Annotated in this window: 105 protein-coding genes, 2 tRNA genes, 1 other RNA gene and 1 pseudogene (2 of these 109 cut by a window edge); 37 read left to right on the plus strand and 72 right to left on the minus strand. The window is 58.5% G+C overall.

Annotated elements, in window-relative coordinates; genetic code table 11:
• On the minus strand, positions 1-502 hold the 5' portion of the coding sequence (locus tag QRN60_RS17545; RefSeq protein WP_020012181.1) for a J domain-containing protein. It extends 134 nt beyond the left edge of the window; only the first 502 of its 636 coding nucleotides appear in the window; the start codon lies at positions 500-502; the stop codon falls past the left edge of the window.
• Between the two features lie 114 nt (positions 503-616).
• On the opposite strand from QRN60_RS17545, the gene QRN60_RS17550 reads away from it, so the two are divergent.
• Both QRN60_RS17550 and QRN60_RS17555 read left to right on the plus strand, forming a co-directional pair.
• Positions 617-898, plus strand: a complete 282-nt coding sequence (locus QRN60_RS17550) for a BolA family protein (protein ID WP_003509873.1) — start codon at positions 617-619, stop codon at positions 896-898.
• A 102-nt stretch (positions 899-1,000) separates the two neighbouring features.
• A complete protein-coding gene (locus QRN60_RS17555) occupies positions 1,001-1,534 on the plus strand; it encodes a P-loop NTPase family protein (RefSeq protein WP_112295530.1) in 534 nt (177 codons plus the stop codon).
• A 21-nt stretch (positions 1,535-1,555) separates the two neighbouring features.
• Here the strand turns inward: QRN60_RS17555 and aroB are convergent, their stop codons facing one another.
• Together aroB and QRN60_RS17565 are read right to left on the minus strand one after the other, a co-directional pair.
• Positions 1,556-2,689 carry a 3-dehydroquinate synthase gene (gene aroB, locus QRN60_RS17560; protein WP_003509871.1) on the minus strand — a complete coding sequence of 378 codons (1,134 nt, stop codon included), beginning with the start codon at positions 2,687-2,689 and terminating at the stop codon, positions 1,556-1,558.
• A gap of 4 nt (positions 2,690-2,693) precedes the next feature.
• Complete coding sequence (locus tag QRN60_RS17565; RefSeq protein WP_003509869.1) at positions 2,694-3,275, minus strand: shikimate kinase; 582 nt, start codon at positions 3,273-3,275, stop codon at positions 2,694-2,696.
• Between the two features lie 188 nt (positions 3,276-3,463).
• Here QRN60_RS17565 and QRN60_RS17570 point away from each other — a divergent pair, with 188 nt between their 5' ends.
• From QRN60_RS17570 to QRN60_RS17590, 5 genes are all read left to right on the plus strand, one after another.
• A complete protein-coding gene (locus QRN60_RS17570; RefSeq protein WP_129567059.1) occupies positions 3,464-3,637 on the plus strand; it encodes a histidine kinase in 174 nt (57 codons plus the stop codon).
• Complete coding sequence (xerD, locus tag QRN60_RS17575; protein WP_080864767.1) at positions 3,634-4,620, plus strand: site-specific tyrosine recombinase XerD; 987 nt, start codon at positions 3,634-3,636, stop codon at positions 4,618-4,620. Before QRN60_RS17570 ends, xerD begins: the two co-directional genes overlap by 4 nt.
• Before the next feature lie 62 nt (positions 4,621-4,682).
• Positions 4,683-5,636, plus strand: a complete 954-nt coding sequence (locus QRN60_RS17580; RefSeq protein ID WP_080864766.1) for an acetyl-CoA carboxylase carboxyltransferase subunit alpha — start codon at positions 4,683-4,685, stop codon at positions 5,634-5,636.
• A gap of 192 nt (positions 5,637-5,828) precedes the next feature.
• Positions 5,829-7,127 carry a L,D-transpeptidase family protein gene (locus QRN60_RS17585; protein ID WP_111784693.1) on the plus strand — a complete coding sequence of 433 codons (1,299 nt, stop codon included), beginning with the start codon at positions 5,829-5,831 and terminating at the stop codon, positions 7,125-7,127.
• Positions 7,124-7,372, plus strand: a complete 249-nt coding sequence (locus QRN60_RS17590; protein ID WP_003509859.1) for a sulfurtransferase TusA family protein — start codon at positions 7,124-7,126, stop codon at positions 7,370-7,372. The genes QRN60_RS17585 and QRN60_RS17590 overlap by 4 nt, the downstream gene beginning before the upstream one ends.
• A gap of 210 nt (positions 7,373-7,582) precedes the next feature.
• Here the strand turns inward: QRN60_RS17590 and QRN60_RS17595 are convergent, their stop codons facing one another.
• Positions 7,583-8,719: a CobW family GTP-binding protein gene (locus QRN60_RS17595; RefSeq protein ID WP_087745942.1), complete on the minus strand. Its 1,137-nt coding sequence runs from the start codon at positions 8,717-8,719 to the stop codon at positions 7,583-7,585.
• Between the two features lie 193 nt (positions 8,720-8,912).
• Positions 8,913-9,968, minus strand: coding sequence for a D-alanyl-D-alanine carboxypeptidase family protein (locus QRN60_RS17600; RefSeq protein ID WP_003509856.1), 1,056 nt, complete (start codon positions 9,966-9,968; stop codon positions 8,913-8,915).
• A gap of 224 nt (positions 9,969-10,192) precedes the next feature.
• On the opposite strand from QRN60_RS17600, the gene QRN60_RS17605 reads away from it, so the two are divergent.
• Entirely contained in the window at positions 10,193-11,356 is a 1,164-nt protein-coding gene (locus QRN60_RS17605; protein ID WP_060723161.1) for a M20 aminoacylase family protein, read from the plus strand.
• Positions 11,357-12,205: 849 nt separating this feature from the next.
• Here the strand turns inward: QRN60_RS17605 and QRN60_RS26540 are convergent.
• The 5 genes from QRN60_RS26540 to QRN60_RS17630 all read right to left on the minus strand — a co-directional run bounded on the left by QRN60_RS26540 (position 12,206) and on the right by QRN60_RS17630 (position 16,704).
• Positions 12,206-12,790, minus strand: coding sequence for a nucleotidyltransferase family protein (locus tag QRN60_RS26540; RefSeq protein ID WP_350225269.1), 585 nt, complete (start codon positions 12,788-12,790; stop codon positions 12,206-12,208).
• Positions 12,714-13,817, minus strand: coding sequence for a DUF4037 domain-containing protein (locus QRN60_RS17615; RefSeq protein WP_129565162.1), 1,104 nt, complete (start codon positions 13,815-13,817; stop codon positions 12,714-12,716). The genes QRN60_RS26540 and QRN60_RS17615 overlap by 77 nt, the downstream gene beginning before the upstream one ends.
• 152 nt (positions 13,818-13,969) lie before the next feature.
• Entirely contained in the window at positions 13,970-14,434 is a 465-nt protein-coding gene (locus tag QRN60_RS17620; protein WP_113048870.1) for a GNAT family N-acetyltransferase, read from the minus strand.
• 145 nt (positions 14,435-14,579) lie between these two features.
• Positions 14,580-15,587, minus strand: a complete 1,008-nt coding sequence (locus tag QRN60_RS17625) for a serine hydrolase domain-containing protein (protein ID WP_113048805.1) — start codon at positions 15,585-15,587, stop codon at positions 14,580-14,582.
• Positions 15,588-15,960: 373 nt separating this feature from the next.
• A complete protein-coding gene (locus tag QRN60_RS17630; RefSeq protein WP_129567060.1) occupies positions 15,961-16,704 on the minus strand; it encodes a carbon-nitrogen hydrolase family protein in 744 nt (247 codons plus the stop codon).
• 263 nt (positions 16,705-16,967) lie between these two features.
• On the opposite strand from QRN60_RS17630, the gene QRN60_RS17635 reads away from it, so the two are divergent.
• Positions 16,968-17,888 carry an ornithine cyclodeaminase family protein gene (locus QRN60_RS17635; protein WP_129567272.1) on the plus strand — a complete coding sequence of 307 codons (921 nt, stop codon included), beginning with the start codon at positions 16,968-16,970 and terminating at the stop codon, positions 17,886-17,888.
• A 129-nt stretch (positions 17,889-18,017) separates the two neighbouring features.
• Here the strand turns inward: QRN60_RS17635 and QRN60_RS17640 are convergent, their stop codons facing one another.
• Positions 18,018-18,470 (minus strand): NUDIX hydrolase, encoded by a 453-nt coding sequence (locus QRN60_RS17640; RefSeq protein WP_113048803.1) that lies wholly within the window; start codon positions 18,468-18,470, stop codon positions 18,018-18,020.
• Positions 18,471-18,747: 277 nt separating this feature from the next.
• Here QRN60_RS17640 and QRN60_RS17645 point away from each other — a divergent pair, with 277 nt between their 5' ends.
• A complete protein-coding gene (locus QRN60_RS17645; RefSeq protein ID WP_112199112.1) occupies positions 18,748-19,245 on the plus strand; it encodes a P-loop nucleotide/nucleoside kinase family protein in 498 nt (165 codons plus the stop codon).
• Positions 19,246-19,351: 106 nt separating this feature from the next.
• A complete protein-coding gene (locus QRN60_RS17650) occupies positions 19,352-19,864 on the plus strand; it encodes an acyl-CoA thioester hydrolase/BAAT C-terminal domain-containing protein (protein ID WP_284766042.1) in 513 nt (170 codons plus the stop codon).
• A 974-nt stretch (positions 19,865-20,838) separates the two neighbouring features.
• On the opposite strand, the gene QRN60_RS17655 is transcribed toward QRN60_RS17650, so the two are convergent.
• The 7 genes from QRN60_RS17655 to QRN60_RS17685 form a co-directional block, all read right to left on the minus strand.
• Positions 20,839-21,519: a hypothetical protein gene (locus QRN60_RS17655; protein ID WP_129567063.1), complete on the minus strand. Its 681-nt coding sequence runs from the start codon at positions 21,517-21,519 to the stop codon at positions 20,839-20,841.
• Complete coding sequence (locus tag QRN60_RS17660; RefSeq protein ID WP_129567064.1) at positions 21,519-23,156, minus strand: VPA1269 family protein; 1,638 nt, start codon at positions 23,154-23,156, stop codon at positions 21,519-21,521. Before QRN60_RS17660 ends, QRN60_RS17655 begins: the two co-directional genes overlap by 1 nt.
• Entirely contained in the window at positions 23,153-23,788 is a 636-nt protein-coding gene (locus QRN60_RS17665; protein ID WP_129567065.1) for a hypothetical protein, read from the minus strand. Before QRN60_RS17665 ends, QRN60_RS17660 begins: the two co-directional genes overlap by 4 nt.
• A complete protein-coding gene (locus tag QRN60_RS17670) occupies positions 23,785-25,113 on the minus strand; it encodes a VPA1269 family protein (protein WP_165001878.1) in 1,329 nt (442 codons plus the stop codon). Before QRN60_RS17670 ends, QRN60_RS17665 begins: the two co-directional genes overlap by 4 nt.
• A 31-nt stretch (positions 25,114-25,144) precedes the next feature.
• The gene (locus QRN60_RS17675) at positions 25,145-26,752 is read right to left on the minus strand and encodes a hypothetical protein (protein ID WP_129567270.1); all 1,608 of its coding nucleotides are present in this window, start codon (positions 26,750-26,752) and stop codon (positions 25,145-25,147) included.
• 135 nt (positions 26,753-26,887) lie between these two features.
• Positions 26,888-27,340, minus strand: a complete 453-nt coding sequence (locus QRN60_RS17680; RefSeq protein ID WP_129567269.1) for a hypothetical protein — start codon at positions 27,338-27,340, stop codon at positions 26,888-26,890.
• Between the two features lie 78 nt (positions 27,341-27,418).
• Positions 27,419-28,189 (minus strand): hypothetical protein, encoded by a 771-nt coding sequence (locus QRN60_RS17685; protein WP_129567268.1) that lies wholly within the window; start codon positions 28,187-28,189, stop codon positions 27,419-27,421.
• A gap of 1,003 nt (positions 28,190-29,192) precedes the next feature.
• Between QRN60_RS17685 and QRN60_RS17690 the strand changes: the two genes are divergently transcribed.
• Positions 29,193-29,777, plus strand: a complete 585-nt coding sequence (locus tag QRN60_RS17690) for a hypothetical protein (RefSeq protein WP_129567267.1) — start codon at positions 29,193-29,195, stop codon at positions 29,775-29,777.
• Positions 29,778-29,845: 68 nt separating this feature from the next.
• Here QRN60_RS17690 and QRN60_RS17695 read toward each other — a convergent pair whose 3' ends face one another.
• Genes QRN60_RS17695 through QRN60_RS17705 form a run of 3 tightly spaced genes read right to left on the minus strand, consistent with a single transcriptional unit; the run spans position 29,846 to position 33,467 of the window.
• Complete coding sequence (locus QRN60_RS17695) at positions 29,846-31,816, minus strand: DUF3732 domain-containing protein (RefSeq protein ID WP_129567266.1); 1,971 nt, start codon at positions 31,814-31,816, stop codon at positions 29,846-29,848.
• A 2-nt stretch (positions 31,817-31,818) separates the two neighbouring features.
• Positions 31,819-32,307, minus strand: coding sequence for a three component ABC system middle component (locus tag QRN60_RS17700; RefSeq protein WP_129567265.1), 489 nt, complete (start codon positions 32,305-32,307; stop codon positions 31,819-31,821).
• A complete protein-coding gene (locus QRN60_RS17705; protein ID WP_129567264.1) occupies positions 32,304-33,467 on the minus strand; it encodes an ABC-three component system protein in 1,164 nt (387 codons plus the stop codon). The genes QRN60_RS17700 and QRN60_RS17705 overlap by 4 nt, the downstream gene beginning before the upstream one ends.
• A gap of 353 nt (positions 33,468-33,820) precedes the next feature.
• Between QRN60_RS17705 and QRN60_RS17710 the strand changes: the two genes are divergently transcribed.
• Positions 33,821-34,621, plus strand: a complete 801-nt coding sequence (locus QRN60_RS17710; protein WP_284766050.1) for an abortive infection family protein — start codon at positions 33,821-33,823, stop codon at positions 34,619-34,621.
• A gap of 14 nt (positions 34,622-34,635) precedes the next feature.
• Here QRN60_RS17710 and QRN60_RS17715 read toward each other — a convergent pair.
• Positions 34,636-34,845, minus strand: a pseudogene (locus QRN60_RS17715) (DUF6428 family protein); the annotation flags it as partial.
• Between the two features lie 134 nt (positions 34,846-34,979).
• On the opposite strand from QRN60_RS17715, the gene QRN60_RS17720 reads away from it, so the two are divergent.
• The 3 genes from QRN60_RS17720 (at position 34,980) to QRN60_RS17730 (ending at position 39,786) form a co-directional block, all read left to right on the plus strand.
• Complete coding sequence (locus tag QRN60_RS17720; protein ID WP_165001877.1) at positions 34,980-35,480, plus strand: MgtC/SapB family protein; 501 nt, start codon at positions 34,980-34,982, stop codon at positions 35,478-35,480.
• Positions 35,481-35,870: 390 nt separating this feature from the next.
• Positions 35,871-36,680, plus strand: a complete 810-nt coding sequence (locus tag QRN60_RS17725; RefSeq protein WP_129567262.1) for a Hachiman antiphage defense system protein HamA — start codon at positions 35,871-35,873, stop codon at positions 36,678-36,680.
• A 46-nt stretch (positions 36,681-36,726) separates the two neighbouring features.
• Positions 36,727-39,786: a DEAD/DEAH box helicase gene (locus QRN60_RS17730; RefSeq protein WP_284766051.1), complete on the plus strand. Its 3,060-nt coding sequence runs from the start codon at positions 36,727-36,729 to the stop codon at positions 39,784-39,786.
• A gap of 370 nt (positions 39,787-40,156) precedes the next feature.
• On the opposite strand, the gene QRN60_RS17735 is transcribed toward QRN60_RS17730, so the two are convergent.
• A complete protein-coding gene (locus QRN60_RS17735; protein ID WP_129567260.1) occupies positions 40,157-40,924 on the minus strand; it encodes a metallophosphoesterase in 768 nt (255 codons plus the stop codon).
• Positions 40,925-41,345: 421 nt separating this feature from the next.
• Positions 41,346-43,277: an AAA family ATPase gene (locus QRN60_RS17740; RefSeq protein ID WP_284766052.1), complete on the minus strand. Its 1,932-nt coding sequence runs from the start codon at positions 43,275-43,277 to the stop codon at positions 41,346-41,348.
• A gap of 234 nt (positions 43,278-43,511) precedes the next feature.
• Here QRN60_RS17740 and QRN60_RS17745 point away from each other — a divergent pair, with 234 nt between their 5' ends.
• Positions 43,512-43,793 (plus strand): helix-turn-helix domain-containing protein, encoded by a 282-nt coding sequence (locus QRN60_RS17745; RefSeq protein WP_165001876.1) that lies wholly within the window; start codon positions 43,512-43,514, stop codon positions 43,791-43,793.
• 869 nt (positions 43,794-44,662) lie between these two features.
• The gene (locus QRN60_RS17750; protein ID WP_112295591.1) at positions 44,663-44,962 is read left to right on the plus strand and encodes a hypothetical protein; all 300 of its coding nucleotides are present in this window, start codon (positions 44,663-44,665) and stop codon (positions 44,960-44,962) included.
• Between the two features lie 90 nt (positions 44,963-45,052).
• Here the strand turns inward: QRN60_RS17750 and pbpC are convergent, their stop codons facing one another.
• The 6 genes from pbpC to QRN60_RS17780 form a co-directional block, all read right to left on the minus strand.
• Positions 45,053-47,131 carry a penicillin-binding protein 1C gene (pbpC, locus tag QRN60_RS17755; RefSeq protein ID WP_162694774.1) on the minus strand — a complete coding sequence of 693 codons (2,079 nt, stop codon included), beginning with the start codon at positions 47,129-47,131 and terminating at the stop codon, positions 45,053-45,055.
• Positions 47,128-52,584: an alpha-2-macroglobulin family protein gene (locus tag QRN60_RS17760; RefSeq protein ID WP_112295529.1), complete on the minus strand. Its 5,457-nt coding sequence runs from the start codon at positions 52,582-52,584 to the stop codon at positions 47,128-47,130. Before QRN60_RS17760 ends, pbpC begins: the two co-directional genes overlap by 4 nt.
• A gap of 117 nt (positions 52,585-52,701) precedes the next feature.
• Positions 52,702-52,890: a Trm112 family protein gene (locus tag QRN60_RS17765; RefSeq protein WP_026364035.1), complete on the minus strand. Its 189-nt coding sequence runs from the start codon at positions 52,888-52,890 to the stop codon at positions 52,702-52,704.
• 10 nt (positions 52,891-52,900) lie between these two features.
• Positions 52,901-53,572, minus strand: a complete 672-nt coding sequence (locus tag QRN60_RS17770) for an LON peptidase substrate-binding domain-containing protein (RefSeq protein ID WP_003506267.1) — start codon at positions 53,570-53,572, stop codon at positions 52,901-52,903.
• 68 nt (positions 53,573-53,640) lie between these two features.
• Entirely contained in the window at positions 53,641-54,609 is a 969-nt protein-coding gene (gene trxA, locus QRN60_RS17775; RefSeq protein WP_112295528.1) for a thioredoxin, read from the minus strand.
• A 54-nt stretch (positions 54,610-54,663) separates the two neighbouring features.
• The gene (locus QRN60_RS17780) at positions 54,664-55,173 is read right to left on the minus strand and encodes a prolyl-tRNA synthetase associated domain-containing protein (RefSeq protein WP_077998630.1); all 510 of its coding nucleotides are present in this window, start codon (positions 55,171-55,173) and stop codon (positions 54,664-54,666) included.
• 253 nt (positions 55,174-55,426) lie between these two features.
• On the opposite strand from QRN60_RS17780, the gene QRN60_RS17785 reads away from it, so the two are divergent.
• Positions 55,427-55,501: transfer RNA gene (locus QRN60_RS17785), tRNA-Gly, on the plus strand.
• A gap of 819 nt (positions 55,502-56,320) precedes the next feature.
• On the opposite strand, the gene QRN60_RS17790 is transcribed toward QRN60_RS17785, so the two are convergent.
• The 24 genes from QRN60_RS17790 to ruvC form a co-directional block, all read right to left on the minus strand.
• Positions 56,321-56,397 (minus strand) — tRNA-Met (locus QRN60_RS17790).
• 135 nt (positions 56,398-56,532) lie between these two features.
• Positions 56,533-57,729: a tRNA 2-thiouridine(34) synthase MnmA gene (gene mnmA / locus QRN60_RS17795; protein ID WP_003506260.1), complete on the minus strand. Its 1,197-nt coding sequence runs from the start codon at positions 57,727-57,729 to the stop codon at positions 56,533-56,535.
• Between the two features lie 207 nt (positions 57,730-57,936).
• Positions 57,937-59,127 carry an OpgC family protein gene (locus tag QRN60_RS17800; protein WP_003506259.1) on the minus strand — a complete coding sequence of 397 codons (1,191 nt, stop codon included), beginning with the start codon at positions 59,125-59,127 and terminating at the stop codon, positions 57,937-57,939.
• 490 nt (positions 59,128-59,617) lie between these two features.
• Positions 59,618-60,694 (minus strand): Tim44 domain-containing protein, encoded by a 1,077-nt coding sequence (locus QRN60_RS17805; protein ID WP_003506258.1) that lies wholly within the window; start codon positions 60,692-60,694, stop codon positions 59,618-59,620.
• 222 nt (positions 60,695-60,916) lie between these two features.
• On the minus strand, positions 60,917-62,512 hold the full coding sequence (serA, locus tag QRN60_RS17810) for a phosphoglycerate dehydrogenase (RefSeq protein ID WP_003506257.1): 1,596 nt from the start codon (positions 62,510-62,512) through the stop codon (positions 60,917-60,919).
• An 83-nt stretch (positions 62,513-62,595) separates the two neighbouring features.
• Entirely contained in the window at positions 62,596-63,774 is a 1,179-nt protein-coding gene (locus tag QRN60_RS17815; RefSeq protein ID WP_060723156.1) for a phosphoserine transaminase, read from the minus strand.
• A gap of 212 nt (positions 63,775-63,986) precedes the next feature.
• Positions 63,987-64,832, minus strand: a complete 846-nt coding sequence (locus QRN60_RS17820) for an outer membrane protein (protein ID WP_003506253.1) — start codon at positions 64,830-64,832, stop codon at positions 63,987-63,989.
• Positions 64,833-65,020: 188 nt separating this feature from the next.
• Entirely contained in the window at positions 65,021-66,373 is a 1,353-nt protein-coding gene (glmM, locus tag QRN60_RS17825; protein ID WP_003506251.1) for a phosphoglucosamine mutase, read from the minus strand.
• Between the two features lie 189 nt (positions 66,374-66,562).
• Positions 66,563-68,509 (minus strand): ATP-dependent zinc metalloprotease FtsH, encoded by a 1,947-nt coding sequence (gene ftsH / locus QRN60_RS17830; protein WP_003506249.1) that lies wholly within the window; start codon positions 68,507-68,509, stop codon positions 66,563-66,565.
• Between the two features lie 154 nt (positions 68,510-68,663).
• On the minus strand, positions 68,664-70,001 hold the full coding sequence (gene tilS / locus QRN60_RS17835; protein WP_099087324.1) for a tRNA lysidine(34) synthetase TilS: 1,338 nt from the start codon (positions 69,999-70,001) through the stop codon (positions 68,664-68,666).
• Between the two features lie 27 nt (positions 70,002-70,028).
• Positions 70,029-71,048, minus strand: coding sequence for a tol-pal system protein YbgF (ybgF, locus tag QRN60_RS17840; protein ID WP_003506245.1), 1,020 nt, complete (start codon positions 71,046-71,048; stop codon positions 70,029-70,031).
• A 158-nt stretch (positions 71,049-71,206) separates the two neighbouring features.
• Positions 71,207-71,740 carry a peptidoglycan-associated lipoprotein Pal gene (gene pal, locus QRN60_RS17845; RefSeq protein WP_003506243.1) on the minus strand — a complete coding sequence of 178 codons (534 nt, stop codon included), beginning with the start codon at positions 71,738-71,740 and terminating at the stop codon, positions 71,207-71,209.
• A gap of 210 nt (positions 71,741-71,950) precedes the next feature.
• Positions 71,951-73,258, minus strand: coding sequence for a Tol-Pal system beta propeller repeat protein TolB (gene tolB / locus QRN60_RS17850; RefSeq protein ID WP_003506242.1), 1,308 nt, complete (start codon positions 73,256-73,258; stop codon positions 71,951-71,953).
• Between the two features lie 20 nt (positions 73,259-73,278).
• Entirely contained in the window at positions 73,279-74,433 is a 1,155-nt protein-coding gene (tolA, locus tag QRN60_RS17855; RefSeq protein WP_112295526.1) for a cell envelope integrity protein TolA, read from the minus strand.
• A 9-nt stretch (positions 74,434-74,442) separates the two neighbouring features.
• A complete protein-coding gene (gene tolR / locus QRN60_RS17860) occupies positions 74,443-74,904 on the minus strand; it encodes a protein TolR (protein WP_003506238.1) in 462 nt (153 codons plus the stop codon).
• Between the two features lie 52 nt (positions 74,905-74,956).
• Positions 74,957-75,676, minus strand: a complete 720-nt coding sequence (gene tolQ, locus QRN60_RS17865; RefSeq protein ID WP_003497570.1) for a protein TolQ — start codon at positions 75,674-75,676, stop codon at positions 74,957-74,959.
• A gap of 261 nt (positions 75,677-75,937) precedes the next feature.
• Positions 75,938-76,378 (minus strand): tol-pal system-associated acyl-CoA thioesterase, encoded by a 441-nt coding sequence (gene ybgC, locus QRN60_RS17870; RefSeq protein ID WP_003506236.1) that lies wholly within the window; start codon positions 76,376-76,378, stop codon positions 75,938-75,940.
• Positions 76,375-76,911: an NUDIX hydrolase gene (locus QRN60_RS17875; protein WP_003506234.1), complete on the minus strand. Its 537-nt coding sequence runs from the start codon at positions 76,909-76,911 to the stop codon at positions 76,375-76,377. Before QRN60_RS17875 ends, ybgC begins: the two co-directional genes overlap by 4 nt.
• The gene (locus tag QRN60_RS17880) at positions 76,908-77,432 is read right to left on the minus strand and encodes an NUDIX hydrolase (protein WP_112295525.1); all 525 of its coding nucleotides are present in this window, start codon (positions 77,430-77,432) and stop codon (positions 76,908-76,910) included. The genes QRN60_RS17875 and QRN60_RS17880 overlap by 4 nt, the downstream gene beginning before the upstream one ends.
• Complete coding sequence (locus QRN60_RS17885) at positions 77,429-78,010, minus strand: DinB family protein (RefSeq protein ID WP_112295524.1); 582 nt, start codon at positions 78,008-78,010, stop codon at positions 77,429-77,431. The genes QRN60_RS17880 and QRN60_RS17885 overlap by 4 nt, the downstream gene beginning before the upstream one ends.
• Before the next feature lie 36 nt (positions 78,011-78,046).
• Positions 78,047-78,265, minus strand: coding sequence for a hypervirulence associated TUDOR domain-containing protein (locus QRN60_RS17890; protein WP_077998660.1), 219 nt, complete (start codon positions 78,263-78,265; stop codon positions 78,047-78,049).
• Positions 78,266-78,316: 51 nt separating this feature from the next.
• Positions 78,317-79,357: a Holliday junction branch migration DNA helicase RuvB gene (gene ruvB, locus QRN60_RS17895; RefSeq protein ID WP_003506226.1), complete on the minus strand. Its 1,041-nt coding sequence runs from the start codon at positions 79,355-79,357 to the stop codon at positions 78,317-78,319.
• 126 nt (positions 79,358-79,483) lie between these two features.
• On the minus strand, positions 79,484-80,101 hold the full coding sequence (gene ruvA / locus QRN60_RS17900; RefSeq protein ID WP_003506224.1) for a Holliday junction branch migration protein RuvA: 618 nt from the start codon (positions 80,099-80,101) through the stop codon (positions 79,484-79,486).
• 32 nt (positions 80,102-80,133) lie between these two features.
• Positions 80,134-80,646: a crossover junction endodeoxyribonuclease RuvC gene (gene ruvC, locus QRN60_RS17905; RefSeq protein WP_020809619.1), complete on the minus strand. Its 513-nt coding sequence runs from the start codon at positions 80,644-80,646 to the stop codon at positions 80,134-80,136.
• Between the two features lie 247 nt (positions 80,647-80,893).
• Between ruvC and QRN60_RS17910 the strand changes: the two genes are divergently transcribed.
• Together QRN60_RS17910 and QRN60_RS17915 are read left to right on the plus strand one after the other, a co-directional pair.
• The gene (locus QRN60_RS17910; RefSeq protein WP_112295523.1) at positions 80,894-83,203 is read left to right on the plus strand and encodes a methyl-accepting chemotaxis protein; all 2,310 of its coding nucleotides are present in this window, start codon (positions 80,894-80,896) and stop codon (positions 83,201-83,203) included.
• 144 nt (positions 83,204-83,347) lie between these two features.
• A complete protein-coding gene (locus tag QRN60_RS17915; protein ID WP_129567106.1) occupies positions 83,348-84,349 on the plus strand; it encodes an LLM class flavin-dependent oxidoreductase in 1,002 nt (333 codons plus the stop codon).
• A gap of 52 nt (positions 84,350-84,401) precedes the next feature.
• Here the strand turns inward: QRN60_RS17915 and QRN60_RS17920 are convergent, their stop codons facing one another.
• Positions 84,402-85,148, minus strand: a complete 747-nt coding sequence (locus QRN60_RS17920; RefSeq protein ID WP_003497595.1) for a YebC/PmpR family DNA-binding transcriptional regulator — start codon at positions 85,146-85,148, stop codon at positions 84,402-84,404.
• A gap of 196 nt (positions 85,149-85,344) precedes the next feature.
• On the opposite strand from QRN60_RS17920, the gene QRN60_RS17925 reads away from it, so the two are divergent.
• Positions 85,345-85,848, plus strand: a complete 504-nt coding sequence (locus tag QRN60_RS17925; protein ID WP_003506216.1) for a pyridoxamine 5'-phosphate oxidase family protein — start codon at positions 85,345-85,347, stop codon at positions 85,846-85,848.
• Between the two features lie 38 nt (positions 85,849-85,886).
• Here QRN60_RS17925 and QRN60_RS17930 read toward each other — a convergent pair whose 3' ends face one another.
• The 7 genes from QRN60_RS17930 to QRN60_RS17960 form a co-directional block, all read right to left on the minus strand.
• The gene (locus QRN60_RS17930) at positions 85,887-86,729 is read right to left on the minus strand and encodes an MBL fold metallo-hydrolase (RefSeq protein WP_112295521.1); all 843 of its coding nucleotides are present in this window, start codon (positions 86,727-86,729) and stop codon (positions 85,887-85,889) included.
• A gap of 114 nt (positions 86,730-86,843) precedes the next feature.
• A complete protein-coding gene (locus QRN60_RS17935; protein ID WP_003506212.1) occupies positions 86,844-87,668 on the minus strand; it encodes a TIGR00282 family metallophosphoesterase in 825 nt (274 codons plus the stop codon).
• A gap of 72 nt (positions 87,669-87,740) precedes the next feature.
• Positions 87,741-88,358, minus strand: coding sequence for a 5-formyltetrahydrofolate cyclo-ligase (locus tag QRN60_RS17940; RefSeq protein ID WP_020809623.1), 618 nt, complete (start codon positions 88,356-88,358; stop codon positions 87,741-87,743).
• On the minus strand, positions 88,358-89,620 hold the full coding sequence (locus QRN60_RS17945) for a hemolysin family protein (RefSeq protein WP_003506208.1): 1,263 nt from the start codon (positions 89,618-89,620) through the stop codon (positions 88,358-88,360). Before QRN60_RS17945 ends, QRN60_RS17940 begins: the two co-directional genes overlap by 1 nt.
• Before the next feature lie 229 nt (positions 89,621-89,849).
• Positions 89,850-90,008: non-coding RNA, 6S RNA (gene ssrS / locus QRN60_RS17950), on the minus strand.
• A gap of 79 nt (positions 90,009-90,087) precedes the next feature.
• Entirely contained in the window at positions 90,088-90,465 is a 378-nt protein-coding gene (locus QRN60_RS17955) for a cell division protein ZapA (protein ID WP_003506206.1), read from the minus strand.
• A gap of 10 nt (positions 90,466-90,475) precedes the next feature.
• The gene (locus tag QRN60_RS17960) at positions 90,476-90,748 is read right to left on the minus strand and encodes a DUF4164 domain-containing protein (protein ID WP_003511407.1); all 273 of its coding nucleotides are present in this window, start codon (positions 90,746-90,748) and stop codon (positions 90,476-90,478) included.
• Positions 90,749-91,072: 324 nt separating this feature from the next.
• On the opposite strand from QRN60_RS17960, the gene tkt reads away from it, so the two are divergent.
• Entirely contained in the window at positions 91,073-93,055 is a 1,983-nt protein-coding gene (gene tkt, locus QRN60_RS17965; RefSeq protein ID WP_111834189.1) for a transketolase, read from the plus strand.
• A 64-nt stretch (positions 93,056-93,119) separates the two neighbouring features.
• Positions 93,120-94,130, plus strand: coding sequence for a type I glyceraldehyde-3-phosphate dehydrogenase (gap, locus tag QRN60_RS17970; protein WP_003506200.1), 1,011 nt, complete (start codon positions 93,120-93,122; stop codon positions 94,128-94,130).
• Between the two features lie 181 nt (positions 94,131-94,311).
• Here gap and QRN60_RS17975 read toward each other — a convergent pair whose 3' ends face one another.
• Positions 94,312-94,581, minus strand: a complete 270-nt coding sequence (locus QRN60_RS17975; RefSeq protein ID WP_111834190.1) for a hypothetical protein — start codon at positions 94,579-94,581, stop codon at positions 94,312-94,314.
• 388 nt (positions 94,582-94,969) lie between these two features.
• Between QRN60_RS17975 and QRN60_RS17980 the strand changes: the two genes are divergently transcribed.
• The 3 genes from QRN60_RS17980 to QRN60_RS17990 all read left to right on the plus strand — a co-directional run bounded on the left by QRN60_RS17980 (position 94,970) and on the right by QRN60_RS17990 (position 99,322).
• Positions 94,970-96,835: a potassium/proton antiporter gene (locus tag QRN60_RS17980; protein WP_111834244.1), complete on the plus strand. Its 1,866-nt coding sequence runs from the start codon at positions 94,970-94,972 to the stop codon at positions 96,833-96,835.
• Positions 96,836-96,902: 67 nt separating this feature from the next.
• The gene (locus QRN60_RS17985) at positions 96,903-98,105 is read left to right on the plus strand and encodes a phosphoglycerate kinase (protein WP_099087330.1); all 1,203 of its coding nucleotides are present in this window, start codon (positions 96,903-96,905) and stop codon (positions 98,103-98,105) included.
• A 191-nt stretch (positions 98,106-98,296) separates the two neighbouring features.
• Positions 98,297-99,322, plus strand: coding sequence for a class I fructose-bisphosphate aldolase (locus QRN60_RS17990; RefSeq protein ID WP_003506191.1), 1,026 nt, complete (start codon positions 98,297-98,299; stop codon positions 99,320-99,322).
• A 58-nt stretch (positions 99,323-99,380) separates the two neighbouring features.
• Here the strand turns inward: QRN60_RS17990 and QRN60_RS17995 are convergent, their stop codons facing one another.
• Positions 99,381-99,536, minus strand: a complete 156-nt coding sequence (locus QRN60_RS17995) for a hypothetical protein (RefSeq protein WP_003506189.1) — start codon at positions 99,534-99,536, stop codon at positions 99,381-99,383.
• 136 nt (positions 99,537-99,672) lie between these two features.
• On the opposite strand from QRN60_RS17995, the gene QRN60_RS18000 reads away from it, so the two are divergent.
• From QRN60_RS18000 to rcdA, 3 genes are all read left to right on the plus strand, one after another.
• Positions 99,673-100,962 carry an MFS transporter gene (locus QRN60_RS18000; RefSeq protein WP_112295520.1) on the plus strand — a complete coding sequence of 430 codons (1,290 nt, stop codon included), beginning with the start codon at positions 99,673-99,675 and terminating at the stop codon, positions 100,960-100,962.
• Positions 100,959-101,150, plus strand: coding sequence for a DUF1192 domain-containing protein (locus tag QRN60_RS18005; RefSeq protein ID WP_111797608.1), 192 nt, complete (start codon positions 100,959-100,961; stop codon positions 101,148-101,150). Before QRN60_RS18000 ends, QRN60_RS18005 begins: the two co-directional genes overlap by 4 nt.
• Before the next feature lie 404 nt (positions 101,151-101,554).
• The gene (gene rcdA / locus QRN60_RS18010) at positions 101,555-102,070 is read left to right on the plus strand and encodes a protease adaptor protein RcdA (RefSeq protein ID WP_003506184.1); all 516 of its coding nucleotides are present in this window, start codon (positions 101,555-101,557) and stop codon (positions 102,068-102,070) included.
• Between the two features lie 153 nt (positions 102,071-102,223).
• Here the strand turns inward: rcdA and rpmE are convergent, their stop codons facing one another.
• Positions 102,224-102,445, minus strand: a complete 222-nt coding sequence (gene rpmE, locus QRN60_RS18015; protein ID WP_003506183.1) for a 50S ribosomal protein L31 — start codon at positions 102,443-102,445, stop codon at positions 102,224-102,226.
• Positions 102,446-102,706: 261 nt separating this feature from the next.
• On the opposite strand from rpmE, the gene QRN60_RS18020 reads away from it, so the two are divergent.
• A complete protein-coding gene (locus QRN60_RS18020) occupies positions 102,707-104,506 on the plus strand; it encodes an ABC transporter transmembrane domain-containing protein (protein ID WP_112293160.1) in 1,800 nt (599 codons plus the stop codon).
• A gap of 65 nt (positions 104,507-104,571) precedes the next feature.
• On the opposite strand, the gene QRN60_RS18025 is transcribed toward QRN60_RS18020, so the two are convergent.
• From QRN60_RS18025 to QRN60_RS18050, 6 genes are all read right to left on the minus strand, one after another.
• The gene (locus tag QRN60_RS18025; protein WP_112295519.1) at positions 104,572-106,218 is read right to left on the minus strand and encodes an FAD-binding dehydrogenase; all 1,647 of its coding nucleotides are present in this window, start codon (positions 106,216-106,218) and stop codon (positions 104,572-104,574) included.
• 89 nt (positions 106,219-106,307) lie between these two features.
• Positions 106,308-107,339: a peptidoglycan -binding protein gene (locus QRN60_RS18030; RefSeq protein ID WP_003506175.1), complete on the minus strand. Its 1,032-nt coding sequence runs from the start codon at positions 107,337-107,339 to the stop codon at positions 106,308-106,310.
• Positions 107,340-107,341: 2 nt separating this feature from the next.
• Positions 107,342-108,364 (minus strand): hypothetical protein, encoded by a 1,023-nt coding sequence (locus QRN60_RS18035; protein ID WP_003506173.1) that lies wholly within the window; start codon positions 108,362-108,364, stop codon positions 107,342-107,344.
• Positions 108,365-108,565: 201 nt separating this feature from the next.
• The gene (locus QRN60_RS18040; RefSeq protein ID WP_003506172.1) at positions 108,566-109,366 is read right to left on the minus strand and encodes an inositol monophosphatase family protein; all 801 of its coding nucleotides are present in this window, start codon (positions 109,364-109,366) and stop codon (positions 108,566-108,568) included.
• 164 nt (positions 109,367-109,530) lie between these two features.
• Positions 109,531-110,631, minus strand: coding sequence for a tetratricopeptide repeat protein (locus QRN60_RS18045; protein WP_161974233.1), 1,101 nt, complete (start codon positions 110,629-110,631; stop codon positions 109,531-109,533).
• Between the two features lie 8 nt (positions 110,632-110,639).
• On the minus strand, positions 110,640-111,293 hold the full coding sequence (locus QRN60_RS18050; protein ID WP_060726997.1) for a thiamine phosphate synthase: 654 nt from the start codon (positions 111,291-111,293) through the stop codon (positions 110,640-110,642).
• A 104-nt stretch (positions 111,294-111,397) separates the two neighbouring features.
• Between QRN60_RS18050 and QRN60_RS18055 the strand changes: the two genes are divergently transcribed.
• Complete coding sequence (locus QRN60_RS18055) at positions 111,398-112,162, plus strand: sulfite exporter TauE/SafE family protein (protein ID WP_003506166.1); 765 nt, start codon at positions 111,398-111,400, stop codon at positions 112,160-112,162.
• A 99-nt stretch (positions 112,163-112,261) separates the two neighbouring features.
• On the opposite strand, the gene QRN60_RS18060 is transcribed toward QRN60_RS18055, so the two are convergent.
• Positions 112,262-112,438, minus strand: coding sequence for a YdcH family protein (locus QRN60_RS18060; protein WP_003506164.1), 177 nt, complete (start codon positions 112,436-112,438; stop codon positions 112,262-112,264).
• A gap of 235 nt (positions 112,439-112,673) precedes the next feature.
• On the opposite strand from QRN60_RS18060, the gene QRN60_RS18065 reads away from it, so the two are divergent.
• The 5 genes from QRN60_RS18065 to QRN60_RS18085 all read left to right on the plus strand — a co-directional run.
• Complete coding sequence (locus QRN60_RS18065; RefSeq protein WP_003497661.1) at positions 112,674-112,877, plus strand: YdcH family protein; 204 nt, start codon at positions 112,674-112,676, stop codon at positions 112,875-112,877.
• A gap of 47 nt (positions 112,878-112,924) precedes the next feature.
• Positions 112,925-113,392, plus strand: a complete 468-nt coding sequence (gene purE, locus QRN60_RS18070) for a 5-(carboxyamino)imidazole ribonucleotide mutase (RefSeq protein WP_165001882.1) — start codon at positions 112,925-112,927, stop codon at positions 113,390-113,392.
• Between the two features lie 11 nt (positions 113,393-113,403).
• Positions 113,404-114,480 carry a 5-(carboxyamino)imidazole ribonucleotide synthase gene (locus QRN60_RS18075; RefSeq protein WP_129565556.1) on the plus strand — a complete coding sequence of 359 codons (1,077 nt, stop codon included), beginning with the start codon at positions 113,404-113,406 and terminating at the stop codon, positions 114,478-114,480.
• Positions 114,481-114,626: 146 nt separating this feature from the next.
• Positions 114,627-114,752, plus strand: a complete 126-nt coding sequence (gene ykgO / locus QRN60_RS18080; protein ID WP_003497670.1) for a type B 50S ribosomal protein L36 — start codon at positions 114,627-114,629, stop codon at positions 114,750-114,752.
• Between the two features lie 94 nt (positions 114,753-114,846).
• Positions 114,847-115,343, plus strand: partial view of a tetratricopeptide repeat protein gene (locus QRN60_RS18085; protein ID WP_080864741.1) — the 5' portion only. The gene runs 124 nt beyond the window's last position; only the first 497 of its 621 coding nucleotides appear in the window; it begins with the start codon at positions 114,847-114,849; the stop codon falls past the right edge of the window.

Raw genomic sequence — 115,343 nt, forward strand, 5'->3', positions numbered from 1 at the left:
CTTCCTGCTTTGCGCTGGAAGAAAGACCGAGCGTATCGAAGGCTTTTGCCTCCAGCGTCTTCAATTTGCGGTCCTGCTGCAGGCGGGTGCCGCCTGCCTTTGCGCCGCCCGCAAAACCGCCGGCAAAGCCGAAAGGATCGCGGATACGGGCATTGCCGCTGGCCGTGCCGGAACGCAGCGTGGAATGCAGCGGGCTGTCGCGGGCCGTCTTGTTGACGCCGACCGTCCAGGTGGGGCGATGACCGGTGATCGCTTCCTTCTGGTAGCGGGCAATCTCGCTGTCGGAGAGGCCGGAAAAATAATTATAGCCCTTGTTGTATTCCTTCACGTGCTCAAAACAGAACAGGAAGAATTGCCCCTCGGCATTGCGGCCGACGGGTGCCCGGTGAATGCCCGGTTTATCGCATCCGTCCCACTGGCAGGTGGGGGCCTGAACCTCAGGTTCCCGCTCCCTTTTCCGGCGCGTGCGGATGCGATCGAAATATTTCGAATCCAGTTTCATGATGCCCTGATTATGGGGTGCGAAAAGCTGCACAACAAGAATTGACAAAGCGGAATGTTGCTGGCTTTTAGGTAGCCCCCTTCAAGACCAGCCAACGAGAATGGAGCCCGTCGCATGTCCCTGCGAGAACGCATAGAAACCAAGCTCCGGGAGAGCTTTTCACCCGAGCGCCTGAGGGTCGTCGATGAAAGCCAGATGCATGCGGGCCACCAGCCGGATATGACCGGCACAGGCGAGACGCATATGCGTGTTCAGATAGTGTCCGAAAGCTTTTCCGGCAAGTCTCGCGTCGAACGCCACCGGGCGATCAACGCACTTTTGAAGCCGGAACTCGACGCGGGGCTGCATGCGCTGGCGATCGAGGCGGCGGCGCCGGGGGAAGCGGTGCGGTTCTAGTTTTAACCACACAACATTGCTTTCGTATTTCCGGGCTAAAAATCCAGTTGGTGCAACGATTCTGCATTCCAAGAGAGAACCTTAACTCGACGGATTACCCAAATGTCGATAACAGCCAGCCCTTCGCTCCGCATCGCCATCATCGGCAACAGCCGATCCGGCAAAAGCAGTCTCGCCGCAAAAGCCGGTTCGGCGCTGAAGTTGCCCTTTTACGATCTCGACCGCCTTCACTGGGAAGAGGATGGCCGCAAACGGGACGAAGCGGAAGCCAGACTTCTGGTGGCCCGGCATGCCAATACCAGCGACTGGATCATCGAAGGGGTCTATGGTTGGCTGGTTGAAACGGCGCTGCCGCGCGCGAAGGTGCTGATATGGCTCGACCTCCCCTGGGCAGAATGCCGCGAGGGCCTGTTGCGGCGCGGAGCGCAGCACGGCGAGACCGAAAGCGATCAGGCGGCACTTTTGGCCTGGGCAGGAGATTATTGGACGCGGACGACGTCATCCTCCTTTGCGGGACATTTGCAGCTTTATGAAACCTTCGGCGGCGGCAAAATCCGCCTTCAAAGGCGCGCAGATGTGTCGACGATGCCGCTGCAAACGATAGGACGCCTTGCCAGCGAGACCGGCGCCTTTTGACCGAGTGGCGCCGGGGATAACTTAACCCGGATGCTTCTCCGACAGGAAGGACTGCACCTCGGACGCCGCAACATCGTCAGCCACGAAGGACTGACCAATACCGTGGGTGAGGATGAAGGTGAGCTTGCCGCCCTTGACCTTCTTGTCCTGCCCGATCGCCGTCATCAGCGTTTCGACCGGCGGCAGTTCACCGGGAATATCCTTCATCGTTGTCGGCAGGCCAACTGCCTTCAGATGCGCTTCGACGCGGGCCGCATCATCAGGGCTTGCGAGGTTCAGGCGTGCGGAGAACTGGTGCGCCAGCACCATGCCGATGGCGACGCCTTCGCCGTGAACCAGCCGCTTGCTGTCATAATTGGTCGCCGCTTCCAGCGCATGGCCGAAGGTGTGGCCGAGATTGAGGAGCGCGCGCACGCCGTTTTCTTTCTCGTCGGCCACCACCACATCGGCCTTGGCCTGGCAGCTGGTCGCAATCGCCTGGATGCGGGCGGGGCCGCCGGTGCGGATTTCATCCCAGTTCTTTTCCAGCCAGAAGAAGAAATCCGGCTTGTCGATCAGGCCATATTTGACGACTTCGGCGTAACCAGCGCGGAACTCCCGCGGGCTCAGCGTATCGAGCACCGCCGTATCCGCCAGCACCAGATCGGGCTGGTGGAAAACGCCGACGAGGTTCTTGCCGTGGCGGGTGTTGATGCCGGTCTTGCCGCCGACGGAAGAATCGACCTGTGCCAGCAGCGAGGTCGGTATCTGCACGAAGCGCACGCCGCGACGCACGATGCCCGCCGCAAAACCGGCGAGATCGCCGATAACGCCGCCGCCGAGTGCGATCACCGCATCGTTACGCTCCACTCTTGCCGCCAGAACCGCATCGCAGACGGTGACCAGATGCTCGAAGCTCTTGGTCTTTTCGCCAGCCGGCAGGGTGAGCGAAACGGCCTCGATGCCATCAGTCTGCAGGCCATCCATCAGGCCTTCGAGATAAAGCGGCGCGACGTGCTCATCGGTGATGATCGCCGCGCGCCTGCCCTTCAGCCGCGCCGAAATTTCGCCGCCCGCCCGGCCGATCAGGCCAGGCCCGATCAGAATGTCATAGGCGCGCTCGCCGAGCGGCACATGGACGAGACGTTCATCGGCGTGGATTTCGGAAGGCGTCATGGTGTCAGTCTTTCTGTTCGATGCCGGCTATGGCGGTCAACACTTCGGTCACGATGATTTCCTTGCGGACATCACGGGATTCGATGGTCATGTCCGCTTCCGCATAGATCGGGTAGCGCTTCTCCATCAGCGCCGCCAGGGTGGCCTTGGGATTTTCGGTCTTGAGAAGCGGACGGTGGTCGCGCTTGTTGACCCTTTCCCACAACACCTCGAGATCGGCCTTCAGCCAAAATGAAATGCCGCCGCGCGTAATGTGCCGGCGGGTATTGTCGTTGATGAAGGCGCCGCCGCCGGTGGAGATGACCTTGGGGCCTCCGCGCAGCAGGCGCTTGATGACCCGCGTTTCCAGCGCACGGAACTCCTCTTCGCCATAGGTGGCGAAAAGTTCCGATATCGTCATGCGCGATACGCGCTCGATTTCGACATCCGTATCAATGAACGGAACCTTGAGCTGCTGGGCGACCATGCGGCCCACCGCCGACTTTCCAGCCCCCATCAGCCCGACGAAGACGATGTTGCGCCGTCCGAGCTTTGCCCGCGCTTGCTCCCCGAGTGTGGCCGGGACGGATAAATTCGTTTCATTCATAAATTTGAAAGCCCGTTTGGCATGGATATCTGCAAATGTTTACGAAGCGTCAAGCCAAATTGCTGACTGAATTGCGGTGAATCACAATCATCGCCGCATGCGGCACGGGGCGGAGCGGCCATTTTGATCTTGTCGCCGCTTTCGCCGCACCGCATATAGATTTCGACCGCCACCCTTACGGAGCCGCCATGCCCACCCTCTTCCGCTTCACGATGATACTGGCGACCATCGCGGGGCTGATCTATGGGGGCATGGTGCTGCTCGTCATGGTCGTCAAGCCGCGCGACCGCGAGGTGACTGTGCGCGTCCCCTCCGAGCGGCTGAACCCGCCGGCGACAGAACCGGCAAGGCGCACCCCATGAACGGGCAACCGACGACAGGGCGCGACGGCGCGCGGCTCGAAAGTTTTCTGGAAATGATGAGCGCCGAGCGCGGCGCCGCCGCCAACACGCTCTCTTCCTATGAGCGCGACCTTGTCGATCTGCGTGAATTTCTCAGCCACCGCGGCCAGTCATTGACCGATGCCGCAACACCAGACCTTTCCGCCTATCTGACCCACCTTTCCACTCAGGGCTTTGCCGCAACCTCGCAGGCAAGACGCCTTTCCTCCATGCGGCAGTTTTATCGCTTTCTTTATTCGGAAGGGCTGCGCGGTGACGACCCGACCGGCATCATCGATGCGCCCAAGAAAGGCCTCGCCCTGCCGAAAACGATGAGCGTCGCCGATGTGAACAGGCTACTTGGGCTCGCGGCGCAAGAGGCTGCAACCGCAGGTCCCGGCCAGCTTGCCCGCATCCGCATGCATCTGCTGCTTGAGCTGCTTTATGCCACCGGCATGCGTGTCAGCGAACTCGTGTCCTTGCCCGTCAAGGTGCTGCGCCAGGAAGGCCGCTTCCTGATGATCCGCGGAAAGGGCAACAAGGACCGCATGGTTCTTCTTTCCCGTGCCGCCATCGAGGCGATGGAAAAATACGAGGCAGCCCGAAAGGCGCTCGTGCAGGAAAAAGACAAGGCGCCGAAAAAGGCCGAAGCCACGGAGAGCCCTTGGCTCTTTCCTTCCAGCAGCAGGCAAGGGCACCTACCCCGCCAGGTCTTCGCCCGCGACCTCAAGGACATCGCCATTCGCGCGGGTCTCACCCCGTCCGTGATATCGCCGCATGTCCTGCGTCACGCCTTTGCCAGCCACCTCCTGCAGAACGGTGCGGATCTGCGCGCGGTGCAGGAACTGCTCGGCCATTCCGACATTTCAACGACACAAATCTATACACATGTGCTGGAAGAACGCTTGCAAGAGCTGGTACAAACACATCACCCCCTTGCCAAACAGGGTAAAAACCTTGATTAGAGCGACCGGAACCGCCGGATAATCCGGTCAAACCTTGCGCAAAACGATCGGAAACGGATCTCATGCACAATTATCTCGACTTCGAAAAACCTATCTCGGACCTTGAGGGCAAGATCATCGAGCTGAAGAAGCTTGCCGATGAAGACGAGAGCATAGACACCTCGGAGGAGATCAACCGTCTGGAATCGCGCGTCAACGACGCGATGCAGGACATCTATTCCAAGCTGAACGCCTGGCAGAAAACGCAGGTCGCGCGTCATCCGCAGCGCCCCCATTTCGTCGACTACGCCAAAGCGCTGTTCACGGATTTCACGCCGCTCGCCGGTGACCGCAAATTTTCCGAAGACGCCGCCATTCAGGCGGGCCTTGCCCGTTTCAACGGTCAGCCCGTCGCCATCATCGGCCAGGAAAAGGGCAACGACACCAAGAGCCGCCTGAAGCATAATTTCGGCAGCCCGCGCCCGGAAGGTTACCGCAAGGCGATCCGTGTGCTGGAACTGGCCGACCGTTTCTCGCTGCCGGTCATCACCCTCATCGATACGGCTGGCGCTTATCCCGGTGTTGGCGCGGAAGAGCGCGGCCAGGCCGAAGCCATCGCCCGCTCGACGGAAATGTGCCTCAACGTGAAGGTGCCGATCGTCTCCGTCGTCATCGGCGAAGGCGGCTCGGGCGGCGCAATCGCGATCGCCACCGGCAACCGCGTCTACATGCTCGAACATGCGATCTATTCGGTGATCTCGCCGGAAGGTGCCGCCTCCATTCTCTGGCGCGATTCGACCCGCGCCAAGGAAGCCGCGACCAATATGAAGATCACTTCGGAAGATCTGAAGTCGCTCGGCGTCATCGACGGCATCATTCCGGAGCCGATCGGCGGCGCGCATCGCGCCCCGGAAACCGTCATCAATGCAACCGGTGACGTCATCGCCAAGGCTTTGGCCGATCTTTCCCAGCGTTCCGGCACACAGCTGCGCGCCGAACGCCGCCAGAAATTCCTGGATATCGGCCGGAACCTTTAAGCCCGGCCTTATTTTCCTTGAATATCGCCCCAACTCGGCCATAGTCCGGTCACATCAAAAGATGTATCGGTGGCCGCGGGGGCGGATCCGATTTGAGTTAAGAAGATGTAAACGGTTAATACCGTATTTAAAATACACACGGGACGGTGTAGAACTGCCGCCGCTTCGTGCCATCGTCTTTCGGATCAGATCATGCGTTTGACACATTTTGCACTTCTTGCCTGCACCGCGCTCGTTCTTGCCGGCTGCAACGATACGCTCGAAACCGTTGAGCGCGACGTCTCACACGTCAAGAACAAGGTCGATTACCCGCTGTCTCCGTCCATTCTGGCCGAGATCGACAAAAGGGGCATGGACCGTACCTCACCGATTATGATCCGCATCTTCAAGGAAGAAGGTGCCTTGGAAATCTGGAAAGCGAGGCGCGACAACCGTTTCGAGAAGATCGCCGGCTACGAGATTTGCGCATGGTCCGGCAAACTCGGCCCCAAGGTGAAAGAGGGTGACCGGCAGGCGCCGGAAGGTTTCTACAACCTCACTCCCGCTCATCTGAACCCGAATTCGAAATATTATCTCGCCATCAATACCGGTTTCCCGAACCGTTACGATGCCGCCAATGGCCGCAACGGCACCAATCTGATGATCCATGGCGCCTGCTCGTCCTCTGGCTGCTATTCGATGACGGATGCACAGATTCTTGAAATCTACGGTTTCGCGCGCGACGCCTTCAAGGGCGGCCAGAAAACCGTGCAGCTGCAGGCCTTCCCCTTCCGCATGACGGCGGAAAACATGGCTCGCCATCGCCAGAGCGAGCATCTCCAATTCTGGAAGATGCTGAAGGTCGGTTACGACAATTTCGAAGTCACCAAGCGCCCGCCGGAAGTGAATGTCTGCGAGAAGAAATATGTCTTCAACCAGCAGACCGAAGGCGGCAGTTTCAATGCCGCCGCCCAGTGCCCGCCGATGAGCACGCCGCCGGCACTCGCAAGCGCGCTTTCGAGCTATGAGAAGACCTATGATCTCGCCTATGCAACGGCGATGAAGAAATATGACGGCATGGCCTGGTACGACCCGAGCGAGGCGGAGCGCAAGGCGCTGGTGGCCGAAAAGCGCAAGGGCCGCGAACCCGCCTATGCGCCGACCGGCTCGGCGCTGAAAGCTGGCAAGCTGATGAAGGAAACGGAATATGCCGCGCTGATGGAGAAGAAGGCGCAGCAGGTGACGTCGTCCTCACCGGCCACAACCGCAACCGCCTCGGCCCTGCGCGGTCCGCGTCCTTCGGCTGTCCAGCCCGCCACGGCACCGCAATCGAACCCGGCGCCCGCGGCACCGACGATGGTTGCCTCGGCCACCCCGGCCGCAGCCGGTCAGACCGGAGCTGCCGCCCAGAGCGTCCCCGTTCCGGCCATGAACCCGCTTGCCTATTCCGCCGCACCGGCACCGGAAGCGCCGGAAAAGAAGCCGTTCTGGAAGTTTTGGGCCAAGGAATGAGCGAAACGGCCGAGATCGCTTATGATTTGAGGGGGCTTAAATGCCCCCTTCCGGTTTTGAGAAGCCGCAAGAAACTCGCAACCCTGAAGAGGGGCGATGTTCTGACCGTCGAGACGACCGATCCGCTGGCGGTGATCGATATTACCCATATGTGTAATGAAGATGGGCATAGTCTGGTTGAGACCACTGCGCTGGATAAGGGGCATCGGTTTCGAATTGTGAAGGGCGGGGAAACCGACATTTGACGGTGTCGCCGGTGGTTCACCCCCCTCTGCCCTGCCGGACATCTCCCCCTCAAGGGGGGAGATCAGCAAGATGCGCCGTCGCCACTACATTCGCAGCGGTTAAGATGGGCGAGACCTAGCCGCAAGTCGATCTCCCCCCTTGAGGGGGAGATGTCCGGCAGGACAGAGGGGGTGAACTACACCCATCGACCTAGGCCATCACGGCGCGACCTAAAACCGCAACCCGGAAACCGCCAACGGATTATCCGTCATCGCCTGCCTGTCCGGCCGGTCAATGCCCGGTGCACTTGTGAAGGCGGCGAACAGGTCTTTTACAAACGCCTCCGGCAAATCCTTCGTAATCAGCACCATGCGCGTACGCTGATCGGCCGGGTCCGGCCAGGCCGCGAGGCGCTCCGGCGTGTGGAAAATATTCTGCACCCCATGCAACACCAAAGGCCGGCCCGGATTATCCGACAGCTTGACGATCGCCTTCATGCGCAGGAGCTTTTCACCATGCGCCGAGCGCAGCAAATCCACGAACATGTCGATCGCCATCGGGCTGACCGGCTGGTCGTGGATGATCGAGAAGGACCGGATGGATGCGTCGTGCCGGTTCACATCGTGATGATGGTGATGGTCGTCGTGGCCGTCATGATGGTGGTGATGATCATGGTCGTGGTGGTGGTGATCGTCTGCCGCCTCTTCGCCCAGCCAGCGGCCGACATCCGCATTCTTGCTGCCGGCATCGTAAAGGCCGTTATCGAGAAGACCCGCAGCGCTCCAGTCGGTTTTGTCACCATCCTCAATTGTCGCGCGCGGATTAAGAATCTGGAGGCGGGCTGTCAGCGCGGAAATCGTGGCGGCATCGGCAAGAGCGCGCTTGGTCATCACCAGACGGTCGGCCACGGCCGCCTGTTTCACCGCCTCCTGATGGTTATCCAGAGTGGAAAGGCCATTCACGGCATCTACCACCGTAATCATGCCGTTCAGCACGAAATTCTGTGCGATAACGGGGTTGCCCATGACCGACTGCATGACGGGGGCGGGATCGGCAAGACCCGTGGTCTCGATGACCACCCGTTTTACCGGCTTCAGCTTGCCTGTCTGGATACCATCCATCAGTTCCGCCAGCGTATCCACCAGCTCGCCACGTACCGTGCAGCAGAGGCAACCCTCCGCCAGTTCGATGATGCCCTCGCCGGCGCTTTCGACCAGCATGTGATCGATGCTGACATCGCCGAATTCATTGATGATGATCGCCGCATCGCTCATCGCGGGATCCTTGAGAAGCCGGTTGAGCAGCGTCGATTTTCCGGCGCCGAGAAATCCGGTGATGATGGAAACCGGGATGCGATCGCGAGACATGACTTGCCTGTATGTTGATGGCCGCTCCGGCAGGTCACTGGACGACGCGAAACCCGGAGCCGCATGGAGCTAAAAGAAATCGCCTGAGGCTGGAAGCCACGAGCGACATTGTAATATCATAACATCATTGGCCTGCGAATACACAAAGTGCATCGCCACCCCGGCACTGGCCCCACAAGGCCGCCACCGACGATCAGAATGTCGGGCGCGGGATCGGGATCGGCACGTTCGCGAGTTCACCCTTGCCAGCTCCCTTGGCGGCATTCACCGCCACCGTCTCGCTGCCCGGAATGAGACCGGCGAAGGAATATTCCGGCGGGCGGGTCATTTCCTGCACGTAGGGCGAATGGATGACCATGCGGCCAGCCTCGTCGCGGCTTTCGCTGCGCACCTTGGCAGCCTTCGGATTGCAGATCTCGGCGCTGACATCATTCACGTCGCCGGTATCGCCATAGGGCGCCAGCGAGGCAAGCGAAACACCCTGGCCGGAAGGCGCAGTCAGCCCCATCTGCAGCAGATCGGCCGACTGGTCGGTGCGCCCGGCAAGGCTGTCCGCGCCCAGCACGACGGTGATGACAGAGCGGCCATTGCGCACGGCTGAGGATACCTGGTTGAAGCCGGAGGCACAGATGAAGCCGGTCTTCATGCCGTCAGCGCCATCGAAGCGGCCGACCAGCATGTTGAAGTTGGCGTAATTCTTCTTGCCGGTGCTGACGCCCTCCAGCGAGAAATAATGGGCATATTCCGGGAATTCCCGCTTGATGATCAGCGCCAGCAGCGCCAGATCCCGGGCGGTCGTATATTGCCCCTTGCCGGGCAGGCCATTGGCATTGATGTAACGGGTGGAACTCATGCCCAGCCGCTGCGCCTGCGCATTCATCTGCGCCACGAAATTGTCGCTGGTGCCGCCGATGGTCTCGGCGATCGCCACGGCGATGTCATTGGCGGATTTGATGAGCAGCAGCTTCAAGGCGCTGTCCATCGTCAGCTTCTGGCCCGGCTTGAAATACATTTTCGAGGCCGGCTGGTCGGCGGCCTTCTTGCTCATCACCACTTCCGTCTGCGGACTGATCTTGCCGGCCTTCATCTGTGAAAAGGCGATATAGGCGGTCATCAGCTTGGTCAGCGAAGCGGGATACCACTTGCGGAAGGCTTCCTGATGGGAAATCACCTTGCCGGTTTTGACATCGACCACCATTTTCGGATTGGCATTTGCCATGGGCGCCGCGGCCACGAGGCCTGCGGTCATGATGGCAATAGCTGCGGAGAGCCGCCGGGCGGCGTTTGGCGATTTAAAAGTCTGTGGCAAGGCTAGTCCTCGAATTCCCGTCTTCGGTCGGGGAATGGCAATATTCACCATATATGTCCTAGCAATGGCAAAGTACATTGATTACGTCAATTATGCGGCGCACTATCCACCACGGAGGATAGGATTTTACGACACGCCGTACCGATGAACCCAGGAATGAACGAATGCCGATTTTGAACAGAGCCGCCGAACTCCAGCAGGAAGTCAGCGAATGGCGGCATCACCTGCATGAAAATCCCGAGATTTTGTATGATGTCGACAACACCGCAGCCTTCGTTGCGGAGAAGCTGAAATCTTTCGGCGTTGACGAAATCGTGACCGGTCTCGGTCGCACAGGTGTTGTCGGCGTCATCAGGGGCAATCTTCCGGGCAATCGCACCATCGGCTTTCGCGCGGATATGGACGCCCTCCCAATTCTGGAGGAAACCGGCAAGCCCTGGGCCTCCAAAACCACAGGCGCCATGCATGCCTGCGGCCATGATGGCCACACGGCCATGCTGCTTGGCGCGGCCAAATATCTCACCGAGACCCGCAACTTCGCCGGCTCCATCGCCGTCATCTTCCAGCCGGCGGAAGAAGGAGGTGCCGGCGCGCTTGCCATGGTCGAGGACGGCCTGATGGAGCGTTTCGGCATCAACGAGGTCTACGGCATGCACAACATGCCGGGCATTCCGCTCGGCGCCTTCGCCATCCGCAAGGGCGGCATCATGGCCGCACCCGACAAGTTCTCGATAACCGTCAAGGGCCGCGGTGGCCATGCGGCCCAGCCGCACCGCACCATCGATCCGATTACCATCGGCGCGCAGATCGTCGGCAACCTGCAGATGATCGCCTCCCGCAACGCCGATCCGATCCGTTCCGTCGTCGTCTCCGTCACCCGTTTTCACGCCGGTTCCAGCCACAACATCATCCCCAACGAGGCCTTGATCGCCGGCACGGTACGCAGCCTGGATGAAACGGTGCGCGATCTCGCGCAGGATCGCATCAAGCAGATGGCGGAAGGCATTGCCCTTGCCAACGGAGCGGAAGCGGAAGTCGTCTACGAGCGTTATTGCCCGGTGACCTTCAACCACGCCACCGAGACCGACCACGCCATCCTTGTTGCCCGCGATGTGGCGGGCGAACCGAATGTCGACCCCGATGTCGATCCTTCCATGGCGGGTGAAGATTTCTCCTTCATGCTGAAGGAAAGACCGGGCTGCTTCATCTTCATCGGCAACGGCGATTCGGCAGGCCTCCACAATGCCGGTTATGATTTCAACGATGACGCCATCGCCTACGGCATTTCCTATTGGGTGAAGCTCGCCGAACAGCGCCTGGCGAGCTGATTGCCGGCGGAAGTGAAGAAAGCCGAGGACGAGATCAACCGCGATAAAGAACGCGGTTGATCCGCAGGCATCGTCAGGTTAAAGAGCAATTCAGTGTCCACGTAGCTCAGCAGGATAGAGCGCGTTTAGGGGCGGGAATGTTTACCGATCGACCTCAAAGCCCTGCATCAGCGGGAATTCGGGGGCCGGTAACATTACCGGTCGGAGATATCTTGCTATTGCTCGCCTTACTGTCATCGGATATGGGGTCATGAACTAACAGTTTGTCCACGTAGCTCAGTCGGATAGAGCACAGGATTCCTGATTGTAAATTGGGGGCTACGCAACGAAAGAGTGTAGTCGATTTGCTCAAAGTCGGGGAACGCTTCGCTGAACTCTCAGCATGCCAATCCCGAGCCAAGCTCCGGAGAAATCCGGTGAAGGTGTAGAGACTGGATGGGCAACACCTAAAGGCTCCGGCCCATGGTGAAGGGACAGTCCAGACCACGAACGTCCGCGGACGGCGGCGAAAGCCGAAGTGGTATGAATCCTGGGGTCGGAGGTTCGAATCCTCTCGTGGACACCAACTTTTCGCGCGTCGCTAGGCCGTGCCTGCATGGCCAATCTTGATTGCGCTCCGTAGGTTTGTCGCTATTTCACTTAGTCGGGTCGAAATGCGCCGATAGGTTTGCCCTTTGCCTAAAAATGGGTTTTTTACCGAACATCTGCGGAGCCTGCGGATAGGTAAGGCAATAAACGATCTGAACCGCGCCGGCTTTGCCGGAGGCTCCAACTTCTCGACTGGTTCAACCACCAACGACTTCTGGAGCCCATCGGAAACATACCGCCAGCCGAGGCTGAAGAACGCTACTACGCCATGCTGGACGAACCAGCTATGGCCGCATAACTTAAACCAAACGGCCTCCGGCAAACCCGGCGCGGTTCAATATCAATATCGGAAATGCCGTGAGTAGTTGGCAAATCGAACGTCCGGTTCCAAACGGTTTGAGCGATAGCGCCTGCGACCAACCAACAATCCGGTAAGGCTACGTTATCCCACCCATCGATGATTGGGCGAAGCAATGGACTAGCGAGAACAGCGGATCGAATTCCTTCGTACTGGTCCATCCTTGTGGTCTCCTTTCTTGTCACGAAACTTCCGATTAAAGCGACGCTTGTTTTCCTGACATCTGCGACGGCACAGAATAAGGAGTTCCACGGCGACCGAAATGGCCGGTGTTGGCGCTTCTGGGCCGTGGCGGCTATCGGCCCATTGCGGTCATGGCCGTCGTCGCAATCAGCCTCGAAATCGCTCCATTCCTTGCGATGGAATTTTATACCATCAGGGAAGTTAGACGTGCTGAAGCTTCCACGTCCGTCAGCTTTTGTTCTCGGAGACCATGTCGAGCAAAGCAGTTGTCGCCGCCCTTGTGTAGTCGGGAGCTGCAAGAACATAGTTGCTGTTGATAAACTGGTCAGCCGCCCCACATTCCGGGAGCGACCGCACATCGTCATCCGCAATCTCAGCTCGAAGCGCTTCACTGATTTTGAGTGAATCAATGAAGCGATATGGCCTACCGTGAAGTGCCCCGGCGATAGGAGCGATAGCACCGGGTATGTCAATGCTGACCTGTAGTTCGGCCGTAAATTTGCAGGCCTCCAAGAGTGCGTCCTCACGGTCTTTCCAGTTTCGTGCCGATAAGACCCGCTCAAGCATAGGTGCCAGATCGGCGGCACAGTCCAAGCGGACAAAGGCAGTACCTAGCCATTTCGGATAGGGCGCATACCGGCGCTCGATCAGCATACCAAGCCGCATGATGTTTTCGACCATACGGCTTGCAATTATGCGAGAGCCGATCTCATCGCCCACATCCCCGGTTCGGCCTACATAAGCCCGTTCTTCGGCAATACGACCCCACTGAGCCGCAAGTTTGTAAAGCCACACGTCGCGCGGAAAGTAGGCCATCCGATCTCGTAGCGCGGTGAGTTCGCCCAAGTCGTCTCGAAATACGCCCCCGGATGTCACCAGCAAGAAGAGTTGCTCGGGGTAAGATAGCCAGTCGCGCACGGTGAGGCCCGTGCCAAACTCGCGCCTCAAGAACTGCTTGCACCAAGCAGATAGCGTATAAAGCTCGACGCCGTGGTCTGAGCCCAACAAACCGAGTTCAGGATACGTCTTCGGCGGTCGAACATTCCGGGAAAAGCGAACAGACCAGCCTTCGAAGGTTGAGGGCAGGCCCTCGTCGAAACGGTGCATGAGAGCTTCGGCCGTTGAAGGAAAGCTATCTTCTGCCAGAAAGATTTGAACACATGGCCCGTAATCATGATCCGCTGACAGCTTCGTATCATAACCAAGAACCTCTGAACCCCACCCTATCCTGCATGCGCAGTACGGAAGATCGGGGAAATGCTCTCTGAGTACGGGCGCAACGAGGCTCTCGTAGAAGCGTCGTGACAGACCGATTCCAATTCCTTGGGCCATTGTGGCATTCTAAACAAAAACGCCTCGAAGGCGATACTGAGGTTCCGGCGAAAAATAGCAGCAGCCGCGACGGCCGCTTTTTGCGCTATCCTGCCAAGGCGACTGTTGGCGTAATCCGTCGAATCGGCCTTTGGTCCAAACCAGACAAACAGCTATGTTTTGGAAGAAAAGCGGAACACCAATTCGCTTCCCAAATCGACCCTCTCGATCTCCGAAATGTCCGAGGCAGCCAACATTCGCTCCCAAAATGCGTTCCCGGGTTCGTTGTTCGACATGACGCTAAGCTCCCAGATACCGGAGCGGCCATCGAGGAGGCAGGAGAATGCCTGTCGCCCGATTCCGGCACCCCGGAACAAGGGCAGCACATAAAACTCGGCGATTGCAAAGTCGGTGCCTTTTCCCGAGGGCGACCAAGTGTTCACCAGAGCGAACCCAACGGTATCTCCGTCTTTGACAATTAGGTAGGGCCAACGGTCGTCGTCGGTCCAGTAACAGTCAAAGTAAGGGTATTCGAGGTCGACATCCCCGTACTGACTTAACTCTACCAGATAACCAGAAAGCATATCCCGTAGTTCAGATTTCTTTGCCTCGCTGGCCGCTATAAGTGTGATCGTCATGATTCCCTGGCTCTTCGCGGTCATAGTGACCTGGTCTGGAGATAGCGGAGGCGGAGTGGTGTTCGGACAATCTGCTTCTGAGCCATAAACATCACGAAGCCGACGGCATCAATCGAGCTATATTTGCTGTGCAGTACCATATTCTTCACGGTGAAGCGGAAGCGATCTCTTTTAGGAGTTCAATGAACGCGCTGGTGCGAACGCCCTTCGGGTTCTGTTGTAAATCTACAGTCTGCACCACCACTAGACGCTTTGACGGCACAACAGCGATAATCTGCCCGCCGTAGCCGGAGGCGTAGAACGCGTTCTGACCCCAAGTATCTTCTGGAAGCGTCCACCACATGTAGCCGTAACCCTGCCGTATCCGCTTCGCCCACGAATAGGCAGTCGTCGATTCCCGGACCCACGACGCTGGGATGATCTGCTTAATGCCCCACTTTCCGTCATTAAGGAAAAGCTGGCCAAACCGGGCTGCATCGCGGGCGCTGAGCTGGATTGGATAGGCGGGATGCTCGGACAGCTTTTCGAGATCGTATCGGCCATCCTTGATCGAGAAATCCTCCATTCCGATCGGTCGAGCAATCCGCTTCTCGAATCCCGCGAAGATGTCCTCGCCAGTCTGTTGTCGATAGATAGTCCCCAGAACGTTAAAGTCCCAATTGTTATAGAACCAGAACGTCCCGGGCGGGTGACTTCCGCGCGCAGGGCGCTTGCGCTTTATGTCGGCGGTCTCGTGGGCGGCTGGATGATAGACACCCGACCGCGACATGAGCAGATCGCGAATCGTCGCGGTTTTCTCCTCAGCCGAAAGGCTGGGAGTATTGTCATCAATGCCAAGTCCGGAAAGACGGGCTGAAAGTTTGATCCGCCCCTCGGCAACCGCAATGCCGTAAAGAGCGCTGAGCACGCTCTTGCGAACGGATGCCATATTTACTTTGCGAGAGGTGTCACCCCAACGAGCGATCACCCGTCCATCCTGGATGATCATTACTGCGGTAGATTTGAGAGATTCCGACTGCAGACGCGCCGCCTCGAGCCGCTCCGTGGACCAGCCGGCGGTCCTCGGATCGATGTCCTCCCATGTCTGGGCGCGGGCTGTACCCGCAATGAAAATCCCAAGAAAAAAAAGGAATGCGAATCGTCGAATGAACATAACGTCTCCCTCTCCGACGAAGGAATGAACATCCAATAATGGCGGCTTTCCGGCACATCAATACGGGCGATAACCATCGGCGCGATTTCCGCGCAATCCATCGAAATTGGCGCACAGAAAGCCTCGATTGCTACCCGCCGGCATACAGATGCTGGGTGCCGCGAGCTGCTCGCGGCGCTCGGACGATACAGAAGTGGCAAATAATCCGAAACCAGGTCGAATGGCGCTTCGCAGAGATTTCCGCGCTGAACGATGGGTCGACATCGTTAAAATGTTCAGAGTCCGCTTGTCCGACGCGAAGCCCATGACGAAAGACGACGAACAGAATATCGGAGCGAGGGCAATAGTGACGCGGAAGCGCCTAGTGCCGTCATCAGCACGAGGCGGTTGGAAGGTCAAAGTGCAATAGCCCAGCCCGTCCAGGTGGAAGTTGAGCTGCGACTTGGCCGCCAGGATTGATGACTGCGGTCGGTCCCCACGAAACATGGCCGTCACGCTCCCCGAAAATGTCTGAAGAGGCCAGCCACAGGCCATGTTCTTTGCATCTGTCGCTCCGGACCGCGTTATGGATGTGCCGATACTGTTCTGCCCTCTCGCGAGGCATCATGTTATTTGCAGGACAGACGATCAATACGCCGCCTTGCTCAGCAATTCGCCTGGTGTTCTCCGAGAAATTTGTATCAAAACAAATGCTTATGCCAAACTTCAGACTATCGACGGAAAACACTGGCACCTCTGTGCCGGGCGTGAAAAAGGCTTCTGATTTGAGAAGATGCGCTTTCCGGTAACGCCCCTGCAAGGCACCGTTCTGGACGATCACGGCACTATTGAAAAGGCGTCCATCGTGCTTTTCAATAATGCCGAATACAACAGTCATGTCTGTAACTGGAAGCCGACCGAGAATGGATCGGAACTCAGATGAGGCCAAATCTATCGCGGACTGCTGCGCTTTGTTTTCATCGAGAAGATAACCTTGCAAAAAGCACTCCGGGAAGCACAGTAGGCGGGAACCGTGAGCCGATGCCTCGGTGATGATGTCGGCCGCATATGCCAGGGAGGCGTCGACATCCTGCCTGAATTCAGGTGTTTGCGCTGCGGCAATCTGAGTAGTGTTCACGGCTTCTGTCCTATCTCTATGATAATCACCTATGCCAGTTCGCATATCATAGCGTCCCTGCAAGGACGACAATGGGCCACGTGTTGCCTAACTTGAACATCCGCCACTCATAGTCACTCCTAGCATCGCGGAATTTCGAGGCGCTGACATTACGGGAAGCTGACGGTCGCATGGAGCCAGACAGCCCAACGATTCAAACTAATCATGCCTATTGACCTCAGGGCCTGTTCAGGTTGCAAATTTAATGTGCGTGGAGGTCGATGATGACAAAAATATTGTACGACGGTGATCTACTGGACAGCTCATTCATGAACGTCGCGATTGAGGCGGTAGAGAATATCCTTCGCGACCGCGCACATGGCCAGACAATATCGCCACCTCGACACCATGTCTCGTTCGCCGGGCGGGGCGATCTGATCTTTACCGTTGGAGGCACCCTTGGCGAAAAACCTCTCGCTGGCTTTCGGGTATACGGAACATTTGAGGGCGCGGAACACCCGCAAATCGTTGCCGTTTGGTCTGCCGACGACGGGCGGCTGAGAGGGCTTATTCTCGGGGAACGTCTCGGCGCGATCAGAACCGGTGCGATAGGGGGCGTCGCAATTCGGCACCTCAGTTCACCTGATGCCAGCGTCGTGGGGGTACTGGGTAGCGGGCTTCAGGCGCGAAGCCAGCTTGAAGCTGCAGTTGCCGTTCGGAAAATCACTTCTGCTCGCGTTTACAGCCGCGACAAAACCCGGCGAAGCCTTTTCGCACGGGAAATGGAAGCGGACCTGGGAATTGAGATAAGGCCAGCGGACAGCGTTTTTGAGGCCGTGAACGACGCTGATATCGTCATCTGCGCCACGTCCAGCAACGAGCCCGTTGTGCATGCGTCCGATCTGAAGCGCGGTGTGCATCTCAACACGGTTGGCCCTAAAACGCTTGAGGGATACGAACTCGGACTCGATATCGCGGATATGGCAAGCACTATAGCGACAGATTCTTCCGAACAGACGCGAGCCTACACCTCCCCCTTCTTCCTGAACGGTTCAGGCAATGAGAATCGGATGGTGGAGCTTTCTGATATCGTTGCAGGAAAGGTGCCCGGCCGGACGTCAGCGGATCGAATGACCCTGTTCTGCTCTGTCGGGTTGGCGGGTACTGAAGTCGCGGTCGCCTCGGCGATCTTCGACAATTTGTAATCCCGACGTTCGCTACGCCCGAGCTACTACCGTTTATTTTCGGCTCCCGACTGGCGAAACATGGCAACTCGATACCTTGTTCGATAACTCCACGGCTTGGCTCTGTCTATGGTCTTTAGCCGTCACGGATCATCGCTCGATCAATCGGGATTTGAGGCCGTTCGGGTAAAGCTTTGGTCCCCCCTCAACGTCGAGTTCTCGTAGATCATACCAAGCCGCCTCCATTACGGTACCATCGTCCTCTTGGAATCGGATACGATCTTGTGCCTCGAACGCCCCCTGAGGAAATACCAAATCAAAAATGAATAGGATTTCGTGCCGAGGTTGCCCCTCGTGGACGAAGACGTTCTCAAGAACAATAGGCCCGCCGATAACGTTAACGTCGGTATCAATTTCCTCTTTGAACTCTCTTACAACCGCGGCTTTCGCTGTTTCGCCAAATTCTACGCTACCGCCAAGCGGCCGCACTCCCTTGAGGTGGCCTTCCCTATCGTAAACCTCAAACGCCAGGAGCCGAGAGCCTCGCCAATGTAGGCCGAGGGCCTTGATACGGATAACAGTTGATTTGGAAATTGCCGTCATCCGTCACGGCTACAGTAGAGGCCAGTTGTTGGCAACGGTTCAAATGTGGTCACCCCACCCCGACTTCAAGATGAAGTGGCTGTAGCATTGCTGCGCTTTGTCCCGATCCGTAGAAACTTTTCACATCCCCAAACTTGCCTCACAGCATGGAATTCGAACTCGACTGATAATACAGAGAGATATCCATCCCCGTGCCAAATACCGTCGTGGCGAGATGTGTCTTAGCGGTGATCGAAGTGCGACGGGTGGTGTAAGCTCAACGAAACGGGAGGGGTGAATGCTGATTATTTTTGGTGGGCTACCTGGCTCGGGCAAGAGCACTGTTGCACAGGCTTTGGCCCTTCGAACCGGCGCGTGTTACCTGCGCGTTGATACCATTGAACAAGCCATCAGCTCGTCAGCACCACTCGCAGACCGACACGATGTCGGACCTGCGGGATATGTTACGCTTTATCGGGTGGCCGAGGACAACTTGCGTCTGGGCCGGACCGTCATCGCCGACTCCGTCAATGCTATCGATCTTACCCGGGCTGCATTCAGAAAAGTCGCGACCGAAACCGGCAGCGGCTTCATTGAGGTTGAAGTTGTCTGTTCGGACGTCACAACACATCGCCATCGTGCCGAAACGCGATCACCTGCCATTGAAGGTCGATCAAACCCAACGTGGGCCCAGATACAGGAACTTAACTTCGAGCCGTGGTCCCCTGATCTGCGTGTGGATACGTTCCACATGTCCGTCGAAAAATGCGTTTCGGAGATCATAAATCAGCTCTGACTTAGTTGCCGCGCTCAAGACCAGTTCACTCACCATCCAATCATTCCAACAACATCGGCAACACGCTGAACAGTTTTGTGCGTGACCTCCATCCGGTAAGAAGGCCATGCCGACATACGACAACGCGACCACCGGAGGTGAAAGTTATGATGAATTCGCCGCCGATCAGAATTCTAACTCCGCGTCTCGTGCTGCGGGCTGCACGTACCGAAGATGCCAGGATAGCCCACTAGACTTCGTTCCGGCCGATATCAATTGGCAGAACGACTACCGGGATGGCGTTGTTTCTTATCGGTCGTTTTTCGAAAAATGCCTCTCCAACGATGTTCAGCTAAACGAACGAGCCAGAATTCCGATCGAGTCGTCCCCTGCCGACTTGATCCTTGTCGCTGGTGGAGACGACGCGCTTTGGCCATCAGGAGATTTTGCGGGACAGATACTCCAGTCGAGGCAGGCCCATGGCAGGCAGGCTACGCTGATCTTCGATAAAGATGCTGGGCATCGCATTCTCCTGCCCGGCGAGACGACACGATCGAAACTCCATGCCCGTGGCGGAACCGACGAGGCGGATGCGAAGCTCGGGCGGAACGCATGGCGAGCGATTAGGGAATTGCTGTGAGGGCGTCAGCCGGCAATGTACACGTCCTTCAAAAGGACAATGCGTGTTTATCGAACGCGGGGAACTACGGGATTTTCCAGAAAGCGCCGTCGGAAAATTCCCGCAACAACCACACCCAGTCCAAATCCGGCAATCGATCTTGCTAGCAAAAGGTCAGGCAAGGAATACGACACAAGCCAGTAAAAGCCCCCAAATGCCAGGAATAATGTTGCGATAAGACTAAGCTGGCCGTCCGTGACCGCCCGACGAAAAGCCACAAAATGAAAGCCGACGACGCTCCCCACCAAGCATGGTACAAACTGACCGACAATTATAGTTGGCTTTGCCGTGAGCGCATCCAGGAGACAAAAGACGAACGCCAGGAATCCACTACCGAGCAACTGCAAAACAACGGCTCCAATAAGACGTGTTCCGCAGGGATATTTGGGTTTCGAATAGCGAAAATACCTCACCACGACATCCTCCCTGAAGGCGCGTCGCCTTCGATGCTATGCGACCGCCTTAAAATTGGTACAACCTCAAGTTCAGTTGGGGTCAAGGGAGGAAGTGGTGTGATTTTCCGTAGGTTGCGACCAGGGCGCAGAAGCGTCTTTAGAGGAAAACCACTGACGTTGCACAAATAGTCAAGGCGACGATCCAATACGACGGAATCGGAAGGAGTTAACATGCCCGACCTGCATTATGAACATCCGGCAGTTCCGGAACTTCAGTTTCGGGACACACCGATCGGAGCATTTCTCCCCGACCTTTTCGACATGACGTAAAATTCACCAATAAAATCAATAATATTTCTCGACATAGCGACAAACCTACGGAGCGCAATCACAATCGCTGTGCCTCCGCAAGCCGTACCCGAACTCTCTATCCTCATCCACAACCGTCATCGCGATCCCACACTAAGACTGCCGATCGCTTACCTCGGGCCGAACTGTCCGGCCCATCGCGCAAAGCGAGAATAGACCCGGCCGCCCTCGCTAATCTGGCTTTTGGTTCCGCAGTTTATCTACCGATCTGAAATCCTCGACGAGCGTCTGCAGGTCGTTCAACATCTCGGTGTCCATAATTATCGTTCCTATCGCCGATTTCCTACTGACCTTCATCCCATCCTCATCCAGGGTAAACAAGCCGGAGCGCACCCGATCAAGCCACAATTCAAGAGCATCAATGATACGACTCGAACCTGCGGGAATCTGATCTGCATCAACTGGAACGTTATCCGTAATTAGCTTTTTCAGAGCGTTGTTACGCTGATGGACCTCTTTGAGATGCCGGTACAGTTCGTCAAACACGTGCTTCGTGTTGGCGTCTGCATCGCTAAGGTCGACAGAAGGAAGTTCATCGACTGATAGCGCATCGTTGGCCATGATGTTGGTAATGTCATGGTAGGCTCGCTTCCATATGCGCATCATATCGGCATAGGCATTGTGAATTGTTCGCGCGCTCGGGAATTCTGCGTCTGCGTTTCCGCCTTCCTCCGCCACCAGGGCTGCCGTCGGAAAGTAAGGTGTTTTCTGCCTGCTAACCAAGGCTCTGCACACGGCAGCAATCTTCAGGTAGTTAGCTTTCGCTACCGCCCGCTCGGGGGGCAACGCCTCGACTATCAGCTCAGAAGACTTTTCTGCGATTTGAATAATCGCACCTTTTCTCGACGCCATTACCGCACCCCATTGTGTTCGAGGCTCTTCAGCGAGGAATCCGTGCCGCCTATTCCGAGCGGAACTGCATCCGACAGAGCACGGCTTATCAGCGCCTTGACCTTCCCTGCGACTCGAAGGTCCTGAAGGCGCTGGCGACCGTCGCCCAATGCAGCTATGTCGTGAGCTTTCAGGCGGCCGAGCATCCATTCAGACAACATGTCCCTGGCTCGCTCACGCTGGCGGTCCGTGATATCCACTCGTAACCCGAGGGGGTGTTCTCCAGCATTGTGCATTACGAAATCGATCCATCGATTCCGCTCGGCAATCATAAGATCGTCCCCCAAAACCGGATACACCTTGGCGACCCGCGCCAGCATCAAAGCCCGGACGAACTGCGGCACCTCCACATATTCGACAATGGAACGGCGATCGTTACCCACAAAGGCAATCTCGCTTTTCAAATCGCCCTCCTCCGCCTTCGACATGATTTCAACACTTGCAGCCAGCAACATCTCCACATTGAAGATTGCTGTTTCGTTCAGTTCCTGCTCGTCTTTGTTTGCGATGAGATCGGCCTGTAAGGCGTCGGATGCCGTCGTTTCCTCCGCACGGGTTATCAGTCCAGCCCTTCTCTGCTCTCGCAAGAAAGCGGCCTTTTCGTTTATTTCAGTTTGCTTCAGTCCAAGGTATTGTCGCTTCGCACATAGCTTGCCGCCGTACAATTCGAGTTGTGGTATCCATGGCGGGCCACTGACAAAATGACGGCACATGATGCAATTGCGCGAGCCAATATCTCCATGCACACCGAAGGAGCCGACGGACCGGTTGTCGGCACGAAGTTCAGGTCCGCCATCAAAGCAGCGGGTTCCATCGAACGGGCACATCCCGATATCAACGTTGCAAAACTCGATTTTCGATGGTGATTCTACGGCCGCGGCAATTGCGTCGGGATGAACCGATACCGATCGGCGACGAGCATCTTCATAGCTCAGTTTCTTGAAATCGGTAACGAAGTCGTTGATTTCTTTTGCCTTCGCCTCCACAGCCGCTTTGGAAATCATCGTATTGATGGAAGCCGGATCAAACTCGAGGTAATAGAGCGTCATCATCAGGCTCGCGTGGCCCGCAACGAATTTACTCAGCAGGTCTAGCGACATTCCACCACGACGAAGATCGGTTAGACCTCGCACTCGCATCCCATGAATGTTGTAGATCGCCCCTTGAGGTTGACCCGTCTTTTCCTGGTAGCGAACGATCGTTACCTTGTTGTCCGGGTTTTCCAGATTCCAGCGACGCTCAACTTCAACCATGAGCATCTGCCAGGCCTTGTCGATCTCCGAGGCTGTGGGAAGCCGACCGGCCCATGGCCTCTTAGACGTCGGAAACAGCCTTGCTATGGGCAGAATTCTTGGTAATCGTTTCTTGGTAGCCTCTGGATAGTCATCCGGGTTGTCGAGGTACTGTTCCGGGGAGATTGCCTTTTTGATGGGATTGTACCGGGCCTGCCACTGGCGCAAGTGCCAGAGGCGTTTGTGCGAATCCTCGTGTTCCCACGGAATTTGGTAAGGTTCGCCAGTTTTATTAGTGTTGACGTGAAAGCCCGTGATGTTCGGGACCGTGTCTTCAAACCTGTATGCGAAGCCTCTGGTTTTCATTGATTCGAGTTTCTCCCGTCACGAGCGCGATGACTGTTCGGAAACGGCGTTTCGCTATCTGCAGCATGCCGCAGCTGCCACCGCTCAAGGTCCTTGCCCCTGCTATCGGTGTTCACGAAGAGCTCCGTGACACTGTGTCGAGGATATCCGACCGCATATTTCACCCGTTGAGCCGCCAATTGGTGAGACAAAGGGTAGAGAGCTCCGACAGGTCTGCCTGATTTATCCCGCTTGATGAGCACGATTGGATCGCCTTCGTTTTTGAGGTTCCAACGACGCTCGACCTCCACAAGAAGCATCGTCCACCCCTGCTCGACCTCGCGTATCGTTGCAATACGACCCGGCATGGGCTGTGTTGGCGTGGGAAAGAGGCGGGCCAGCGAAAATATCCACGGCAAATCCTTCAGTTTTTCCGGAGGATATCTCTCCGGATGCTCGACGTATTGGTGCGGAGCGTGGGGCGCAGTAATTGGGTTGCGCTTTTCTTGCCAACGGCGAAGCTGCCATAGCCGTTTACCGAGGCTTGGACTTTCACCAGGACCGCTGCCTGGATCAGCTTCCAATTTTGAGATTGGGAGCCCAGTCATCGATGCGGTGCGGGCGTTCAAACGTCGCAGTTCCCATGGTTTCATCTTCCGCGCCCCTCTTCGATTTCCCAGTAACCTGCCAGGGGGCTAGTGTTCGGCTCCCATGTCATCGTGTCACCGTTGAACATCTCGAGGTCACCTTCGCCGGAGTCCAGTCGACGCAGCTGACCCATCCGCAGCGGTAGGTCCATCGCGGTTCGGAGGAGGGTCGGAATCACCGGGCAGTATATTTTCTGACGCTTACCATCGACTTCTACGAACTCATGGAAGTAGCCCGATTGACCAGGCCATCCGGTCTCTCCTTCGTCTAAGATCGCTTTCGCAATGGCATGCAGTTTTCCTGGCAACGGTCTCGACGCCGTTGTCCGCCTCTTCGGAGGACCGGCTTCGACTTCATTTTTCAGTAAAGCGACATCACGTTGTTTGACGAGGGAATGGAAGACGACACCTTGGTGTTCTTCCTCGAGTTGACCTATTGTAAATTCCAGAAATCGTTGCGCACGGGCGGCATGCGCTTTTATGTAGGGCGTCACCTTCCCGGTCCTTTCGATTAGAAAATCGATGAAGGATGGTTTGCGGTCCTTCTCCTGTAGTATTTCCGAAAGAGGCCCGTCGACGCCGATGCTTTCGAAGTAGGCACGGACATCAAGAACCATCTGTTGGCGTGACTTTGGCCCGTCCGTAGCCTGCTGGTCGTAGTCGGCGTAGCGGCGAGTGAGCTCCCGATCCAACTGATCATTGCTGTTACACATAAGCGTCCAGACGCGCCGAGTATGGCGATGAGGACCCTCGGCCTCCCTATCCTGTCCAGTCTTTGCCGCGAGCGCTGGATCGCTTCTGATTTTGGCTAGGCCGAGAACAACCTCGCGCATGCACTGAAATCCGATTTCCCCGGCTCCCCAGAGTTCACCTCGCCAGCGTGTGCCGTTGTCACTGCGGAAGAAGTCAACCACGGCATGAATTGCTTGGAGCGGGAACGCAGCAAAGTTCTCCTCTCCAATCGTACAGAGCGCAAATACAGCGATAATTCGGGCGATTTCAGATGCATAATTTCTTTGGCTTTGTTTGGTCACACGTTCCATAAAAGCGAACGCACCGGCTTCATGGAGGGCGTCCCACATCTGAGCCCCCAGCTCGGTCTGTTTGACCATTTCTAGGACAACGAGTTTGGAAGGCCGCTTGTCCTTCTCATAGAAGAACGACGGAGAGAGACAGACGTCGGAGTTGATAACCAAGTCTATTTTATCGCATATCTCATCCGTAAGTGGCTTGTTCTTGGGGTAGGCTTTTAGAATCGACAAGGCCTCGGTGATGTTGCCATCCAGCACGACGTTTCCTGACTGCCCGATGTGACGGGTGGTGAGGTTCACCCAAACCTTCGTTCCGCGTATCTGCCTCATTTCAAAAGCCTTTCTGCTGGTAGTGACTACGGAAGTTCGCAACGGAGTTCATGATTTGAACCGCCATCTCGGGCACGTCCGGACGCTCGGCACTTTTCTTGATGATCTGGTTGAGCTCGCTTGAGCTGAGCCGCGTATAGGCCAGCTGACTGAAGACGCTGCGGTGGTGCATCGCTTGTTGGATTATGTCGGGTTCAAGCTCGAGCGTTCGCAGGAAACGGCCATACAGGTGGCGCGGCCCGTGCGGGGTAGTACCATTTGCCTTCAAAACTGCGAGATTGGGATCATTGTAGATGCGCGCCAACCGCCCAATACCTCGGTTCCATGCGCCCTTGAACGCCGACATCGTGTAGGGATCACCGATTTGTCGTCCACCGACATCGGTCGAATCCCGCGGATTGACGAACAGAAACGGATGATCTTTGAGATGGGGTGCGCGGCCGCGCATGATTGCCGGCCTTATCCGTAGGATGTAGTTGCGCAATAATTCTGTGATCCGTTCAAGTAGGTCGGGAATGGGCAGCCAGAAGATGGGCGTTCCTACGTCGTCACCCAGAACGGATTTCCAGCCGGCTTTTCCTGCCCCCGACTGCTTTGTGCGAGGCAGCATTTTGTAGCGATTCAGCAGAAATCCCTGGCGATACGTACTCCGATTGCGGTCGATAATTTTTCCGAACTCGGGATTATGCATGAACACCACTGGTTCATCCGCCATGAACTGCACGTCTGATACGAAGAAGTGGAATGGCTCACTCGAGCGAAGCCCGCCCGCTAGCAAGATATGCGCGATCAGCTGTGCGGCATGGTCGACCTCGCCGTCGTCCGTCCGAAAGGCTTCGAACAAAATCGGCGAGAAGTACTTGGCTGGAAAGGAATAGATTGGATTCGAGCTGCGGTCATGAGTACCGGTGGTCGCGGTGAATCTATGCGAAGGTGCCCTCTCCTCGCCCCCGAGGTAGCTGAGGAAGCTCTTTTCTTTGCGTATAGCGAGCTCGGCTGCCATCCGGAAAGCGTTGACCGGATTTTGCCTCACATCATCGACGGAAGCGGCAAACGTCCAGCGCTTGGAGCCAGTATTTTTGCCGAGCCATTCGACGTAGGAAGATACTGCTCCGAGCAATTTGTCAGCTTCTTTGCCACGAGCATGCCAAAACAGATTTGATCGATCCGTTTTCGTCCCGTTTTCGTGGAGATCGACTGTCCCGTGGGCGACGTCCAGAGCGAACTGTTTAAGCAGGTAGCGCTCAATGGGCTCGCCCGTGTCCGCCCGCTGTTCATGCGAAAGTAGATTGAGGCGCGACACCGAAGACTCGATCATCAGACCGACACCCCGCGCATGAAGGAGACGCCACTGGTGTGACCGGGCGGTGTGTTCTTCGAAGTAATCCAGAAGGGTCTCCAGTCTGACAACATGCAGATGGTTACCTTCTGGCACAATGAAGTAGAGAACAGGCCATACGAAACGCCTGGTTCCTCTAATCACGGTTTGAGTGACATAGAAGAAGTTAAGGCCGCGCTCGAATGAACGGAACGCCGGCAGGCTGGCGATCTTCTTAATTCTTCTCCTTGCCCTGCGGTTCTCGCCGCTCGGCACAACGATGTCTAACATTGGCACCTAGTTGTTTGGTTGGCTCCGAATGGACGCGCGATATCGCTGCGCGCACGTATCCGGACGCTCGAATTGAAATGAGAGGTTACTGACGACGCCCGAAAGACCCGGTCGCTGCCTGCCTAGTGGGACATTCTAAGTGACAACGGACCTAGACCCGGATTGCGCCTCATGGAATTTGGCTGCGTCGAGGTCTTCGATTTCGGCAACCGAGCATTCCCCGGAGTGTACAAGGTTCCATCTGGCAAGCGCCCGCCCCAAAGCGCTGTCCTCGGAAAGCTCAACTCCTTGTAAAGATTTGCTGAACGCTCGCCCAAAGCCGGAGACCACACAGTTTCGGCCGACGAAGCCGGCGAACTCACGCATTGACGCGTCCTTCGGGCAGCATATGGCGTGCCGCGTCTCAATCTCGAGCGACAACAACTCTTTATCTCGACTTACCACCCGGCTCGCCGTGGATGCCTCTTTGCCTTTGTCAATAATTTCATATAGTTGCTGATTGTCTAACGTAATATAGTACGTCGTTGCGTCCGGAACGCGGTGCTTGTAGTTGCCGCTACGAAAATTGCGAATTGATTTCCTGGACATGATTTCCTCCGATTGGGTGATAGTCCAGCGATTGGTTAGACCAAGCTGCGGGTTTTTCCCTGTATTCGGCTTTGGGGTTCAGAACGGCAGGAGAGCCTCGAACTCCATTTTGTCGGATTCCATCTTGTCGAAGCGCTTGAGGGCGTCGAACGCGCGCCGACGGAATTCCTCGTCATCAGTGCGGAAGGGCATATTTGGAAGGCCAGTACTCATCGCTTTTCCGAACGGTGAAGTGGCTTCCACGAGGGCCATAAAGTAACAAAAATCTAACACTACCCGATACTCAACGATTAGATCGTCAGGCAGAGCATCGTCCCACCCCCCGGGGGCTAGTTGGCCGACGCGTGTATGAAGAAACTTGAAGAGGAATGCCTCCAACTCGTCTTCGTTCGCAAAGGCAATGCTATGATGCATTCTCCACACTTCGTATGCACGAAGGGTGACCCGCAACATGTCGCCGAAGGTGTAGTTCTCTTCGATCACCCGTACATGCGTCATGGCGGCCCATAACAAGCTCTCCGGCGGGACTCCAAGCGCTTGCGATTCCGGCTCAATCGAGTGATAGAAGTTCACGGTTAGTGCGTTGACACAGCGGTCAATATCAACGTCTTCCATTCTGTCGATCAGGGGGGTCGCCTTCACCCAATCCGCGGCTTCAAAAAGTGCTGCATCCTCAACTTCAGGAGGCAAGAGATACTTTTTCCGCCATTGATCGAAAGCGTACTGAAGGTAACGAGCCTGGAGCTCTTGCGCATGGCCAACCCACGCGAGCCCGCGGCTGGTTGCCTCCACACTGAGTGGCGCACAGGTATCGCCGCGTAGGCTCACCCGTTGGTTCGTTTTCTTCATACCAGTGGTCTCCCTCGATTAGAGTGCGCAGTCGATTGCGTGCGACGTACGCAAATCGTCGCTTTGAGTTGACAGTGAATGGTTCGGTATTGGGACCTTGAATTCCCCGAATTCAGGAACCCGAATGAAAGACTTCGCTTCCCGTGGATTTGCCAGGCATATGTGCGGGGTCTTCAATTCCCCCTCTAATCCGGGGAAATATAAACCCCACAGGCTCCCACCGAAAGTAAGGCTGTTAACTACGGGCTGGTGCCCGTTCGAGAGCGAGTGTCTCTACTTCGCGAAAAGATCAACCGCTCTCGCTCCCACTTTTTGTCTGCGGCGGAGAGTGCCTTGAAATCGACCAGCTTTTCGGCCTACGGATGCTTTCAGCGTCGAACACGCTATCGGTTTGATTTTCGTAGCAAAGGTCCGTGGTATGCCGTCCGCCTACTTTGTCCTGAGGCCGCTCGCCTGAAAGCGTCCCGCTGCCGAGGAAGCCATCGCTCCCCGAGATTTGCACTTTTTCTCATCATTTTTCCCGCTTTCCGCTACCTAAGTATGACCTAGCGCCCGAGCAGGAAGGCCCACTCGTGTTCCAGACAGCAGCCAATAAGGCGCAATTTTCCCGGGTCACCGTGACTGATCGGTGTCAAAGGACGCGATTCGATTCGCCGACATGCGGAGAAAGAAACAAAGGATGTATCTTCCCGCGGCAGTCGACGCTCGATTTCCATGATAATTGGGGAGCTATAGTGACTAAGCCATTATTATAGCTACAAAATATCCCTACAGGTGGATACAGGAACGCCACCGAATTTCGGCGGGCAAAGTTGTAGCGTGGGGAAAGTGAGCATGGTATATATGCATCAAACTGGTGTCCTCGTCTCAGAAGGGTCACTGTTTAGGGAGGCGGATGCACTGCAATGCATCCGCCTGCCCGGACTGATTCGTTCGTTTCCCCAACATACGCATACTGCCGATCCTCCCGCAAGCCGCAAAGATGAATTGAGAGAGGGAAAGATTGTCGCCACAGAAACCCAGCTTAGAATTCCTCGCTTCCCTCAAGGAAAAATACGCCGCAAAAGAGCGGGAGGCGCGCCGGTTAAAGGACTACCTCAAAACGCTCCAGGCCACGATGGCCAACGATGCGAGGTTCATCCAGCAAGTCGAAAACTTCATACAGACCGAGGATTCCGACGTTGACGCACTGGTCGCGGAGGTATCAGCGCTGATTGGCAGCCAAAAGCATACGGGGACCCAAGCGATACCGCGCACCGAGCAGTTGGAGACTTCCACACAGAGGAAGGGGCGTAAGCCTCGTAGGAAGGCACCGGCAGGTTCGGAGTCCGACCGCATACGGGAACTCGCTGCCGAGGTGCTGAGGGGCGCTGGCCGAATCCTGTCGGGCCCCCAGATATTGAATGCCATCGACGGGACTGGGTACGTGTTCAGCTCCAAGAACCCGACAGAACTGCTCAAGAAGGCGCTGCAAGACTCGCCGCTGGTGGTGCGCAGGGGACGAGGATACTGGCTGGCGGGCGTCGAACCGCCCGAGGAGACGGGTACAGAGCATCTCAGCGTATCGCGCCATCGGCGGCGGGCGTAGTTACAGATCGCCACGGGCGTCACTGGCGCTGCTCGCGGCCTGCCTAAACTCACTGCATGCACGAACCCTCAGGCTTCGCCCGGAGGGGCCAGCCACGAATCCGGAACGAGTGCGTCACCGTCTCGCCACTCGGCAATAGGCACGACGCCCACAAGCTCGCCCCAAACATCAGCGCCGGCATGGTCAAGTACAATTGCCTGCAACTGGCCCTTTGCGAGTACGATCTCGTCAGCGATCGCCGAGAACACTCCTCTAACGGCAGCAACATCCTGGTTGCGCGTTCGGCCCGGAGCGTCCCGGCCCGGTTTGTCAAACCCCGACGGAAAGTACACTTGGCTTGGTTGGTCATAAACTAGGAATCCCGGGACACAATGATCCGGAAGCTCGCGGAAGAAACGCTGGAGCGACAGAGTTACCGCGACGTGATAGGCGAGCCAGTTTGCGCCACTGCCGATTTCCCATAGGTAGTCTTTGCGGTCGGGATGCACGACGCGGACAGTCAGGTCATCAATCAAGACCTCAATCGGCGCGCCTGGCCATTCGCCATCCAGTTTGGGAAGGATGGAAGCCGCGATTTTGGCGACGTACAGAAGTGCGTTCTCGGTACGCCTACGCACCTGCTGCTCGGAATAAATCGCCTTCTGTTCGTCAATTAGCTCCTGAAGTCGGCCAATCTCGTCCGCCTGTGCGCCACCATCCTCTGCGCGCTCGAATGTCTCAAGCGCCTGTTCCAGGCGGCCGAGGAAACGCTCGACCCTGTCCCTTCGGTATGTCACCTCCCTCACTTCGTCTGATCGGCGTTCAAGGATCGTTATCTCTTGACGAACTGCGGCCAAGGCTTTCGTGGCGTCGTCCAAGTCCGCCCTTATCCGTAGGCGTTCCTTGTCGAACGTGTCGGACAGGCTCGGTTGTGTTCGCAGCTGGATTTCGATGCCAGCCAGCGCCTGAACGAGTGCGTCGATTTTCTCGCGACCATCCGCAAGTACCGCTATGGGGTCGTTGTCGGCCTCCGTCCTCGACTTGAGCCAGTCCGCGATTTCCAGTCGGTCCTTTTGGATGCGGATAGCGCCGCCATATTTTCTGCTACTCTCTACGAGACGCTCCACCTCTCCAAGGTGTTGCCGGAGAACGGAAAGCCTCGCTGCGGTTTCCGATTCCCGATTTTGCAAGACCTCAAGCTGACGCAGCGAGGGCTCGATTGAGTCGACTGTTGCGTATGATGTTCGGGTATCGGCACGGGTGGAAGCACGAAGAAGGTCGATCGTTTGGTTCGGATCATCCTCAGGAATTGCCGTCCCCTTGGGGAGCAATCCGAGTTCCAGCGCCTGTCGGAGCCATCCGCTGGTCTCAGCTTGCCAGGCACGGACCGCCTTTTTGACCGTGGACAAACCGGATTCTGCTTGTCTAAGAAGACGTTGCAGGCGGTCAATCTCCCATCGCGCTGCAACCATCTCCGGCGTCAAAGCGCCGAGGACGTAGGGGAATATTGCCTTTAGCTTCTCTCGATGCTCGGTCGTGTCCGCTCCGAAATACAGGGCAAGCGGGTTCGCAACGATGTACTGAGGCTGAAAGTTGAAGGCCATCAGATCGCGAAAGCTTACGCGACTTTGATACGCAACATCCGCATCCGGGTTGATCCGGAGTCGCGACAGACCAGACAGCTCACCAAGCTTGCGTTTGACGATGTCCGCATTCGTATTCTTCTCAGTGATCCGATCGGGGATTTCGATCTCGTCACCTTCGAGGAGGTACATATCGCCGGTCTGCTTTGCCTCGCCCGGCTCTCGTCGGGCCAATAGCTTTTTACCTTCGAGCGTCTCGATCACGATACCGAACCATTCGCAGGTTTTACGTATGGTCCCGACCGGGATGCTGCATTTCCCAGACGCCAGGCAGTAGTCGATGATCGGGATTACCGCTGACTTTCCGGTTTTTGACGCGCCAGTGATGACGTTCACCATCCCGGGCTCGAAATTCAGGATACGCGGCGGATGATCGGCCTTGGGCCAGAGGATCAAGCTTAGAATTTGGAAATGCATGTTTAGGGTTCCACCCACAGAAGTGCGAAGGCCTGATCGAGGGACAGCCTGCCGAACCAGCGACCGAGCTTGTCAGCTCCAGCAACGTGATACTTCAGCCGTTCAGGTGGTTTTGGGGGACGGGCTTCGTTACTCCGAAGCCTTCCCGTATCGTAGGAGAGGTGCATCAATCCGCTGGAGATGGCCGTACCTACTGAGGACAGCGTCAGTTCCCGCATCTTTAGGGCACGCTCCTGTACCGCGATAAGGAGCTCACGCTCCTCGCCCAGCTTTTTGGTGAACTGCGAAAGGCCAGACGACTCATAGGTGGAGCGGATGCAGTCGAGTGTAGGGGCGTGGTACAACAGCGGAAGCACCACGAAGAACGAGTGCAACTGGGCGGCTTCGACCAGCCGCACTTCCTGATACGATTTACCGAATCGCCAAAGCAGCAGCGCTCCCAGCGCCGGGTTCTGAACCAAGGCCACCGTCGAGAGAGGGGTGGTCATCATGATGCGCCCTTAGGGAACAATGTCTGGTGATCGGGGTGCCAACCGACTCGACGGTCGTCGGCGAGGCAGTTGAACTCTCCAGCTACGAAGTAGCTGGGAAGAGCGTGGGCCTCCAATGGCATCTTCAGTTCGGCGCACCGGCGATAGAGCTGCCTTCCCCGTTGCGGAGCGTCAAGATGTCCATGCGTGTCCGCAAGCTCGTCTGCAGTCATAGCGTGATGGCGAATGAGCGACTGGTCGAGCTCATCGAGACTGCTGTCGACGATGCTCCCATTGTCCGCCCAGGTGACCTTGTCGGCCGTCGCACGAAGAAAGTCGCTAACAGCCGTTGTCAAAAGCGTATCGGAAGCGTCCACGGCCGCCAGTTGGCGCACGAAAGTCGGCTGTCTGCTGAGGAGATCGGCAATCTGATTCTGTCCGGGCTCGCCCGTAGCCGACACGAGAAGCTTGGAGAAATCGTGTTTTCGTATGAACGCTCTCAACTTGCGCCGAAACGCAGTGGCATCCATAATCGGAGCCTTCTTCTTGCGGATGAGACTATCGACGTCAGTCTTTGCCATTCCGATGGCGGTAGCACAGTACTGGTCCAGGCTTTCCTCCGGAAGCGTCACGACCAGCTTATCCCGGATCGCGTCGATCGGGTCTTCGTCGGTCTGCAATTCAAAGAGCCGTATTACCTTCAGGCACACCTCATCGCCAGCGTCGAGGAATTTACATATTAGCGGTTCAACGCCGACACTCTTCTTACCTTTGAAGGTCTTCGTCTTGAATTTCTTCAGCAGTGCGGCCGCCTTTGAGGCGTCTTTGGCGTCATGTAATTCGTGAACGAGGTCGCCGACCTTCAACGGGGTGACGTAAAATCGGAACGCGGTCGCGCGATCGAATAGAGAGAGCGGAAGTGAAGCCCAGTTCGCGAGGGTCTTCCAGAGTTCCGCTGACCTATCAGAAGCGGGGTTACTAGAAAGAGCGCTTTTCGACTGCTCGAATATCAATCCGCCGGATGCATCGTGAATCGCAACATCGTCAAGCTGCTCGAGCGATACGCGGCAGCCGTTAGCAACACTCATCAGATAGTAGCAGAGCCGAACCGGCTGAAGGCCATACCCGAGGTATTGACCCGGCACTGAAGACTTGAGTTTTGGATATTCGTCTAGTGACATCGCACCCCGGAAAGATTCGTTGCCGAGACACGTTAACTAAAAGCAGTGGTTGCACAAGTCATGGGTCGATTTAGCAACAATTTTCGGCGTCATGTGGCCAAGGACGCCTGTTAACCAAGTAGCTTTCGATGACGTCTTCCCATTTGACCTACCCGCAAAGCGGGCCGATCGCATACGTGACGACCTGGGTAAATGCCTCAACGGCGGATCGCCTGTAACATTCTGCTGAACAACCGCCATATCCGCTTGAACAATCTCTCGAGCACACTGATATTCCTGCGGAAATTTATCCTCAGAATCGGTAGCTCTTTACTTCTGATAAGGGTCGCCGAAGTTCAAAGACGTTGGACGACATGGCCAAAACCTACGAACAGCTTGTTCCGCGCGCTGAACGAGACAGACTGGAGACGGCGCTTCAGATGAGCGAAGGATACGTCCTCGACTTCTCTGACAGGACCTTCAACGACTTTTTCTACGAGACACTCGGGATTGACCCCGAAACGGAAGGTCGTCTTTTTAATGGACGCGGATCATCGAAAGCGAAGAGGTTGAGGTCATTCATTGAACGTGCACCCGCAAGCCACGTTGCAAAGCTTCTTCGCGAGCTTTGGGGCTATAGGGCCTCGATCCGCGCGCGGCCCATGTCCCCGGCAGAACAAGACCTCCAAACGAACTACTTTATCGTCGTCAGCAGATTCGAGGGAGCCAGCCACGAAATCGACAGTTCGGCATTCGAAACGTTCGAGCCCAGCGAGACCCTCGAAGAACTGGTTGCGTCGATTCGTCGGGACCTGGATGCGAAGCGGCCGCACGCTGCCCTTGATCGTCTCCATACCTATTGCATGAAGCGCTTCGCATCGCTGGTGAAGAAGCACGGAGGCGGAGAATGTGGGGTTGACGACCCCCTTCACTCTCGTGTTGGCCGATATGTGAGGTTCTTGGGAGCGGAACGAAACCTCACCCAGATGTCAGAACGGATTATCAAGAGTTCGATCAGCGTCTTCGAGGCGATGAACGACATAAGGAACAACAAGTCGCTCGCACACGACAATCCCCAATTGATCGATCCCGACGAAGCGAGATTCATCTTTGACAGCGTGACGGCTATTCTCCGCTACATAAAGTCCGTCGACGGTCGCTCTTTCGACGACTAGCGAACCTCGGCCCACTAGCCGCAACAGTTGGAACCAGCGAACGGGGCGCAGCACGACGAAGCCTTCTCGTTCTGCTCAGCCAACCAACGGTCCCGTGGCTTGCAACTCGCGAGACGTGGCGTCAACGCGACGTGGAGGAAGCCGTCTTCAGCGACAGGATTGTTCGCGCAAAACAACTGCATCGGGCGAACGCCGTCGCTAACTTCGAAGGTCAGTTTGGCAGAGACGGCTGTTATTCCCCCTATCGGCACAAAAGTTACCCTCACGGGTGACGATGGCGGCAGTGAAGTTGCCAGCGCAGCGTTTGTATGGCACCTCGTTTACATGCCAAATTTGCGAACGACATAAGGATGCGACCGTGGGAGACGAAGTTTGGGGGACGTTAGTCAAAGAATTCTCTGATGTTCCAGACGCGTCGGCCATAACTCGCATCACTGTGCGCCTTGTGATCGCGGCGGTACTCGGTGGGGTTCTCGGGTTCGAACGCGAGAGCAAGGGCAGAAGTGCTGGCTTGCGGACTCACATGTTGGTTGCCGTAGGTGCTGCACTTTTCGTTTTAGGTCCACTGCAGAGCGGCATGCAGATCGGCGATCTGTCACGGGTACTGCAGGGTGTCGTTCAAGGAATAGGCTTCCTCGGCGCGGGTGCTATCATAATCCGCTCGGCGCAGCGGGAGGTAGAAGGGCTCACAACAGCGGCCAGTATCTGGGCGACAGCCGCGATTGGTGTAATGGCCGGCCTGGGAATGGAGATAACTGCCGTCTTATCGACCGCGATCGTCTTGGTCATTCTCGCAGCGGTGCCTCACATCTTGCCCACGCCATCCGAGACGGACTCAAAGTCTAGTGGGGACGATTGACCGTAGGACGACAGCGAAGATGTTTCGGCCTCAACTCAATCTGTAGCAGGTAGCGCGAAAAGGCTGAAAAGCGCCCTCAAGTCGGTCACTCCAATCACCTGCTTAACTTCTTGAAAGCCGTCGGTCTGCTTACCCAAGCCAAGTAGTGAAAGCGGAACTGCGGGACATTGGTTGCAGTCCAGGTTACCGGATAAGGGACCGACGCCGGCTTGGCAGATTTTTTGTCAGCCAAAGTCGAATAGCTGCCCATATCGCGCACGGGCCGGTTGCAAATCGAACTATGGACGCTTATCCAATCGTTTCTACGGCCTTAAAGCGGACATAGATCGGCAGATCACCGGCCTAATGATGAACACCAGAAAGATTATTTCTTATTGAGGTTATAAGGCTGTGCTAGCGCACATCGATTGGATCAAGGATACTGGCGAGCGACGCCAGACCGCATGTGGCCGGGAAATCCAAATATGGGAACTCAACCCAATAAATGACGAGGCCATTCTTTCGGCGTGGGCTGCGCATTTCCGACATCATTACTGCGCCGATGCTGATTTGCCAGCACTGGTAGCTGGCACCGGCAAAAGTAATGCAGAGTATCTGAATACAATCCTCTTCCCCGATGAAAAGGTCGCGCCGGGCCCAAGTCTCCGTTCCGGTGATTTTGGCGAAATTCTCGTCGCCGATTTCATTGAATTCATCTTGGGGTACTGGTGCCCGAGGGAGCTTCGATATCAAGATCGCTGGAACCGGCAGGATTCCACCAAAGGGTGCGATATAGTGGGCTTCAAGTTTGTGAATGAGAACGGCGAACATCAAAACGACGAGCTTTATGTCTTCGAGTCAAAGTCCGGTTTATCCGCGACCGAGAAGAACCGTCTACAAGATGCCGTGACAGACTCAATGAAAGACCATTTGCGCGAAGCCATGACGTTGAACGCAATGAAACAGCGTCTCCTCGTTCGTGGTAAAGCCCTCGAGGTTGGTGCCGTTCAGCGGTTTCAAAACGAGACCGAGCGCCCCTTCCGCAGAATTAACGGTGCGGCAGCCGTGTTGGATATCGATGTCTTCATCGGGACGAACTTGGAGGAGACGGACACTACCGGGCATAAGAACGCGGACAACCTGCGTCTTCTCGTCATCCGGGGGCCTTCACTCATGAAGCTAGTCCACGCCCTTTATGAGAGGGCCGCAAATGAAGCCTAGAGCCACTGCCAACAGGGTGCTGTCCACCACGCGGGCTCGGGCAAAAATGCATGAATTTCGCGTCGCGCCCGAACATTTCATTGAGTTGTATCGTGATCCCGCAATGCTGTTCGACTTGGCGGTCGGTATCCTTGGCGACGTTGCTGCCGTGACAGCAGATCAGTTTCGCGGGGTCGAGGCACTGGAAGGGCTAGATTGGAACGTCGCTCCAGCTAGTTGGGAAACTGAAGAGCTATCCGTTTCTGAAGGCCTGCGCTTCGCTTCGACCTTTTTCGATGCCTATCTCAACGCCAAGCTCGATGGGACGATCTCGATCGAGTTTTCTCTGCTCTGCGCGGCGGCGTATTATCTTAACGGTAGCGTTGGTAACGCGGCCGTGATCGTGAAAAACATAGAGGCTCCGCCGCTCGGACTCGCCGACGGGCTTGCACGACTTATTTATCAAATTCTGAGAAACGACTTTTCTCCAGTCGATGCAGGTGGTGACGGGGTGAACACCGTCCTGGGTAGCATGACAGGGTTCGTGACGTTCGCATCTGGTGTGACTGCGGTGTCAGCCGCATGCGAAGCTCTCAGGGATGCCGCATATCAGAATGGATCACCTCGGGAACTGCTGTATGCAGATTTGACGGCGGCGATTTGCGCGACGAAGCTCCGAAATGCATCGCGGACTATACTTCCTGGAGCATCTGGAATGGACGTCGCGACCTGGCAACCTGCTCTAGCGAAAGTACACTTCCCGTTCGAACTGTGGCCTGCGCAACAGCGAATTGCGGCGGCAGGCCTTTTGCAAGGGCGCTCGGCCGTCATCCAGATGCCCACAAGCGCGGGCAAAACGCGTGCAACCGAGTTGATCATTCGTTCCGCCTTTTTGTCTCAACGGGCCTCGTTGGCGGTCATCGTCGCTCCCTATCGCTCGCTCTGCCATGATATTCGGGGCGATCTGGTAACGGCGTTCGCCGGTGAACCTATCAGACTCGATGAAGCTTCGGATTCCTTCCAGTTCGACATCCGGCTCGAAGAAATACTGGCGGTAAACACGGTTCTTATCGTTACGCCCGAAAAACTGCTCTACATGCTTCGTCGTGCGCCGGAACTAGTCGAGCGTATCGGCCTAATCATCTACGACGAGGGCCACCAGTTTGATGGCCTGACGCGTGGCCCAACCTACGAACTACTTCTGACGTCGCTAAAATTAACCTTGCCAGAAGCGACGCAGGTAATTCTGATCTCGGCGGTGATTGGCAATGCGAGCGCCGTGGCAGAATGGCTGGTAGGTGATCCCGACGCCGTTATAGATGGAGCTGGCTTGCTTCCAACTTCGAAGAGCATCGCCTTCGCAAGCTGGCAGGATGCCAGAGGCCGACTGGAATATGTAAGCCCCACCGACCCCGAGGAAGGCGAATTTTGGGTTCCACGAATTATCGACGATATCGAATTGAACCTTCGTGGCCGTGAGCGAAAGGTCCAACGCTTTCCTGCAAAGTCTGACGGTAGCGAAGTCGGTCTGTTTCTTGGTTTATATGTTGTCAACAACGGTAGCGTCGCCATTTTCTGCGGACGCAAGGACAGCGTGACAAAAATTTGCCGCCGGGCGGTCGATATCTTTGAACGCGGCGCGAATTTCCCTCGCCCGATCGACGTTTCGGACGCTGCCGAAGTCGGAAAGCTGAGATCGCTATCAGAATGGCATCTGGGGCCAGAGGCCGCGGCAACGAAATCCGCAAGTCTGGGGATATTTGCGCACCATGCCGACACGCCACAGGGGCTTCGGCTGTCGATTGAACACGCCATGAAGGAAGGGCTCGCCAAGTTTGTCGTATGCACCTCAACCCTGGCCCAAGGTGTCAATTTTCCTCTAAAATACCTGATCGTCACGTCGACGCGTCAAGGCGCGGAACGCATCATGGTGCGTGACTTTCAGAACCTAATGGGTCGCGCCGGTCGTGCTGGAATGCACACCGAAGGCAGTGTCATTTTCTCGACCCCCTCCATTTTCGATCAGCGAACCGACTTCAGACAGAGATGGCGCTGGGATGAAGCGAAGGAGCTGCTGGACTCTACAAAGTCTGAGCCAACCAAAAGCAGCATCCTCTCCCTGTTTGCTGATTATGAGCAACGTCAGAAAGGCGCTTCACCGGTAGTCCTGCCGATCCAGCCCCAGTGGCTCGATCTGGCATTTGCGGATCAGGCTCGAATTGAGGCTGTGGTGAATGAGGCTCTTGCCTTGCAGGCAAACATAAGTGCAACAGAATTCCGCAAATTCGTTGAGCGGCGCGCCAGAGCCATTCAGGCGATTGCGACGTTTCTTGTCGCCAATATGACTTTCCTAGAGGAAGAGGGGCAAGATCGGGTAGCAGACCTCGCCGCCCATACCCTAGCCCATCATCTTGCAGGCGACGAAACTCGCGCCGCACTGGTGGCAGTATTTCAAATGATCGCTGCGGCAATCGCGGCAAACACTGATGGTGATCAGCGCGCGGTAATCCGGAAATCCCCACTTCCTCCTGCGACCGTCGCTGAATTGCAGGCGTGGCTTTCTGAAAACGCTGACGACCTACGGGCCGCAATCAATGCAGACCAGCTTCTGCAAGTTGTAGGCGCAAAGATTATCTCTTGGAATTCGTCGGCCTCGATTAGGTCGCTTTCTAATACAGATTTCCTACCTGAGGCCTTGACGGACTGGGTGGACGGACGCCCATTCCATCACATTCATCAGCGGATGACCGGGCTAGATATCCGGGTCAGCGGCGATCACGCGACGGTCGAAGACGCTGTTGCTCTTTGCGAAGGGGCATTTGCTTATGATCTTGCTATGATAACGGCTTCACTCTCGGACTTGGCAGAAGCGATGGACGAGACCCTCTGCGTTGGGTTCTCCAAGCTGCAAAAGCAGATCAAGTACGGACTTAATGATCCTGCCGCTATCGCTTTCATCGAAGCGGGTTTTGCCGATCGCATTGTCGCAAACTTCCTGTCTGTTGTTTGGAACGACGTGCGCGACCGCGATGGGGTTCGCGCTGCATGCCGCAACGCCGCTATGATGCCAGCGCTCAGCGCGTACCCTTCCTACTTCTCGACCGTAGCGGCTGAAATCGCTTCATAGTAGTTGGGGGGTCACGCCGTTGAACCGCCAAACGAGGGCGCTTAGTTGCCTTTATGTTTTCCGGCAGCGACGTCCGCTTGGGCCAATAGTGGACGTCGGCACACCACGCGGTATGGCCGCGTTCGTCTTTTACGTTCGGAAAGCAGTCAGACCGCAGACGGCCCCATTCAAGACGTTCGGCGTGACGTCACCAAGCGTCCACATCTGGCGCATTGTTGTCGTCAATGTTGCAGAGGTAGCTTTCGGAGCGGCCTACCGTGCTTTGTCAATGTGCGAGGGAAACACCGCTTGCGGTCGAACTGCTGAGCGAACTGGTCTATGTGCGCCTCATGCCCAAGCTGGGGACGGCCATAACCGCGACATCGACGAACTAGATTTCGATGACAAGCTGCGGGTCGAACGCTGATCTCTCTCCAGGATATCCGCGCGGATTGGCCGCCACTCTCGTTTCCCCGATACGATAGTCGACGCTGTGGTGGACATGACCATGCACCCATAAATCCGGCTGTCTCTCGACGATAAGGTCTTCCATTTCGGAGGCGTAGCAGGGCGAATACACATCGTCCCGAAGCTCGGGTGGGATCGATTTTGGGGAAGGGGCGTGATGGGTCATTATCACTGTCTTCCGAGCAGCGGATTCTCTCAAAGCGGATTTGATAAACGCCCGCGACTTATGGTGCTCTCTGTAAGCGTGGATTGGTTTGAATTTCTGATATGGAACCTTCGAATATTTGATCTTCCTGAAGTCATTCATTCCGTTCTGTGCGGCCGCCATTGCAAGTCCGGGATCGCCGCCGCGGAGCCGGAAATCGGTCCACAAGGTTGCGCCGATAAACCTAACACCGTCAATTTCCAAATAATCGTTCTCCAGGAAATGGACGTTGCGATAACTAGCAGCTGCCTCGCGCGCATCGCGAATGCTCTCTATGACCGATGAACCATAGAACTCGTGATTTCCGGCACAAAAGACGACCGGTATCTTGGGAGCGATCCTACGGCCGAGCCACTCAATGCTCGGCACAATGCCTTTCGTAAGAACGTCCCCCGCACAGACGAAGACGTCAGCGTCGCTCGGTGGCGTCGCCTTGAACGGCATTCCGAACTCGAGATGCAGATCGGAAGCGAGCCAGATTTTCATGTGTAGTTCTCGCGTTCACGTCTCATCGGATCGTCGCCGTCCGGTCATTCCCGAAGTCTCCAGCGGCGACAGCGCAGTGTCGACCTACTTCCGCGTGAGTCTTGATCCGCGCCAGAAAGTGCGCGCTTGGCTACTACGTTACTAGGTTTGTCAGGATCATCGCCGTGATAGCCCAACGGGTCGTCTGCCGTCGTCGTATCGACAGGTGTCCGCGAGCTCCGGCTATTGTCTGGAACGTGTGCTTCAGGGCTGTCGCCCAGTACACATCGCCTCCCGACGATAATTCGGCGGCCAAGTAGGCGAAATCCAATCTCGTCGAGGCCTGCACCAAGTGATTCAGATGATCTGGTGTTCTCAGCGCCCTTCCGCGGCTTTCGCCGGCTCAATTTCGATGGCCTTGGCACGCTTGTTTTCTTCGCCATCAGGCCCCCGCGCGACGAGGAAGCTTGGCGAGGCTTACCCATGATGTTCTATGCCGCTTTACGATATCGCCTATCTCGTCCCCCGATAGCCGCTTCTTTCGCATCAATTCCTCAACGAGTTGATCCAGCACGCCGCGTTGTCTACGGATGATGGACGTTGCTCGCTCGAACTCGAATTCGATCACGTCATGAATTCTCTGCCTCAAATCCGGGTTTGAATCGCGAAGCTGCGCGAGCCGTCGAGGATGGCAGTCTTCCACCATCAGTGTATTTCCCATACCGAGGCCACTCTCAAGTATGGTCGCCAGCCTCGTGACGATATTCAGATCGGCCGAATCCGGCCCGGACGATCCACTATCGAAAGAGTTGAATACTTCGGTCTCCGCAGCGACACCGCCGAGAAACACCGCGATCTCATTTAGGAACTCCGTCCTCGTTCTCCGACTAAAGGGAGGGAACTCGTAGCGTACCTGTCCCACTTCTGAAATCGCGCCGAGGACCCTGTGAGTTGAAAGCGAAACATTCGCCACCCGCCCAAAACCGGTTTCGGTGGCCACGAGCACATGCCCTGCCTCATGCACGGCGGTGACGTAAAGGTGCTCGTCCGGGAAGGAAATCACGGGGCGCAAATGGTCTATGATGTGATGCGAAGACAGATTTTCCTGCTGTCGACGCGCCGCCCGTTTGGCGTCCTTCACAATGAGCTCGAGGTCAGCCCCCGAAAGGCCTTGTGTAGCGATTTCGAACTTCGCCGCGTCATCGGGACTGAGCTCAATTCTGCTGTGATAGCGTACGATTTCCCTTCTTGCTTGGCTGTCAGGAAGCGGGATTTCAAGATGCCGATTCAAACGCCCCGCACGACGAATTGCGGGATCGATACGATCGGGATAATTGCACGCGGCCAAGACGACGACACCTTTGCGCCGCTCGAATCCATCCAACAACTGCAATAGCCCGGTGATGACACCGGTCATGTAGCTTCTGTTGTGGTCGCTTATAGTTCGATCCCCGAAAGCATCCATCTCGTCCAAAAATAAAATCGAAGGGGCCTTGGCTGCAGCATCGTCGAATGCGCGGCGCATCGCTTTCAAGAGATCGTCCATCGAACCCTTCTCTTGCCACGAGGCGAAGGAACCGTGGACAACAGGGACGTCACAGGTGTTCGCGAGGGCATGCGCGAACATCGTTTTGCCTGTTCCTGGGGGACCGGAGATCAGGGCCCCGCAGTCGACATCCTCCCATTCGATTCTGCCAGCTTTGTAGTCCGCCAGATCAATTTCCAAGTCCGTGCCCCATTCAACGGCGGGACCTAACCCGTGCAAATCCTTGAGTGTCGGACCTTCGAGGACATGGGCTGGAGCAATGATCGGGGTAGAAGCTATCGGGACCCGGGCCAATCTCTGAAACGCGAGGGGCGGCGATCGGTGAGGTTGGAACGCTTTTTCCAGTCGAGACCACGGCTCGATGAGTAGCTGTTCGACGTATCCGTCGTTGACCGGTATGTTAAAGCGCCGCAACGCGGCCTCTGCATGCCGCGGTACACGTGCGGGGATGTCCAGAACGGCGTCAGCAAAAAGCCTCTCTTCGTCTCCCAGTTCGTGGTCCATTGGCTTGATGTAGACGACGCGTTGTCTCTCCCACGTTAGAGCACGCTCTTGCTGAAACCGCTTTGACAGCTCGTGTACCCAAGGACGATCTTCGTCGCCGACGCTCCGCAACAGGATTCGGCCCGCGGTTTGGAAGACGTCGAAATCATACTCCTCTTGCGGACAAAGGATGACATTGAACCTTGCATCCGGCCTGTTCCACGGGCGGAGAGCAGCGGAGATCGCGCAAAACGCCATGTAAACTGGCACAGTGACTTTGAATTCGAAGCTCGGCTCTGACGATGTCCATGGCATCCGGGCCGATTTCCTGAAATCCGCTATCATTCAGCACCTCGCAACAGATGGCTCATAGTCAAGGATTCGGCTGGCCTATCGGCCTGGCCCACCAGATTGGAAGTCTTCTCGATCGGCATGATTCGCCCGCGCACCACGAGCGAATCAAACACGACGCCCCAAACCGGTGTCTTCATTTACATACTAAAATACGTATTTCAAATAATATATAACGTATTTTACGTCTTATTTGACTTATCTGTGATTGACCGGTTTTTGCGAGCGATGACGACTTTGCTGACGGGCGATCTAATACGGGCTGCCAGAGCTCTACTCGGCTTGAGTCAAACCGAACTCGCCAAGAAGGCGGGCATGACTCAAAAGGCGCTCGGCGAGTTTGAACTCAATAAAAAGCCCATCACCGCCAAGGCAAACGAAAAGCTCCGTCGAGTATTCGACGAGCACGATATCCAGTTCTTGGCTGCGAACATTGAGGCCAGCCACCTCGACGGAACCGGGGTTCGTTGGAGGCCCAAACATCCGAATGCCGGTATCAAAATAATCTAGGCATGCCACGTCACAGATTGCGCGGAGTGGGGGTCGATTATGCCGGCTCGCATCAGGTGCATTGGTTCGAATCGGCGATCGCTCTACAAGCCCGCCCCTACGGCTACGCCTCCGGTTCGGGTCCTAACCGGCAAGCCGGAATGGGACGGCTGCGCCGACTTTTCATTAGTTTGGAAGAAGGCAATGGCCCGCGCTTGCAATTGGTGAGCCGCTTGCGGGCCATGCCTTCGTCGGCTGACGCCGATATGGAATCCGCTAAAGCGGATGCTTATTCGTACGCGGGCACTGTGAAGCATCTTCACCCGGTAAACCCCGGTAAGAATACACTCGCCCCTAAATGAGCACAGGATTCCTAAGACAAATTGGGGGTTGCGCCCGGAAACGACGCAATCGATCTGCTCAAAGTCGGGGAAAGCTTCGCTGGTCTTCCAGCATGCCAATCCCGAGCCAAGCTCCGGAGAAATCCGGTGAAGGTGTAGAGACTGGATGGGCAGCACCTAAAGGCCTCGATGGCCCATGGTGAAGGGACAGTCCAGACCACGAACGTCTTGCCCGGCAACGGCGGGACGGCGGCGAAAGCCGAAGCGGTATGAATCCTGGGGTCGGAGGTTCGAATCCTCTCGTGGACGCCATTTTTCCTGTAAAATATAGTAAAAACAACGATTTAGATTGAGCGCAGCCTCACCCGGCGCAGCCGCCGACCATTTGACAGGTCTCTACCTCGACCGAAGTATCGGCGACATCCTTCACGAACACGGAAAATTCAAAGCTTCAAAAGGGAACGTTGAAAGCCGGCAATTGCTTCCTATTTCCTATCAGTGATGATGAGGCGCCTGTCAGAATTGTTTGCGCTAGAGGAAGGAGATTTGATGATCGACGAATATGGTCCATATGTGCAGGTATCTACGCTTGGGGAACAGATGGCTGCCTGCTACCAGACGGATGCAAATCTCGTATTGGAGCCGCATCTGGCGCATTACATGGACGAGGTGGAGGTCAATATCGCCGCCGATAGTTTCAATCACGTTGGATTTCTGAACAGGATCAGAAGCCGGTTACAGATAACGCTGACGGCGACGACCAACCCGAGGCGCCGGGAGTTTCTGCAAGCCGTCGTGGCTGCGCTTCAGGAGCGGATCGACCGCCATTCATTCGATGTGGCGCAATAGGCAAGACGGCGGAAAAGAACTGATGAGACGCTCGCGGCGCTGTACGACGCAAGCACGGGGGGCGACCCTTTGTTGAGTTGGACGTCCATGCTATTCGACGAAAATCCGTACACTCGAAGCACGGCCATCGGCGTCGATTACCGTGAGTGTGGAAAATCCCTGACCTTCCGGTCGCCATTCGCTGTTGCGGCGGTGGGACGCATCCGGCAAAGGCAAGCCATTGGCAAGCCAGCGGAAGGGTGCGCGCCCGCCCTGCAGCTTGAGCACCAGCGGCGAAATGCCTGACTGGCCGGAGAGTTCCACCCGTGCGCCTTCCGGCGGGTAAACGATGCGCGGGGCGCTTTCCCGCCTCGATGCCGTAAGCAGGCCGCTGGCCGTTGTGGTGAAACGCCGCTGGTTGGCGGGAAGGTCGCTCACGGCAACGCGGGCGACACCGGAGGGTGCGGCTGGCATCGGCGTCACCGCCACGCCGGATTTTGCGAAAGCCTCGAACAGGATCGGGGCCGCCGTTGCGTATCCGGCAATGCCCGGCACCGCGCCATTGTCAGCACGGCCAACCCAGACGCCGATGACGTGCCGCCCGTCATAGCCAACCGACCACGCGTCGCGATATCCATAACTGGTGCCGGTCTTGTAGGCGATGCCGCGCTGTTTCATGCCGAGCGGGGGCAGCACGCCGGAAAGAATATCCGAGACATTCCAGATCGCGGCATCGGAGAACAACCGGTCGCCCTCCAGCCGTTCCGGGGCAGAGCGAACACCATCTCCAAGCCGCACGGGATCACCACCGCCGGCAAGCCCGGCATAAAGCTGCACCAGATCGACCAGAGAAATGCCGGCGCCACCAAGGGCGATGGCGAGCCCCGGCGCTTCACTGGCGGGCAGCACGAGCCGGACCCCCACCCGCCGGAACCGCACCATCAGCGCCGAGGGGCTGACCGCATCGAGCAGCTTCACGGCCGGCACATTGAGCGACAGCTGCAGCGCTTGGCGGATGCTGACATCACCCTGGTAATGCATGTCGAAATTGCGCGGCCGGTAGCCGGAAAAATCAGCCGGGCGATCCTCGATGATGGTTTCCTGCCCAATGAGGCCATTTTCGAAGGCGAGGCCATAGATAAACGGCTTGAGGGTGGAGCCCGGCGAACGCACCGCCCGGCTCATCTCCACGAAACCGCGTCTTGCCGTATCGAGATAATCCGCCGAACCGACCTCCGCCAGAATATCGCCGGTCTGCGCGTCGGCCATGACGATGGCGACGGAGACTTTGTCCTCAAGCTTTTCCGCCGCATGGCGGGCAACATCTTCCAGTTCCCGCTGAATCGGCAGCGTCAGCGTAGAGCGCACTTTGGCGGTATTCGGGAATTTCGCCCGTGCGGCAACGGCCATATGCGGCGCATAGGAGGGAAGATCGCGCCTGCTGGAAGGCACATCTGCAAGAGCCGCCCGCGCCGCCTCCCCGTCGCCCACCACGCGCTCGACGGCAAGCCGTTGCAATACGCGCTCCCGCGCCTGCTTCGCCGCCTCTGGAAAGCGATCCGGGCGGCGTTTTTCCGGCAATTGCGGCAGCGCCACCAGAAGAGCCGCCTCCGCCGTATCCAGCCGGCCCGGCTCCTTGCCGAACCAGGCAAGGCTTGCGGCCCTGACGCCTTCGAGATTGCCGCCATAGGGTGCGATATTCAGATAGAGATCGAGGATATCAGCTTTGCTGAGCCTTCTTTCGATCTGGAGAGCACGCACGGCCTGCAGCAATTTCGCCGAGAATGACCGGTCGGCGCGCGGCTCGATCAGCCGCGCCACCTGCATGGACAACGTCGATGCGCCGGAAACGATCCGGCCGTTGCTGGCCAATTGCCACGCGGAGCGCAGAAGCGCCCAGGGATCGACCCCGTGGTGATCGTAGAAACGCTGATCCTCGTAAGCGACCAGCATGCGCAGTAACTGCGGATCGACCTCGGCCGCCGTGGTTTTGAGCCGCCAGCGGCCATCTGCTGTCGCAAAGGCCCGCAGCAGTTTGCCATCGCGATCCAGCACCTCGAAAGATCGCTGCCGTGCGGCCTCCAGCGGCGGCGGATAGGCCTTGTCCAGCGCATCGAGACCGAAGGCCGCGCCGCCCAGAAGCAACGCGGCCGTCACGATGCCAACGATGATTGCCTTTTTCCGGCTCATGGGGTTGCCGAGCGCACCTCCATGCGGCCGGTTGCCGTGCGGGCGGCAAATTGCGGCCGGTACATATCCTCAACCGAAGCTGCCGGATGATCATAGGTGCCGGGGGTAACAGCACGGACCACATAGGCGAGCGCAATTTCCGAACTGTCACCGGCAGAGCGGTCGAAGGCCGCCACGAAACGGTCGTAACGGAACTCGGTATGGGCCGCTTCTGTTTCCGGCAACCAGTCGAAATTCGACAGTTCCGCCGAATTGACGAGGCTGGGATTGTCGATTTCGAAGCCGGAGGGCAGCAGATCCGTCACCAGAATGCGCGACTGCCAGTTATTCTTCGGTACGATATTCAGCACCACAACATAACGCTCGTTCTGCGTGACCTCGCTCGGGTTCACCTCCTCGCCATCCATGGAATAATAGGTGCGGGTGATGGTGAAGCCTTCGCCGCCGGCAGCGAGCGGCTGGGCCGGGGGCGCCATGGTGGTGACAACAGCCGTGACTGGATCGGCCGAGGCATTGGCGATCTTCAAGGGAGCTGCCAGCAATTCATCGCCGCTCATCCGCTTGCCGAAACCGCCAGTCTGCAAATCACCATTCACATCGAGACGGATATCCTTGTCCTCGCCTTTGACAGCGCGGGCGGCAAGCAGCATCCATGCCTGTTCCTGGGTGCTGGTGTAGGGCTTCTTTTCCCATTCCTTGGCCACGGCACCGGCAAGCTGCGGCACCACGGCCGGAACCGGCCTGCTTTCGGCCGCAAGCGCCAGCGTCGCCGCACCATCGCGCAGGGCGGAACCATAATCCGCACGCGCGAGGCTGACATTGGAGGCGCGGCTTGCCATATCGAGCGAAGCGCCGAACACGGTCTTCGAACGGGCCTGATCGCCGTAAAGCGAAAGGGCGGCGGCAACCTGTGCCTTGGCAAGCGGCGTCGGGAAATCGGCGAGCGCCGTATCCGCGTAATATCTGAGATCGTTGATCGCCGCCTTGCGGTTGCGCGCCAGCACATAAAGCGAATAGGCGATCTCGTTGCCGCGATCCTTGACATTGCTGTCATAGGAAAGACCGTTCTGCAGGTTGTTCAGCGCCTGCACCATGGCCGCTTCGGGAACGTCATAATTCTGCTCGCGCGCCCTTGTCAGAAAGTCGCTGATATAGGCATCCAGCCACAGATCGCCATAACCAGGCGACCAGAGGCCGAAACTGCCCGAACTCGACTGGAAGGACAGCACACGGTAGATCGCTTCCTGCACCCGCTTGCGGGTATCAGGGTCCTCAGCCATGCCGCTGTCCTTCGTCAGTTCCGAGACATAAAGCAGCGGCAAAGCGCGGCTCGTCGTCTGCTCGGCGCAGCCATAAGGATATTTGTCCAGCATCATCACAAGCGCCGGAATATCGAAGGCGGGCGAGCGCGTGACGTTGACGGCGACCGAGGAGCCGAGCAGCATGCTGTCGGCCAGAAGATCACCATTGATCGTCAGGCTGCTGTTCGGCGCAATCTTGATTTCGCGCCGCGTCGTCACCGGCAGGACAGCCGGACGCACAGGAACGTTCAGAACCTGCTCCAGCGAAACACCCGCGGCATTGGAAACCTTGATGGTGATCGCACCATTGCCGGGCTGTTCACCTGTTAACGGAACCGTCAGCGAAGACTTGCCGCCTTTCTGCAGCGCCAATGTCTGCGACATCTCTCCCTGATCGACGGTCAAGGCCGTGTTGCTGGTCACATCCAGCCGGTAATCGCCGGCCTCGCCATCCGTATTGGCGATATCGAGTCGCAATTGCGAGACATCGCCGGGGGCGAGGAATTTCGGCGCGCTGGCCGTGACTACCACGGGATCGCGGATGATGGCATCGGAGACGGCATGTCCTACGCCTGTCTTCGTCCAGGCCACCGCCATGATGCGGGCCGTACCGTTGAACTGCGGAATATCGAAGCTCACCGTCGCCTTGCCGTTAGCGTCGAGTTCGACCGGACCGGCAAAGAAAGCTACCAGTTTTTCAGTGGGCGGGCTGCCCTGAAGGGCCGCACCGCCGCCGTCACCACCAGTACGCAGCCGACCGGTGGCGCCAAGCGAACCATCGATCAGGCGGCCATAGAGGTCGCGTATTTCCAGCCCCAGCCGGCGCTGGCCGAAATACCATTCATCGGGCTTTGGCGGTTCATAGCGGGTGAGGTTCAGGATGCCGACATCGACGGCCGCAACGATGGCATAGGCCTTTTCGCCGACGCCAGTGCCCGCAACCGTGATCGGAATTTCAAGCGGCTGGCGCGGCAGTGTTTTCTGCGGCGCGCCGAGGGTGACGGCAAGCTTGCGCTCAGCCGGATCGACGGCGAGCCATTTGATACCGATGGCGCGCATCGGCATGCGGCTTTCCTGCGCATCGCCGGGGCGGAACAGCGTGGCGGTGACGTAAGCGCCCGCACCCCATTCCTCGGTGACCGGAATGTCGATCTCGCCGCCATCCTCACCGACCTCGGCATTCTGCACGGCAATCAGCTTTTCCGAACCGGATGTCACCATCAACTCACCGGCAAAACGCGAGGACACCTTGAGTTTGGCCGTATCGCCGATCTTGTAGCTCTGTTTATCGAGGGCAATTTCCAGTGCATCCGGCGTTTCCGTCGAGCTTGCCTCGACGTAGAAACCGGCATCGAATTCGACGCTGGAAACCGGTGCGCCGTTACCCGCGCCCTCCACTTCCAGCCGGTAGCGGCCCCAGGTGACGGGCACGGAAATCTCGCCGCCGTTCGCATCGACGGACAAGGTGCCCGCTTCCTGCTGCTTGGTATATTCCACCGGCTCATAACGCCAGGAATTGCCCTGACGATACCATTGATAGTTCCGCTCGACCTTGATGAGCTTCCAGTTGAGGCCGCTCATCGTCTGTTTGGCGCCATCGGCGCTGACGCCGATGATATGGAAACGACCGACGGAATTCTGGGCGAGATCGCCCGAAAACTGCGGTTTGATGCCGATGACAGAGGCTTCCGCCTTGATAGGCAGTGTCAGCGCGCGCTCGACGGCGCGGCCGCCGGCTTCGCGCATGCGCACAGTGATGTTGGCGGAAAGAAGCTGCGTGGTGGAGGGCAGATCGGTGAGGTCAACATTGAAACTCGCCTTGCCCTCTTCGTCCAGCACCGGCAGATCGGCAAGCGCGGTGCGGTTTTCCTCTTCGCTTTCCTCATCAGCCAGACCGAAGAAATAACCTTCGAAATCGGCGCTGGTGCGCGTCGGCTTGATCGCGACCTCGCCTTCAAGCGTCAGGCCGGCGGCGGGCGCGCCATAGAGATAACGGCCATCGACGTCGATTGCCGTTTCCGCGCCCGGATCGATCTGTTTCGCCTTGCTCGAGAGGTCGAATTCGGTGCGGTCAGGCACGAAATCATCGACGAGGAAGCTCTTTTCGCTGATCGCAGCCGTTTTCGGGTCGGTATGGATGCGCAACGTCCAGGTGCCGCGCATGGCATTTGCCTGCAGCGGCAGATCGACCGCATGACCGCCCAGCGCCTTGCCGTCGCTGACGAAGCGCCGGTCTTCGACGCCATCCGGACGCGAGAAGATGAAGGTGAGCGGCAGATCCTCGATTGCCTTGCCGTCGACATCGCGGGCAAGCGCTGCGGCGTGCACGGTCTCGCCGGCGCGGTAAATGCCGCGCTCGGTCCAGCTGAACACGTCGATCGCGCCGGGCGCTGCACGTCCCGTCACGCCGCGATCCGAGAGGTCGAAGCCTGCGCGGGTCATATCGAGGAAGACGTAGTCCTTGTCGCCGTTACGCGCGATGAGGATGGCAGGCGCCTGCGCCGCCGTGCCGCGCATCAGGCCGGCGGAGAATACCGCGCGGCCGTCCGCATCGGTTTTCGCCGTGCCCAGCACCTCGTTATTCTTGGCGAGCAGCTGCAAATCCACGTCCGCAAGCGGCTTGGCGCTGCCAAGGGCTCGGACAAAGACATTCAGCCCATCGGTTCCGGCATAGGTGGTGATGCCGGTATCGGAGACCAGGAACCATTGCGTGGCCCGGGAATCCCACGTTTCCGGCGCGGTGCCAGGCGGCACGGCGGTCAGCACATAGATGCCGGGCTTGCGCTCCGGCAAGGCCTCATCCACCGGGAAGCTCGTCACCACATCCTTGTTGAGATCGGGCTGAATATCGATCGACCCCTGCCAGACGAGTTCGCCGATCTCGTTTTCAATGCGGTCGGCGTTGTAGCCATCCATCTGCGTCAGAAACTGTGAGTTTGTGAGCAGCGAGGTGATGTTGCGGTCGCCAACACGATAAAGCTTCAGGTCGGCCTTGTCGGCGTTAACAGAAACAATGGGGATGCCGCGGCGCGCCGTGCCCGGCAGCACGAAATTCTCACCCGTGAAGCGTACGCTCGCGGCACGGTCACGCACGTAAATATCGAGATCGACCTGCTTTTCCAGCGGTTCTTCCACCGAGGAAGGCAGACCGGCGCGCAGCGCGATCTTGTAACGCTGGCCATGGGTGAGGCCTTCGACGCAAATCTCGCTGCCCTTCGCTTCGATGGCCTTGGGGGCCGCCCCATCCAGCGTGATGAAGGAGGAATAATCGACACCGTTCTTCACCAGCGGCTCGGAAAACTGCACGCAGGCGCGCGGGCTGACGCTATCCGTATCCACGGTATTATTGATGACGCGGAAACCCTGACGCGTGCGCAGGTCGGCATAGGCCGCCTTGGTCTGCGCATTGTCGGTAAGCGCAAGGCTCTCCTTATAGGCGTTGAGTGCTGCGCGATAATTCTGGGTTCTTTCGAAAGCCTTCGCCAGCCGGTTCAGGGCCTCGGTACGGGCGCTGACGGTGCGGCTCAGCTGGTAGGCATTGATGGCGGCGGAAGCAGCCTGCCCGGCAATCGAATAATTGTCGGTGACCTGCGCCGCTTTTTCCGAAAGCTCCGCCCAGAGCGCGCCGTCGTCGGGCGTGATCGCAAGCGCCTGTTTATAGGTGGTGACCGCATCGGGAATGTTGCCCGCGGCTGCCTGCTGCCGCGCAGTCTGCAAGAGGGCTTCCACGCCCTGTCCGCCTTCACCATCATTCGCAGCAAGGCCGGATTTCAACCGGCGCGCTTCCTGTTGCAGGCTGTCAGTGACAAAGGACAGGCGTTGCGGCGCGCCGATATCGGTTTCCGTTGCCACTTCCACAATCTTGCCGGCAACTGCGCCCGGGAAGGCGTTCAGCTGATTGAAATCCGATTTGAGGAAGCACCATTTCACCTTGGGATTGTATGTGAAGGCCTTGCAGGCGGTATCGCCAACGCAAATCTCGCCGCATTGCTCCAGCGAGACATTCTGCTCAGTGCGAAGATCGAAGCCGAAATAATCGCCGTTTTGGGTGGCAACAACCTTGCGGGAGGGCTCCGCCGCCATGGCTGGCGGAAAAATGAGGGCGGCCGAGGCCACAACCAACGAAATCCGGACGAGCGCGCGCAACGACATCAGTATTCTCCCCGCATCAGATATGTCGGGCGGGACTCTGGTCAAATCCACGCATGGTTGTCAACGCATCTTCGTCAATTCGCGACACGCAATGTGTGGAGGTGATAACCGGGGAGGTTAGTCTTCTATCTTGCGCGCTTCCGAAATCAGCATGATCGGCACGCCGTCGCGGATCGGGTAAGCAAGCCTTGCACTTTCGGAAATAAGTTCGTTGCGGACGCGATCATAAGAAAGACGCCCCTTCGTCAAAGGACAGACCAAAAGCTCCAGCAGCTTGGGGTCGACACTGCTCATCCTGTCGTCCATGGCGGCGTTCCTATTGCAGCACGTTGCCGCCCTCACCCGATCCCTGCGCAAGAACGATCTCGGTGATGGCGATCAATGTTTCGGCCCTCGTCTTCAGATCAGGCGCTTCCAGCAGCGCCTGTTTTTCGGCGGGTCCAAATGGAGACATCATGGAAAGCGAATTGACGAGAACACGGTTGCCCGCCCTTTCAACGCTTTCCCAGTCGGCTTCCAGCTGGTTGGCATCCAGAAACGAGCGGAATACCCGCAGCAGGTTTTCACGATCCACGGCCTCCTCGTCATATTCGCCCGAGAGATCGGCGATGAAAGGCGCGTGCCGGAAGCTGCGATAGGGCTCGCCCACCCCAACCTCTTCCAGCAGGCGGAAGCGGCAGACACCGGTGAGCGAGATGATGTAACGGCCATCGCCGGTTTCGGAAAAGGAGGTGATGCGGCCGAGGCACCCGACTGCGCTCAGAGGCCCGCCTTCAAGACCGGACTCGATGACGTGAAGCGCCGGCTGCACCATGCCGATGAGCCGGTGACCCGCCAGCGCCGTGTCGATCATGGCAAGATATCGCGGCTCGAAAATATTGAGCGGAAGATGGCCTTCCGGCAGCAGCAGGGCACCGGGAAGTGGAAAGACCGGCACGGTTTCCGGCAGGTCGTCGTTCTTTACATATCTCGCATTTCCGACGTGCATGGGATCAAGCCCCCTGTTCACTGCTGCCCGGCCGGCGGAGCAACCGCCCTGGCCGGGATATGCCCGCATTACGAAAACAGTATCGCCGAAAGCTTCCGGCGGCCGGCAATGGTTGCCGGATCCTTGAAACCCCAGGCCTCGAAAAACTCCAGAAGCTGGCGGCGCGCGCCGTCATCGTCAAAGGTGCGGTCCTTGCGCATGATATAGAGCAGATGATCCGCCGCCTCGTCGCGTCGGCCCTGCGCGTTCAGCACCTTGGCAAGCTTCACCCGCACCTCGTGTTGATCGGGATTGAGCGCCAGCTCGCGCTCGAGCGCCACGGGGTCGCCGATCTTGCGGGCTTCCTCATATTGCGCGATCTTTTTCGAAACGAGCTGAATGCCCGCATCGTCATTGAGTTCCTGAGGCAGGGACGAGAGCAGCTCGCTGGCCCGCTCATATTGACCGACCGCGATCATGCATTCGGCGATACCGGCAATCGCTGCGGGATTTTCCGGATCGGCCTGCATGACGGCGCCGAAAAGCTGCGCTGCGCCGTTAAAATCGCCATCTGCCAGAAGCTGCTTTGCGTCTGTCAGAACGGCCTCGATCTCAGCCTTGGGATCGCCCGCGTCAGGTCCTGCAATCTTTTCGATGAACTGTTTGATCTGGCTTTCCGGAACGGCGCCCATGAAGCCATCCACGGGCCGGCCGTCGGCAAAGGCGACGATTGCCGGAATGGACTGGATGCCGAGCTGGCCGGGAATGGACGGATGATCGTCAATGTTCAGCTTCACGAGCTTCACACGGCCATTCGCCTCGTTGATGACCTTCTCAAGCACCGGCGTCAGCTGTTTGCACGGGCCGCACCAGGGCGCCCAGAAATCCACCAGAACCGGCTGGCGACGGGATTCTTCAAGAACATCCTTGGAGAAACCGGCCGTCGTCGTGTCCTTGATGTGGCCGGAGGCCGCACCGTTAAGCTCGCCATTGTGATGCGCGCTTGCGGTCATCTGCCCGCTATAGGAACCGCCGTAAGGATTATTGTCGCCGCTCATGCCGGTCTCCCGTAAACTTCTGTCATCTGTCTTATTTGAAGCAAAGATCGTATCTCACTCGCTGACTTTCAAGACAAGCGGCGCATGTCCCGTTGCCTCGAGAAAGCGAATGAGATCTTTGGACGCGATCGTTGTTGTCTGGTCGTTGGAAAGCGGATGGCCGTTCACCAACTCGTTTTCCAGGAGATCGCTGTCGAGCACGAAGGTGACCTGCCTGTCCGTGTCGTTGATGGCCCCGAACACCGTGACCGAACCCGGCACGACACCCAGATATTCCAGCATTTTTTCCGGTCGGCCGAAGGACACGCGACTTGCCGCCCCGATGGTCTTGTGAACGCTTTTCAGGTCCACGGCCGCATTTTCCTCAACCGTCAGCACGAAATACTGATCCTTCTTGTCCTTTACAAAGAGGTTCTTTGTATGACCGCCCGGAATGAGGTCGCGCAGCGACTGGGATTCGGCGACGGTGAACACCGGCTCATGCTGTTTCGTGGTGTGGGAAATGCCAAGCCCGTCGAGAAACTCGAACAGTTCCGTTGCCGTCTTCTGGGAATTTTCCGCCATATCCTGCCGCCCGCCTCTGTCGATTCCGTTTTCCTTGTTTCCTGATTAAGGGGGTAACTGAGGCTTGGCAACGCAGGAAAAAACAGCGGAATGAAAAATTCTCAATCATTTCCGCCGCTTGTCGCATTTCTCAAAGAAATTTTCGCGTTTTTGTCATTTCCCTGTTGCATTCCAGAATCGATTGAGCGATATAGCGCCCGTCGCCGCTTGGCGGCCCACGGTTCAGCGAACTACCCCGGACCGGTGGATTTGAGCGGGTGTAGCTCAGGGGTAGAGCACAACCTTGCCAAGGTTGGGGTCGAGGGTTCAAATCCCTTCGCCCGCTCCAAATTTCCCTAAAGATTGAATCCTCAGGAAAGCACCGTTGTTTCCGCACGCCGAATCGTTCCGGGCGATGCGGCCTGGAATACCTTGCCTTCGCAGCACTCCCGTCGGCACGACGCTGCGGAAATTATCCCGCAATCGGAACTTATGTTGAAGATGTCCGTTTCAGACACGAGGCTCCTAACCTCAGTTCCCCTCTGATTGCCCGCCTTGAGCGGGCATCTTTTTTTGCTGGCGCCACCACGCGCGAAAATAACAGCATCAACCCTGGAACGGCTCATATGCGCCGGACGTTCTCCTGCGTTGATAAACAGGGGAAGAGCCATGTCCGCATATTCCAGAAGAATTCTTTTGACTGCCGCATTCGCCGTCCTGTCGATACCAACCACATCGCTTGCCGCAGACATGGTCGTTTATGGCCGCGAACAGGTTTCACCGCACAAGACACATCACCAAACGCGGACCGTTGAAAAAATGGGGTGCACCGAAAACCTGGTGTCCTACCGATCCCCTTACCAACGGCACACGGAACTGGTCACGCTTTGCCATCCACCAATAAACTGGAGAACAGGGCCCTCCACCGCAACAATATGGTCGCCTTGATCTTGCCATAATTCATTCAATGTGCTTTTGTGCAGCCGCCCTTGTGGGAGGGGGTAAAGGTTGAGACCCGCTGGCTGCATTTTTGTAGTAAGCGGGTTTCCCTTTTTTTGGGCGAAACTTACCGGCAAACACCATCTGATCCATCGTTTCTCGGGGCTTGGAGAAGCGACGAAACACAGGCGCAGAACGCTACTGGCTAGATTTTTCATATGAAGGAAAGTGGTAGCGGGAGAGGGACTTGAACCCCCGACACGCGGATTATGATTCCGCTGCTCTAACCACCTGAGCTACCCCGCCACAGTGGAAACGTGACAGTCATGTGACCGGCCGTTCCATCAGGATGAGCGGCTTATAAGGTGCCGCTCCCCAAAGTGTCAAGCGCAAGATGCGCAAAAAATTCGCTTTCCGCATTGCTGCAAAAAGCGAATGGTTTCAGGCGGCAACCGGCTTTTCCAGAAGCGCCTTGAGCGATGCCTCGGCTTCAACCGAGCGTTCCGACCGTTCGATGAAACCGCCGCCGTAAACGCGGGCATCGGCCCCGGGTGCGGAATAGAGCACGCAGGCCTGGCCAGGAGCGACGCCGGCCTCACCGGTCATCAGATCCACATAGATACCGTTTTCGTCCGCATGCAGCATCGCTTCGGTTGGTGGGCGGGTGGAGCGCACCTTGGCGAAACAGGCAAAGCCCTGCCCTGCGTCACTCGCCAGCTCACCGTCGCCCAGCCAGTTCATGTCGCGTAGATAGACACGACGGGTTTCCAGCGCCTCGCGCGGGCCGACGATGACCCGGCGGCCCCGCGCATCGAGATGCACGACGTAGAGCGGCTCACCGGTCGCGACGCCGATGCCCCGGCGTTGGCCGATGGTATAATGCACGATGCCGTCATGGCGGCCGAGCACGCGCCCGTCCAGATGGACGATATCGCCGGCCAAGGCCGCATTCGGCTTCAGCTTGTTGATGATATCGGTATATTTGCCCTGCGGCACGAAACAGATGTCCTGGCTGTCGGCCTTCTTGGCGACGACAAGCCCCATATCTTCCGCCAGCGCCCGCGTTTCGGCCTTGGAAAGACCGCCCAGCGGGAAGCGCAGATAGTCGATCTGCTCCTGCGTCGTCGCAAACAGGAACCAGCTCTGGTCACGGTCGCTGTCAATCGGCCGATAGAGCGCACGCCGCCCCGGCTGACCGGCAACGGGATTGGGGCGCGAGCGGATATAATGGCCGGTCGCCAGTGCATCGGCACCCAGTTCCTGTGCCGTAGCGAGCAGATCGGCGAATTTCACCGTCTGGTTGCAGGCGACGCAGGGGATCGGAGTTTCACCCATCGCATAGGCTTCGGCAAAGGGGTTGATCACGGTTTCACGGAACCGCGCTTCGTAATCCAGCACATAATGGGGGATACCGAGCGTTTCGCAGACCCTGCGCGCATCGTCGATATCCTGCCCGGCGCAACAGGAGCCGGCGCGGTGCACGGCGGCACCGTGGTCATAAAGCTGGAGGGTAATGCCGAGGACATCATAGCCCTCGCGCTTGAGGATACCGGCCACCACGGAAGAATCGACGCCACCGGACATGGCGACAACGATCCGGGTATCTTCCGGCCTCTTGTCAAAATCGAGCGTATTCACGTTTTTTCCCATCGTCAGTCATAACGGGGGTAAAGGCCCCGCCGCCTGTCGGTCATCCGCTGCGAGAAGCCATGGCCATCAACCGGGCCGTCCTGTCTCGCCGATCTGCGGATTTAAGGGCTGCATATAGAAAGGAATGGCCGCGCACGCAAGTACGGGGCGGAAAACCGCCCCGCAAAGCAATCAGATTCGGTCCGCGACAGGCTGTTAAGCGCCGGCCGTCTTCTGGCCGCTGCTGCCGAACCACTTGTCGCGCTCCCGCCACAGGGCCGGCAAGGCCAGCAATCCGATGGCCGTAAAAGCGATCAGCGTCTTGTTGAGCTGCGACAGTTCCGCCGTGCGGCCGTCGAGATAATAGACGCCGTAGACGATCGCCACATGCCAGACATAGACCTGCAGCGAATGGCGGCCGAGCAGTTGCAGGAACTTCAACGACAGCACCCAGATGACGCCTTCGGCGATGGAACGCACGAGCGGACGGTGGTGGTGCGGACCGGCAATCACCAGCCAGGTCAGGCCGACGCCAACCGCCAGGAAGTTGATGAGGTAAACCGGGCCGAAATCGGCGCGGATTTCCATGGTGGAGAACTTGCCCATCATGAATTCCGGCATCAGGCCCCAGGCGGTGGCGATGCGCAGCGGCATGAAGAACAGGCAGATGACAAGCGCTGCCTTTGGAAGCCATGTGTGCTGCGGTGAGAAGATCGCCTTCCACGGAATGCGGTTCTGCGCCGTCATCGCGCCCATCACCAGCGCCGAATAGAAAACCAGTTGCCAGCCGAGCAGGTTGAAGCTGACGCGGATACCCTGCTCGTCCGCACCCTTGACGAGTTCGTTGAGCGGCGTCGTCACGATCTGCTGAAGACCAAGCTGGCCCGCCATCCAGACCAGCAGGGAACCGGCCATGACATACGCCCACTTGCCGTCAAGGCAGAGCTTAACAAGGACCGGCGCAAACAGCATGTAGACGATATATTGCGGCAGAATATCCATGAAGGTCGGCTGGAAGAGGAATGTCGCAATCGCCGCCAGACGCAGCGGATCGTCGAACGTCGTCATGCCCAGCCAGTTGTACCAGATATAGGGCGCATGCGGGATGACCATGCGGAAGAACAGCACGGCGATGACGAGACCCATCGCATAACGATAAAGCTCCATCGCCCGGTTCCAGATCATCTGTTTGCCGGCGTCATAGCCATATTTCATCATCTTGCGCGCATAGACCATGCCGATCAGCAGGCCGGACAGGAAGACGAAGCCCTGCGCGTCCTCGACAAAGGCAAACTGCCGGTGATTGATTTCCACCAGCCAGAAGCCGCCGGCAAACACCAGATGGTTGATCAGCATGAAGACGAGGAAGTAACCACGCATCCCGTCGATCAGGTCGAAGCGTTTCATCTCGATAGCTCTCCGTTCTCGCAGGGCCTGCATTGCCCGGCCACCCAGCCCGGCTTGCGGGAGGCGGGCCGGGAATTGGATTGTCAACGCTGTTTTGCGGCTGTGGTTCCCTTTCCAAAGCGGTTTAGAACCGGCGCGAAAAGTCACATTGACGTGTATGCTTTCTGGTTAGGATGCAGGGACTGAATGCCGGATGAATGAAAAAAGGCAATTCCGTGAAGCGGTCGAGCCATGCACCGGCGACATGCCACGACAAACAGGGCTCAAAACCCTGCATAGCAGGGTGAAGCGGAAATTGCAGCCAATGATCGGCGGAGATATCACCCGTTAGATTTATCAATCGGTTTTTTGCCCTGCCGCGTCTGCCCAGGGCAAGGAGTATCCGGGACTAAATTTCAGGACGGTCGACGTCTTTGCGTCCTGATAAACAAAAGCCCGGAGGTTCGTGAACCTCCGGGCCATTTCGTTCTATAAAACTCGGGCTGTTGCCTCAGGCGGCGGCCTGAATGGCGGCGACCTGCCAGTTATCGTTGCCGGGGCGACGGACGAAGGTCCACATCTCGACCGCTTCGGACGGATGCTGTTCATCGCCTTCGACTACCTTGCCGGACGTGCGGTCACGCATCACGTCGATGGCGGAGTAACGCATCGCAACCGTTGCGTAATCCTGCCCTTCTTCGTGCCAGGCTTCGGCGACATCGCCCTGCAGCAGCGTCACGTCGCGCACGTCGTTTTTCACACCGCTGGTCGCGTTGTCGCTCAGTTCTTCCGCGAGATAGGACATGGCTTCCGGCGTCGTCAGCTTGCGCAGCGTGCCGTAATCCTCGGCCGCATAGGCAGCCTGCACATCTTCCAGCATTTTCTGGAAGGTTTCGAGGTCACCCTGCGTGATACCGATTTCATCGCCTTCCGAGATGGCATTGGCGTGGGGCACGGGCTTTGCCGTTGCCGCAGTAGCAGCCGCAGCACCACCCGCAGCACCGGCCAGAGCACCAATCTTCGGAATCTTGAACGAGGATGCGGAAGGACCCGCCTGCGAACCGCCATTATAGGAGGAACTTGAATGATCCGTGCGCTGCGAACCGCCGGCCGAGCCATAAGCGGGCTGACCCTGACGGCGCGATGCGAAGAAACGCATGGCGAGCATAACGAGGAGGCCGATCAGCGCCACCTGCAGCAGCATGCCGAAGAAACCGGCCATGCCACCAAAGCCACCGCCGAGAAGCATGCCGAACAGGCCGCCCATCAACAGGCCGCCCATCAAACCACCCATCATGCCGCCGAACAGGCCGCGATTTTGCTGCGGCGCCTGCGCACCGGGACGGGCCGGCTGAGCAGCGCTCGGTGCTGCCTGATTAGTATTGGGCGTCATGCTGCGGTTGATCGGCGCGGTCTGGCCGGGCGCCGTGCTGGTCGAAGGCGGAGCCGAATAGGTGCGCGTGCCGCGGCTGCCGAAACCACCGCTGGCGCGGCGTGCTTCTGCCATATCAACAGCTACGAAAGACACCGCGATACCAAGCGCGGCGACTGCGAACAAACCCTTGAAGCGCCGAAAGGCAGCAAACATCGTTATCTCCTGTTGGCCGCCCTCCCATGAGCGGCATCTCAGCAGGCGATATAGCAACTCATGATCATCATTTTTAGACCACTCGGCTTAAATTTTTTGTGATATGCAACCGAGGCGCGAGACCGGCGCGGATTGCCATAAAATGGGCAACTGGAGAAACAAAAACCGGCGCAGGGTTGCCCCTGCACCGGTCCTTATTGTCCCCTTGGGAGGAACGATAGATCAGTCGACGTTAAACGTCAGCGGCTTGACCTGGCGGATGGCCGGGTTGGCGCGCAGCTTGTCCAGCACCTCTTCGGAAACCGGGCCGTCAACATAGAGCAGCGCGATGGCGTCGCCGCCTTCCTTTTCACGGCCGAGCTGGAAGTTGGCGATGTTAACGCCAGCTTCGCCGAGCGTGGTGCCCATGAAGCCGATCATGCCGGGAACGTCGGTGTTGGTGATGTAGATCATGTGCGATCCGACATCCGCATCCATGTTGATGTTCTTGATCTGGATGAAGCGCGGCTTGCCATCCGAGAACACCGTGCCGGCAACCGAGCGTATCTGGTTTTCGGTCTTGACCGTCAGCTTGATGTAACCGTCGTAAACACCGGTCTTGTCGCGCTTGACTTCAGAAAGGATGATGCCCTTTTCCTTGATCATGACCGGGGCCGAAACCATGTTCACATCCGCAACCTGGCTGCGGATCAGGCCGGCCAGAAGGGCGCTGGTCAGCGCCTTGGTGTTCATGTTGGCGGTTGCGCCATCATAAAGGATTTCGATTTCCTTGGTGGCGCTTTCCTGCACCTGACCGACGAAGGAGCCGAGAACATCCGCCAGACGGATGAAAGGCTTCAGGCGCGGTGCTTCCTCAGCCGTGATCGACGGCATGTTGATGGCGTTGGAGACGGCACCCTTGACCAGATAATCCGACATCTGCTCGGCAACCTGAAGAGCGACGTTTTCCTGTGCTTCCGTGGTCGAAGCGCCGAGATGCGGCGTGCAGACGACGTTTGGCAGGCCGAAAAGCGGGCTTTCGGTGGCGGGTTCGACTTCGAACACGTCAAAACCGGCGCCGGCGACATGGCCGGACTTGATGGCTTCGGCAAGAGCCGCTTCATCCACCAGACCGCCACGGGCGCAGTTGACGATACGCACGCCCTTCTTGGTCTTGGCAAGGTTTTCGGCATTGAGGATGCCGCGCGTCTTGTCAGTCATCGGCACATGCAGGGTGATGAAATCGGCCTGCGCCAGCAGTTCGTCGAGCTCAACCTTGGTGACGCCCATTTCCTGCGCGCGCTCCGGCGACAGGAAGGGGTCGTAGGCCAGAACATGCATCTTGAGACCAAGCGCACGCGAGCAGACGATGGAGCCGATATTGCCGGCGCCGATGACGCCGAGCGTCTTGCCGGTGATTTCGACACCCATGAATTTCGACTTTTCCCACTTGCCGGCCTGCGTAGAGCTGTCGGCGGCCGGAAGCTGGCGCGCAACGGCAAACATCAGCGCGATGGCATGTTCCGCAGTCGTGATGGAGTTGCCGAACGGCGTGTTCATGACGATGATACCGCGGCGCGAGGCGGCCGGAATATCGACATTGTCGACGCCGATGCCGGCGCGGCCGATGACCTTGAGGTTGGTTGCCGCCTCGATCAGCTTTTCGGTCGCCTTGGTGGCGGAACGAATGGCCAGACCATCGTAATTGCCGATGATTTCGGCAAGTTTGTCCTTGTCCTTGCCGAGCTTCGGCTGGAAATCGACTTCGACGCCACGATCACGGAAAATCTGGACGGCGGTTTCCGACAGTTCGTCGGATACGAGTACGCGAGGTGCCATGGTTCACGGGCTCCTTGAAAAGCGGTGCAGTTTTGAAAACGGGGAATGTGCGGCCCTGCATCAGCGCAGGGCCGGTATCAAAATCAGGCGGCAGCCTTGGAAAGTGCTGCCTTCTGCGTCTGGTAAGCCCAGGCGAGCCAGGGCATGACGGCTTCCATATCGGCCGTCTCGATGGTCGCGCCGGCCCAGATGCGCAGACCGGACGGTGCGTCGCGGTAAGCGCCGATATCGAGGGCGACATTTTCCTTTTCGAGCAGGGCGACGACGCCCTTGGCGAAATCGGCCTGTGCGGCGGCATCCAGCGCCTGCACCTCGGGATCAACGATCTTCAGGCAGACGGAGGTGTTGGAGCGGGTTTCCGGCTTGACGGCCAGGTTGGCGATCCAGTTGTTCTTCTCAATGAAGTCGTAGATGACCTTGGCATTGGCGTCGGCACGGCCGATCAGCGCCTTCAGGCCACCGAGGTTCTTCGCCCACAGCAGAGCGTCGATATAGTCCTCAACGCAGAGCATGGACGGCGTGTTGATGGTTTCGCCGGTGAATATGCCTTCGATGAGCTTGCCGCCGGAGACCATGCGGAAGATTTTCGGAAGCGGCCATGCCGGCGCGTAGCTCAGCAGGCGCTCGACGGCGCGGGGCGAAAGAATGATGACGCCATGGCCGCCCTCGCCGCCCAGAACCTTCTGCCAGGAGAAGGTGACGACGTCGAGTTTAGTAAAGTCCATGTCCTGCGCGAAGGCCGCCGAGGTGGCGTCGCAGATGGTCAGGCCCTTACGGTCGGCAGGGATGAAGTCGGCATTGGGAACGCGAACGCCAGAGGTGGTGCCGTTCCAGGTGAAGACGACGTCACGGTCGAAATCGACTTCGGCGAGATTCGGCAGCAGACCGTAATCGGCCTCGAACTTGCGCACGTCCTTCAGCTTAAGCTGCTTGATGACGTCGGTAACCCAGCCAGCGCCGAAGCTTTCCCAGGCGAGCATGTCAACGCCGCGTTCGCCCAGCAGCGACCAGAGCGCCATTTCAACAGCGCCGGTGTCGGATGCGGGAACAATGCCGATACGATAATCGGCAGGAACATCAAGAATTTCACGGGTGAGATCAATGGCCTGCTTCAGCTTGGCTTTGCCAACCTTGGCGCGATGCGAGCGACCGAGCGGCGCATCGGAGAGAGCATCTAGCGACCAACCGGGACGCTTCGAGCAGGGACCAGAGGAAAAATGCGTATTGCCCGGACGCACGTCCGGCTTCACTATATCTGTCATTTGACTACCCTTCCAGATAGGCGCTCCACGTTAGGGTGGAGTGTCCTGACGCCGTTGCTATTCCTGTCGCCGATCCCAGTCAAGCGGAATATGTCGCTGCGCAGAAGAATTTTGGTCCATATGCGTCATGCGCGGTGTCCGATGCCGGTAAAACAAAACCGCCCGCACCCGGAGGATGCGGACGGTCTGAAAGTACCAGCGGTGCGTGACGTTTATTTATAAACGGCAGGCTGCAGCGGAATATCAGCGGGCGGCATGTATTGCGCAGTGTCGCAGCCATTGAAGACATAACGGCCGCCGACGCGCACTTCATGTGAATAAAGGCCCTTGTCACGGCCCGGACCGCCGCCATTCTCATAAGCGAACATATCGCCCTTGTTGATGTGGCGGAAACGGTAGCCGATATCGGCCTTCAGGTTACAGGTGACGTCAATGGACGCACCGGCCATCAGAGCGTAGGCAAAGCGCCACTTGCCCTTGCCGCCATGTTCGGTGGTCGGGTCGCAGCCAAGGCCATTGACGCTGCACGACGTGTTGCGCAGCTTGTCCCATTTCACGTAAGAGCCGCCGATACCGCCGCCCACATAGGGTGTGACGCGGCCATAGGTGCCGAGATCGACATAGGCGTTGGCCATCAGCGTGTAGGCTCGCAGGGAGCTAAGATCCGCCGAGACGCAACGACCGGGAACAGAGCCACAGAAGCCGCTCGTGGAGCCTCTGAAATCCGATTTGCCCATATAGTCAAAGGTCACGTCACTGCGGAAATAGTTGTTGAACTGATAACCGACACCGCCGCCGATGACATAGCTGTCCTTGATTGTCGCTGTATCAAAATCCTGCAGATAGCCACCCGGGCCACCCTGATAATAATGGGCGCCGCGCAGCTTGTTGAAGGAATAACCGACATCGCCGCGCAGATACCAGCCGCTCGCCTGGGTGATCGCGACCTCGGGGGCCTCGACATAGGCCGGTGCGGGTTCGGCTTGATAAAGATCGGCAGCGATAGCGCTGGTACCGGTCAGCAGGACGGCCAGAAATCCGGCCAGGGCGTTTTTCATGACTTCCACTCCAGAAGAGGCACGTGCGTTTTCGGCAGCAGATGCCAGTGAACTGTTCAGTCATGGAGATTGACGTAAAATGGTTAAGTCCCGATTAACCACGATCATTCACTATATTTATTAGCAAATACGCAAAGAAAAAGCCGGCTGAGCAGCCGGCTTTGTTAGGACATTACTGACGCCTCGGCTCACGCGGCCGAGCGAGCATTGGCAATGACGCCGACGAGATCATTGACGATCTGCTCCACCTGCGCGCTGTCATCACCTTCCGCCATGACGCGGATCAGCGGCTCGGTGCCGGAGGGGCGGATGACGAGGCGGCCATTATTGGCCAATGCGCTTTCCGCATCCGCAATCGCCTGCTGCACAACAGGATTTTCCAGCGGCTTGCCGCCGGAGATACGCACGTTCTTCAAAAGCTGCGGCACCGGCTCAAACTTGCGGCAGACTTCGCTGACCGTGAGGCCGGAGCGCTTGACCTTGGCGAGAACCTGCAATGCCGCGACGAGGCCATCGCCCGTCGTGCCATAGTCCGACAGCACGATATGGCCGGACTGTTCACCGCCGACGTTGAAATTGTGGTTGCGCATGTGCTCGACGACATAACGGTCGCCCACCTTGGTGCGGGCAAGAGTGAGGCCCTTGTCGCCGAGGAAGCGTTCCAGCCCGAGATTGGACATGACAGTCGCGACTATGCCGCCGCCGCGCAGTGTGTTGTCGGCAGCCCAGCTATCAGCGATGACAGCCATCAGCTGGTCACCATCGACGATCTCACCGCGCTCATCGACGATGATGACACGGTCCGCATCGCCGTCGAGAGCAATGCCGATATCGGCCCGCACTTCATGCACCTTCTTCTGCAGGGCTTCCGGATGGGTGGAACCACATTCGAGATTGATGTTGATGCCGTTCGGCTCATTGCCGATCGTGACGACTTCCGCACCGAGTTCCCAGAGCGCAGCGGGTGCGACCTTGTAGGCAGCACCATTGGCGCAGTCGATCGCGATCCGAAGCCCGCTCAGCGTCACATCGCGCGGCAGGGTGCGTTTGACGAATTCGATATAACGATAGATGTCACCATCCACGCGCTTGGCGCGGCCGATCTCGCTCGGCTTGGCGAGCTGGGCGTAGATATCCTTGTCGAGAAGGTCCTCGATCTCCAGCTCCAGCTCGTCGGAGAGCTTGTATCCGTCAGGTCCGAAAAGCTTGATGCCGTTATCGGAGAAGGGATTGTGCGAAGCCGAGATCATCACGCCGATATCGGCGCGCAGCGACCGGGTCAGCATGGCAACGGCGGGCGTCGGGATGGGGCCGAGCAGGAAGACATCAAGGCCGGCGGCGGTGAAACCGGCAACCAGTGCGTTCTCCAGCATATAGCCGGAAAGCCGCGTATCCTTGCCGATGACCACGCGATGACGATGATGGCCCCGGCGGAAGATCGTTCCAACGGCAATGCCCACACGCATCGCCAGATCAGGCGTCATGGGGAATACGTTCGATTGTCCGCGGATACCATCGGTTCCGAAATAACGGCGTGCCATTTGAACTCCAAATCTTTCGGGCATTCCGGCAAAAGCTGAAAACAGCCGGAAGCGTTTTTGGCTAGATGCCACAAACCACGATAAACAGCACGTAAATTACCGCAAAAATGGCTTATATCTTGTTACCAAAATGAAAAGGCCACCCGGAAACCCGGATGGCCTTTTACAATTTCTAACATGCGCGGACGATCAATGCGGCTGCGGCTCCATGCCGCCTTCGGCCTCACCGTCACCCTTTGCTTCGCTCGGGCCGTCCTTCTTGGCGCCGGCTTTCGGCACCGCCGAACCACGGCTGCCCGGAGAATCGTCACCCAGATCGCGCGCCGGCTTCTCACCCCTCAGCAGCGCCTTGATCTCGTCGCCCGTCAGGGTTTCGTATTCGAGAAGACCCTCGGCAATTGCGACAAAGCCATCGTGGTTATCCGTGAGGATACGCCGTGCCTCGGTATAGGCCTCGTCGATCAGACGTCGGACTTCGGTGTCGATCGTCTGCGCCGTCGCCTCGGAGACGTTCTTCGACTGAGAGACGGAATGGCCGAGGAAGACTTCCTGCTGGTTCTCACCATAGGCCACCTGGCCGAGAGCGTCGGAGAAGCCCCATTGCGTGACCATGGCGCGGGCAAGCTTGGTGGCCTGCTCGATATCCGAAGACGCGCCTGACGTGATGTTCTCCTTGCCGAAGGTCAATTCCTCGGCAACGCGGCCACCCATCATGATGACCAGGCGCGACACCATCCACTTGTAGCTCATGGAATAGCGGTCGCCTTCCGGCAGCTGCATAACCATACCCAGTGCACGGCCGCGCGGAATGATCGTCGCCTTGTGCAACGGATCGGCCACGGCAACCTTCAGCGCGGTGATGGCATGGCCGGCTTCGTGATAGGCCGTCAGCTTCTTTTCGGCCTCGGTCATGGCGGAGGAGCGGCGCTCCGCGCCCATCATGATCTTGTCCTTGGCGTCCTCGAATTCCTGCATGGTGACCACTCGCTTGTTGCGGCGGGCAGCCATCAGGGCGGCTTCGTTGACGAGGTTCATGAGGTCCGCACCGGAAAAACCGGGAGTGCCGCGGGCCAGAATCTTGAGATCGACATTCGGCGCCAGCGGCACGTTGCGGATATGCACCTTGAGGATGCGCTCGCGGCCGACGATATCAGGGTTCGGCACGACGACCTGACGGTCGAAGCGGCCTGGACGCAGAAGTGCGGGGTCAAGAACATCGGGACGGTTGGTGGCAGCGATGAGGATGATGCCTTCATTCGCCTCGAAACCGTCCATTTCGACCAGCAGCTGGTTCAGCGTCTGCTCACGTTCGTCGTTACCGCCGCCAAGACCGGCGCCGCGATGGCGGCCGACAGCGTCGATTTCGTCGATGAAGATGATGCAGGGTGCATTCTTCTTAGCCTGCTCGAACATGTCACGCACGCGGCTTGCGCCGACGCCGACGAACATTTCCACGAAGTCCGAACCGGAAATGGTGAAGAACGGCACATTGGCTTCGCCGGCGACGGAACGCGCCAGAAGCGTCTTACCGGTACCCGGAGGGCCAACAAGCAGCACGCCGCGCGGAATCTTGCCGCCGAGGCGCTGGAACTTCTGCGGGTCGCGCAGGAATTCCACGATTTCCTCGAGGTCCTGCTTGGCTTCGTCCACACCTGCGACGTCATCAAACGTCACGCGGCCATGCGCTTCCGTCAGAAGCTTGGCCTTGGACTTGCCAAAGCCCATCGCGCCACGGGAACCGCCCTGCATCTGACGCATGAAGAACAGCCAGACGCCGAGAATGAGGAACATCGGCAGAAGCGTGCCGAGATAGCTCAGAAAACCGGAGGAACCGTCGCTTTCGGGACGCGCCACGATCGTCACGTTCTTGCTCTGCAAGCGCTCCATCAGGCTGTCGTCGATGACGGGGGAATAGGTCTGAAAGGCCGTGCCGTTTTCGGTATAGGTTCCGAGAACCCGGTTACCGGTGACGGTCACGTCGCGAACTCGCCCGGAATCCACATCGCGAAGAAACTGGGAGTACGGGATTTCCCGCGAGCCCGTTTGCGTCGGCGAGGTCTGGAACATGCTGAACAGCGCGATCAGCAAGAGGGCGATCACGGCCCACAAGGCGAAATTTCTGAAATTTGGGTTCATCGAACTCCCCGAACTCACACGGGCATATCTGCTGCCCGCTATTATGTGCCCCTAACATAAGGACGACATCCGCCGTTGCCAAGGCAAAGCGCGTTATCTGATGCGTTTTGGTGTAAAAACTCTTCCATGGCAATTCACGAAAAAGAGGCCGGATTTAAACCGGTGGCTGTGGATAGGCCGTCCGTCCGAATAAATTGGCGATTGCATTTGCCAACTCAAGGTCGAAGCGCGGCAGGAAAAGATCGAAAGGTGCAAGCCTCGGCGTGATGGTGACGGCCTGCGGCATGGAAACCTCCCCTTCGGACGCTGCGGCAATTTGCGGCAGACCCGCCATCGCCGGTTTTGTCACCCCTGATGGCACCGACGGAAAATGCGCCGCCATTTCCACGGCATCACCAACCCTGCCCGCTTTGACAAGGATTGGAAAAGCCGATCCATTCTTCACAAGGAAACGATCGTCCCACAGCCCTTGCTGATGCGCGCCGACATGAAGCTCCGGCAGGTTTCGCTGCTCGCGCAACAAATAAAGGCCATCCCGCCGCCGATCGAGAAGAACACGGCCGACTGTCATTCGCCCGTTTTCACCCGTTTTGAGAAACCGCAAAACGCGCTCCATGCTGCTTGCGGCCGGAAAATATGCCCTTCCGCCAAGGGTGGCGATCAGCGCCGCCAACCCGTGCCGGAACTCGGGAAGATCGGGATTGACGGCATCGTCGGCCAGTCTGGCGAGAGCAGCATGGAAAATCTGCGTGTGATCGCGCAGGAAAACGGCTGTTTTGTCGGAAAGCGCCCGTCTTTTGAAAGAGACCTCCGCATCGATCAACGCTGGAGAGACGGGAAGCGCCTGCCGAACACGCACCCGCTCATATCTGATATTTTCATTGCTCGGATCGTCAAGCCACCCGCGCTCGCGGGACGATACATAGTCACGGATCGCCTGCCTCTCACACATCAGGAACGGCCGCATGACCCAGTAGCGGCTATCGTATAAAACCGCGTCCGCCATGCCGGATAGACCGAGATTATTACTGCCGCCGTTGCGGGCGGCGCGCATCGCCACGGTTTCACGCTGGTCGCCGATTGTATGCCCCGTCACGACAAGATCGGCGCCAGTCTCAAGGGCGACCTCGGCAATCAGGCGGTAGCGGGCAAGTCGGGAGGCTTCGGAAAGGCCGGAGGCCGGTTTGGCACCATCCCACCGGCGGGTAACGTGGGGGATGCCAAGTTCGGCGCAGAGCATGGCGACCTTGCACGCCTCATCGGCGGATTCCGCTCTCAGCGCATGGTCGACCGTGACGGCGGAAAGCCGCAAGCGGTCCTTACCCACTCCCGCCGTTGCCTCATGCAATGCCAGCAACAGGCCGGTGGAATCACTGCCGCCGGAGATTGCGACGAGGATATGGGCGGGGTTTTGTAGATTTCCGACAAAAAACTGTGCCGCCGCGAGCGGCGCAACTGTCTTTTCATTCGGAGTGCGGGCATCGACCGGCATGGAAATACCCGCAATGGCAGGGGAAAATCAGCAGCTCAGCCGTTTCTGTTCGCTGGCGACCTTGGTCAGCACGGTCTTCGAAGCATTGGGATAGCGCTTCGGCACCTCGCGCAGCGTGGCGCAGGCTGTTTCGGTATTGTCGAGAGCGGCGAGTGACATGCCGAGCTTCATCAGCATTTCCGGCGCTTTCGGAGACTTGCCATAGGCCTGATGGCCGTTCAGGAAGGTCTTGGCGGCCTCGTTGAACTTGCCCTGGGAATATTGCGCCTCGCCCAGCCAGAAGCTCGCATCGGCGGCCTTGGTGCCTTTGGGATAACCCTGCAGATATTGCTGGAAACCCTGTTCCGCCAGCTTGTAGTCACCGGAAAGGACATGGCCGTAGGCGGCCTGATAGATGTCGCCTTCGCTGGTCAGCGCCGCCGTGTTGACAGGATCGGTCTTGCGGGCGCTGTTGCCGGTGGTCACACCGGGAAGGTTGCCGGAGGAATTACTGGCGCCGGAATTGAGCGTGCCGCCAATCGGCATTCCCTTGGAATCAAGCTCGATCGAGCCGAGCGTCGTCTCTCCCGGTGCGCCTGTCGGAGCACTGGAGGGAGCAGAGGGAGAAACGGAAGCGCCACCCTCGGGTGGCGTTTCGATGATCGTTGCAACGTCGTCGGTCGGCGGCGAGGCCGGATTGACCGGACTGGCTTCCGCCTTCTTTTTCGGTGCAGCGGTCGGGCTTGCACCCTTGCCGCCGGCATTGCCGCCTTCCAGTTCCTGGAAGCGGAACTCGTTGTCTTCCTGCGCCTTGCGGATCGTTTCCTGCATCTGCAGAAGCTGGAAGCTCATTTCTTCGATACGGCCATTGAGCTGCCGGATCTGTTCTTCAAGCTGCTGAACCCGATAGGCTTCATTGGCCTGAACCCGGACGACCGGGAGCTGCTGTTGAGAGTTGATCGTGCCGAAGCTACCCCCCGCACCGAACAGCGGACCCGAAACGGCTGCGCCGCTCAAGCCGGTGCAGGCTGCAAGCCCCAGCATTCCCGCCACGACAAGTTTCTTCATCTCATTCGTCCTGCCTTAACTGATTTGCACCGGAATGGCGCAAGCCGGATTTTTTCCATATCAACCGAAAAAGCAACTTAACTTCGGCCAAACTATGAAAAAAACAAAAGGCGGCCCGAAGACCGCCTCCCATTCAAGATCACAATAACGTCAGGCAATCACATGCCCGCGCCACCGAGAACCGTCACGGCGCGGCGGTTCTGCGACCAGCAGGAAATGTCGTCGCAAACCGCGACCGGCTTTTCCTTGCCGTAGGAGATCGTCTTCATGCGGTTTGCCGGAACGCCCTGGGAAGCCAGGAAGTCGCGGGTTGCAGCCGCACGACGGGCGCCGAGCGCAAGGTTGTATTCACGCGTACCGCGTTCGTCGGCATGGCCTTCAACGGTGATGGCGTAGTTCGGATAACGGGCGAGCCACTGGGCCTGGCGCTGCAGGGTCTGCTGGGCGTCGGCGCGGATCGAGGTGGAGTCGGTGTCGAAGAAGATGCGGTCGCCGACATTGACCGTGAAGTCCTGCTGGGAGCCCGGCGTTGCGGAGCCCGCGCCACCAAGGCCGAGTTCACCGGCGCTGTTCGGCATGTTCTTCTTGTTCGCGCAGCCTGCGAGAGCAAGCGCGAGCGTCATGGCGATGACAGCCGGGTTACGGGCCAGTTTCTGCATGGGGCTGAGTGCCGAAATGTGTGTACGGCTCATCGCCGGTCTCTCCTTAGGATTTCAATAACGTTTCCGGACACTAACTGATCGCGGTTAATAGCCGGCAAACGCTTATGGTTAACAGAAAGGAAATGTCCCAGTTTTTTGCTCCCTCACAACACTTTGCGGCAAGAAAGAGGCGCACTTCCCCATGGTATCAGGTAAAACATGATGGCGCCGGTTCATGCCGGCGCCATCATGACAGTCATATCAGTCCAGAAGCGGCGACCATGCCGGATCCGAAGCGAAGGTCGGCGTCTTGATGAGCTGTTCGTTATAGCCCGTCAGGTCGATCGAATAGAGCTGCGGACCACCGGCACCGGCGTTCTGGCGGAAGAACATCAGCACGCGGCCGTTCGGCGCCCAGGTCGGGCCTTCATTGTGGAACCCGCTGGTCAGAATGCGCTCGCCCGAACCGTCGGTCTTCATCACGCCGATCGAGAACTTGCCGCCCGACTGCTTGGTGAAGGCGATCAGATCGCCGCGCGGGGACCAGACCGGCGTGGAATAGGAACCATCACCGAAGGAGACGCGCTGCTGGCCGGAACCATCGGCATTCATGACGTAGATCTGCTGGCGGCCGCCGCGGTCGCTTTCGAAGGCGACACGCTGACCATCAGGCGAATAGGACGGCGCCGTATCGATCGCCGACGTATTGGTCAGCCGCGTCGTGGTGCGCGAGCGCAGGTCCATGGTGTAGATATTGGCATTGCCATCCTGCTGCAGGCTCATGATGACCTTCTGGCCATCAGGAGAGAAGCGCGGCGAGAACGTCATGCCCGGGAAATTGCCGACCACTTCGCGCTGTCCCGTTTCCAGCTGCAGCAGGTAAACGCGCGGCTGCTGGCCTTCGAAGGACATGTAGGTCACTTCCTGACGGTTCGGCGAAAAACGCGGCGTCAGAACGATGTCGTTCGAGTTGGTAAGATTACGGACGTTGAAGCCGTCCTGATCCATGATCGAGAGCTGGCGCTTGCGGGCGGTTTTCGGGCCGCTTTCGGAGACGAAAACGACGCGGGTGTCGAAGTAACCCTTTTCACCGGTGACACGCTCATAGATCGCGTCGGCGATGATGTGGGCGACACGGCGCCAGTTTTCCGGCTGGGTGAAGAACTGCTGGCCGGTCATCTGCTGGCCTGCGAAAGTATCCCACAGGCGGAACTCGGCGCGCAGACGGCCATCGCTTTCACGCGTGACACGGCCGGTCACGAGCGCCTGGGCGTTGATGACCTTCCAGTCCTCGAAACGCGGCTGCTGATCCGGATTGCTGATCTTTTCGATGAAGGCGTTCTTGTTGACCGGCGCGAAGAGACCGGAACGCTGCAGGTCGGCAGCGATGACCGCGGAAACCTGCGCACCGATACCATCGCTCGACATGAAGTCGGTGATGGCGATAGGCAGCGGCTCGACATTGCCCTTGTTGATGTTGATTTCCACCCGCGCAAAAGCCGGTGCGGAGAAAACCGACATGAGGGCCGCGACAGCGAGCACCAGCCGGATCGGCGAAAATATCTTCATGTTGCCAGGCCTTTCAGCATTCATAGCAATTCACTGGGATCGAAGTTCACGACGACTTCGTTCCATGCGTCATATTTATCGGCAGGAAGGTTCGTGAACGGAGCAGAACGCATGATGGCGCGATAGGCTCCGCCGGAAAGAGCGCGGCGCGTTCCTTCCGAACCGCCGGTTGCCTCGATCTCGGGCCGACCGATGATGGTTCCATCACGGTCAAGCTTCATGGTGACCCGGACGCGAACGTCCGAGGCATCCGCCATGCCGGGAATGATCTGCCAGTTTTTCTGGATTGCGCCGCGCAGCGCATCCATTTCCGTCTGGCTGAGTGTAGAGCCGCCGGTCGATTTCTTGCCGCCAAGGGCTGCCTGCTGGGTGGAGCGCTTGGCGCCGCCGCCGGAAGGCGCCTGCTTGTTCAAAAGCGCTGCAACATCGTCAGCGTTGAAATCGCTTTCCTTCGAAGAGGCGGATTTTGCAGTCTCCTGCTTTTTCTCGCCCGGCTTCTTGTCGGAAGGCTTATCGGTGGATTTCGCCTGATCGGGCTTGGTCTCGGCCGGTTTTTCGGCGGGCTTGGTCTCGGCCTGCTTCGGCTCCTCCGGCTTCGGCGGCTCCGGGCGGGAATTCGGACGCGGCACGTTCTGCGGCACGGGAATTTCGGCCGGCTCCTGCGTTGCCGGCGGCGGCTCTTCGGCCTTGGTTTCCTGCGGCGGCGGTTCCGTCTTCGGCTGCGGCGCGATTTCAGGCTTGGTTTGCGGCAAGGCGGCCATTTCCTGCGGCTTGGGAGCCGAGGTTTCTTCCTTGACGATTTCCTTCACCTCGTTCGCCTTGGTATCGACGACCGGCTGCGGCTTCTCCTGCTTGGGCGGAGCCGCCGCGCTAATATTGTCGTTAGGCTTGGTGGTAGGCGTCGGGGGCGCGTCAAGATCGGCCGTGTTGTTGCCGACATTCTGGGCGTTCTCGATGATGTCAGGACGTGTGGTCGGAACAGGAGCGGACTTTTCGGCCTTCGGTGCCTTCTTGTCACCCTGCTGGATCTGGGTCAATTCCTCGATCGGCACCAGCTCGACAGGCAGGGCCTCGGCCTGCGACACGTCAAGCGGTTCCGGCGAGCCCAAGGAAACGAGGGCGAAAGCCAGAAGCGACGCGTGCACGATCGCGGATGTGGTAAGGCTGCCCTTCATCGTTTTACGTCAATTGTCCTGTTTCTGCTGGGTCACAAGGCCGATATTCTTGAAGCCTGCCGCCTGGATACGCGCCATCACGTCGGCAACGACGCCATAGGCGGCAACGGAATCCGCACGCACAAAGATGCGTTCGTTATAACCAGTCGTGGCGATCGCCTGCAGCTTGTCGGCCACTTCGGCCGCCTGAATTTCCGTTTCCTGCAGATGGATCTGGCCATTGGCATTAACGGAAATGGTGATCGGCTGCGTGTCCGAGTTCAACGCATTGGCGGAGGTCTGCGGCAAGTCGATCGGCACGCCGACAGTCATCATCGGCGCCGCCACCATGAAGATGATGAGCAGCACAAGCATGACGTCGACCAGCGGCGTGACGTTGATCTCGCTGATCGCGCCGCCTTTGCGTCGTCCGCCGCGCCCACCCCGGCGTCCACCGGAACCACCGCCGCTGCCACCTGCTGACATACCCATATCATCTACTCCATTTTGCCTTGCGGCAAATTACTGCACAGCATGCGGCCGCTTACTGGGCGGCCTGCCGCGTCTGAAGTTTTTCATCGATCTGGCGCGACAGGATCGCGGAGAACTCGTCGGCAAAACCTTCCATGCGGGCGGAAAGCTTGTGCGCGTCGGCCGTGAACTTGTTGTAGGCGATAACTGCCGGAATAGCCGCAACAAGGCCGATGGCCGTTGCCAGAAGCGCTTCAGCGATACCCGGCGCCACGACCGCAAGGTTGGTGGACTTCGAACCGGCAATCGCCTGGAACGAGGTCATGATACCAACAACCGTACCGAAGAGACCGATGAAGGGACCAGCCGAACCGATGGTGGCGAGCGAACCAAGGCGCGCCTCGTATTGTTCGCCTTCACGCGCGATCGTCACATCCATCGCCCGGTCGATACGCATCTGCAGACCAATGGGCGAACGCGCGCCGCGCTCGAATGATTTTTTCCATTCCCGCATGGCGGAAACGAAAATTGCCGCAAGACCGCCATTCTGGCGTTCCGCCAGCGTGCGATAAAGCTCCTCGAGCGACTGGCCCGACCAGAAGACCTGTTCGAACTGGTCGAACTGGCGCTTTGCCTTGCCGAAGCTCACATATTTGTCGAAGACGATCGCCCACGTCCAGACCGAGGCGGCGATAAGTCCGATCATCACGAGCTTCACGATGAGGCCCGCCTGCATAAACAGCGCCCAGAGACTTACATCGTGCGTCGCCGCTGCCAAACCTGCCTGTTCCATAAATATCCAATCCCCGAATCCAAACGCCCGGTACGGGACCGGGCGATTCAAACGCGTGTTAACGCTCGAAGTCCTGCAGCCGCAGCCGCCAACCCCTTAGCCATACCCCGATACTTGCCAGTAAGCCTTACTTGCCAATAAATTTGGTGAAAGGAAGGCGTGCGCCGCACAAATGCCAGTTGCTAAAGTAAGACACCATTATGGTTAAAGGAGTGTTACAGCCGGGCCACGCCGGATGGATTTACTGGACGGAGCCGTCAATTACTTCAGGAATTTTTCGGCAACCGCCTCCGGAAGACGCCTCGGGCGGCCATTGGCATTGATGACGGCGATGATGACCTTGGCGGCGACCAGCAGGGTTTCGCCCCGCCGGATTTCCTGATTGAGCACCATTTTCGCGCCGCCGGCCTTTTCGGTGATGGTCGTGATCGTCAACACGTCATCCATCCGCGCCGGGCTTTTGAAATCAATCTCCATGCGATGCACGACGAAGACCAGCCCCTCCTCATCGGCGGTCAAAAGCGCGCTTTGTTCGCAGCCGAGGCAACGCAGGTAATCGGTGCGGCCGCGCTCGAGAAAATGCAGATAACGGGCGTGGTAAACGAGGCCGGAGAAATCCGTATCCTCATAATAGACCCGTTGCGTCAGGCGGTGGCCATGTTCGATCAGTTCACCCGAAAGCGAAACCACAAGCTCGCTCATACTATCTCCTTGAGAATTTCGGCAGCATCGGAACGACCTTCGCGGATGATAAGATGCTCATGCCGTTGAGGCAGCGCCTCGATACGCTCCGCGATGAAACGGGGCCTCAGATCGCTCTTCAAAAGCGCTGATGGCTGCGCGCGCAGCCAGCGGAACTCCACCTCGACGCCATCCAGCACCCGATGCACGATATCGTTTTCATGGAACGGCAGAGGCTGGCGAAGCGAAATAAGATAATAAAATCCCAGCTCATGCGCCGCATAATCGTCATAGGCGAAAAAATTTTCGGCCGACCAGAGGAGACGCTCGACCGAGCAATCCCGGTCAAGCTCCTCGCCGATCTCGCGGATGATGGTTTCCTCGGAGCTTTCGCCGATTTCGGCACGGCCGCCGGGCAAGGCCCAGTAGCTGTCCTTCGTGCCGCGCTGGACCAGAAGATGCTCATTCTGCAAGATCAGCGCCGCAACCCGCATGCTGAAAAGCTGCGGTTTCCGGTCCAGCCGGATCATGTGGCGTTCAGGCGCAGAGATCATTTATCGTCCAGATCGCCGTCATGCCAGACGAGGTGTCGTGTGGTCTTCGGCAGGTGTTCTATTTCGTCGGCGATGAAATAGGGCGGAATATCAAGCTCCGTCAATGCCTGCCGGGTTGCCGCAACCCAGCGGAACTCCAGTTCGTTATCGCCGTCCTGAATGCGGTGAATGATGTCAGTCGGATGAAAGGCCAGCGTTTCCGGCAGGTCCATCAGGTAATAAAACCCGAGTTCGTGCCAGTCCTTGCCCTCGTAGTGGAAAAAATTCTCGACCGCCCAGAGAAGACGTCCCACCTTGGCTTCGACGCCAAGCTCCTCGACCATTTCACGCGCCAGCGTTTCTTCGGAGCGTTCGCCCATTTCGGCACGGCCACCCGGAAAGGTCCAGAATTTTTCATGCGACGCCCGGTGCACCAGCACATGGCCATCACGAAACGCCAGTCCCGCGACACGCATCTGGAAAATGCGCTTCGGCTTGAACTTGATGCGGATGCGGGTGTCCTGCTTGGTATCGTGTGTCATGGTGCTGGCCTGCGGACTGGAAACATCAAATCGGTTTCCGTCCACCCTAACGCATCCATCTCGTCTTTTCTCGTCTTTGCATCATCTCCCACAATGAATTCATCCAGTTGCGGCGGCTTGACCGTGGTCCCTGATAACATCGCATGCGCCTGCCCGCGATGATGCGTCTGGTGCTGGAAGAGATGGGACAGAACATCGTCGCAGCGATCCCGCTGGATACGCCTGCCGCGGTGAATATTGACGTCGGCCGCAAGGCCGTCTTCGTCCAAACCATCGACAAATGCGATCAGCGCCTCGTCAAGCTCCATCTGAGCGGCTCGCAGATCCGACATGGTGGCGAAGGGCTCCTCTTCGGCAAAAGCGGCAAGGCCGAGCGTGCCGCCCTGGAGGGCATCGATATAAAACCGGTCGACGGTGTAGATGTGGTTCAGCGTCGCCCTGAGCGTGGGAAAGAAACTGACACGGGAAGCGACAAACGCCTCCTGCGAAAGCTGAAGACAGGCCTGATGCAGCCGGAAATTGGCCAGCCGGTTGTTGCGCGCGAGTTTGCGGAAAACCCGCAGCGGATCGTAAGGCATGAGGGTACCTCCCTTGACGCCAGAGGACGGCGTCGTTCAATCGACGTGTTCCAGCTCCGATCTGCTTTTCAGAACCTTCGCACCGTCTTCCTGTTCGATCAGATAGGCAGGCTCCTGCCTGCTCGCTTTCCGTTTTATTCTGGAGCCGGCAATGGTGCGTTCGACATCGTCAGTGAAAGTCTCGACGATTTTACCTTCACCGGTGCCACTGCCCCAGTTCCACCGGACCTTGGTACCCTTTCGATATCCAGACATGACCATCTCCGTGCCAAAGACGATCAAAGCCGGCAAGCCGGGATTGTTCCCTCAATCATCCTCAAGCGTCAGACGGAACTGCGCCGCCTCGATATCCTTGGGCGGCTGCATGCCCAGATGTTTCCAGGCTGTTGCAGTCAGAATGCGCCCGCGCGGTGTGCGCTGGATGAAACCCTGCTGGATCATATAGGGCTCGATGATGTCCTCGATCGCATCGCGCGGCTCCGAGAGGCCGGCGGCGATGGTTTCGATGCCAACAGGGCCGCCGCCGAAATTGACGGCGATCATGGTGAGATAACGCATGTCGAGCTGGTCGAGACCCATTTTGTCGACCAGCAGCCGCGTCAAAGCCTCGTCGGCGATCTCACGGGTGACGGCTTCCGCCCGCGCCACCTCGGCGAAATCACGCACGCGGCGCAATAGCCGGCCGGCGATACGCGGCGTGCCGCGCGCGCGCCTTGCCACCTCACGCGCGCCCTCATCGGTCATATTCAGCCCCATCAGCCGCGCGCCGCGCCGGACGATCAGTTCCAGCTCGTCAACGGTGTAGAAAGCCAACCGGACGGGAATGCCGAAACGATCACGCAGCGGCGTTGTCAAGAGGCCGAGGCGGGTGGTGGCGGCAACGAGGGTGAATTTGGAAAGATCGATCTTCACCGAGCGCGCCGCCGGCCCCTCGCCGATGATGAGATCGAGCTGGAAATCCTCCATGGCAGGATAAAGGATTTCTTCCACTGCCGGATTGAGGCGGTGGATTTCATCGATGAAGAGCACATCGCGCTCTTCCAGATTGGTGAGAAGTGCGGCGAGATCACCCGCCTTGGCGATGACAGGCCCGGAAGTGGATTTGAAGTTGACGCCAAGTTCCTTGGCCATGATCTGCGCCAGCGTGGTCTTGCCGAGGCCGGGCGGGCCGACGAACAGCACATGATCCAGCGCCTCGCCGCGGTTCTTGGCGGCCTCGATGAACACCTTGAGATTGGCACGGGCCTCCGCCTGGCCGGTAAAATCATCCAGCGACTGCGGGCGCAGCGTGGTGTCGATATCCTCGCCACGCTTTTCCGGGGTAATCAGTCTCTCCGCATCGCTCATTCAGGGCATTCCATTGTTCTAACCGAATTCATCAGGTGGTCGCCGCCCCTATATCACGACTATCGCATCAACGCGCTTCACGAAATTCAGGATAACCGGGGCTCCACGTCCGCATGCCAGGCGTCCTTACCGCGAAAGCTCCTTCAGCCCGAGGCGGATAAGCTTGGCGCTGTCGCCGCCCTCCCCGCCATTCTTCAGCGCGGCAGCAACCGCATTGGCGGCCTGGTCGCGCGAATAGCCGAGATTGGTGAGCGCGGAAACGGCATCCGCCACCGGCGCGGACGCAACGCCTTCACCAAGCTCCTGCTTGAGCCCGATCGAGGCGGAAGCCTCTCCCGCAAAGGCAGGCGCCTTGTTGCGAAGTTCGGTCACAAGACGCACCGCCACCTTCGGCCCAACGCCTGGTGCACGCGAAATCATCACCTTGTCCTGAAGCGCGATGGCATTGGCGAGTTCGGAGGGCGAAAGCGTGGAAAGGACGGCCAAGGCCACTTTCGAACCCACGCCCTGCACGCTCTGCAGCAGGTTGAACCATTCCCGCTCCAGTGCCGAAAGAAAACCGAAGAGCTTCAGCTGGTCTTCACGCACATAGGTTTCGATGAACAGCACCACCGCCTCCCCGACGGAGCCGATTTTCGACAGCGTGCGCGCCGAACAATAGGCGACGTAACAGACGCCGTGCACATCCACCAGCACATAGTCCGCGCCGATTTCCTCGATGCTGCCCTTCAGTTTTCCGATCATGATGCCGCCCGCTGCAATGAGACTTTAAATATTCAACCGGCCGCCAAAAGCCGCGCCATCCTGTCGCCGCCGCGATTATGCGCGTGGCAGATTGCGATGGCGAGAGCGTCCGCCGCATCGTTACCCTTGAATTCGGCCTTCGGCATCAGGATTTTCAGCATCATGTGAATTTGCTGCTTTTCGCCGTGCCCGACGCCGATGACGGCTTTTTTCACCGCATTCGGCGCATATTCAAACACCGGCAGTCCTGCCCGCGCCGGAACCAGCATGGCGATGCCGCGCGCCTGACCAAGTTTCAATGTTGCAACCGCATCCTTGTTCACGAAAGTCTGCTCCACCGCCGCCTCGTCGGGCTGGTAGCTGTGCACGACGTCAGCCAGCCCATCATGCAGCTGGCACAGCCGGGAGGCGAGATCCATATCGCCATCCGAGGTCACGGTACCGGAGGCGACAAACCGCAGGCTGTTGCCAAGGGTGTCGATGACACCCCATCCGGTGCGCCGCAATCCGGGGTCAATGCCGATGATTCGAATCGTCTTTTGCATGAGGCACCTTATCTTTCCGGCTGTGACCCTGCCAGCGATAAGTGAACAAAACGACAACATTGATCAAATTTGCAGTGCAGCATTTACCTCTGCTTAAACCGCGTACCGCATTGTTCTCCACAAAATCAAAAAAGGGGAGCTGCGGACATGATGATCCGCAGCACAATATGTTCGCCATATCAGCCGTCCAATGGCGCCATCCATGCATGGCGCGGGAACTGATCCGGCATTGAGGGCTGCATCGGCCATGCTGAACCGTTTTCATTCCATATCCACCAAAGTGCTCGCGATTTTCCTGGCGCTGATGGCGATCTCGACCGGGGCTCTGACACTTCTCGGCTATCAAAGCAGCAGCGGCGTTCTTGAGGAGCAGGCGTCGAGATCCATGGAGAGCATTCTGGTTTTCCGCGGCGATATGCTTCAGGAACGCCTTGAGCAGCTGAAAACGCAGGCGGATTCCATTGCCAAGATCGAATCCCTGCAGATGGCTGTTGTCTCCATGCGCAGCGGCTGGGCCACCGTGCAGAAAAACGCAGGCGACGCGAAGGCGGAACTGCAGCGCGTCTTCGTCAAGGAAAACCCCTTCGGCGAAAAGGAAAAGCTGATCAAGCCGGAAAGCCCCAGCGGCTTTTATTACTCCACCCATGAGAAGACCCAGACGGATATCGGCGCTTATATCAAGGGAACGCCGTTCAGCGATGTTCTCTTCATCGACCCCGCCGGTACGGTCTATTATTCCTATCTGAAGGGACCGGCCTTCGGGGAAACCGTCAAGGGCGGCACCTGGGCGGAAAGCGGCCTTGGTACGGCCTTCGCGCGCGGCGCGGCGAACGCCGAAAAGGCGGTCAACGACGTGGCGCAGACCAGTTTCTCCGGCCTGCGGATCGATGCGGCTACGAAAGAGGCTGGTATTTATTTCGGCGTTCCGGTTGTCAAATTCGGCGCGTTCAAGGGCATCGTCCTCTTCCAGGTCAAGGAAGGCGTTTTCAGCCAGATTCTGACGAAAGGCATCGCGGCGGGCAGTTCGGAACAATCCGCAATCATATCAGCCGATGGCAAGGTTATCGGTGTTGAGGGCGACAGGCTGGTCAGCCTTGACCCAGCCATCTACGATTTCCACGGCGAGGCCCTGAACGCGGCGGGCATGACCATTGCCAAGATCGACCGCGCGGATGGCGAAGCCAATGCCTATGCCCGCCCCTTCTCTTTCGCCGACGAAAAATATCTCGCGGTGGAAAGCATGCTGCGCAGCGAGTTGAACGCTGGCTCCATCTCGATTGCCGGCACGCTTGCCGTGATCGGCCTTTGCGTTCTGGCCGCCATGTGTGCAGCGACGGCCTTTTTCGCGCGGCGTCTCTTCGCCCCGCTGGAAAAGCTTGCCGGACTGACCGGCGAAGTGGCCGCAGGCCGTCTCGATGCGGAAATCGGCAATCAGGATCGAAAGGACGAGATCGGCCGCATGGCGCGTGCGCTCGGCAGTTTCCGTGAAAAACTTATCCTGCAGCGGGACATGGAAGAGACCGCATCACGCACACGGGAAGAAGCCGAAACAGCCCGGCGCGCGCATCTTGCGGAACGGGAGGCCGAGGCAGGCACCCTGCAAATGGTCGTGCAATCTCTGGATGAGGGGCTCGACCGGCTGGCGAATGGCAACCTCGCCTATCGTATCCAGACCGCTTTCCCCGACGATCTCGAAAGCCTGCGCCATAATTTCAACACGGCGCTTGCCCGGCTCAGCGAAACCATGCAGGCCATCGGCGGCAATTCCGCCGCCATTCGTGGCGGTTCCGAGGAAATGCGGGTGGGGGCCGACCAGCTCGCCGAACGTACCGAACGGCAGGCAGCCTCCATCACCGAAACGGCAAGCGCCATCAAGGCGATCACCGAAGCCGTCCGCGACCAGATCGAACGCGCCGAACAGGCAACGCGGATCGCCCGCGACGCCAGCACGGAGGCAACGGCATCCAGCCGCGTCATGGAGCAGACAATCGCCGCCATGGAGGCGATCCAGACCTCATCACGCCAGATCAACCAGATCATCGGCGTCATCGACGAAATCGCCTTCCAGACCAACCTTCTGGCGCTGAATGCCGGCGTGGAGGCGGCGCGAGCAGGCGACGCAGGCAAGGGTTTTGCGGTCGTGGCCCAGGAAGTGCGCGAACTGGCGCAGCGCTCGGCCGCCGCCGCAAAGGAAATCACCAGCCTGCTGAAGCGCTCCACCGACGAGGTTTCCTCGGGCGTGGTGCTGGTGGAAAAGGCAGGTGCTTCGCTGACCGGTATCGGCAAACACGTGCAGACCATCAGCACGCGTATCGAAGAGATCATGGAGTCTACCCGCGAGGAGGCGCACACGCTTTCGGAAATCAACAGTACCGTCTCCAGCCTCGACACCATGACCCAGCAGAACGCCGCCATGGTGGAAGAGACGACGGCCGCCATTCACAATCTCGCTTCCGAAGCGGGTGAAATGGACGGCAGGCTCGGACAGTTCGTATTGGCTCCGGAGAACGAGGCCGCGGGGCATCGCGAGGACAGGCAATTCAGGCGGGTGGGTTGAGACAGGCCAGCCGGCGAAATACCGGGGCCTCTTCGGAGGCCCCAATTTTTTTGAACCATCCTTCAATTCTGCGCGACTTCACTGGTAAATCGGGACACGCGCCTTACATCCGCAGCAAAGATTTAAATTTCGCAGGAGCGTCGGATGATACCTTTTTCCATTCTCGACCTTTCGCCGATCGGCGAAGGCGAGAGCGTCAGTCAGGCGCTTGAGAATTCCCGCCGAATGGCGATCAAGGCCGAAGAACACGGCTATAACCGCATCTGGCTGGCGGAACACCACGGCATGCCCGGCATTGCCAGCGCGGCAACGTCGCTCGTCATTGCCCATGTGGGCGCGACCACGAAACATATTCGCGTCGGTTCCGGCGGCATCATGTTGCCCAACCATTCCCCGCTCGTTATCGCCGAGCAGTTCGGCACGCTTGCAGCGCTCCTTCCCGGCCGCGTTGATCTCGGTCTAGGCCGCGCTCCGGGAACTGATATGCGCACAGCGCGAGCCCTGCGCCGCAATCTCGATGCCGGCGCGGAAAACTTCCCGCACGATATCGTCGAACTCCAGCGTTATCTTGGTCCGCCGCAGCCGGATCAGGCAATCCTTGCCGTACCGGGCATGAATTCCAACGTGCCGCTCTGGCTGCTCGGCTCCAGCACCTACAGCGCGCATCTCGCCGCAGCGCTTGGCCTGCCCTATTCCTTCGCTTCGCATTTCGCGCCCGATATGCTGATGGAAGCGATCCATATCTATCGCGAGCGCTTCCAGCCCTCTGAAGTGCTGGACAAGCCCTATGTGATGGTGGGCGTAATGGGTGTCGGCGCTGAGACGGATGAGGAGGCGCAGCATCTCTTCACCTCCTCGCAGCAGCAATTTGTCAACCTGCGCCGCAATGTGCGCACGCAGTTTCCGAAACCCGTGCACAGCATGGATGACTACTGGAACGAGATGGAGCGTTTCTCTGTCGAACACACGCTGCGTTTCGCCGCCGTCGGCTCGCCTGAGACGATCCAACGCCATCTCGATGGCTTCCTTGCGGAAACGCAGGCGGATGAGCTGATTGTCTCGATGCCGATCCATGACATCGAAAAGCGGCTGCGGTCGGTCGAGATTTTTGCCGATGTGCGAACCTCCATAAAGAAGGCCGCGTAAACAAAAGGCCCCGGAGCGGATCGCTGCCGGGGCTTTTTTGAAACATGAAACGTCAGGCGGAAAGCTTGGCGAGAATTTCTTCGGAAACCTCGAAGTTGGAATAGACGCTCTGCACGTCGTCATCGTCTTCGAGATTGTCGATGAGCTTCATCAGCGACTGCGCCTTTTCTTCATCCACCGGCACCGTATTCTGTGGCTTCCAGATGGCCTTGACGCTTTCGGCTTCGCCGAGCACGCCTTCCAGCGCCTTGGAAACCTCGTTCATCGCTTCGAAACCGCAGATGATGGTGTGGCCATCTTCGGAAGATTCGACATCGTCAGCGCCCGCTTCGATGGCCGCTTCCATGACCTTGTCGGCGTCGCCCACTTCCGCCTTGTAGGTGATTTCGCCTACGCGGTCGAAGGAGAAGGAGACCGAGCCGGTTTCGCCGAGTGCGCCACCAGCCTTGGTGAAGATGGAGCGTACGTTTGAGGCGGTGCGGTTGCGGTTGTCGGTCAGGGCCTCGACGACGACGGCGACGCCACCCGGGCCGTAACCCTCGTAACGGACCTCATCGTAGTTTTCGCTGTCTGCACCGGAAGCTTTCTTGATGGCGCGCTCAATATTGTCCTTCGGCATGGACTGGGCCTTGGCGTTCTGGATCGCCAGACGCAGGCGCGCGTTCATGTTCGGGTCGGGCATGCCCGCCTTTGCCGCAACGGTGATTTCACGCGCAAGCTTGGAAAACATTTTGGACCGTACGGAGTCCTGCTTGCCCTTGCGGTGCATGATGTTCTTGAACTGTGAATGACCAGCCATGGAAAACCTGATTGTCTTAATTTGGAGATTGCGGGCCTTATAAGTGCGATACGCCCGCCGTTCAACCCCGCAAGCGCTTTCTCTTGCCGCAACAACAGAAGGAACTGATTTATCCGCTCTTCGTTCTGATCATGAACGCGACGGAAGGGCACATGATTTCTCTCCATCGCAGCATCAGACCGGAAGGAGAAAACAAATGGTCAGCCTGACTGAAGCAAGAGAAGCCCCGGCCCGTCAGCTCTGGGACGAGATCAACTCCGTCCACGCCGGCATGCTCGGTCTTGAAGGCCTGCATAATCACATGCAGCCCATGGCACCTCACGCTGATCCCAAGACCAACACGATCTGGTTCTTCTCCAAAAAAGACACCGATCTGGTGAAGTCGCTGAAATCCGGTTCCCGGGCGCATTTCTGCGTCGTGGGGAAGGACCATGACTACCATGCCTGCCTTTCAGGCATTCTTGAAGTGCGCGACGACAAAACCAAGATCGAGGAATATTGGAATTCCGTCACGGCCGCCTGGTATGAACATGGCAAGAGCGATCCACAGCTGACAATGCTGGCGTTGCATGTCGACGATGCCGATATCTGGGCTTCGACGGACAGCACGCTTAAATTCGGCTGGGAAATCGCCAAGGCGAACATGTCGGATGACAAGACGCCAGATGTAGGCGTTCGCCAGCATCTCAACTTTGCCTGATCAACATCTCCTATGGCCTTTCCTCGCCCACCGCCATGTTACATGCCTTTCGGCACGAGTATCTGCGGCTGGCGGGGAAGATTTCTCATCGAAACCCGGATCACCGGGTCGGTCGCATGGGCAATGCGAAAACTTTCGCCAAACATTGTCAGAAACTGCTCCAGCGGCGGGCCGGTGCGGTGCATCGGCAGGATCAGCGCCGAGCGCAGGCGCTTGACCACCCGGCTCATGCTGTCAGCGCCCATGGTCAAGCCGCCATCCACCGGCACCATCAGCACATCCAGACGGCCGATCTCGGCATAATGCGTATCCGTCAACTCATGATGCAGATGGCCGAGATGACCGATGCACAGGCCCGCAACTTCGAAGATGAAGATGGAATTGCCGTTTTCCTGAAAGGATTCGTAATCGCCCCAGCGGTTGCGGATATCGGTTGCGACATTGCGAATATAGACATCGCCTACCAGAACCTTGTGTTCGGCCTTTTCTCCCGGCGTATCGCTCCAGCCATGCAGCACATATTGAATGGCAGGGTCCGGACTAAGGGTGAAGTGGGTCGAATGCGCCCGGTTCATTGTTACTACCGTCGGCATGACCGGCGGGCGATAGACGCCGTTATAGTCCGTGGCGATCGTTACCCCGCCTGGGCTTTCGATCAGATAGGTGGAATGGCCGATGAAGCTGATCTTCACCTCTTCCTTCGCCGCCGCCTGAGCCAGCTGAACACCCGGCGGACTGAAGCTCGCAAACATGACGCCGGGAATTTTGCTGGCGATCGCCTGGCATTGACTGACGGGCGGGCGGCTTTCCGTCTGGGAGAAGGCCGCTCCCGATGAGGCGATCAGCCCCGATATTGCAAGCATTAGCACGCGCAGCATCATGCCACTCCCTGAACTTGCGAAGGTTGGGAGGATGGGGCAGGTTTTGCGGAGCGTCCAGTTACAAGAGTGCAGGAAGGCCCACACTCTCGTCATTGTGAACGCTTCAGGGAGAGATTACGCCCAGAAGGAGGGCAGGGTTTCGGAGAGCCGGGGACCGATGCGCAGCGGCGCGATCTTTTCTGCAAGCCCGGTGCGGTCGGAGATTTCGACGCCGACGCCGCAGATCGTCGCAGGTCCGCTGGCAGCCTCGAAACGGCCCTTCGGCATTTTGGAAATGAAGCGGTTGATCGGCTCTTCCTTTTCCATTCCGAGCGAACTGTCATAATCGCCGCACATGCCGGCATCCGACATATAGGCCGTGCCGCCATTAAGGATCTGCGCATCCGCCGTCGGGACATGGGTGTGGGTGCCGACAACGAAGCTCGCGCGGCCATCCACAAAATGGCCGAAACACTGTTTTTCACTCGTCGCTTCCGCATGGAAATCGAAGATGATGGCGTCGGCCTGTTCCTTCAGCGGGCAGGCGGCAAGAATGTTTTCCGCAGACTTGAAGGGATCGTCCAGTTCCGGATGCATGAAGACCCGCCCCATGATGTTGGCGACCAATATGCGTGCGCCGTTGCGGGCATAAAAAAGGCCCGAGCCCTTGCCCGGCGTACCGTCAGGATAATTGGCGGGCCGCAGGAACTGGTCGTGGCGCTCGCAGAAGGAAACCGCTTCCTTCTGGTCCCAGACATGGTTGCCGGTCGTGACAACATCGGCGCCGGCATTGATGGTCTCGAGATAGATATCTTCGGTGATGCCGAAGCCGCCGGCGGCGTTTTCACCGTTGACGATCACAAAATCGAGCTTCAGATCGGAAATCAGCCCCGGCAATCGTTCCCAGACAGCAGTGCGTCCGGTCTTGCCAACCATATCTCCGAGAAAAAGAAGCCTCATTCACCCGCCCCGATCTTGCGCATGTTTCTATATTTCGTCCCCTCTAGCGGGTAATCCATCTTTTAAAAAGTGCTAAAGCGCCTTTTGCCCACTATCGGAGATCGACAACGGAGCGGAAAACCAGCGCAGGCCGCTTTCCGTCAGAATGGCGTGAAGCGACATATCATGCGGCTCCGCCGGTACGAATGGCACTTCCTGACAATCAAAGGCGACGCCGATGAGAACTGGCTGTTTGCCCATCGCGTGTAACCGCGCAATGGCGCGGTCATAATGGCCCGCGCCATAACCGACCCGCTGCCCGCGCCCATCGAAGACCGAGAGAGGCACGAGCAGAATATCCGGATCGACAACCTCCGCATCCTCGCCCGGGCCAGTCGTGCCGAAGCCGGTCTTCACCAGCGGCGTATCCGCCTCGAAGCGACGGAAGACGATGGTTTCACGATCCAGCACAACGGGAAGAACGAGACGCCCGCCCCTTGTCCGCAATGCTTCCATCAGCGGCCGTGTATCGGCCTCGGAGCGGATAGGCATGAAGCCGGAAATCACGGTGCCACGCGCAAAGGCAATGTCGGAGGCGCCATGGGCCGTTATAGACTGGCTCTTCTGCTGCCGCTCCGTCAGCGTCAGCGCATCGCGCGCGGCGAGCCTTTCGCCGCGCAGCCTCGCTTTTTCGGCAACATCGCCGGGCATCAGGCAGCCCGGCTCACGAGAACCTTGTCGATGCGGTGGCCGTCGAGGTCGATGACTTCAAAACGCCAGCCGTTGCGGGTCACATGTTCGCCCAGTTCCGGCAGGCGACGGAACTCGTCCAGAACCAGACCGGCAACGGTTTCGAACTCGGCATCCTCGTCGATCTTGAAGCCCATGCGATAAGCGAACTCATCGGCGGGCATCCAGCCGGCGACGAGGAACGAACCGTCCTCGCGCTCGACTATGGCCGGCTCCTCGTCATTATCTTCCTGGAAGGCGCCGGTTATGGCCTCCAGAACGTCGCCAGAGCTGACGATACCTTCGAAATGGCCATATTCGTCGTAGACCAGTACCATGTGTACGGTGGAGCGACGCAGCGACTGGATGACGTCCACAGCGCTCGTCAGATCCGACACGACAGGAACTTCGCGCAGAAGCTCGCGAATGTTGAGCTCCTTGCCGGAGGCCAGCGCATCGAAGGCATCCTTGGCGAAAAGCACGCCGAGAATTTCATCCGAAGCACCGTTGCGTACCGGAAGGCGCGAACGCTGCGTCTGGCGAAGCTGCTCTCGGATTTCCTCGGCGCTGTCTTCGATATCGACCACTTCGACATCACGACGCGGCGTCATCAGGCCACGCGCATTGCGGTCGGCAAGGCGCATGACGCTGGTGATCATCGCCGATTCCTCGGTCTCGATCACACCGGCGCTATGGGCTTCGGCCAGAACCGTGCGGATTTCATCATCGGTGACCGATGCGTTGGACTCACCGCTGTGGCCGAGAAGGGCAAGAACCGTCTTGCCCGACTTGTCGAGCAGCCATACCAGCGGCGCGCCGACCTTGGACAGCAGCATCATGGTGGGTGCGACGCGGGCAGCGACCTTTTCGGGATCGCGCAGCGCAATCTGCTTGGGCACAAGTTCGCCGACGATCAGCGACAGATAGGTAATGGCGACGACCACCGAGCCGACGCCAAGCGCATCGGCGGCACGGTCGGGAACACCCTGTTCCAGAAGCCACGCCGTAAAGCGGGCACCGAGCGTGGCACCGGAAAAAGCGCCGGAAAGGACGCCGACCAGCGTGATGCCGATCTGCACTGTGGAAAGAAAGCGTCCGGGATTTTCGGAAAGGCCGAGCGCCATGGTGGCGCCCTTGCTGCCTTGCGCGGCAAGCACCTTGAGCCTCGCCGGTCTGGAGGAGACAACGGCAAGCTCGGACATGGCAAGCACACCGTTCAATACGGTGAGCAGGACCACGATCATAATTTCAGTAAACAAGTTTAGCTCTTTGGGCTGTTGAACGGCACGTCGCGGTTTTGGCCGCAGCGCCCTTTTTTAAAGGGCATGACAGACATACCAATCCGAATAATAGGGAATTGTTCCGCCATTGCAATGACGGCAATATAAAAAAGCCGCGTCCGGCAGTTATGAAAAATCACTGTCGAATATATCAAGGATATGGTGAAGCATCGGGGTTGATCCGAAACTTCAAGCGCGATCCACGGCGACCGATGGAGATTTACGATCCTGGGTGCCTACAAAAGTAGGTGGGCGCCGTGTGTCCAGTCCCACGGGACTGGCCAGGGACAGCTCCCTTTGGATCGAGTATGGCCCCAGGGATTGTGGTTCCTGTCGGGAAGCGCAGAACGCATCCAAGATATAGGACGGATCGGGGGAAACCACCAGAGGGCACCGAGCGAAATTTTGCCGCCTCAGAACTCTTTGCGCAGTCAATGCGCCGCGGGCTTCGGCCGCGCCAGTAGTTTTTCGGTAATGCCGTTCAACCGGTCGGCCAGATCGCCGATGGCGAGCGCCACCACTTCATCCGATTTCGCCCTGTGCTCGGCCATGCCGTCACGGTTGCGGGAAAGGGATGCGACCTCTCCTTCCAGCTTCTCGATCTTGCGGTTGAGTTCGGAAAGCTCGTCCATCACCATGATGCCGGCCATGACGGTCAGGCGAAGGTCGCCTATTTCACCGAACTGGCTCTTGAGGTGCCCGACATACCGGTCGAACCTGGTTGCGAGATCGGTCAGATGGTCTTCCTGCCCTGCCTCGCACGCCATGCGATAGGCCTTGCCGTCGATCATAACTGTGACTTGCGCCATGAACCCGCTCCTATCGATCCAGCACCGCGCGGATCGTCTCCATGGCCGTTACCAGCCGGCGGGAAACCTCGCGGTTGACTTCTTCAAGACGATTGGCGCGAAATTCGGCCTGATCCAGCTCATGTGCGAGCCTTGCGCGGTCGACATGGACCCGCTTGACCTCATTATCGATCTCGCCCGTCTCCCTTTGCCGTTCGATACGCATATCGATGGCATTTTCGAGATTTGTGATGGCAGCGCTCAGCTCCGTCACCGCAGATTGTACGGTCTTCTCAGCCGACATCGTTTTTTCCAACTCGCAAGTAACCGGCCGAATCGTCCGGTTTCAGGCCTTTTCAACATTCAGGAGGTTATTACCCGATTTATCATCCCGTCAATCAAACCAGTGCATTGAAGCGTTTTGCTCTGTGGATGAACGAGGAGGCGCCGACACATATCGCACGAATTTTCTTTGGGCACCCGATTTTCTAAACGATTTTTATCCTTGAGAGAACCGCAATTGCCCGTGGATTTATTGACTTGCCTGCCTCACCTGCTATGGATCAACCCGCTTTTTGGATAGTTGCGTAAAACTATCTCCTTTCACCCGGAAACAGACGGAAAAGCCATGATTTCTCGCGACAAACACAACCGGATGGCAAACGCGATCCGCTTTCTTGCCATGGATGCAGTGGAGAAGGCCAATTCAGGCCACCCCGGTCTGCCGATGGGCGCCGCTGATGTCGCCACCGTTCTTTTCACCCGTTACCTGAAATTCGATCCCAAGGCGCCGCTCTGGGCTGACCGCGACCGCTTCGTGCTGTCGGCAGGCCATGGTTCGATGCTGCTTTACTCGCTGCTCTATCTGACGGGCTACGAGGACATGACGATCGACGAGATCAAGCGTTTCCGTCAGTTCGGCTCCAAGACCGCCGGCCATCCCGAATATGGCCATGCGACCGGCATCGAAACGACCACCGGCCCGCTCGGCCAGGGCATCGCCAACGCCGTCGGCATGGCTATTGCCGAACGCAAGCTGGAAGAGGAATTCGGCTCCGACCTGCAGAGCCACTTCACCTATGTGCTGTGCGGCGACGGCTGCCTCATGGAAGGCATCAGCCACGAAGCCATCGCGCTTGCCGGCCACCTGAAGCTCAACAAGCTCGTTCTGTTCTGGGATGACAACAACATCACCATCGACGGTGAAGTTGGCCTCTCCGACAGCACCGACCAGATCGCCCGCTTCCAGGCCGTTCACTGGAACACCATCCGCGTCGATGGCCATGATCCGGATGCGATTGCTGCCGCCATCGAGGCCGCGCAGAAATCCGACCGCCCGACCTTCATCGCCTGCAAGACCGTCATCGGTTTCGGCGCGCCCAACAAGCAGGGCACCCACAAGGTACACGGCAACCCGCTCGGCGCCGAAGAAATCGCCGCTGCGCGCAAGAGCCTCAACTGGGAAGCCGAAGCTTTCGTCATTCCGGAAGATGTGCTCGATGCATGGCGTCTCGCCGGCCTGCGCTCCACCAAGACCCGTCAGGACTGGGAAGCCCGTCTCGAGGCCGCTGAAGCCGGCAAAAAGGCCGAGTTCAAGCGCCGCTTCGCCGGCGATCTGCCCGGCAATTTCGACAGTTCGATCGATGCCTTCAAGAAGAAGATCATCGAGAACAACCCGACTGTCGCCACCCGCAAGGCTTCTGAAGACTCGCTTGAAGTCATCAACGGCATCCTGCCGGAAATGGTCGGCGGCTCGGCTGACCTGACGCCGTCCAACAACACCAAGACCAGCCAGATGAAGTCCATCACCCCGACGGATTTCTCCGGCCGTTATCTGCATTACGGCATCCGCGAGCACGGCATGGCGGCCGCGATGAACGGCATCGCGCTCCATGGCGGTCTCATCCCCTATGCCGGCGGCTTCCTGATCTTCTCGGACTATTGCCGTCCGTCGATCCGCCTTGCCGCCCTGATGGGCATCCGCGTCGTTCACGTTCTGACGCATGATTCCATCGGCGTCGGCGAAGACGGCCCGACCCACCAGCCGGTGGAGCAGATTGCAGCGCTGCGCGCCATTCCGAACCTCCTCGTTTTCCGCCCGGCGGATGAAACCGAGACGGCGGAATGCTGGCAGCTGGCGCTTGAGCAGAAGCATCGTCCGTCTGCCCTGGCACTCACCCGCCAGAACCTCGCACCCTCGCGCAAGGAATATGAAGAGAAGAACCTTTCCGCTTACGGCGCTTACGAACTCGTATCCGCCAGCGACGCCAAGGTTTCGATCTTCGCATCCGGTTCGGAAGTCGAAGTGGCGCTCAAGGCCGCTGCAACGCTGAAGGACAACGGCGTTTCCGTCCGCGTCGTTTCCGTTCCCTGCTTCGAGCTCTTCAAGGAACAGCCGGAAACCTATCGTAACGCCATCATCGGCAAGGCTCCGGTCAAGATCGCGATCGAAGCCGCCATTCGTCAGGGCTGGGACTATTTCATCGGTAACGATGGCGCTTTCGTCGGCATGCATTCCTTCGGAGCATCTGCCCCGGCGAAGGATCTCTTCAAGCACTTCGGCATCACGGCGGAAGCCGTCGTCGCCGCAGTCGAGGCAAAACTTGCGTGAGGGCTTCCCAAGCCCTCTCACATTCCGCAAAGACCAAGCACATATCTTGTTCGGGAGACTGTAAATGACTGTAAAAGTTGCCATTAACGGCTTCGGCCGCATCGGCCGCAACGTCCTGCGCGCCATCGTCGAATCCGGCCGTACCGATATCGAAGTTGTTGCCATCAACGACCTCGGCCCGGTTGAAACCAACGCCCATCTGCTGCGCTACGATTCGATCCACGGCAAGTTCCCTGCCGACGTGAAGGTTGAAGGCGACACGATCATCGTTGGCGGCGGCAAGCCGATCAAGGTGACGGCCGTTCGCGATCCGGCAACGCTGCCGCACAAGGAACTCGGCGTCGATATCGCGCTCGAATGCACCGGCATCTTCACTGCCCGCGACAAGGCCGCTGCTCACCTGACGGCAGGCGCCAAGCGCGTCATCGTTTCGGCACCGGCTGACGGCGCAGACCTCACCGTCGTCTTCGGCGTCAATGACGACCAGCTGACGAAGGACCATCTGGTCATTTCCAACGCGTCCTGCACCACCAACTGCCTCGTGCCGGTCGTGAAGGTTCTCGATGACGTCGTTGGCATCGATCATGGCTTCATGACGACGATCCACTCCTACACGGGCGACCAGCCGACGCTGGACACCATGCACAAGGATCTGTACCGCGCCCGCGCTGCAGCCCTGTCCATGATCCCGACCTCGACGGGTGCAGCCAAGGCCGTTGGCCTCGTTCTGCCGCACCTCAAAGGCAAGCTGGACGGCACGTCGATCCGCGTTCCGACCCCGAACGTTTCGGTCGTCGACTTCAAGTTCATCGCCAAGCGCGACACGACGGTTGAGGAAATCAACGAAGCGATCAAGTCCGCCGCCAATGGCAAGCTGAAGGGCATCCTCGGCTACACCGAAGAGCCGCTGGTCTCCCGCGACTTCAACCACGACAGCCACTCCTCGATCTTCGCGATCGACCAGACCAAGGTCATGGAAGGCAAGTTCGTGCGCGTCCTGTCCTGGTACGACAACGAGTGGGGCTTCTCCAACCGCATGTCGGACACGGCCGTCGCATTCGCGAAGACCATCTAAGCGGAACTCAGTTCGATCAAAAAGCCGACGGGAGCAATCCTGCCGGCTTTTTATTTGTAAAAATGCCGACGGGAACGAGGAAACCCGTCGGCATCGATCCGGAAGCAAGGCGGGGCGCTTCGGATCGAAACCATCGTTGGGCAAGAGGGGCCAACCCGCTGCCAGCGCCGGCGCGCAACCGTCACCTTCTGTTGTTGATGATGATTGGGTCCCGCGAGCCGGCATTGCTCCAGATCGTATCGAAAGTCTGCTGCCTCAACTCGCTTTGCTGCATGGAAAGCTTCATCATGCAGTCGGCAGCATCCCGCGAGCCTTCGGGGTAACCAAAGGAGCGGCAGCGCTCGCGTTGCGCGGCCATGTTTTCAGCCGTCTGTTCCGTGCTGGAGCAGCCCGAAACAATCGAGCCCGCCGCCAATACTATAATAAGTCCAGTAATATTTATCCGCGTCATCCGATCGCTCCGGTAATGTTGAAAAGCAATTCGGACGAGAGCAATAACGCAGCTGCATTGTCTCTATGTTACGTTGAGACGCCGGAAGATGAATTGTTTCTGCGGGGGTATCTGCCGCTCTCCTTGCCATCCATTTTTTCGCCCGCGAGCCGAAAAAATTCCCATTTCCTGCCTTTGTCTGGTCCACTTTGAGACGGACAAGAGACACAGGGATAACGGTCGTGCGCAATGCACTTCGGCCCTGCCGTATCATTCGATACACCCGCCTTGCGTCGCCTTTCAACGCCACCCGAAACAGCGCTGACAGACCGCAACCCGTGGCGCATTGACTGCAGACGCGCAGAGCATTCATTGCAGCGGTCAACGCGGTTTGAATGAGGCGGTGGACGTGGAATCATTTTATCTTCTGTTGCTGGTGGCAACTGTTCTCGTTCTCGTCGCAGCCTTTTCGAGCCTCATCGCCTTCCGCTTCGGCGCGCCCCTCCTGCTGCTTTTCCTTGTTATCGGCCTGGCGGCGGGGGTGGATGGCCTTGGCATCGAGTTCACCAATAATCCGCTCGCTTATATGCTCGGCTCGCTCGTGCTCGCCGTCATCCTTTTCGATTCCGGTTTCGGCACGTCGATACAATCCTTCCGGCTTTCGGCAGCACCTGCCGTGGCGCTCGCCACCGGCGGCGTCATCCTGACCTCCGTGTTCTTCGCGGGCGCAGCCGCCCTGCTGCTCGGGCTCTCGTGGCTGGAGGGGCTGCTGCTCGGCGCCATCGTCGCCTCCACGGATGCGGCGGCCGTCTTTTTCCTGCTGCGCATCGGCGGCATTCATATCCGCGATCAGGTCCGCTCGACGCTGGAGGTCGAGTCCGGCACCAACGATCCGATGGCAATCTTCCTCACCGTCGCGCTGGTCGAGATCATTGCCAAGGGTCAGGGGCTGGCCGGTATCGATAGCGGTTTCCTGCTGCTCTTCGTCGAAGAAATGGGCCTCGGCGTGATTTTCGGCCTGCTCGGCGGTGTCATGATCGCGACCGTCGTCAACCGTTTCGCCGCCGACCGCGGGCTTGCCCCGATATTCGTGCTGGCGCTGGCGCTGCTCGTCTTCTCTTTCACCGGCACGCTTGGCGGCAGCGGTTTTCTGGCGGTCTATGTGGCGGGCATCGTTGCCGGCAACCGCAGGATTTTCGCCAAGGAAACCATCCGCCGCTTCCACGAAGGGCTGACCTGGCTTGCCCAGATCATCATGTTCCTGATGCTCGGCCTGCTCGCCACGCCGTCGCAATTTCCGGCAATCGCCATTCCCGCCGTCCTGCTTGCGCTGTTCCTGATTTTCGTCGCCCGCCCGCTCGCGGTGTGGCTGAGCCTCATGCCCTTCAACTATACCCAGCAGGAAACATCCTTCGTGGCGTGGGTGGGCCTGCGTGGCGCGGTCTCCATCCTGCTGGCCATCATGCCCATTCTCGGCGGGCTTGATAATGCGCAGATCTATTTCAACGCCGCCTTCATCATCGTGCTGGTCTCGCTGCTTGTGCAGGGCTGGACCATCAAGCCTGTGGCAACAAGGCTCGGGCTGATCGTGCCGCCGCGCATGGGCGAGGTGGACAAGCTCGAGGTGGACCTTCCCGGCACCGCTAATCATGAACTGATTTCCTACCGGGTCGCCAAGGGCAGCGCCATCATGCAGGGTGAACGTATTCCCCGCTGGGCCATGCCCTCGCTGGTGGTGCGCGACGGCAAGTCGATCCGCTACCAATATGCCGGGCGGCTGCGTGAAAACGATCTCGTCTATCTCTTCATCGCACCCGGCTATTCCCGCCTGATCGACCGGCTGTTCGCCAGCGCCCTGCCGGTTGCCGATGACGACGCCGATTTCTTCGGCACCTTCGCGATCTCGCCCGCCCGCCCGGCGAAGGAGCTGGACGCGGCCTATGGCCCCGGCCTGCTTTCGCCCGCCGAGCAGGCGATGAGCGTCGCGGAACTGATAGAGGCGCGTCTTGCCGGAAAGGCTGATTATGCCGACCGTGTGCGCCTCGGCTCCATCGTCCTGATCGTCCGCACACTGGACGAGCATGAGGAAATCACCGGCGTCGGAATCTCGCTCGAACCGGTGGAGCCGGCCACCAGCCTGCCGATCTTCATCAGCTTTTCGGAAATCCTCAACCGTGTGCGCGATTATCTGGCGCAGAAGCGTCAGCCACGCCTCGCCGGCGTTGAAGAAAGCGCCCCCGCCCCGGCCAATACAGTGAGAGAAAATGAGGCCTGACCGGCTTGCGTCGTCAATCAGGCATAGTATGGTCCGTGCCGAACTCGCAACAAATCAGGATCGACCTATGCCCGCTTTCAAGACCCTCGACAACCTCAACGACATTGCCGGAAAGCGCGTTCTCGTTCGCGTTGATCTCAACGTGCCGGTCGCGGATGGCAAGGTGACGGACGCAACCCGTATCGAACGTGTTGCGCCGACCATTCTGGAATTGTCCTCAAAGGGCGCGAAAGTCATCCTGCTCGCACATTTCGGCCGCCCGAAGGGCGAACCGGTCGCCGACATGTCGCTTTCCCAGATCGTGCCCGCCGTCGAGGAAGTGCTGGATCACGCCGTTTCCTTCGCGACCGACTGCGTCGGTGCGCCTGCGGCGGATGCCGTCGCGAAACTGAACGACGGCGATATCCTGCTTCTGGAAAACACCCGCTTCCACAAGGGCGAAGAAAAGAACGATCCCGCCTTCGTCGAGGCTCTGGCGGCCAACGGCGATATCTATGTGAATGACGCTTTCTCCGCCGCCCACCGCGCCCACGCCTCCACCGAAGGTCTTGCGCGCCACCTGCCCGCCTATGCCGGCCGCACCATGCAGGCCGAGCTTGAGGCGCTGGAAAAGGGCCTCGGCCAGCCGGTCCGTCCGGTGGTCGCCATCGTCGGCGGCGCCAAGGTTTCGAGCAAGATCGATCTCTTGATGAACCTCGTCAAGAAGGTCGATGCCCTCGTCATCGGCGGCGGCATGGCCAACACCTTCCTTGCCGCACGCGGCGCACAAGTCGGCAAATCGCTCTGCGAACACGATCTTGCCGAGACCGCAAAGCAGATCATGATCGAGGCCGCGACATCCGGCTGTGCGATTGTTCTGCCGGAAGACGGCGTGGTCGCCCGCGAATTCAAGGCCGGTGCGGCCAATGAAACCGTCGATATCAACGCCATTCCCGCCGACGCCATGGTTCTCGACGTCGGCCCGAAATCGGTTGAAAGCATCAAGGCCTGGATTTCCCGCGCGGAAACGCTGGTCTGGAACGGCCCGCTCGGCGCTTTCGAAATCGAGCCCTTCGACGCGGCGACTGTGGCTGCAGCAAAACACGCAGCGGAATGCACGAAGGCCGGCAAGCTCGTCTCCGTCGCCGGCGGCGGTGATACCGTGGCCGCACTCAACCATGCCGGCGTTTCGGACGATTTCACCTACATCTCGACGGCAGGCGGCGCCTTCCTCGAATGGATGGAAGGCAAGGAATTGCCGGGCGTTGCCATCCTGACCGCCGCCAAGTAAACTTACCCCACTTGCCTGACACAAGGCCGGACAAGCCATGCTTGTCCGGCCTTGTCTTTTGGTAAGCGGCACCTTGAGGAAAAGTTTCAAACGATTGAAATGATTTCAATCGTTTCAATGAGTTAGCGTGCCATTTCCCTGCCCTGGAACTTCTGTTATCGGAAATTTATTGTGCCTTGGGAGAATAGCAAATGACCGAACGTCTCGAAGACATCGCCATCAAAATGGTTGCCGACGGCAAGGGCCTGCTCGCAGCCGACGAATCCACAGGAACGATCAAGAAGCGTTTCGACAGCATCAATCTGGAGTCCACCGAGACCGCCCGTCGCGACTACCGCGAAATGCTGTTCCGCTCCGACGACGCCATGAAGAAATACATCTCCGGCGTCATCCTTTATGAAGAGACCCTGTTCCAGAAGGCAGCCGATGGCACGCCTTTCGTTGATATCATCAAGGCGGCCGGCAGCCTGCCCGGCATCAAGGTGGATATCGGCGCGAAGCCGATGGCTTTCCACCCGCACGAATTCATCACCGAAGGCCTCGACGGTCTTTACGAGCGCCTGCGCAAATATCATGACGCCGGTGCCCGCTTCGCCAAGTGGCGCGGCGTCATCACCATCGGTGAACAGCGTCCGAGCTGGGGTTCTATCAAGGCAAACTCCCAGTCGCTCGCCCGTTACGCCGCTCTCTGCCAGCAGGCGGATATCGTGCCGATCGTGGAACCCGAAGTGCTGATGGACGGCGAACCGGGCACGCATGACATCGACCGCTGTGCGGAAGTCACGCAATGGGTTCTCCAGACCGTTTTCGCGGATCTGTTCGACGCCCGCGTGAACCTTGAAGGCATGATCCTCAAACCGAACATGATCATCGACGGCAAGAATGCCCGCAAGGCTTCGGTCGAAGAAGTGGCGGAAAAGACCGTGAAGGTTCTGAAGGCGACCGTGCCGTCAGCCGTTCCGGGCATTGCCTTCCTTTCCGGCGGCCAGTCCTCCGAAGAGGCAACCGCGCATCTCTCCGCCATGAATGCCGGCTACGACCTGCCCTGGTCACTGACCTATTCCTACGGCCGCGCGCTTCAGGATACGGCCCTCAAGACCTGGGGCGGCAAGCAGGAAAATGTCGCCGCCGGCCAGCGCGCCTTCACGCACCGCGCCGCGATGAACAGCCTCGCCGCCAAGGGCAACTGGAAGCAGGAACTCGAAAAGGCAGCCTGAGGCCCTCACCGGCAGGCGTTTAGTCAAACAAAAGCCGCCCTCTGGGGCGGCTTTTTCGTTACGGACGCAGAAGCAGCGTCGCCGACCAGATGACAAAGGCGGCAACCGCGATCTTCCAGCAATCGCCTCTTTTCTTCAGGCCCGGCAGACCTAGCGGCCGGATGATCTGGATCGCCATGGCCAGCAGTAAAAAAAGGCCGATCGCCTTCGTCATTTATTGAGCCTTTTCTTTATTTCTGCATCGTCACAGGCTGGACATTTTTACCGTTCACCAGAAGAGTGCAACTCATTCGGGTAACGCCCGTCTATGGCCTGTCCGACCGTCCGTCCGAACGCATGAGAGTGTTTTCATGAGCAGAAATCTTCTACCCGTATTCGCTCTTTTATCCAGCACTCTGTTTCTTTTTCTCGGCAACGGCCTTCAGGGTCTCATCCTGCCCGTCCGTGGTTCGGCGGAAGGTTACTCCAATGAAATTCTGGGCTTTCTGGGCACCTCCTGGGCGGCCGGCTTCGTCATCGGCTGCTTTGTCGCGCCTGCGATCGTGCGCCGTGCGGGGCATGTGCGGGCATTCGGCTCCTTCGTGGCGCTGGTGTGCCTGACGGTGCTGATGACCGGCCTTATCATCGATGACACATCGTGGATCGCGCTGCGCGCGCTTACCGGCTTCTGCACGGCCGGCACCTCGATGATCATTGAGAGCTGGCTGAACGAGCGCGCCACCAATGAAAGCCGTGGCATGATCTTCTCGCTCTATATCGCCATCACGCTGCTCGGGGTCGTGGCGGGGCAGATGATCGTGCCGATGGGCGATATCAGCAATACGTCGCTGTTCATGATCTGCGGCATCATCTATTGCATCGCCATTCTGCCGGCCACGCTTTCGAAAGCGGCCAGTCCGCAGCCGTTACAGAAGGTAAAGCTGGATCTGCCAGCCCTTTACCGCAACTCGCCGGTCTCCTTCGTTGGCATCCTGATGATCGGCATTGCCAACGGCGCTTACGGCACGCTCGGCGCCGTCTTCGGTGCGCGCGCAGGTCTGGACCCGACCATGATCGCCATCATGGTTTCGGTCACGATTTTCGTCGGTGCGCTGGCGCAATTTCCAGCGGGAAGGCTTTCAGACCGGATAGACCGCCGTTACGTGCTGGCGGGACTTGCCGGGCTTGGCGCGGTCGCGGGTCTCGCTGTCGCGGTGGTACAACCGCATGACGTCTATGTGCTGATTTTCATGATCGCCATTTACGGCGCCGCCGCCAACGCGCTTTATCCCATCGCTGTGGCGCATGCCAACGACTTCGCCGCCTCGGAAGACTTCGTCAAGGTCTCGGGTGGCCTGCTTTTGCTTTACGGCATCGGCACCATCATCGGCCCGACGCTCGGCGGCGCGATCATGACCCATTTCGGCCCCTATGCGCTGTTTCTGGTGACGGCTGCGGCGCATCTGCTCATCACCGCCTATGCCATCATCAGAAGCCGCCAGCGCGCAGCACTTTCGACCGAGGAAAAAGACAATTTCTCGACCATGATGCCGACGACGCCCTCAACGCTCGTCACGCCGGAAAGTATTGCGCTTGACCCGCGCGCGCAGCAATATCCCGGGGACGATGGCGACTATGTGGAAAAAGGAGCAGGCATATGAGCCTCTTTGACGATGACCGTCCGCAAAAACCGGCAGCGCACGAGATCGGCGGCGATCTCAGCCTTCTTTCGGTGGACGAACTGAGTGGCCGTATCGATCTTCTGCAAGCCGAAATCACCCGGCTGGAAGAGGAGAGGACACGGAAATCCGCCGGCAGGCAGGCGGCGGAGAATCTCTTCCGGTCCTGACGCGCAGTTGAGAATAGACATGGGACTGCACTTCCAATGCCTAGAGCTGCGGCTCAGGCGGTATCTGGAAATGAATATTCCGGGGCAGTCTTTCGTTTACCATTAACCAAAAATTAAGCTTTCTGAGAGATTACTATACATGTCCAGTTCTTCTGGACCTCAGGCATCTTCTCCATACGGCGAATTGGTCTGATTTTTCTCCCTGTTTTACCTTGAGAGCCGCTTTCGCGGCTCTTTTTTTGCCGCTTGCCGGATTCCGTAAAACTGTGGGTATTAACCCTTCTTTAATAATTGCCTTGCGCATTTCAGGTAAAGATACCATCCTGAAAACACTAAAGGCCGGAACAAAATATCCGGGTCGTCGTTGCCTGACAGTGTGGTGCGTGAGCAGGGATTTAAAGAAAATGTCGGAACAGGTTTTAAATACCATAAGCTTTGCGGGTCGCGCGGCTGCTTCCAACCAGTTCAAGACCCTCTATACCGAAGGCATGACCTTGGTTGAGGAAACGGCAAGTTATCTCGACGGTGCCGGCCGCGCCGCCTCCAAGGTGCTGCCGCGCATGGCCTCGGTACTTTATGCGGCGGAATCGATGCGCCTCACCACCCGCCTGATGCAGATGGCCTCCTGGCTGCTTCTGCAGCGCGCCGTCAACAATGGCGAAATGACGCGCGATCAGGTTCTGAGCGAAAAGAACAAGGTGCGGCTCGACAGCTTTAATGTCGACCGTAACGCGCCCGGCTGGAACGACCTGCCCGAATCCTTCCGCGACCTCATCGAGCGCTCGCTGCGTCTCCAGAACCGCATCGCCCTGCTCGACCGCGAAATCTATCGCCCGTCCGAAGCCGCCAAGGTGCCGGACAATGAAAACAGCGTGCAGGCGCAGCTCAATCTTCTGCGCACAGCTTTCTCGATCAACTGAGAAAAGACGACCTTATCCGGACAATTTGAAAAGCAGGCTGAAAAGCCTGCTTTTTTGTTTTGGTCGTTACACCCATATGCACGGCCGCGAAAAGCAGACAACAAAAAAGCCCGGAAAAACCGGGCTTTTTTATACAATCCGTCCGCAAGTGGATCAGAGGCCGAGGCCGCCGAAACGCTTGTTGAACTTGGAAACGCGACCACCGCGGTCCATAAGCTGCTGGTTGCCGCCCGTCCATGCCGGATGGGACTTGGGGTCGATTTCAAGGTTCATGACTGCGCCTTCCGAACCCCAGGTAGAGCGGGTTTCGTATTCGGTGCCATCGGTCATGACGACCTTGATCGTGTGATAAGCGGGATGGATATCAGCCTTCATGACAATCTTCCTGGTTAAGTGACGTGCGGTCCATTTGCCGCAATTGCGTCAACTGAGCCATTTCAATAAATGAAGCCATAGACCAGATGGGCTATGGCTTCCCAATTCGATGCGGAGCCTATACATGAAGGTCGCCCAGATAACAAGAGCCTGCTATCCCCTTGTGAAAGGAGATGGCCGCAGGGGCTGGAATTTTACCGCGCGCCGGAAATTCACCCGCAAAAGGCCCAAAAACGGCATTGAACAAGGAGCATAGAGGACGTGGCAGATATTGACGAGCAGAAAGCTGCGAAACAGAGAAGCCTGAAGCCGCTTCTTGGCCTCTTCCCCTATCTCAGCCGTTATCGCGGCCTGATGGCGGCAGCCCTTTTCGCGCTTGTGCTTTCCTCTGCCACGACATTGGCCCTGCCGCTTGCCGTTCGCCGCATCATCGACCACGGTTTCCAGACGCCGGATGGCGGCATGATCAACAGCTATTTCGCCGTGCTTCTGGCGATTGCCGTGCTCCTCGCGCTTGCCAGCGCCATGCGCTATTATTACGTCATGACCATTGGTGAAAGGGTCGTTGCCGATCTGCGCCGCGATGTCTTTGCCCATCTCACCACGCTCTCGCAGCAGTTTTTCGATAGCAATCGATCCGGCGAACTGACCTCGCGACTGACCGCCGATACGGTGCAGATCCGCTCGGCATTCGGGTCTTCCGCCTCCGTGGCTTTGCGCAACATCATCATGTGCTGTGGTGCCGTGGCGATGATGATCTATACCAGCCCCGGTCTTTCGGGCCTTGCGCTGCTTGCCATTCCCTTCATCGTTTTTCCGTTGATCGCCTTCGGGCGCTCGGTTCGCGCCCGCTCCCGCACCACGCAGGATACATTGGCCAATTCCGCCGCCTATGCTTCCGAGACGATTGCTGCGAGCCGCACCGTGCAGTCCTTTAACGCCGAGGTGCTGGCAAATGCCCGTTATGGCGCTTCCGTGGAAGCCGCCTATCAGGGCGCTCGGGCAGCGATCGGCGCACGCTCCATTCTCACCGCCGTCGCCATCGCGCTGGTCTTCGGCAGCGTCGTCGGCATTCTCTGGTATGGCGCGCAAAGCGTCCTGTCTGGCGGCATGACGGCAGGCACGCTCGGTCAGTTCGTGCTTTATTCGGTCATCGCGGCAAGCGGTCTCGGCCAGCTCTCGGAAGTCTGGGGTGAACTGGCGCAGGCGGGTGGTGCGGCCGAACGGCTTTCCGAATTGCTGAACGAGCGCTCGCCCGTCGCAGAACCCGCAACCCCTGTCGCCATGCCGCAGCCGCCGCGCGGCGAAGCCGAATTCGAAAATGTCGATTTTGTCTACCCGCTCGCGACAGGGCGGCCGATCGTCTCCGGCCTCTCCTTCAAGGTCAGCGCCGGCGAAACCGTCGCAATCGTCGGGCCTTCAGGTGCGGGCAAGAGCACGGTCTTTTCGCTGCTGATGCGCTTTTACGATCCGCAACAGGGCCGCATCACCGTCGATGGCACGGATATCCGCGACGTCACCCTCGCCGATCTGCGCGCGCGCCTGTCCATCGTTCCGCAGGATGTGGCGATATTCGCCTCCTCCATCCACGACAATATCGCCTTTGGCCGACCTGACGCGACACGCGAGGAGGTGCGCGCCGCCGCCATCGCCGCACAGGCTGACAGCTTCATCGAACGTCTCACCGATGGATATGATACCCAGGTGGGTGAACGCGGCGTGACGCTTTCCGGCGGCCAGCGCCAGCGCATCGCCATTGCCCGCGCCATCCTGCGCAATGCGCCGATCCTGCTGCTCGACGAAGCGACTTCGGCACTCGATGCGGAAAGCGAAACGCTGGTTCAAAAGGCGCTTGATGAGCTGATGAAAACCCGCACCACCATCGTCATCGCTCACCGTCTTGCCACCGTGCTGAAGGCCGACCGTATTCTGGTGATGGATGAAGGCCGCATCATCGAGGAAGGCACGCATCAGAGCCTCATTCGCCAGAACGGCCTTTATGCGCGGCTTGCCCGGCTGCAATTCCAGACCGGACCGGACGAATTGCGCGTCCAGGCTTAGTTCACGCGATCGGAGCGGAATTTCAGGCAAAACCGCTGGTGTTTCACCATTCCGCTCTCAACGGCTCACGCCAGCACGCTGCGTCCGGCAATGCGGCCCGAAAACAGGCAGCCGCCAAGGAATGTGCCCTCCAGCGCGTTGTAGCCATGCATGCCGCCGCCGCCGAAACCCGCCACTTCGCCAGCGGCATAAAGCCCCGGCACCGGCTCACCGGCAGCATCCAGCACCCGGGCTTCAAGATCGGTATGAAGGCCGCCAAGCGTCTTGCGCGTCAGCACGTGCAGCCGCACGGCAATCAGCGGCCCCATCGCCGGGTCGAGCAGCCGGTGCGGTTTTGCCGTCCGCATCAGCCGGTCGCCAAGATAACGACGTGCGCCATGGATGGCCGTTACCTGGGCATCCTTGCTGAAACCATTTTCGATTTCGCGGTCGCGCGCTTCGATCTGCCGGCGGATATGGTCTATATGCAGCCGGTTATCGCCACTGATGGCGTTCATCGCTGCCACGAGTTCTTCCAGCGTATCTCGAACCGCGAAATCTTCGCCGCGCTCCATGAAAGCACGCACTGGTCCCGGCGGCTCCTTGCCCAGCCTTTTGAGCAGCAGCCGTATATCCTTGCCGGTCAGATCAGGATTCTGCTCCGAGCCTGAAAGCGCAAATTCCTTCTTGATGATCGCCTTGGTCAGAATGAACCAGCTATGGCCGCTGCCGCGTTCGCCCAGCATTTTAAGCGTGCCGAGCGTATCGAAACCCGGCATGGCGGGGGCGGCGAGGCGGTTTCCATCCGCATCGCACCAGAAGGACGAGGGACCGGGCAGAATGCGGATCCCGTGACCCGGCCAGATCGGATCATGGTTTTTCACGCCCTCGGTATAATGCCACATGCGGTCACGATTGATGACGGCTCCGCCAGCCGTTTCCGTAATGGCGATCATGCGGCCGTCCACATGCGCGGGAACACCGCAGACCATGCTGGTAGGAGGCTCGCCCAACCGTTCCACCGGCCAGTTGCGCCGCACCAGCTCCTGATTGCCGCCGATGCCGCCGGAACTGACGATGACCGTCGCAGCGGAGAAAGTAAAATCGCCCTGCTCTTCCCGGCTGCTCTCCTGCCCGCGTTGCACGGGGTCGGCTGCAAGAACAGCGCCTGAAATGCCGGTCACCCGGCCGTCGGCGACCTCCAGACGATCAACCCGGTGGCGAAAACGGAAGGTCAGCCGGCCGGTTGCCGCCATGGCCTTCGCCTTTTTAACGAAGGGTGCGATTACGCCCGGACCCGTGCCCCATGTGACATGGAAACGCGGAACAGAATTGCCATGACCATGGGCGAGGCTGCCGCCGCGCTCGGCCCAGCCGACCACAGGAAACCAGCGCATGCCCATACGGTGCAGCCATTCGCGTTTTTCACCGGCAGCGAAATCGAGATAGGCCTCCGCCCAACGGCGCGGCCAATAATCCTCCGGACGGTCGAAACCGGCTGAACCGAACCAGTCTTGCCTTGCAAGATCGATACTGTCTCGCACCCGCATCCGGCGCTGTTCGGGGCTATCGACGAAAAACAGACCGCCCAGCGACCAGAAGGCCTGGCCGCCAAGGTTCTGCTCGCCCTCCTGATCCACGACACAGACGCTGAAACCTCGCTCAGCAGCCTCGGTTGCCGCCACCAGCCCGGCAAGCCCAGCGCCGACAACGATCACATCATAGCGTTCCATCAGCCCCTCCCAGATATGACGGAATTACTTTTACGCGAACGTAAATTTACTTTCGCCGGAAGGCAACCGCGCTGATGCGGTCCGCGATTTCAGCGCTCGGTGAGCTTGAGTTCGATACGGCGGTTCTGCTGCCGTGCTTCCGGGGTATCGCCTTCGGCAATCGGCTGATACTCACCGAAACCAGCGGCGACCAGCCGGTTTGCCGGGACGCCCTTGGAAATCAGGAATTTCACCACAGAGGTGGCACGGGCCGAGGATAGTTCCCAATTGTCCCGGTAACGTCCGGAACCGGAAAGCTGGACATTATCCGTGTGGCCATCCACGCGCAGGACCCAGTTGATCTCCGCCGGAATTTCCTTGGCAAGATCGAGCAGCGCGACCGCCAGCTTCTCCATCTCCGTCTGTCCTTCCGGATTGAGTTCATTGCCGCCGGAAGGGAATAGCACTTCGGACTGGAAGACGAACCGGTCACCGACGATGCGGATATTTTCGCGGTCCGACAGGATTTCGCGCAGCCGCCCGAAGAAATCAGACCGATAGCGGTTCAGCTCCTGCACCCGCTGCGCCAGCGCGACATTGAGGCGACGGCCGAGATCGGCGATCTTGACCTGAGACGAGGTATCCTTGGCTTCCGAAGCCTGCAGGGCGGCTTCCACCGAAGCGATCTGCGCTCTCAGCGCCGCAATCTGCTGGTTCAGCAATTCGATCTGCGCGGAGGCGCGGGAATTGGCCTGCCGCTGGTCGTCCAGCTCGCCGGTCAGGCTGCCAATCCGGGCATTGGCGTTCGCATTGTTGCCCGATCCCGCATCGAGAAGCGCCTGCAGTCGCGAACGCTCGTTTTCTGAAGCTGCGAGCGTCGATTGCAGGCTTGCGAGCGCGTCCTCAATATCCTGCTTGTTGCCTTTTTCCATGGCCAGAAGTTCGGTCAGTTCGGCAATCTGGCTGTTGAGGCGCGTCAGCACTTCGTCCTTGCCGGTAATTTCGCGCGACAGTACGAATTGCGCCAGCACGAAGACCGTCAGCAAAAACATGATGGCCATCAGCAGCGTCGAAAGCGCATCGACGAAACCCGGCCAATAATCCACACCCCTGTCGCGGCGGCGGTTGCGCGCAAGCGCCATGGCTACTCGCTCCCGTTATCGTGCCGGGTGCGTCCGGATGATTTCGTGTCGCTATCGATCCGCGCCGACAGCCGGTCGAGCGTGCGGCGGAGTGATTTCGATTCCTCCTGCTGCGCCTCGATCCAGTCACGCAGCATCTGCTGTTCGCTGCGCATGTTCTTGACCAGACCCTGAATGCCCTCGGCAAGGCTGGTCATGGCCGCAAGCGAACGCTCGGTGCTGACCATGGCGCCCGGCTCAACGGCCTTGAACTCCCTCGGCCCTTCCGCCGAGGTGTCAGTTACCGATGACAGCCAGTTTTCGAGTTGGGTGTAAAAACGGTTCTGCGCGCGACCGGCCTGAAGATCGAGAAAACCGAGGATCAGCGAACCTGAAAGACCGAGCAGCGACGAGGAGAAGGCCGTTCCCATGCCCGCCAGCGGCGCGGTGAGACCGGCCTTGAGCGAGCTCAGAATATCGTTGCTGTCACCGGCGCTCGGATCGAGCGACTGGATGACATTGCTGATGGCGCCGATGGTGCCGATCAGGCCCCAGAAGGTGCCGAGCAGACCGAGAAACACCAGCAGGCCGACGAGATAACGCGAGGTATCACGCGATTCGTCGAGTCGTGTTGCGATGGAATCGAGGATGGTCCGCTGCGTGACCGTGGAAAGCCGGACTTCGCCGCGCTTGCCGATCAGCGTGCTCATCGGCGCAAGCAGTTTTGGCGCACGGCCGACCTTTTCGACGCTGCCGGCAGCACGAAAGGCATTGAACCAGCGGACTTCCGAGCGCAGGCTCATCGTCTGCGTAAACACCAGAATGATGCCGATGGCCAACACGCCGAGAATGAAGCCGTTGAGCCCCGGATTGGTCATGAAGGCGGTGTGCGCCTGCCGATAGAGAATGGCCGCCAGAAAGCCGACGAGGATCAGAAACAGAACCATCGTCCAGAGAAACGGTGTGGGGCTGGACAGCTTGTGGCTGTATTGCCGTGTGGTCACCGGTTTCTCGACGCCAAGATCGAGCAGCTCCGAATCCGCCATAACGTTCGCATTCCCTCTGGTCAGGTATCCAGCGGAAGCTATTTGAAAATTGCGACGATTTGAAGCGAAAAGCCGGTCTTTCGTCACAGGCGTTTTAGGAAAATGTGTGAGCACCCGGCAATGGAAAACAAAAACACCCGGCGAACATTCGCCGGGCGTCTAAAACTTGTAGAAAACGACAGGTTTTCCGCCGAAAACCGATCAGCGGCCCGGGATAGGACGGTTGGCGACCTCAACGAGCGCCTTGTGGATATATTCATTTCCGGCAGCAACGGTGCCGCTGCCGAAGATATCCGTGCCGCCCTTGATGTCGGATGCGAAGCCGCCGGCTTCACGAATCAGCACCAGACCGGCCGCCATATCCCATGGCGAAAGATCGGCTTCCCAGTAACCGTCGAGACGGCCCGCGGCGACATAAGCCAGATCGAGCGAAGCCGCGCCCATGCGACGGATGCCGGCAGCCTCACCCATGACATGGCGAAGCTCGACCAGGAACTTGCCGTGATTGCCGCGACCGAGATGCGGCACGCCGCAGCCGATGACGCAATCGGTCAGCGCCTTGCGCGCGGCAACACGGATGCGGCGATCGTTGAGGAACGCGCCGCCGCCACGCTCGGCGGTGTAGAGTTCGTCGGTGGCCGGATTGAAGATCACGCCGGCAACGACTTCACCGTTACGCTCCAGTGCAATGGAAACCGCAAAATGCGGAATGCCGTGCAGGAAGTTGGTGGTGCCATCAAGCGGATCCACAATCCAGCGATGCGCGCCATCGCTACCCTTTTCCTCGCCGCCTTCTTCACCCAGGAAGTCATAGGTCGGGCGGGCTTTCATCAATTCATCGCGCACGATCTTTTCGGCTTTCAGATCCGCCTGCGAGACGAAATCGCTCGGCCCCTTGACCGAGACCTGGAGGTTCTGCACTTCACCGAAGTCACGCGACAAAGACTTACCCGCCTTGATGGCGGCCTGAACCATGACATTGAGAAGGGCTGAACGGGCCATCGAATTTGTTTCCTGGAAAGCTTGCGAACCGCCCGGAAGTTCACCGGGCAGGCACGTCATTATTTTCTTGAATTGAAAGTTTGCGGTTCAAGACCACAAAACGCGCGGAAATTCAAGGCAAAAAGCCCATGCGGCCGCGCCAGCGTGGTTAGGCCCGTCTGCCATCACGTCGGGCGGAAACGATTTGCGGCCTCAATCGCCTTCTTCTGCTGCTCGTCGGTGATCCCGAGATAAAAGTCCTCGAGGGAGGGATCCTTCAGCCCCGCGCGACGGGAAAGCACATACCATTTGGCCGCTTCGACCGCATCGGGCCGGGTGCCAAGCGCCTGAATATAAAGATGCGCCACCTTGTTCTGCGCCACGACATTACCACGCTGTGCCGCACCGTATAGCCAGCGGAAGCCCTCATCCAGATTGCGCTCGCCGCCGAAACCATTCACCAGCCAGATGCCCAGATCGACCTGCGCGGTGTCGTAACCCGCCTTTGCGGCCCGCATCAGCCAGTCCCGCGCCTTGGCCTTCTTTTCGGCCGGCACGTCCTTCACCGACCAGTAAATCTGCGACACCGCATATTGCGCATCTGCAATGCCCTGGTCAGCGGATTTTTCGTAGAAAGGCAAAGCCATCAGCAGGCCCTTGGCGCCGGGATTTTCCGAAACCAGAATCTGGCCCCAGTTGAACTGGGCAGAGGCGTTACCGCCTTCCGCGGCGCGGCGCATGAAATCGTCGGCCTTCGCCTTGTCGCGGGTGACGAATTTGCCTTCCATCAGGATCAGGGCGAATTTGAACATGGCGACGGGATCGCCACCCTGTGCAGCCTGCTGATACCAGAAAGCCGCGGTTTTTTCGTCACGGGCAATGCCCAGACCACGCGACATCATTTCCGCCACCAGCGTCTGGGCGGATGCGTCACCGTTCTGCGCACGGTTCAGCGCCTTGTCGAGCGCCTGCACATATTCACCGCGCTGGAAATGCCCATAGGCTTCGTCCACCCGGCCCTTGAATTCCTTTTCAGGCGGCAGGGCGGGCAGCTCCGCACCCATGCGCTGATAGACATTGACGCCTGCGGACGGCTGCAAGTCCTTCTGCTCTTCGGATTGCACCCTGCCCTGACGGGTCGGCTGAGCCTCATTTTCCAGCTGGCGGGAAAGCGCATTGCTTTCGCTCTGCGGCCCGGATTGAGCAAAAGCGACACCCGCCGGCGCGCCGAAAGCAAGCGTCAGCAGCGAAACGGAAAAGCAGAGGTGAACCGAGCGCATGATCATCGCCTGTATCAACCGCCAAACCGTGGCGCTTTTTCGTCAAGCAGGGCGTTGATTTCAGAAACCGCCTGGGCAGCGCCACCGGCATTGTCAAAGACGCCGCTGCGCATCGCCACGAACTCCACGCCGGTTTCAGCTACGGCAACAACCGAAGACACATCCGTGCCACCCATGACGATGGCCGGAATTTCGATCATCGACGCCCACCACTCACCGAGAGCCAGGTTTTTGGGGTGCGCCTCAGGCTTGATGTCGCCTTCCAGCTTTCCGAAAAACACATAATCCGGATTGGACTCGCCCTGCTCCAGAGCCTTGTGACGGTCATCCGCATTACCGCCGCCGACGATCAGCTTCGGCGTGAACTTTTCCACGGCCTCGGCAAGCGCCTCGGCATTGCCAGCCACATGAAGGCCATCCGCCTTCACGCGACCGGCAACGCGGCTGTCTCCGGCAATGAGCGCCGCCGCACCGGCCTTTTGCACGACAGGCACGATCAATTCGGCGCGTTTCTGGAAAGCGGCGTCATCCAGACCATATTGCGGAATGATGACGGAAGCGACATCGCCGCCCCGCAATGCTTCTTCCACTTCTGTTGCCTGCTTTTGCGCGTCGCCCGATTCCGGAACGATCAGGACAAGGCGGCAACGATCTTCAACTAGGGTCATCGGTTCGTCCATTTCAGACAGAAGACGCTTGCCGCGCAATCTGCACTCGTTTTCATATGACAAATCCGATAAACCGGACCGGCGAAAGGATCAACTGTCCATCCATGCTGACCGATTTTCATTTTTATCTCGTCGCCATCCCCGCAGTCGTGCTCGTCGGCCTTTCCAAGGGCGGGCTGGGCGGCGCACTGGCCCTAATGGGCGTGCCGCTGATGGCGCTTGCCGTATCGCCCGTGCAGGCCGCCGCAATCTTTCTGCCGATCCTGATCGTGATGGATCTCGTGGCGCTTTGGGCCTGGCGGCACCACAACCACCGGGAAACGCTCCTCATCATGCTGCCCGGCGCAATCGCCGGCATCACGCTCGGCTGGGCGACCTCAAGCCTCATCTCCGCGGATGCCATGCGCCTCGTCGTCGCCTCGGTGACGATCCTGTTCGTGCTGCGTTATTTTCAGGAGAGTTTCAAAAGCCGTAAGGGACAGGAAATTCCGGCCAAACCGCAAAGACCGGCTGCTGCCACGCTCTGGTCCAGCCTTTCCGGTTATGCGAGCTTCGTTGCCCATGCGGGTGGACCGCCCTTTCAGATCTATGTTCTGCCGCTGAAGCTCGATCCAAAGACCTATACCGGCATGAGCGTGCGCTTCTTCGCCATCATGAATGCGATCAAGCTCATTCCCTATTTCGCGCTCGGCGCGCTTGATGCCACCAACCTCAAAACCTCGGCCAGCCTGCTGCCGGTGGCGATGCTGGCGACGCTTGCCGGTGCAAGGGTGGTGAAATATCTGAAACCATCCGTGTTTTACCCGCTGATGTATTCCATGGCGCTGATTGCGGCGCTGAAACTGCTTTGGGACGGGTTGCCTTTCTAGGCTCAGGCAGCCACTAAAAGGCCCTGGCAGCACGCTGGTGCCGTCAGGGCCGAAAAGGAATCCGTCAGTCCTTCATTGAAGGCTGCGGTTTGGCATCAATTAGTGCCTTGTGGAGGCTTTAAGCCTCTGCAGTTCATCCTTCAGGCGCAGTTTACGGCGTTTGAGGTCGGCGATCTCTCTATCGTCAGAGGACGGGGAAGCAAGAATACTTTCGAGCTCCTCCTCCAGAGCACCGTGTTTCTTTTCGAGCGATGCAATATGAGCCTGAATGGTCATGCGGCACGTCCTTCCATTTTTAAGCCTACCTCCAGCTCTCCATCGCTGGAGTTTCAGGTTTGCGACGACAATGTGACACGGATCGTTGGTCTTGTCGAAGGCGAAATGAAGGCAATAAGTGGGCAATTTGGTCGCAAGGGATAACTTCCCGTTACCGCGATTTGATGATAGAGGCTCGTGAACGATCACAGACGCGCCGGAGCCGATCCGGCTAGCATAAAATGGGGATGACGAGATGCCCGATCAGGACCAGGCGGACATCAGGCTCACGCTGGCGCGGCTGCGCCAGGAGCATGAGGATTATGACGCGGCGATCAACGCGATGATCCAGACCAGCTGCGATGCGCTGAGAATACAGCGCATGAAAAAGAAGAAGCTGGCCGTCAAGGACAAGATGACCCAGCTCGAAGACCAGGTCATTCCCGATATCATCGCCTGAGCCGGAGAGATTACGTGACAGCAGAAACGCCCCCCGTCGCCATCATCATGGGCAGCCAGTCCGACTGGGAGACCATGAAGAACGCCGCCGATACGCTGGATGCGCTCGACATCGAATACGAAGCCCGCATCATTTCCGCCCACCGCACCCCGGGCCGGCTTTATGACTTCGCCAATGGCGCGAAGGACGAAGGCTTCAAGGTCATTATCGCGGGCGCCGGCGGCGCTGCCCATCTGCCCGGCATGACGGCCTCAATGACGCCGCTTCCGGTGTTCGGCGTTCCGGTTCAGTCAAAGACCATGTCCGGTCAGGACAGCCTCTATTCCATCGTTCAGATGCCCGCCGGCATTCCCGTCGGCACGCTCGCCATCGGCAAGGCCGGCGCGATCAATGCGGCCCTTCTCGCCGCTGCGGTTCTGGCGCTGAGCGACGAGGACCTCGCTGACCGGCTTGATGCCTGGCGTGCGCGCCAGTCGGCAGCCGTCGCCGAATATCCCATGGACAGCGCCCAGTGACGACCGAAGTGATGGCAAAGACGACCAACCTGACCATCGGCATCATCGGCGGCGGGCAGCTCGGGCGCATGCTGGCGATGGCCGCTGCCCGTCTCAACCACCGAACCATCGTGCTGGAACCGCAGGCCGATTGCCCGGCTGCGCAGGTCTGCAACGACCAGATCGTCGCGGAATATGATGACGAAAAAGCGCTTGCGGAACTCGCAAACCGCTGCGATGTCGTGACCTACGAATTTGAAAACGTGCCTGTCGCGGCCGCCGAAAAGCTCAGCCTCTCCGTTCCCGTCTATCCACCGGCGCAGGCGCTCAGCGCCTCGCAGGACCGGTTGACTGAAAAACACTTCCTCAATGGTTGCGGCATCCCGACCGCCGATTTTCGTGCAGTGGACAGTCAGGAAGAGCTGGAAACTGCTCTGGCCGCTTTCGGCGGCAAGGGCGTACTGAAGACCCGTCGCATGGGTTATGACGGCAAGGGCCAGCGTCTCTTCCGGGGCGGCGAAGACCTCGCGGGTGCCTTTGCAGCGCTCGGCGGCGTGCCGCTCATTCTCGAGAGCTTTGTCGCCTTCGAGCGGGAGATTTCGATCATCGCCGCCCGTTTCCAGGACGGTACTGTCACCTGTTATGATCCCGCCGAGAATGTCCATCTGAACGGCATTCTGCACACGTCCACTGTTCCGGCAGCGCTCTCCGGTGCCGCGAAGGCCGCTGCCGTGGAGTCAGCAGAGAAGCTTCTGGCCGCGCTCGAATATGTCGGCGTCATCGGCATCGAATTCTTCGTCCTGCCGGATGGTTCGCTGGTCGCCAATGAAATGGCGCCACGCGTTCACAATACCGGCCACTGGACGGAAGCGGCCTGCGTAATCTCGCAGTTTGAACAGCATATCCGGGCCGTGTCGGGCCTCGCCCCCGGCAGCACGGAGCGCCACTCCGATTGCGTCATGACCAACCTGATCGGCGACGACATCGACGATGTGCCGGCATGGCTGTCGAAAAAAGACTGTCTCGTGCATCTCTACGGCAAGACGGAAGCACGGCCGGGCCGCAAGATGGGCCATGTGACCGAGCTTCTGCACACAGGAAAAGCCTAGTCTTTTAAGGCAAAGGCACGGCCAAGTGTTGACAGGCAGGGCTCAAACGGGTATCTGCCTGCCAACCGAAAAGAGCGCGCCCCGTTGCGCGCTTTTGATTGTTTGAATAGCACGGCAAAATCCGTGCAAAACTGCGGACCAGTAAAATGAAGATCAAGAATTCGCTTAAAGCGCTTAAGGCCCGTCATCGCGATAACCGCCTGGTTCGCCGCAAGGGCCGCGTCTACATCATCAACAAGCAGAACCCGCGCTTCAAGGCTCGTCAGGGCTGATTGACTGCGGTTCGCGATGGTTTCGCGGATCACTTTGTTGACAGTGCAGAAGTTTGCATTTGATATTGGGCGCAGCCGGGTTAAGCTTTAACCCATGCGCCCAAATCGTTTTTGCACGGCTATCATTCTCGCTCAGGGCTTCCTGTTTTCAAGCCTCCCGTTTCCGGGAATGGCTGCGATTGCCCATGCGGCGGACGGGCTGGCACCTGCTGTTGCGGAATCCGCGCCTTCACCCGCCAAAACCATCGACACTCTTTTTGCATCGCTGAAAAAAGAACGGAATGCGGTCAAGGCGCGCAGCATTGCCAACCAGATCGCCTCCGAATGGAATGATTCCGGCAGCGCGACAATCAATCTCCTGATGCAATGGGCGGGCGAAGCCGCCGACGAAAAGCGCAACGCCGCCGCTTACGATTTTCTCGACCAGATTGTTTTGCTCGATCCTGACTATGTGCAGGCGCCGTATCGCCGCGCCATGGTCCATTTCGCCGATGGTGATACCCGCAAGGCGATGGCGGATATCAATCTGACGCTGGAAAGGGAGCCGCGCTATTTCCCGGCACTCGCAAGCCTTGCCAACATCCTCGAAGC

This window comes from Agrobacterium sp. CFBP2214 (assembly GCF_030209895.1).
GTDB lineage: Bacteria > Pseudomonadota > Alphaproteobacteria > Rhizobiales > Rhizobiaceae > Agrobacterium > Agrobacterium radiobacter.

Bases quoted from the DNA above. Each gene is read 5' to 3' on its own strand.
- ftsH (WP_003506249.1), bottom strand. From the start codon at position 68,509: ATGAACCCAAATTTCAGAAATTTCGCCTTGTGGGCCGTGATCGCCCTC.
- QRN60_RS17635 (WP_129567272.1), top strand. From the start codon at position 16,968: ATGACAAAAATATTGTACGACGGTGATCTACTGGACAGCTCATTCATG.
- QRN60_RS17685 (WP_129567268.1), bottom strand. From the start codon at position 28,189: ATGAAGAAAACGAACCAACGGGTGAGCCTACGCGGCGATACCTGTGCG.
- QRN60_RS18075 (WP_129565556.1), top strand. From the start codon at position 113,404: ATGGCAAAGACGACCAACCTGACCATCGGCATCATCGGCGGCGGGCAG.
- QRN60_RS17570 (WP_129567059.1), top strand. From the start codon at position 3,464: ATGCCCACCCTCTTCCGCTTCACGATGATACTGGCGACCATCGCGGGG.
- QRN60_RS17615 (WP_129565162.1), bottom strand. From the start codon at position 13,817: ATGGCCCAAGGAATTGGAATCGGTCTGTCACGACGCTTCTACGAGAGC.
- QRN60_RS17995 (WP_003506189.1), bottom strand. From the start codon at position 99,536: ATGACGAAGGCGATCGGCCTTTTTTTACTGCTGGCCATGGCGATCCAG.
- QRN60_RS17960 (WP_003511407.1), bottom strand. From the start codon at position 90,748: ATGTCGGCTGAGAAGACCGTACAATCTGCGGTGACGGAGCTGAGCGCT.
- QRN60_RS17930 (WP_112295521.1), bottom strand. From the start codon at position 86,729: ATGATGCTGCGCGTGCTAATGCTTGCAATATCGGGGCTGATCGCCTCA.
- QRN60_RS17880 (WP_112295525.1), bottom strand. From the start codon at position 77,432: ATGACACACGATACCAAGCAGGACACCCGCATCCGCATCAAGTTCAAG.
- pbpC (WP_162694774.1), bottom strand. From the start codon at position 47,131: ATGAGCCGGAAAAAGGCAATCATCGTTGGCATCGTGACGGCCGCGTTG.
- QRN60_RS18005 (WP_111797608.1), top strand. From the start codon at position 100,959: ATGAGCCTCTTTGACGATGACCGTCCGCAAAAACCGGCAGCGCACGAG.
- QRN60_RS17675 (WP_129567270.1), bottom strand. From the start codon at position 26,752: ATGTTAGACATCGTTGTGCCGAGCGGCGAGAACCGCAGGGCAAGGAGA.
- QRN60_RS18030 (WP_003506175.1), bottom strand. From the start codon at position 107,339: ATGGCGCTTGCGCGCAACCGCCGCCGCGACAGGGGTGTGGATTATTGG.
- QRN60_RS18035 (WP_003506173.1), bottom strand. From the start codon at position 108,364: ATGGCGGATTCGGAGCTGCTCGATCTTGGCGTCGAGAAACCGGTGACC.
- QRN60_RS17550 (WP_003509873.1), top strand. From the start codon at position 617: ATGTCCCTGCGAGAACGCATAGAAACCAAGCTCCGGGAGAGCTTTTCA.
- QRN60_RS17640 (WP_113048803.1), bottom strand. From the start codon at position 18,470: ATGACGGCAATTTCCAAATCAACTGTTATCCGTATCAAGGCCCTCGGC.
- QRN60_RS17740 (WP_284766052.1), bottom strand. From the start codon at position 43,277: ATGATAGCGGATTTCAGGAAATCGGCCCGGATGCCATGGACATCGTCA.
- QRN60_RS17660 (WP_129567064.1), bottom strand. From the start codon at position 23,156: ATGAAAACCAGAGGCTTCGCATACAGGTTTGAAGACACGGTCCCGAAC.
- QRN60_RS17650 (WP_284766042.1), top strand. From the start codon at position 19,352: ATGCCGACATACGACAACGCGACCACCGGAGGTGAAAGTTATGATGAA.
- QRN60_RS17920 (WP_003497595.1), bottom strand. From the start codon at position 85,148: ATGGCTGGTCATTCACAGTTCAAGAACATCATGCACCGCAAGGGCAAG.
- QRN60_RS17585 (WP_111784693.1), top strand. From the start codon at position 5,829: ATGCGTTTGACACATTTTGCACTTCTTGCCTGCACCGCGCTCGTTCTT.
- xerD (WP_080864767.1), top strand. From the start codon at position 3,634: ATGAACGGGCAACCGACGACAGGGCGCGACGGCGCGCGGCTCGAAAGT.
- QRN60_RS18040 (WP_003506172.1), bottom strand. From the start codon at position 109,366: ATGGCCCGTTCAGCCCTTCTCAATGTCATGGTTCAGGCCGCCATCAAG.
- QRN60_RS17820 (WP_003506253.1), bottom strand. From the start codon at position 64,832: ATGAAAAACGCCCTGGCCGGATTTCTGGCCGTCCTGCTGACCGGTACC.
- QRN60_RS17645 (WP_112199112.1), top strand. From the start codon at position 18,748: ATGCTGATTATTTTTGGTGGGCTACCTGGCTCGGGCAAGAGCACTGTT.
- QRN60_RS17915 (WP_129567106.1), top strand. From the start codon at position 83,348: ATGATACCTTTTTCCATTCTCGACCTTTCGCCGATCGGCGAAGGCGAG.
- QRN60_RS17885 (WP_112295524.1), bottom strand. From the start codon at position 78,010: ATGCCTTACGATCCGCTGCGGGTTTTCCGCAAACTCGCGCGCAACAAC.
- ybgF (WP_003506245.1), bottom strand. From the start codon at position 71,048: ATGAAGAAACTTGTCGTGGCGGGAATGCTGGGGCTTGCAGCCTGCACC.
- QRN60_RS18055 (WP_003506166.1), top strand. From the start codon at position 111,398: ATGCTGACCGATTTTCATTTTTATCTCGTCGCCATCCCCGCAGTCGTG.
- tolB (WP_003506242.1), bottom strand. From the start codon at position 73,258: ATGAAGATATTTTCGCCGATCCGGCTGGTGCTCGCTGTCGCGGCCCTC.
- QRN60_RS17745 (WP_165001876.1), top strand. From the start codon at position 43,512: ATGACGACTTTGCTGACGGGCGATCTAATACGGGCTGCCAGAGCTCTA.
- QRN60_RS17800 (WP_003506259.1), bottom strand. From the start codon at position 59,127: ATGAAACGCTTCGACCTGATCGACGGGATGCGTGGTTACTTCCTCGTC.
- QRN60_RS17750 (WP_112295591.1), top strand. From the start codon at position 44,663: ATGATCGACGAATATGGTCCATATGTGCAGGTATCTACGCTTGGGGAA.
- pal (WP_003506243.1), bottom strand. From the start codon at position 71,740: ATGAGCCGTACACACATTTCGGCACTCAGCCCCATGCAGAAACTGGCC.
- QRN60_RS17935 (WP_003506212.1), bottom strand. From the start codon at position 87,668: ATGAGGCTTCTTTTTCTCGGAGATATGGTTGGCAAGACCGGACGCACT.
- QRN60_RS17760 (WP_112295529.1), bottom strand. From the start codon at position 52,584: ATGTCGTTGCGCGCGCTCGTCCGGATTTCGTTGGTTGTGGCCTCGGCC.
- serA (WP_003506257.1), bottom strand. From the start codon at position 62,512: ATGGCACCTCGCGTACTCGTATCCGACGAACTGTCGGAAACCGCCGTC.
- purE (WP_165001882.1), top strand. From the start codon at position 112,925: ATGGGCAGCCAGTCCGACTGGGAGACCATGAAGAACGCCGCCGATACG.
- QRN60_RS18065 (WP_003497661.1), top strand. From the start codon at position 112,674: ATGCCCGATCAGGACCAGGCGGACATCAGGCTCACGCTGGCGCGGCTG.
- QRN60_RS18000 (WP_112295520.1), top strand. From the start codon at position 99,673: ATGAGCAGAAATCTTCTACCCGTATTCGCTCTTTTATCCAGCACTCTG.
- QRN60_RS17955 (WP_003506206.1), bottom strand. From the start codon at position 90,465: ATGGCGCAAGTCACAGTTATGATCGACGGCAAGGCCTATCGCATGGCG.
- tkt (WP_111834189.1), top strand. From the start codon at position 91,073: ATGATTTCTCGCGACAAACACAACCGGATGGCAAACGCGATCCGCTTT.
- QRN60_RS17600 (WP_003509856.1), bottom strand. From the start codon at position 9,968: ATGACCGCAGGCCTCGTGGCCGCGGCGCCCATGGCAAATGCCAATCCG.
- QRN60_RS17655 (WP_129567063.1), bottom strand. From the start codon at position 21,519: ATGGCGTCGAGAAAAGGTGCGATTATTCAAATCGCAGAAAAGTCTTCT.
- tolR (WP_003506238.1), bottom strand. From the start codon at position 74,904: ATGGGTATGTCAGCAGGTGGCAGCGGCGGTGGTTCCGGTGGACGCCGG.
- QRN60_RS17780 (WP_077998630.1), bottom strand. From the start codon at position 55,173: ATGGCGGAAAATTCCCAGAAGACGGCAACGGAACTGTTCGAGTTTCTC.
- tolQ (WP_003497570.1), bottom strand. From the start codon at position 75,676: ATGGAACAGGCAGGTTTGGCAGCGGCGACGCACGATGTAAGTCTCTGG.
- QRN60_RS18045 (WP_161974233.1), bottom strand. From the start codon at position 110,631: ATGATCATGCGCTCGGTTCACCTCTGCTTTTCCGTTTCGCTGCTGACG.
- QRN60_RS17940 (WP_020809623.1), bottom strand. From the start codon at position 88,358: ATGCCCGGCGATGTTGCCGAAAAAGCGAGGCTGCGCGGCGAAAGGCTC.
- tilS (WP_099087324.1), bottom strand. From the start codon at position 70,001: ATGCCGGTCGATGCCCGCACTCCGAATGAAAAGACAGTTGCGCCGCTC.
- QRN60_RS17705 (WP_129567264.1), bottom strand. From the start codon at position 33,467: ATGTCACTAGACGAATATCCAAAACTCAAGTCTTCAGTGCCGGGTCAA.
- QRN60_RS17765 (WP_026364035.1), bottom strand. From the start codon at position 52,890: ATGGACGACAGGATGAGCAGTGTCGACCCCAAGCTGCTGGAGCTTTTG.
- QRN60_RS17875 (WP_003506234.1), bottom strand. From the start codon at position 76,911: ATGATCTCTGCGCCTGAACGCCACATGATCCGGCTGGACCGGAAACCG.
- trxA (WP_112295528.1), bottom strand. From the start codon at position 54,609: ATGAGCGGCGACAATAATCCTTACGGCGGTTCCTATAGCGGGCAGATG.
- QRN60_RS17695 (WP_129567266.1), bottom strand. From the start codon at position 31,816: ATGCATTTCCAAATTCTAAGCTTGATCCTCTGGCCCAAGGCCGATCAT.
- ybgC (WP_003506236.1), bottom strand. From the start codon at position 76,378: ATGAGCGAGCTTGTGGTTTCGCTTTCGGGTGAACTGATCGAACATGGC.
- ruvC (WP_020809619.1), bottom strand. From the start codon at position 80,646: ATGCAAAAGACGATTCGAATCATCGGCATTGACCCCGGATTGCGGCGC.
- QRN60_RS17890 (WP_077998660.1), bottom strand. From the start codon at position 78,265: ATGTCTGGATATCGAAAGGGTACCAAGGTCCGGTGGAACTGGGGCAGT.
- QRN60_RS17770 (WP_003506267.1), bottom strand. From the start codon at position 53,572: ATGCACGTCGGAAATGCGAGATATGTAAAGAACGACGACCTGCCGGAA.
- QRN60_RS17710 (WP_284766050.1), top strand. From the start codon at position 33,821: ATGGCCAAAACCTACGAACAGCTTGTTCCGCGCGCTGAACGAGACAGA.
- QRN60_RS17565 (WP_003509869.1), bottom strand. From the start codon at position 3,275: ATGAATGAAACGAATTTATCCGTCCCGGCCACACTCGGGGAGCAAGCG.
- QRN60_RS17580 (WP_080864766.1), top strand. From the start codon at position 4,683: ATGCACAATTATCTCGACTTCGAAAAACCTATCTCGGACCTTGAGGGC.
- QRN60_RS17605 (WP_060723161.1), top strand. From the start codon at position 10,193: ATGCCGATTTTGAACAGAGCCGCCGAACTCCAGCAGGAAGTCAGCGAA.
- QRN60_RS17665 (WP_129567065.1), bottom strand. From the start codon at position 23,788: ATGAAACCATGGGAACTGCGACGTTTGAACGCCCGCACCGCATCGATG.
- QRN60_RS18025 (WP_112295519.1), bottom strand. From the start codon at position 106,218: ATGGAACGCTATGATGTGATCGTTGTCGGCGCTGGGCTTGCCGGGCTG.
- QRN60_RS17910 (WP_112295523.1), top strand. From the start codon at position 80,894: ATGCTGAACCGTTTTCATTCCATATCCACCAAAGTGCTCGCGATTTTC.
- QRN60_RS17735 (WP_129567260.1), bottom strand. From the start codon at position 40,924: ATGAAAATCTGGCTCGCTTCCGATCTGCATCTCGAGTTCGGAATGCCG.
- QRN60_RS17990 (WP_003506191.1), top strand. From the start codon at position 98,297: ATGACCGAACGTCTCGAAGACATCGCCATCAAAATGGTTGCCGACGGC.
- QRN60_RS17680 (WP_129567269.1), bottom strand. From the start codon at position 27,340: ATGTCCAGGAAATCAATTCGCAATTTTCGTAGCGGCAACTACAAGCAC.
- QRN60_RS17555 (WP_112295530.1), top strand. From the start codon at position 1,001: ATGTCGATAACAGCCAGCCCTTCGCTCCGCATCGCCATCATCGGCAAC.
- tolA (WP_112295526.1), bottom strand. From the start codon at position 74,433: ATGAAGGGCAGCCTTACCACATCCGCGATCGTGCACGCGTCGCTTCTG.
- glmM (WP_003506251.1), bottom strand. From the start codon at position 66,373: ATGGCACGCCGTTATTTCGGAACCGATGGTATCCGCGGACAATCGAAC.
- QRN60_RS17730 (WP_284766051.1), top strand. From the start codon at position 36,727: ATGCATGAATTTCGCGTCGCGCCCGAACATTTCATTGAGTTGTATCGT.
- QRN60_RS17625 (WP_113048805.1), bottom strand. From the start codon at position 15,587: ATGTTCATTCGACGATTCGCATTCCTTTTTTTTCTTGGGATTTTCATT.
- QRN60_RS17945 (WP_003506208.1), bottom strand. From the start codon at position 89,620: ATGATCGTGGTCCTGCTCACCGTATTGAACGGTGTGCTTGCCATGTCC.
- gap (WP_003506200.1), top strand. From the start codon at position 93,120: ATGACTGTAAAAGTTGCCATTAACGGCTTCGGCCGCATCGGCCGCAAC.
- ykgO (WP_003497670.1), top strand. From the start codon at position 114,627: ATGAAGATCAAGAATTCGCTTAAAGCGCTTAAGGCCCGTCATCGCGAT.
- rpmE (WP_003506183.1), bottom strand. From the start codon at position 102,445: ATGAAGGCTGATATCCATCCCGCTTATCACACGATCAAGGTCGTCATG.
- QRN60_RS17700 (WP_129567265.1), bottom strand. From the start codon at position 32,307: ATGATGACCACCCCTCTCTCGACGGTGGCCTTGGTTCAGAACCCGGCG.
- QRN60_RS17975 (WP_111834190.1), bottom strand. From the start codon at position 94,581: ATGACGCGGATAAATATTACTGGACTTATTATAGTATTGGCGGCGGGC.
- ruvA (WP_003506224.1), bottom strand. From the start codon at position 80,101: ATGATCGGAAAACTGAAGGGCAGCATCGAGGAAATCGGCGCGGACTAT.
- ruvB (WP_003506226.1), bottom strand. From the start codon at position 79,357: ATGAGCGATGCGGAGAGACTGATTACCCCGGAAAAGCGTGGCGAGGAT.
- QRN60_RS18050 (WP_060726997.1), bottom strand. From the start codon at position 111,293: ATGACCCTAGTTGAAGATCGTTGCCGCCTTGTCCTGATCGTTCCGGAA.
- QRN60_RS17595 (WP_087745942.1), bottom strand. From the start codon at position 8,719: ATGTCTCGCGATCGCATCCCGGTTTCCATCATCACCGGATTTCTCGGC.
- QRN60_RS26540 (WP_350225269.1), bottom strand. From the start codon at position 12,790: ATGTTCTTGCAGCTCCCGACTACACAAGGGCGGCGACAACTGCTTTGC.
- QRN60_RS17815 (WP_060723156.1), bottom strand. From the start codon at position 63,774: ATGACAGATATAGTGAAGCCGGACGTGCGTCCGGGCAATACGCATTTT.
- rcdA (WP_003506184.1), top strand. From the start codon at position 101,555: ATGTCGGAACAGGTTTTAAATACCATAAGCTTTGCGGGTCGCGCGGCT.
- QRN60_RS17985 (WP_099087330.1), top strand. From the start codon at position 96,903: ATGCCCGCTTTCAAGACCCTCGACAACCTCAACGACATTGCCGGAAAG.
- aroB (WP_003509871.1), bottom strand. From the start codon at position 2,689: ATGACGCCTTCCGAAATCCACGCCGATGAACGTCTCGTCCATGTGCCG.
- QRN60_RS17805 (WP_003506258.1), bottom strand. From the start codon at position 60,694: ATGTTTGCTGCCTTTCGGCGCTTCAAGGGTTTGTTCGCAGTCGCCGCG.
- QRN60_RS17925 (WP_003506216.1), top strand. From the start codon at position 85,345: ATGGTCAGCCTGACTGAAGCAAGAGAAGCCCCGGCCCGTCAGCTCTGG.
- QRN60_RS17590 (WP_003509859.1), top strand. From the start codon at position 7,124: ATGAGCGAAACGGCCGAGATCGCTTATGATTTGAGGGGGCTTAAATGC.
- QRN60_RS18060 (WP_003506164.1), bottom strand. From the start codon at position 112,438: ATGACCATTCAGGCTCATATTGCATCGCTCGAAAAGAAACACGGTGCT.
- QRN60_RS17620 (WP_113048870.1), bottom strand. From the start codon at position 14,434: ATGACGATCACACTTATAGCGGCCAGCGAGGCAAAGAAATCTGAACTA.